Annotated in this window: 111 protein-coding genes and 4 tRNA genes (2 of these 115 running past the window's edge); 36 read left to right on the top strand and 79 right to left on the bottom strand. The window is 71.9% G+C overall.

What is annotated here, in order from left to right:
- From tuf to ASD16_RS01580, 11 genes are all read right to left on the bottom strand, one after another.
- On the bottom strand, positions 1-152 hold the start of the coding sequence (tuf, locus tag ASD16_RS01630) for an elongation factor Tu (RefSeq protein ID WP_055912143.1). Its footprint begins 1,042 nt before the window's first position; 152 of the gene's 1,194 nt are visible here — the first part of the coding sequence; its start codon is at positions 150-152; its stop codon lies beyond the left edge, outside the window.
- A 125-nt stretch (positions 153-277) separates the two neighbouring features.
- Complete coding sequence (fusA, locus tag ASD16_RS01625; protein ID WP_055912141.1) at positions 278-2,380, bottom strand: elongation factor G; 2,103 nt, start codon at positions 2,378-2,380, stop codon at positions 278-280.
- Between the two features lie 89 nt (positions 2,381-2,469).
- On the bottom strand, positions 2,470-2,940 hold the full coding sequence (rpsG, locus tag ASD16_RS01620; protein ID WP_028045072.1) for a 30S ribosomal protein S7: 471 nt from the start codon (positions 2,938-2,940) through the stop codon (positions 2,470-2,472).
- Positions 2,940-3,311 (bottom strand): 30S ribosomal protein S12, encoded by a 372-nt coding sequence (gene rpsL, locus ASD16_RS01615; RefSeq protein WP_013770160.1) that lies wholly within the window; start codon positions 3,309-3,311, stop codon positions 2,940-2,942. The genes rpsG and rpsL overlap by 1 nt, the downstream gene beginning before the upstream one ends.
- 403 nt (positions 3,312-3,714) lie before the next feature.
- Complete coding sequence (locus ASD16_RS01610) at positions 3,715-4,086, bottom strand: hypothetical protein (protein WP_055912140.1); 372 nt, start codon at positions 4,084-4,086, stop codon at positions 3,715-3,717.
- Positions 4,083-5,498, bottom strand: a complete 1,416-nt coding sequence (locus ASD16_RS01605) for a C2 family cysteine protease (protein ID WP_055912138.1) — start codon at positions 5,496-5,498, stop codon at positions 4,083-4,085. Before ASD16_RS01605 ends, ASD16_RS01610 begins: the two co-directional genes overlap by 4 nt.
- A 123-nt stretch (positions 5,499-5,621) precedes the next feature.
- Positions 5,622-9,491, bottom strand: a complete 3,870-nt coding sequence (locus ASD16_RS01600; protein ID WP_055912136.1) for a DNA-directed RNA polymerase subunit beta' — start codon at positions 9,489-9,491, stop codon at positions 5,622-5,624.
- A 106-nt stretch (positions 9,492-9,597) separates the two neighbouring features.
- On the bottom strand, positions 9,598-13,107 hold the full coding sequence (gene rpoB, locus ASD16_RS01595; protein ID WP_055912135.1) for a DNA-directed RNA polymerase subunit beta: 3,510 nt from the start codon (positions 13,105-13,107) through the stop codon (positions 9,598-9,600).
- Between the two features lie 449 nt (positions 13,108-13,556).
- Positions 13,557-13,949 (bottom strand): 50S ribosomal protein L7/L12, encoded by a 393-nt coding sequence (rplL, locus tag ASD16_RS01590; protein WP_055912134.1) that lies wholly within the window; start codon positions 13,947-13,949, stop codon positions 13,557-13,559.
- A gap of 83 nt (positions 13,950-14,032) precedes the next feature.
- Positions 14,033-14,566 carry a 50S ribosomal protein L10 gene (rplJ, locus tag ASD16_RS01585; RefSeq protein ID WP_055912133.1) on the bottom strand — a complete coding sequence of 178 codons (534 nt, stop codon included), beginning with the start codon at positions 14,564-14,566 and terminating at the stop codon, positions 14,033-14,035.
- Positions 14,567-14,820: 254 nt separating this feature from the next.
- Entirely contained in the window at positions 14,821-17,367 is a 2,547-nt protein-coding gene (locus ASD16_RS01580; protein ID WP_235523069.1) for a CHAT domain-containing protein, read from the bottom strand.
- Between the two features lie 167 nt (positions 17,368-17,534).
- Between ASD16_RS01580 and ASD16_RS01575 the strand changes: the two genes are divergently transcribed.
- From ASD16_RS01575 to ASD16_RS01565, 3 genes are all read left to right on the top strand, one after another.
- Positions 17,535-18,944, top strand: coding sequence for a S8/S53 family peptidase (locus ASD16_RS01575; RefSeq protein ID WP_055912129.1), 1,410 nt, complete (start codon positions 17,535-17,537; stop codon positions 18,942-18,944).
- Between the two features lie 68 nt (positions 18,945-19,012).
- Positions 19,013-19,642 carry an RNA polymerase sigma factor gene (locus tag ASD16_RS01570; protein ID WP_055912128.1) on the top strand — a complete coding sequence of 210 codons (630 nt, stop codon included), beginning with the start codon at positions 19,013-19,015 and terminating at the stop codon, positions 19,640-19,642.
- Positions 19,623-20,147, top strand: a complete 525-nt coding sequence (locus tag ASD16_RS01565) for a hypothetical protein (RefSeq protein WP_055912126.1) — start codon at positions 19,623-19,625, stop codon at positions 20,145-20,147. The genes ASD16_RS01570 and ASD16_RS01565 overlap by 20 nt, the downstream gene beginning before the upstream one ends.
- A gap of 73 nt (positions 20,148-20,220) precedes the next feature.
- Here the strand turns inward: ASD16_RS01565 and rplA are convergent, their stop codons facing one another.
- The 5 genes from rplA to ASD16_RS01540 all read right to left on the bottom strand — a co-directional run bounded on the left by rplA (position 20,221) and on the right by ASD16_RS01540 (position 23,019).
- Positions 20,221-20,937 (bottom strand): 50S ribosomal protein L1, encoded by a 717-nt coding sequence (rplA, locus tag ASD16_RS01560; RefSeq protein WP_055912124.1) that lies wholly within the window; start codon positions 20,935-20,937, stop codon positions 20,221-20,223.
- Positions 20,938-21,055: 118 nt separating this feature from the next.
- Positions 21,056-21,487 (bottom strand): 50S ribosomal protein L11, encoded by a 432-nt coding sequence (gene rplK, locus ASD16_RS01555; protein ID WP_055912123.1) that lies wholly within the window; start codon positions 21,485-21,487, stop codon positions 21,056-21,058.
- An 84-nt stretch (positions 21,488-21,571) separates the two neighbouring features.
- Positions 21,572-22,408: a transcription termination/antitermination protein NusG gene (gene nusG, locus ASD16_RS01550; protein ID WP_055912121.1), complete on the bottom strand. Its 837-nt coding sequence runs from the start codon at positions 22,406-22,408 to the stop codon at positions 21,572-21,574.
- Between the two features lie 108 nt (positions 22,409-22,516).
- On the bottom strand, positions 22,517-22,804 hold the full coding sequence (gene secE / locus ASD16_RS01545) for a preprotein translocase subunit SecE (RefSeq protein ID WP_055912119.1): 288 nt from the start codon (positions 22,802-22,804) through the stop codon (positions 22,517-22,519).
- Positions 22,805-22,946: 142 nt separating this feature from the next.
- A tRNA-Trp gene (locus ASD16_RS01540) sits at positions 22,947-23,019 on the bottom strand.
- 257 nt (positions 23,020-23,276) lie between these two features.
- Here ASD16_RS01540 and ASD16_RS01535 point away from each other — a divergent pair.
- From ASD16_RS01535 to ASD16_RS01495, 9 genes are read left to right on the top strand one after another with little or no spacing between them, the layout of a single operon-like run.
- The gene (locus ASD16_RS01535) at positions 23,277-24,506 is read left to right on the top strand and encodes a pyridoxal phosphate-dependent aminotransferase (protein WP_055912116.1); all 1,230 of its coding nucleotides are present in this window, start codon (positions 23,277-23,279) and stop codon (positions 24,504-24,506) included.
- A 5-nt stretch (positions 24,507-24,511) separates the two neighbouring features.
- Positions 24,512-25,357 (top strand): ABC transporter ATP-binding protein, encoded by an 846-nt coding sequence (locus ASD16_RS01530; RefSeq protein WP_055912114.1) that lies wholly within the window; start codon positions 24,512-24,514, stop codon positions 25,355-25,357.
- Positions 25,354-26,190 carry an ABC transporter permease gene (locus ASD16_RS01525; protein ID WP_055912112.1) on the top strand — a complete coding sequence of 279 codons (837 nt, stop codon included), beginning with the start codon at positions 25,354-25,356 and terminating at the stop codon, positions 26,188-26,190. The genes ASD16_RS01530 and ASD16_RS01525 overlap by 4 nt, the downstream gene beginning before the upstream one ends.
- A gap of 47 nt (positions 26,191-26,237) precedes the next feature.
- The gene (locus tag ASD16_RS01520) at positions 26,238-27,002 is read left to right on the top strand and encodes a MerR family transcriptional regulator (protein ID WP_055912110.1); all 765 of its coding nucleotides are present in this window, start codon (positions 26,238-26,240) and stop codon (positions 27,000-27,002) included.
- A gap of 42 nt (positions 27,003-27,044) precedes the next feature.
- Entirely contained in the window at positions 27,045-28,583 is a 1,539-nt protein-coding gene (locus ASD16_RS01515; RefSeq protein WP_082570542.1) for a cell wall metabolism sensor histidine kinase WalK, read from the top strand.
- The gene (locus tag ASD16_RS01510; protein WP_055912109.1) at positions 28,580-29,272 is read left to right on the top strand and encodes a response regulator transcription factor; all 693 of its coding nucleotides are present in this window, start codon (positions 28,580-28,582) and stop codon (positions 29,270-29,272) included. Before ASD16_RS01515 ends, ASD16_RS01510 begins: the two co-directional genes overlap by 4 nt.
- The gene (locus ASD16_RS01505; RefSeq protein ID WP_055912107.1) at positions 29,241-30,299 is read left to right on the top strand and encodes an adenosine deaminase; all 1,059 of its coding nucleotides are present in this window, start codon (positions 29,241-29,243) and stop codon (positions 30,297-30,299) included. Before ASD16_RS01510 ends, ASD16_RS01505 begins: the two co-directional genes overlap by 32 nt.
- A 59-nt stretch (positions 30,300-30,358) precedes the next feature.
- Entirely contained in the window at positions 30,359-31,279 is a 921-nt protein-coding gene (locus ASD16_RS01500) for a hypothetical protein (RefSeq protein WP_157453754.1), read from the top strand.
- Complete coding sequence (locus tag ASD16_RS01495; protein WP_055912103.1) at positions 31,276-31,716, top strand: GntR family transcriptional regulator; 441 nt, start codon at positions 31,276-31,278, stop codon at positions 31,714-31,716. The genes ASD16_RS01500 and ASD16_RS01495 overlap by 4 nt, the downstream gene beginning before the upstream one ends.
- Here ASD16_RS01495 and ASD16_RS01490 read toward each other — a convergent pair.
- Together ASD16_RS01490 and ASD16_RS01485 are read right to left on the bottom strand one after the other, a co-directional pair.
- Positions 31,638-32,738, bottom strand: coding sequence for a UDP-N-acetylmuramate dehydrogenase (locus ASD16_RS01490; protein ID WP_055915551.1), 1,101 nt, complete (start codon positions 32,736-32,738; stop codon positions 31,638-31,640). The two genes, ASD16_RS01495 and ASD16_RS01490, sit on opposite strands and share 79 nt — an antisense overlap.
- Positions 32,739-32,801: 63 nt before the next feature.
- On the bottom strand, positions 32,802-34,052 hold the full coding sequence (locus tag ASD16_RS01485; RefSeq protein ID WP_082570670.1) for an MFS transporter: 1,251 nt from the start codon (positions 34,050-34,052) through the stop codon (positions 32,802-32,804).
- 451 nt (positions 34,053-34,503) lie between these two features.
- On the opposite strand from ASD16_RS01485, the gene ASD16_RS01480 reads away from it, so the two are divergent.
- Complete coding sequence (locus ASD16_RS01480; protein WP_235523185.1) at positions 34,504-35,571, top strand: LacI family DNA-binding transcriptional regulator; 1,068 nt, start codon at positions 34,504-34,506, stop codon at positions 35,569-35,571.
- Here ASD16_RS01480 and ASD16_RS01475 read toward each other — a convergent pair.
- From ASD16_RS01475 to ASD16_RS01455, 5 genes are all read right to left on the bottom strand, one after another.
- The gene (locus ASD16_RS01475) at positions 35,564-35,971 is read right to left on the bottom strand and encodes a MaoC family dehydratase (RefSeq protein WP_055912100.1); all 408 of its coding nucleotides are present in this window, start codon (positions 35,969-35,971) and stop codon (positions 35,564-35,566) included. The genes ASD16_RS01480 and ASD16_RS01475 overlap by 8 nt on opposite strands.
- On the bottom strand, positions 35,968-36,417 hold the full coding sequence (locus tag ASD16_RS01470; RefSeq protein ID WP_055912098.1) for a MaoC family dehydratase N-terminal domain-containing protein: 450 nt from the start codon (positions 36,415-36,417) through the stop codon (positions 35,968-35,970). The genes ASD16_RS01475 and ASD16_RS01470 overlap by 4 nt, the downstream gene beginning before the upstream one ends.
- Positions 36,418-36,427: 10 nt before the next feature.
- Positions 36,428-36,598 (bottom strand): 50S ribosomal protein L33, encoded by a 171-nt coding sequence (rpmG, locus tag ASD16_RS01465; protein ID WP_029290226.1) that lies wholly within the window; start codon positions 36,596-36,598, stop codon positions 36,428-36,430.
- A gap of 85 nt (positions 36,599-36,683) precedes the next feature.
- A tRNA-Met gene (locus ASD16_RS01460) sits at positions 36,684-36,757 on the bottom strand.
- A 61-nt stretch (positions 36,758-36,818) separates the two neighbouring features.
- Positions 36,819-36,891 (bottom strand) — tRNA-Thr (locus ASD16_RS01455).
- 128 nt (positions 36,892-37,019) lie between these two features.
- Between ASD16_RS01455 and ASD16_RS01450 the strand changes: the two genes are divergently transcribed.
- Both ASD16_RS01450 and ASD16_RS01445 read left to right on the top strand, forming a co-directional pair.
- Positions 37,020-37,484, top strand: a complete 465-nt coding sequence (locus ASD16_RS01450; RefSeq protein ID WP_157453753.1) for a hypothetical protein — start codon at positions 37,020-37,022, stop codon at positions 37,482-37,484.
- 21 nt (positions 37,485-37,505) lie between these two features.
- Positions 37,506-38,096, top strand: coding sequence for an isochorismatase family protein (locus ASD16_RS01445; RefSeq protein ID WP_055912095.1), 591 nt, complete (start codon positions 37,506-37,508; stop codon positions 38,094-38,096).
- On the opposite strand, the gene ASD16_RS01440 is transcribed toward ASD16_RS01445, so the two are convergent.
- The 3 genes from ASD16_RS01440 to ASD16_RS01430 are packed head-to-tail and all read right to left on the bottom strand — an operon-like array spanning position 38,097 to position 41,921.
- On the bottom strand, positions 38,097-40,190 hold the full coding sequence (locus tag ASD16_RS01440; RefSeq protein ID WP_055915545.1) for a RecQ family ATP-dependent DNA helicase: 2,094 nt from the start codon (positions 40,188-40,190) through the stop codon (positions 38,097-38,099).
- Between the two features lie 31 nt (positions 40,191-40,221).
- Entirely contained in the window at positions 40,222-41,040 is an 819-nt protein-coding gene (locus ASD16_RS01435) for an ABC transporter permease (protein ID WP_055912094.1), read from the bottom strand.
- Complete coding sequence (locus ASD16_RS01430) at positions 41,037-41,921, bottom strand: ABC transporter ATP-binding protein (protein ID WP_055912092.1); 885 nt, start codon at positions 41,919-41,921, stop codon at positions 41,037-41,039. Before ASD16_RS01430 ends, ASD16_RS01435 begins: the two co-directional genes overlap by 4 nt.
- 79 nt (positions 41,922-42,000) lie before the next feature.
- On the opposite strand from ASD16_RS01430, the gene ASD16_RS01425 reads away from it, so the two are divergent.
- Both ASD16_RS01425 and ASD16_RS01420 read left to right on the top strand, forming a co-directional pair.
- Positions 42,001-42,201: a helix-turn-helix domain-containing protein gene (locus ASD16_RS01425; RefSeq protein ID WP_055912090.1), complete on the top strand. Its 201-nt coding sequence runs from the start codon at positions 42,001-42,003 to the stop codon at positions 42,199-42,201.
- Between the two features lie 9 nt (positions 42,202-42,210).
- Positions 42,211-42,669, top strand: coding sequence for a Clp protease N-terminal domain-containing protein (locus ASD16_RS01420; protein WP_055912088.1), 459 nt, complete (start codon positions 42,211-42,213; stop codon positions 42,667-42,669).
- A gap of 41 nt (positions 42,670-42,710) precedes the next feature.
- Here the strand turns inward: ASD16_RS01420 and ASD16_RS01415 are convergent.
- Positions 42,711-42,792, bottom strand: a tRNA-Tyr gene (locus tag ASD16_RS01415).
- Positions 42,793-42,943: 151 nt separating this feature from the next.
- Here ASD16_RS01415 and ASD16_RS01410 point away from each other — a divergent pair.
- Positions 42,944-43,450, top strand: a complete 507-nt coding sequence (locus ASD16_RS01410) for a YajQ family cyclic di-GMP-binding protein (protein ID WP_055912086.1) — start codon at positions 42,944-42,946, stop codon at positions 43,448-43,450.
- Positions 43,451-43,459: 9 nt separating this feature from the next.
- On the opposite strand, the gene ASD16_RS01405 is transcribed toward ASD16_RS01410, so the two are convergent.
- Together ASD16_RS01405 and htpX are read right to left on the bottom strand one after the other, a co-directional pair.
- Positions 43,460-44,803 carry a low temperature requirement protein A gene (locus tag ASD16_RS01405; RefSeq protein ID WP_055912084.1) on the bottom strand — a complete coding sequence of 448 codons (1,344 nt, stop codon included), beginning with the start codon at positions 44,801-44,803 and terminating at the stop codon, positions 43,460-43,462.
- Between the two features lie 127 nt (positions 44,804-44,930).
- Positions 44,931-45,815: a zinc metalloprotease HtpX gene (htpX, locus tag ASD16_RS01400; protein WP_055912082.1), complete on the bottom strand. Its 885-nt coding sequence runs from the start codon at positions 45,813-45,815 to the stop codon at positions 44,931-44,933.
- 105 nt (positions 45,816-45,920) lie between these two features.
- Here htpX and ASD16_RS01395 point away from each other — a divergent pair, with 105 nt between their 5' ends.
- Genes ASD16_RS01395 through ASD16_RS01385 form a run of 3 tightly spaced genes read left to right on the top strand, consistent with a single transcriptional unit; the run spans position 45,921 to position 48,405 of the window.
- Positions 45,921-46,760, top strand: a complete 840-nt coding sequence (locus tag ASD16_RS01395; RefSeq protein WP_055912080.1) for an ABC transporter substrate-binding protein — start codon at positions 45,921-45,923, stop codon at positions 46,758-46,760.
- Positions 46,757-47,623: an amino acid ABC transporter permease gene (locus ASD16_RS01390; protein ID WP_235523068.1), complete on the top strand. Its 867-nt coding sequence runs from the start codon at positions 46,757-46,759 to the stop codon at positions 47,621-47,623. The genes ASD16_RS01395 and ASD16_RS01390 overlap by 4 nt, the downstream gene beginning before the upstream one ends.
- Positions 47,620-48,405, top strand: coding sequence for an amino acid ABC transporter ATP-binding protein (locus tag ASD16_RS01385; RefSeq protein ID WP_055915543.1), 786 nt, complete (start codon positions 47,620-47,622; stop codon positions 48,403-48,405). Before ASD16_RS01390 ends, ASD16_RS01385 begins: the two co-directional genes overlap by 4 nt.
- A 45-nt stretch (positions 48,406-48,450) precedes the next feature.
- Here the strand turns inward: ASD16_RS01385 and ASD16_RS01380 are convergent, their stop codons facing one another.
- Both ASD16_RS01380 and ASD16_RS01375 read right to left on the bottom strand, forming a co-directional pair.
- Positions 48,451-49,824 carry an FAD-dependent oxidoreductase gene (locus ASD16_RS01380; RefSeq protein WP_055912076.1) on the bottom strand — a complete coding sequence of 458 codons (1,374 nt, stop codon included), beginning with the start codon at positions 49,822-49,824 and terminating at the stop codon, positions 48,451-48,453.
- A 271-nt stretch (positions 49,825-50,095) separates the two neighbouring features.
- Positions 50,096-51,883: a carbohydrate-binding module family 20 domain-containing protein gene (locus tag ASD16_RS01375; RefSeq protein WP_055915541.1), complete on the bottom strand. Its 1,788-nt coding sequence runs from the start codon at positions 51,881-51,883 to the stop codon at positions 50,096-50,098.
- Positions 51,884-52,185: 302 nt separating this feature from the next.
- On the opposite strand from ASD16_RS01375, the gene rarD reads away from it, so the two are divergent.
- Positions 52,186-53,142 carry an EamA family transporter RarD gene (gene rarD, locus ASD16_RS01370; protein ID WP_055912074.1) on the top strand — a complete coding sequence of 319 codons (957 nt, stop codon included), beginning with the start codon at positions 52,186-52,188 and terminating at the stop codon, positions 53,140-53,142.
- On the opposite strand, the gene ASD16_RS01365 is transcribed toward rarD, so the two are convergent.
- The 24 genes from ASD16_RS01365 to ASD16_RS01250 all read right to left on the bottom strand — a co-directional run bounded on the left by ASD16_RS01365 (position 53,129) and on the right by ASD16_RS01250 (position 78,415).
- Complete coding sequence (locus tag ASD16_RS01365; RefSeq protein WP_055912072.1) at positions 53,129-53,863, bottom strand: PP2C family serine/threonine-protein phosphatase; 735 nt, start codon at positions 53,861-53,863, stop codon at positions 53,129-53,131. The two genes, rarD and ASD16_RS01365, sit on opposite strands and share 14 nt — an antisense overlap.
- A 113-nt stretch (positions 53,864-53,976) precedes the next feature.
- Entirely contained in the window at positions 53,977-55,449 is a 1,473-nt protein-coding gene (locus ASD16_RS01360; protein WP_055912070.1) for an RDD family protein, read from the bottom strand.
- Between the two features lie 106 nt (positions 55,450-55,555).
- The gene (locus ASD16_RS01355; RefSeq protein WP_055912068.1) at positions 55,556-56,563 is read right to left on the bottom strand and encodes a polyprenyl synthetase family protein; all 1,008 of its coding nucleotides are present in this window, start codon (positions 56,561-56,563) and stop codon (positions 55,556-55,558) included.
- Between the two features lie 46 nt (positions 56,564-56,609).
- On the bottom strand, positions 56,610-58,295 hold the full coding sequence (nuoN, locus tag ASD16_RS01350) for an NADH-quinone oxidoreductase subunit NuoN (RefSeq protein WP_055912066.1): 1,686 nt from the start codon (positions 58,293-58,295) through the stop codon (positions 56,610-56,612).
- Positions 58,292-59,827 carry an NADH-quinone oxidoreductase subunit M gene (locus ASD16_RS01345; protein ID WP_055912064.1) on the bottom strand — a complete coding sequence of 512 codons (1,536 nt, stop codon included), beginning with the start codon at positions 59,825-59,827 and terminating at the stop codon, positions 58,292-58,294. The genes nuoN and ASD16_RS01345 overlap by 4 nt, the downstream gene beginning before the upstream one ends.
- 14 nt (positions 59,828-59,841) lie before the next feature.
- Positions 59,842-61,827: an NADH-quinone oxidoreductase subunit L gene (gene nuoL / locus ASD16_RS01340; RefSeq protein WP_082570539.1), complete on the bottom strand. Its 1,986-nt coding sequence runs from the start codon at positions 61,825-61,827 to the stop codon at positions 59,842-59,844.
- A gap of 8 nt (positions 61,828-61,835) precedes the next feature.
- Entirely contained in the window at positions 61,836-62,135 is a 300-nt protein-coding gene (gene nuoK / locus ASD16_RS01335) for an NADH-quinone oxidoreductase subunit NuoK (protein ID WP_055912062.1), read from the bottom strand.
- Positions 62,132-63,064: an NADH-quinone oxidoreductase subunit J gene (locus ASD16_RS01330; RefSeq protein ID WP_055912058.1), complete on the bottom strand. Its 933-nt coding sequence runs from the start codon at positions 63,062-63,064 to the stop codon at positions 62,132-62,134. Before ASD16_RS01330 ends, nuoK begins: the two co-directional genes overlap by 4 nt.
- Positions 63,061-63,864 carry an NADH-quinone oxidoreductase subunit NuoI gene (nuoI, locus tag ASD16_RS01325; RefSeq protein ID WP_055912056.1) on the bottom strand — a complete coding sequence of 268 codons (804 nt, stop codon included), beginning with the start codon at positions 63,862-63,864 and terminating at the stop codon, positions 63,061-63,063. The genes ASD16_RS01330 and nuoI overlap by 4 nt, the downstream gene beginning before the upstream one ends.
- Complete coding sequence (nuoH, locus tag ASD16_RS01320) at positions 63,857-65,203, bottom strand: NADH-quinone oxidoreductase subunit NuoH (RefSeq protein WP_055912054.1); 1,347 nt, start codon at positions 65,201-65,203, stop codon at positions 63,857-63,859. Before nuoH ends, nuoI begins: the two co-directional genes overlap by 8 nt.
- Positions 65,200-67,779, bottom strand: a complete 2,580-nt coding sequence (locus ASD16_RS01315; RefSeq protein ID WP_055912052.1) for an NADH-quinone oxidoreductase subunit G — start codon at positions 67,777-67,779, stop codon at positions 65,200-65,202. Before ASD16_RS01315 ends, nuoH begins: the two co-directional genes overlap by 4 nt.
- Positions 67,776-69,107 carry an NADH-quinone oxidoreductase subunit NuoF gene (gene nuoF / locus ASD16_RS01310; RefSeq protein WP_055912050.1) on the bottom strand — a complete coding sequence of 444 codons (1,332 nt, stop codon included), beginning with the start codon at positions 69,105-69,107 and terminating at the stop codon, positions 67,776-67,778. Before nuoF ends, ASD16_RS01315 begins: the two co-directional genes overlap by 4 nt.
- On the bottom strand, positions 69,107-69,943 hold the full coding sequence (gene nuoE / locus ASD16_RS01305) for an NADH-quinone oxidoreductase subunit NuoE (protein ID WP_055912048.1): 837 nt from the start codon (positions 69,941-69,943) through the stop codon (positions 69,107-69,109). Before nuoE ends, nuoF begins: the two co-directional genes overlap by 1 nt.
- Positions 69,943-71,292, bottom strand: coding sequence for an NADH-quinone oxidoreductase subunit D (locus ASD16_RS01300; protein WP_055912046.1), 1,350 nt, complete (start codon positions 71,290-71,292; stop codon positions 69,943-69,945). The genes nuoE and ASD16_RS01300 overlap by 1 nt, the downstream gene beginning before the upstream one ends.
- Positions 71,289-72,077, bottom strand: coding sequence for an NADH-quinone oxidoreductase subunit C (locus ASD16_RS01295; RefSeq protein WP_082570538.1), 789 nt, complete (start codon positions 72,075-72,077; stop codon positions 71,289-71,291). Before ASD16_RS01295 ends, ASD16_RS01300 begins: the two co-directional genes overlap by 4 nt.
- A complete protein-coding gene (locus ASD16_RS01290) occupies positions 72,074-72,625 on the bottom strand; it encodes an NADH-quinone oxidoreductase subunit B family protein (RefSeq protein WP_055912044.1) in 552 nt (183 codons plus the stop codon). Before ASD16_RS01290 ends, ASD16_RS01295 begins: the two co-directional genes overlap by 4 nt.
- Before the next feature lie 27 nt (positions 72,626-72,652).
- On the bottom strand, positions 72,653-73,015 hold the full coding sequence (locus tag ASD16_RS01285; RefSeq protein ID WP_055912042.1) for an NADH-quinone oxidoreductase subunit A: 363 nt from the start codon (positions 73,013-73,015) through the stop codon (positions 72,653-72,655).
- 32 nt (positions 73,016-73,047) lie between these two features.
- Positions 73,048-74,313, bottom strand: coding sequence for a geranylgeranyl reductase family protein (locus ASD16_RS01280; protein ID WP_055915533.1), 1,266 nt, complete (start codon positions 74,311-74,313; stop codon positions 73,048-73,050).
- A gap of 224 nt (positions 74,314-74,537) precedes the next feature.
- Entirely contained in the window at positions 74,538-75,182 is a 645-nt protein-coding gene (locus ASD16_RS01275; RefSeq protein ID WP_055912039.1) for a hypothetical protein, read from the bottom strand.
- The gene (locus ASD16_RS01270; RefSeq protein WP_082570537.1) at positions 75,179-75,889 is read right to left on the bottom strand and encodes a signal peptidase I; all 711 of its coding nucleotides are present in this window, start codon (positions 75,887-75,889) and stop codon (positions 75,179-75,181) included. Before ASD16_RS01270 ends, ASD16_RS01275 begins: the two co-directional genes overlap by 4 nt.
- Positions 75,889-76,398: a hypothetical protein gene (locus ASD16_RS01265; protein ID WP_055912037.1), complete on the bottom strand. Its 510-nt coding sequence runs from the start codon at positions 76,396-76,398 to the stop codon at positions 75,889-75,891. The genes ASD16_RS01270 and ASD16_RS01265 overlap by 1 nt, the downstream gene beginning before the upstream one ends.
- Before the next feature lie 42 nt (positions 76,399-76,440).
- Positions 76,441-76,899, bottom strand: a complete 459-nt coding sequence (locus ASD16_RS01260; protein WP_055912035.1) for a hypothetical protein — start codon at positions 76,897-76,899, stop codon at positions 76,441-76,443.
- Between the two features lie 10 nt (positions 76,900-76,909).
- Positions 76,910-77,512, bottom strand: a complete 603-nt coding sequence (locus tag ASD16_RS01255; protein ID WP_082570536.1) for an alternate-type signal peptide domain-containing protein — start codon at positions 77,510-77,512, stop codon at positions 76,910-76,912.
- Positions 77,513-77,716: 204 nt separating this feature from the next.
- Positions 77,717-78,415: a demethylmenaquinone methyltransferase gene (locus ASD16_RS01250; protein ID WP_055912032.1), complete on the bottom strand. Its 699-nt coding sequence runs from the start codon at positions 78,413-78,415 to the stop codon at positions 77,717-77,719.
- A gap of 72 nt (positions 78,416-78,487) precedes the next feature.
- Here ASD16_RS01250 and ASD16_RS01245 point away from each other — a divergent pair, with 72 nt between their 5' ends.
- Complete coding sequence (locus ASD16_RS01245; RefSeq protein WP_055912030.1) at positions 78,488-79,831, top strand: isochorismate synthase MenF; 1,344 nt, start codon at positions 78,488-78,490, stop codon at positions 79,829-79,831.
- A 154-nt stretch (positions 79,832-79,985) separates the two neighbouring features.
- On the opposite strand, the gene ASD16_RS01240 is transcribed toward ASD16_RS01245, so the two are convergent.
- The 5 genes from ASD16_RS01240 to ASD16_RS01220 all read right to left on the bottom strand — a co-directional run bounded on the left by ASD16_RS01240 (position 79,986) and on the right by ASD16_RS01220 (position 85,484).
- Positions 79,986-81,680: a S1C family serine protease gene (locus ASD16_RS01240; RefSeq protein WP_055912028.1), complete on the bottom strand. Its 1,695-nt coding sequence runs from the start codon at positions 81,678-81,680 to the stop codon at positions 79,986-79,988.
- A gap of 96 nt (positions 81,681-81,776) precedes the next feature.
- Positions 81,777-83,612 (bottom strand): 2-succinyl-5-enolpyruvyl-6-hydroxy-3-cyclohexene-1-carboxylic-acid synthase, encoded by a 1,836-nt coding sequence (gene menD / locus ASD16_RS01235; protein ID WP_055912025.1) that lies wholly within the window; start codon positions 83,610-83,612, stop codon positions 81,777-81,779.
- Positions 83,609-84,568 (bottom strand): o-succinylbenzoate synthase, encoded by a 960-nt coding sequence (locus ASD16_RS01230; RefSeq protein ID WP_055915531.1) that lies wholly within the window; start codon positions 84,566-84,568, stop codon positions 83,609-83,611. Before ASD16_RS01230 ends, menD begins: the two co-directional genes overlap by 4 nt.
- A 20-nt stretch (positions 84,569-84,588) precedes the next feature.
- Entirely contained in the window at positions 84,589-85,146 is a 558-nt protein-coding gene (locus ASD16_RS01225) for a TetR/AcrR family transcriptional regulator (RefSeq protein ID WP_055912023.1), read from the bottom strand.
- A gap of 14 nt (positions 85,147-85,160) precedes the next feature.
- Complete coding sequence (locus ASD16_RS01220; RefSeq protein WP_055912021.1) at positions 85,161-85,484, bottom strand: multidrug efflux SMR transporter; 324 nt, start codon at positions 85,482-85,484, stop codon at positions 85,161-85,163.
- Positions 85,485-85,593: 109 nt separating this feature from the next.
- Between ASD16_RS01220 and ASD16_RS01215 the strand changes: the two genes are divergently transcribed.
- On the top strand, positions 85,594-86,562 hold the full coding sequence (locus ASD16_RS01215; protein WP_055912019.1) for a 1,4-dihydroxy-2-naphthoyl-CoA synthase: 969 nt from the start codon (positions 85,594-85,596) through the stop codon (positions 86,560-86,562).
- On the opposite strand, the gene ASD16_RS21980 is transcribed toward ASD16_RS01215, so the two are convergent.
- The 3 genes from ASD16_RS21980 to ASD16_RS01205 all read right to left on the bottom strand — a co-directional run bounded on the left by ASD16_RS21980 (position 86,559) and on the right by ASD16_RS01205 (position 89,097).
- The gene (locus tag ASD16_RS21980; protein WP_200942798.1) at positions 86,559-86,726 is read right to left on the bottom strand and encodes a hypothetical protein; all 168 of its coding nucleotides are present in this window, start codon (positions 86,724-86,726) and stop codon (positions 86,559-86,561) included. The genes ASD16_RS01215 and ASD16_RS21980 overlap by 4 nt on opposite strands.
- Positions 86,727-86,844: 118 nt before the next feature.
- Positions 86,845-87,927: a DUF3048 domain-containing protein gene (locus tag ASD16_RS01210; RefSeq protein ID WP_055912017.1), complete on the bottom strand. Its 1,083-nt coding sequence runs from the start codon at positions 87,925-87,927 to the stop codon at positions 86,845-86,847.
- Positions 87,928-88,002: 75 nt separating this feature from the next.
- A complete protein-coding gene (locus ASD16_RS01205; protein ID WP_055912015.1) occupies positions 88,003-89,097 on the bottom strand; it encodes a DUF3048 domain-containing protein in 1,095 nt (364 codons plus the stop codon).
- Between the two features lie 93 nt (positions 89,098-89,190).
- Here ASD16_RS01205 and menE point away from each other — a divergent pair, with 93 nt between their 5' ends.
- On the top strand, positions 89,191-90,324 hold the full coding sequence (menE, locus tag ASD16_RS01200) for an o-succinylbenzoate--CoA ligase (protein ID WP_157453751.1): 1,134 nt from the start codon (positions 89,191-89,193) through the stop codon (positions 90,322-90,324).
- The gene (locus ASD16_RS01195) at positions 90,321-91,193 is read left to right on the top strand and encodes a 1,4-dihydroxy-2-naphthoate polyprenyltransferase (RefSeq protein ID WP_055912013.1); all 873 of its coding nucleotides are present in this window, start codon (positions 90,321-90,323) and stop codon (positions 91,191-91,193) included. Before menE ends, ASD16_RS01195 begins: the two co-directional genes overlap by 4 nt.
- Here the strand turns inward: ASD16_RS01195 and ASD16_RS01190 are convergent.
- Positions 91,190-91,477, bottom strand: coding sequence for a DUF4229 domain-containing protein (locus ASD16_RS01190; protein WP_055912010.1), 288 nt, complete (start codon positions 91,475-91,477; stop codon positions 91,190-91,192). The genes ASD16_RS01195 and ASD16_RS01190 overlap by 4 nt on opposite strands.
- 57 nt (positions 91,478-91,534) lie before the next feature.
- Here ASD16_RS01190 and ASD16_RS01185 point away from each other — a divergent pair, with 57 nt between their 5' ends.
- Entirely contained in the window at positions 91,535-91,852 is a 318-nt protein-coding gene (locus ASD16_RS01185; RefSeq protein ID WP_055912008.1) for a PLDc N-terminal domain-containing protein, read from the top strand.
- A 7-nt stretch (positions 91,853-91,859) separates the two neighbouring features.
- On the opposite strand, the gene ccsB is transcribed toward ASD16_RS01185, so the two are convergent.
- From ccsB to ASD16_RS01155, 6 genes are read right to left on the bottom strand one after another with little or no spacing between them, the layout of a single operon-like run.
- Positions 91,860-92,885 (bottom strand): c-type cytochrome biogenesis protein CcsB, encoded by a 1,026-nt coding sequence (gene ccsB / locus ASD16_RS01180; protein ID WP_055912006.1) that lies wholly within the window; start codon positions 92,883-92,885, stop codon positions 91,860-91,862.
- Positions 92,882-94,582 (bottom strand): cytochrome c biogenesis protein ResB, encoded by a 1,701-nt coding sequence (locus tag ASD16_RS01175; RefSeq protein ID WP_082570535.1) that lies wholly within the window; start codon positions 94,580-94,582, stop codon positions 92,882-92,884. The genes ccsB and ASD16_RS01175 overlap by 4 nt, the downstream gene beginning before the upstream one ends.
- On the bottom strand, positions 94,579-95,382 hold the full coding sequence (locus ASD16_RS01170) for a cytochrome c biogenesis CcdA family protein (RefSeq protein ID WP_055912004.1): 804 nt from the start codon (positions 95,380-95,382) through the stop codon (positions 94,579-94,581). Before ASD16_RS01170 ends, ASD16_RS01175 begins: the two co-directional genes overlap by 4 nt.
- Entirely contained in the window at positions 95,379-95,945 is a 567-nt protein-coding gene (locus ASD16_RS01165; RefSeq protein ID WP_235523067.1) for a TlpA disulfide reductase family protein, read from the bottom strand. The genes ASD16_RS01170 and ASD16_RS01165 overlap by 4 nt, the downstream gene beginning before the upstream one ends.
- Positions 95,946-95,961: 16 nt before the next feature.
- On the bottom strand, positions 95,962-96,630 hold the full coding sequence (locus tag ASD16_RS01160) for a histidine phosphatase family protein (protein WP_055912002.1): 669 nt from the start codon (positions 96,628-96,630) through the stop codon (positions 95,962-95,964).
- A 48-nt stretch (positions 96,631-96,678) separates the two neighbouring features.
- Positions 96,679-97,173 carry a MarR family winged helix-turn-helix transcriptional regulator gene (locus ASD16_RS01155; RefSeq protein WP_055912000.1) on the bottom strand — a complete coding sequence of 165 codons (495 nt, stop codon included), beginning with the start codon at positions 97,171-97,173 and terminating at the stop codon, positions 96,679-96,681.
- A gap of 106 nt (positions 97,174-97,279) precedes the next feature.
- Here ASD16_RS01155 and ASD16_RS01150 point away from each other — a divergent pair, with 106 nt between their 5' ends.
- A complete protein-coding gene (locus ASD16_RS01150) occupies positions 97,280-97,837 on the top strand; it encodes a YceI family protein (RefSeq protein ID WP_055911998.1) in 558 nt (185 codons plus the stop codon).
- 56 nt (positions 97,838-97,893) lie between these two features.
- On the opposite strand, the gene ASD16_RS01145 is transcribed toward ASD16_RS01150, so the two are convergent.
- Both ASD16_RS01145 and ASD16_RS01140 read right to left on the bottom strand, forming a co-directional pair.
- Positions 97,894-98,601: a redox-sensing transcriptional repressor Rex gene (locus ASD16_RS01145; RefSeq protein ID WP_055911996.1), complete on the bottom strand. Its 708-nt coding sequence runs from the start codon at positions 98,599-98,601 to the stop codon at positions 97,894-97,896.
- Between the two features lie 50 nt (positions 98,602-98,651).
- The gene (locus ASD16_RS01140; RefSeq protein WP_055911994.1) at positions 98,652-98,921 is read right to left on the bottom strand and encodes a glutaredoxin family protein; all 270 of its coding nucleotides are present in this window, start codon (positions 98,919-98,921) and stop codon (positions 98,652-98,654) included.
- 84 nt (positions 98,922-99,005) lie between these two features.
- On the opposite strand from ASD16_RS01140, the gene ASD16_RS01135 reads away from it, so the two are divergent.
- Together ASD16_RS01135 and ASD16_RS01130 are read left to right on the top strand one after the other, a co-directional pair.
- Positions 99,006-99,830 carry an HAD family hydrolase gene (locus tag ASD16_RS01135; protein WP_369817943.1) on the top strand — a complete coding sequence of 275 codons (825 nt, stop codon included), beginning with the start codon at positions 99,006-99,008 and terminating at the stop codon, positions 99,828-99,830.
- Positions 99,827-100,348, top strand: a complete 522-nt coding sequence (locus ASD16_RS01130) for a GNAT family N-acetyltransferase (RefSeq protein WP_055911993.1) — start codon at positions 99,827-99,829, stop codon at positions 100,346-100,348. The genes ASD16_RS01135 and ASD16_RS01130 overlap by 4 nt, the downstream gene beginning before the upstream one ends.
- On the opposite strand, the gene ASD16_RS01125 is transcribed toward ASD16_RS01130, so the two are convergent.
- Genes ASD16_RS01125 through ASD16_RS01115 form a run of 3 tightly spaced genes read right to left on the bottom strand, consistent with a single transcriptional unit; the run spans position 100,345 to position 104,179 of the window.
- The gene (locus ASD16_RS01125) at positions 100,345-101,370 is read right to left on the bottom strand and encodes an arabinan endo-1,5-alpha-L-arabinosidase (RefSeq protein WP_082570533.1); all 1,026 of its coding nucleotides are present in this window, start codon (positions 101,368-101,370) and stop codon (positions 100,345-100,347) included. The two genes, ASD16_RS01130 and ASD16_RS01125, sit on opposite strands and share 4 nt — an antisense overlap.
- Positions 101,371-101,375: 5 nt before the next feature.
- Positions 101,376-102,884 (bottom strand): alpha-N-arabinofuranosidase, encoded by a 1,509-nt coding sequence (locus tag ASD16_RS01120; RefSeq protein WP_055911989.1) that lies wholly within the window; start codon positions 102,882-102,884, stop codon positions 101,376-101,378.
- Complete coding sequence (locus ASD16_RS01115) at positions 102,881-104,179, bottom strand: glycoside hydrolase family 27 protein (protein WP_082570667.1); 1,299 nt, start codon at positions 104,177-104,179, stop codon at positions 102,881-102,883. Before ASD16_RS01115 ends, ASD16_RS01120 begins: the two co-directional genes overlap by 4 nt.
- A gap of 292 nt (positions 104,180-104,471) precedes the next feature.
- Here ASD16_RS01115 and ASD16_RS01110 point away from each other — a divergent pair, with 292 nt between their 5' ends.
- From ASD16_RS01110 to ASD16_RS01090, 5 genes are all read left to right on the top strand, one after another.
- Complete coding sequence (locus tag ASD16_RS01110; protein ID WP_055911985.1) at positions 104,472-105,827, top strand: sugar ABC transporter substrate-binding protein; 1,356 nt, start codon at positions 104,472-104,474, stop codon at positions 105,825-105,827.
- 71 nt (positions 105,828-105,898) lie between these two features.
- On the top strand, positions 105,899-106,843 hold the full coding sequence (locus ASD16_RS01105) for a carbohydrate ABC transporter permease (RefSeq protein WP_055911983.1): 945 nt from the start codon (positions 105,899-105,901) through the stop codon (positions 106,841-106,843).
- Between the two features lie 24 nt (positions 106,844-106,867).
- The gene (locus tag ASD16_RS01100) at positions 106,868-107,764 is read left to right on the top strand and encodes a carbohydrate ABC transporter permease (RefSeq protein ID WP_200942795.1); all 897 of its coding nucleotides are present in this window, start codon (positions 106,868-106,870) and stop codon (positions 107,762-107,764) included.
- Positions 107,765-107,768: 4 nt separating this feature from the next.
- Complete coding sequence (locus tag ASD16_RS01095; protein WP_055911979.1) at positions 107,769-109,019, top strand: arabinan endo-1,5-alpha-L-arabinosidase; 1,251 nt, start codon at positions 107,769-107,771, stop codon at positions 109,017-109,019.
- The gene (locus ASD16_RS01090) at positions 109,016-109,651 is read left to right on the top strand and encodes a DUF624 domain-containing protein (RefSeq protein ID WP_055911977.1); all 636 of its coding nucleotides are present in this window, start codon (positions 109,016-109,018) and stop codon (positions 109,649-109,651) included. Before ASD16_RS01095 ends, ASD16_RS01090 begins: the two co-directional genes overlap by 4 nt.
- 35 nt (positions 109,652-109,686) lie before the next feature.
- Here ASD16_RS01090 and ASD16_RS01085 read toward each other — a convergent pair whose 3' ends face one another.
- The 4 genes from ASD16_RS01085 to ASD16_RS01075 all read right to left on the bottom strand — a co-directional run bounded on the left by ASD16_RS01085 (position 109,687) and on the right by ASD16_RS01075 (position 112,773).
- Positions 109,687-110,763 carry a LacI family DNA-binding transcriptional regulator gene (locus ASD16_RS01085; protein ID WP_235523066.1) on the bottom strand — a complete coding sequence of 359 codons (1,077 nt, stop codon included), beginning with the start codon at positions 110,761-110,763 and terminating at the stop codon, positions 109,687-109,689.
- Positions 110,764-110,915: 152 nt separating this feature from the next.
- Positions 110,916-111,014 carry a 30S ribosomal protein bS22 gene (locus tag ASD16_RS21300; RefSeq protein WP_003792170.1) on the bottom strand — a complete coding sequence of 33 codons (99 nt, stop codon included), beginning with the start codon at positions 111,012-111,014 and terminating at the stop codon, positions 110,916-110,918.
- Between the two features lie 160 nt (positions 111,015-111,174).
- Positions 111,175-111,402: a helix-turn-helix domain-containing protein gene (locus tag ASD16_RS01080; protein WP_055911975.1), complete on the bottom strand. Its 228-nt coding sequence runs from the start codon at positions 111,400-111,402 to the stop codon at positions 111,175-111,177.
- Between the two features lie 183 nt (positions 111,403-111,585).
- On the bottom strand, positions 111,586-112,773 hold the full coding sequence (locus ASD16_RS01075) for an acetoin utilization protein AcuC (RefSeq protein ID WP_055911973.1): 1,188 nt from the start codon (positions 112,771-112,773) through the stop codon (positions 111,586-111,588).
- A gap of 130 nt (positions 112,774-112,903) precedes the next feature.
- On the opposite strand from ASD16_RS01075, the gene ASD16_RS01070 reads away from it, so the two are divergent.
- Positions 112,904-112,916, top strand: the 5' portion of a protein-coding gene (locus ASD16_RS01070; protein ID WP_055911971.1) for a TrkH family potassium uptake protein. The gene runs 1,364 nt beyond the window's last position; 13 of the gene's 1,377 nt are visible here — the first part of the coding sequence; its start codon is at positions 112,904-112,906; the stop codon falls past the right edge of the window.

Raw genomic sequence — 112,916 nt, 5'->3', positions numbered from 1 at the left:
TCGTCGAAAGGCGTGAAGGGGTTCAGGTCGGGGTACTTGTCGTGCAGCACCTTCGAGATGGCCGCGGTCAGCGTCGTCTTGCCGTGGTCGACGTGGCCGATGGTGCCGATGTTGACGTGCGGCTTCGTCCGCTCGAACTTCGCCTTGCCCACTGGGTGTCCTCCTCAGGACTTGGTAGAGATTGGCCGACGTTCTGCGGCTACCGGACGGTAGCCGTTCGACGCGGCGTCCTACGGGTCGGTTTGTGTGATGGAACTACAGGGTTCGACCTGTGGGACTACTCGCCCCGGGTCTTCTTGATGATTTCCTCGGCAACGTTCCGAGGAACCTCGGCGTAGCTGTCGAACTGCATCGAGTACACCGCGCGACCCTGGGTCTTCGACCGCAGGTCACCGACGTACCCGAACATCTCGGAGAGAGGAACCTGGGCGCGGATGACCTTCACGCCCGTCGCGTCCTCCATGGACTGGATCATGCCGCGGCGCGAGTTGATGTCGCCGATGACGTCACCCATGTACTCCTCAGGAGTACGGACCTCGACGGCCATGACCGGCTCCAGGAGAACCGGGTCGGCCTTGCGGACCGCTTCCTTGAGGATCATCGAGCCCGCGATCTTGAACGCCATCTCCGAGGAGTCGACGTCGTGCGCGGCACCGTCGAGCAGGATCGCCTTGACGCCCACGAGCGGGAAGCCCGCGAGGACGCCGAGCTGCATCGCGCTCTGGATGCCGGCGTCGACCGACGGGATGTACTCGCGCGGGATGCGGCCACCGGTGACCTTGTTCGAGAACTCGTACAGCTCGCCCTCGGCGGGGTCCAGCGGCTCGAAGGTCATCTGGACCTTCGCGTACTGGCCCGAGCCACCGGTCTGCTTCTTGTGCACGTAGTCGATCTTCTCGACCGAGCGACGGATCGTCTCGCGGTACGCGACCTGCGGCTTGCCGACGTTGGCCTCGACCTTGAACTCGCGACGCATGCGGTCCACGAGGATGTCGAGGTGGAGCTCGCCCATACCGCCGATGACGGTCTGGCCGGTCTCCTCGTCGTGCTTGACGCGGAAGGTCGGGTCCTCCTCGGCCAGCTTCTGGATGGCCACGGAGAGCTTCTCCTGGTCACCCTTCGTCTTGGGCTCGATGGCGACGTCGATGACCGGCTCGGGGAACGTCATGGACTCGAGCACGACCGGCGAGGCCGGGTCGCACAGGGTGTCGCCCGTGGTGACGTCCTTGAGACCGATGAACGCGTAGATGTGACCGGCCGTGGCGTCCTCGACCGGGTTCTCCTTGTTGGAGTGCATCTGGAAGAGCTTCCCGATGCGCTCCTTCTTGTTCTTGGTCGAGTTGAGCACCTGGGCGCCCTGCGCCACCTTGCCGGAGTAGACCCGGACGTAGGTGAGCTTGCCGAAGAACGGGTGCGAGGCGACCTTGAACGCGAGGGCCGAGAACGGCTCCGTCGAGTCGGGGTGGCGCTCGACGACGAGCTCGGGGTCCTTCATGTCGTGGCCCTCGACAGCCGGGACGTCCAGAGGCGTCGGCAGGTAGTCGATGACGGCGTCGAGCATGGGCTGGACGCCCTTGTTCTTGAACGCCGAGCCGCACAGGACCGGGTAGGCCTCGGACTTGACGGTGAGCTTGCGGATGCCGCCCTTGATCTCGGCGATCGTCAGCTCCTCGCCACCGAGGAACTTCTCGAGCAGCTCGTCGTCGGTCTCGGCGACGGCCTCGAGGAGCTCGGCGCGGTACTTGTCCGCCTTCTCCACCAGGTCGGCCGGGATGTCCTCGACCTCGTACTTCTCGCCCAGTGCGGTCTCGCCGCGCCAGACGAGGGCACGCATGGTGACCAGGTCCACGACGCCGATGAAGTCGTTCTCGGCACCGATGGGCAGCTGGATGACCAGCGGCTTGGCCTTGAGGCGGTTCACGATCGTGTCGACGGTGAAGTAGAAGTCCGCGCCGAGCTTGTCCATCTTGTTGACGAAGCAGATGCGCGGGACGTCGTACTTGTCGGCCTGACGCCAGACGGTCTCCGACTGGGGCTCGACGCCCTCCTTGCCGTCGAAGACGGCGACGGCACCGTCGAGGACGCGCAGCGAGCGCTCGACCTCGACCGTGAAGTCCACGTGGCCCGGGGTGTCGATGATGTTGATCTGGTTGTCGTGCCAGTAGCAGGTCGTCGCGGCGGACGTGATCGTGATGCCGCGCTCCTGCTCCTGCTCCATCCAGTCCATCGTCGACGCACCGTCGTGCGTCTCACCGATCTTGTAGTTGACCCCGGTGTAGAACAGGATCCGCTCGGTGGTCGTCGTCTTGCCGGCATCGATGTGAGCCATGATGCCGATGTTGCGGACCTTCGTGAGGTCCGTCAGCACATCCAGTGCCACGTGAGTTGCCCCTTGTCGGTTGGCTTGGGTGGCGCCACCGGTCCGGCCCGAGGATCGGACCGGCGGCGCAGCGCCCGTGAGTGCCGGGATTACCAGCGGTAGTGCGCGAAGGCCTTGTTGGACTCGGCCATCTTGTGCATGTCCTCGCGACGCTTCACCGCGGCACCGAGGCCGTTGGACGCGTCGAGGATCTCGTTCATGAGGCGCTCGGTCATCGTCTTCTCGCGACGTGCGCGCGAGTAGTCGGTGAGCCAGCGCAGCGCGAGGGTGGTCTGACGGACCGGGCGCACCTCGACGGGCACCTGGTACGTGGCGCCACCGACGCGGCGCGAACGCACCTCGAGCGACGGGCGGACGTTGTCCAGCGCGCGCTTGAGCACGACGACCGGGTCGCCCTGCGTCTTCTCACGGACACCCTCGAGGGCGCCGTAGACGATGTGCTCCGCGACGGACTTCTTGCCGTCGAGCAGGACCTTGTTGATCAGCTGCGTGACGACCGGGGACCCGTAGACGGGGTCGATGACGAGCGGCCGCTTGGGGGCCGGACCCTTGCGAGGCATCAGCCCACCTTCTTCGCGCCGTAGCGGCTGCGTGCCTGCTTACGGTTCTTGACGCCCTGCGTGTCGAGGGCACCACGGACGATCTTGTACCGGACACCCGGGAGGTCCTTCACTCGGCCACCGCGCACGAGCACGATCGAGTGCTCCTGCAGGTTGTGACCGACACCGGGGATGTACGCGGTGACCTCGACCTGGCTCGAGAGGCGGACGCGCGCGACCTTGCGGAGCGCGGAGTTCGGCTTCTTCGGGGTCGTGGTGTAGACGCGGGTGCACACACCGCGTCGCTGGGGGGAGCCCTTGAGGGCAGGCGTCTTCGACTTGTTCGTCTTCGCCTGCCGGCCCTTGCGGACCAGCTGCTGGATCGTAGGCACTACGTCTCCGTCTGTTGGATGAATCTCTGGTCGACCGGCACCCGTCACCCTGGACGGCCGGCATGGTCGAGGTTCGTCGCCCGTCGCGCGACTACCTCGCAGTTCTTGCGTCCCGAACCGACCCCCGCACCCGGGCGTGTCGCCCCGGTCCTCCGCACCGCTGTCCGCAAGGTTGCCTTGACGGAGAGACGGCGCGGTGGGGGAAACCACCCGATGCATCCGGACCCGCCCACCCCGGACAGAAGTCCGGGACCTAGGCGTCCACCGAGTGCATGCGCGAGAGCCCGACGGCGCGGGCACGGTGTCCTACGTTACCTGGCGCCTGGTGGGGCGTCAAAGCGGCCCGCATCACGCTCTGTGTGGGAGAACGCCGCGACAGACCCTCGTGTTCCCGCGCAGGAGCTCAGTCGGCCGGAAGGATCCAGACGGTCGTCGAGCTGCCGCCCGGCGCCGCGTCCTTGTCGTCGTCCAGCACGATGTCCACCAGGGTGAACGTGAAGCCGCCGATCGTCGCCTCGTCCCCCACCGACACCCGGCCGCCTTCGGCCGGCCCGTCGCCCACGACGTCGATGCCGGCCTCGTCCTGCGTCACGTTCGACGCGACGACCCGGTAGTCACCGATCGCGGTCGGCTGGTTGACCACCAGCGCACGCGACCCCTCGGGGTGCTGCACCTCGTCCCCCTCGTCGTCGGACCCGCCGCAACCGGCCAGGACCAGGGTCGTGGTGACGAGAAGGGCCGCGAGCGCTCGGGCGCCCGTCCTCGAGCCGCTCACCGGCGCACCTCGTTCGTGTAGATCGTGCTGAAGCTGTCCTGGAAGTCAGCGTACGACAGCGTGATCGGGTCGTAGGCCGAGCCCCAGGGGTTGACCACCGTGACCGTACCGGCCTCCGTGTCGACCGACTGGACGTAGTAGGCGTGCCCCGTGACGAGGCCGCCGTCCGACGCGTTGCCGTAGGTGTCGGGCAGGTCGTCGCCGTCACCGAAGGAGGCGAGCGTCACCGCTCCCCCTCCGTCGAGCAGCGAGTCGAGCTCGGAGACGCTGGGGGCGTCGTCGAGGTCGGACGAGTCGCTGGGCTGGCCGGTGACGACCTCCAGACCGAGGCCCGGGGAGTCACCCTCGATCGCGGCGTAGTCGCCCCAGTGCAGCGCGAGCGCCTTCTCCATCACGAGCGGCCAGATCTCGTAGCCCTGCGACCCGTCGGCGAGCTCCTGGGTGTGCTGGTAGGAGAACGCGGGGCTGTCGTCGCGGAGCACCATCTCCGGGGTGACCGTCACGTCGACCAGCCGGCCGTCGTCGTACAGCCGCACGGTGTAGGTGCCGTTGGGGTTCCGGGTGATCGCCTGCCGCAGCAGGCTCGGGTCCGCCTGCGCGACGGCCATGAGCGAGGCCATGTACCAGCAGTCCCCGATCGCGCCCTGGGCGATGTCGGACGGACTGATCCCCCCGACGAACAGCTGGTGGTTCACCTCGTCGTACTCGGCCGTGTTGGCGACGCTCTCCGGGTCGTCGCGGGCCCCGTCGCCGCCGACGTCGTCGAACGACGGCTGGATCTCGTCCGTGAAGCGCGCCAGCCGGTCCAGCGTCGCCTTGCTGGCCTTGCCGACGATGAGCTCCCACAGCTCGCGACGTCGCTCGCGGTCCCAGCCGCCGCCGACCCACCCGTCCTCGAGCTCGTTGATCCAGTGCCGGAGCTCGTCGTCGGACATCGAGGCGATCAGGGCGTCGATCTCGCGCCCGTTCAGCCCTTCCAGGGCATCCTGCGCGTCGTCCAGGTCGCCGCCGCGGACCCCGAAGAACCCGCCGTCGAGCGCGTCCCGGATGTCGTCCAGGGCGTCGTCGACCGCGTCCTGGTCGACGGTGTCGGTGGTCGGGTCGGCATCGTCGTAGGTGGTGTCGGCGTCTCCCGTGTCGGTCGCCGGACCGTCGTCGATCCTCGTCGGCGCGTCGTCCTGCGACCCGACGCCGTCACCGTCGGCGTCGTACGTCGTCGGGACGTCCGCGGTCCCGCAGCTTCCGGCCTGGGTGACGATCGAGCGGAGCTCACAGGCGATCACGGTGCCGATGTCGGCTCGGCTCAGGGCCGCGACCAGCGCGCCGACCAGGAGGACGGCCACGACGACCACGCCGAGGTGCTCCAGCGTGGCTGCGCCCTCGTCGCGCGCGCGGCGCCGGATCGTCGTCATGCAGCGATCCTGTCGGCACGGACGCCCGGCGCGGCGGGCCCACGGGCCCAGCGGGAGGCCCAGAGACGCCCGGAGGGGCCCACCTGTGCGGTGGGCCCCTCCGGGGTCAGGCTGGAGAACCGATCAGCGGTAGTCGCCGAAGTCGATGTCCTCGAGCGGGATCGCCTCGCCGGAGCCGAGGCCCAGGGCGGGGAAGTCGATCTCGTCGTAGCCGAAGGTCGGGTACAGCTCGGCCTTCGCCTCCTCGGTGGGCTCCACCGCGATGTTGCCGTAGCGGGGCAGGCCCGTCCCGGCCGGGATGAGCTTGCCGAGGATGACGTTCTCCTTGAGGCCGAGCAGCGGGTCGGAACGACCCGACATCGCGGCCTCGGTGAGCACCCGGGTGGTCTCCTGGAAGGAGGCCGCCGACAGCCACGAGTCCGTCGCGAGCGACGCCTTCGTGATGCCCATGAGCTCCGGACGACCCGACGCCGGCTGACCGCCCTCGGACACCGCAGCGCGGTTCGCGTCCTCGAAGCGCCCACGCTCGGCGAGCTCGCCGGGCAGCAGGTCGGTGGTGCCCGAGTCGAGGACCGTCACGCGGCGCAGCATCTGCCGCACGATGACCTCGATGTGCTTGTCGTGGATGTCCACACCCTGGGAGGAGTAGACGACCTGCACCTCGTCGACCAGGTGCTTCTGCGTCGCACGCGGGCCGAGGATGCGCAGGACCTTCTTCGGGTCGACCGCACCCTGGACCAGCTGGGTGCCCACGGAGACGTGGTCGCCGTCCGAGATCAGCAGGCGCGAACGCTTGGTGATCGGGTAGGCGATCTCCTCCGAGCCGTCGTCCGGCGTGAGGACGAGGCGACGCGAACGGTCACCCTCCTCGACCGCGATGCGGCCCGAGAACTCCGCGATGGGCGCCTCACCCTTGGGGGTGCGGGCCTCGAAGAGCTCCTGGACACGCGGCAGACCCTGCGTGATGTCGTCGGCCGACGCCACACCACCGGTGTGGAAGGTACGCATCGTCAGCTGCGTGCCGGGCTCACCGATCGACTGGGCCGCGATGATGCCGACGGCCTCGCCGATGTCGACGAGCTTGCCGGTGGCCAGCGAACGGCCGTAGCAGCGCGCGCAGGTGCCGACGCGGGACTCGCAGGTGAGCACCGAGCGGATCTTCATCTCGGTGACACCGGCCTCGAGGAGGCGGTCCAGCAGCACGTCGCCGACGTCGTCACCGGCGTGACCGATGACCTCGCCGTCGATCTCGACGTCCGTCGCCAGCGTGCGCGAGTAGACGCTCGTCTCGACCTTGTCGTGACGACGCAGCGCGCCGTCCGAACCCGGGACGCCGATCGGCATGGTCAGACCACGCTCGGTGCCGCAGTCGTCCTCACGGACGATGACGTCCTGCGAGACGTCCACCAGACGACGGGTCAGGTAGCCCGAGTCGGCGGTCCGCAGAGCGGTGTCCGCCAGACCCTTGCGGGCACCGTGCGTCGCGATGAAGTACTCGAGGACCGACAGCCCCTCGCGGTAGTTCGACTTGATCGGGCGAGGGATGATCTCGCCCTTCGGGTTGGCGACGAGGCCACGCATACCGGCGATCTGGCGGACCTGCATCCAGTTACCGCGAGCACCCGAGCCGACCATCTTGTAGACGGTGTTCTGGCGCGGGAAGTTCTCCTGCATGGCCTTGGCGACCTTGTCGGTGGCCTGCGTCCAGATCTCGATGAGCTCCTGACGACGCTCGTCGTCGGTGATCAGGCCCTTCTCGTATTGGCCCTGCACCTTCGCCGCACGTCCCTCGTGCTCCTCGAGGATGGCTGCCTTGGCCGCCGGGGTCGCGACGTCCGAGATGGAGATCGTGACGCCCGAGCGGGTGGCCCAGCGGAAGCCGGCCTCCTTGAGCGCGTCCAGGGACGCAGCGACCTCGACCTTGGGGTACCGCTCGGCCAGGTCGTTGACGATGACCGAGAGGCGCTTCTTGTCGACGACGCCGTTCTCGTAGGGGTAGTCCACGGGCAGCAGCTCGTTGAACAGCGCACGACCGAGCGTCGTCTCGTGGATGAGGGTGTCGCCCTCGGTCCAGCCCTCGGGTGCGTCCTCCTCGGTCAGCACGAGGTCGTCGAAGCGGATCTTGACCACGGCGTTCAGGTCCAGGGAACCCTGGTCGAACGCCATGACCGCCTCGGAGACGGTGCTGAAGGAGCGGCCGTGACCGAGCGCCTCGTCCTTGTCGTTGGTCAGGTGGTAAAGGCCGATGATCATGTCCTGCGAGGGCATGGTCACCGGACGACCGTCCGACGGCTTGAGGATGTTGTTGCTCGAGAGCATGAGGATGCGGGCCTCGGCCTGCGCCTCGGCGCTCAGGGGCAGGTGGACGGCCATCTGGTCACCGTCGAAGTCCGCGTTGAACGCGGCACAGACGAGCGGGTGCAGGTGGATCGCCTTGCCCTCGACCAGCTGGGGCTCGAACGCCTGGATGCCCAGACGGTGCAGCGTGGGTGCGCGGTTGAGCAGCACCGGGTGCTCCGTGATGACCTCTTCGAGCACGTCCCAGACGACGGGGCGCGCGCGCTCGACCATGCGCTTGGCCGACTTGATGTTCTGCGCGTGGTTGAGGTCCACGAGGCGCTTCATCACGAACGGCTTGAACAGCTCGAGAGCCATCTGCTTGGGCAGACCGCACTGGTGGAGCTTGAGCTGCGGGCCGACGACGATGACCGAACGGCCCGAGTAGTCGACGCGCTTGCCGAGCAGGTTCTGACGGAACCGACCCTGCTTGCCCTTGAGCATGTCCGAGATCGACTTGAGCGGGCGGTTGCCCGGACCCGTCACCGGACGGCCACGGCGGCCGTTGTCGAACAGCGAGTCGACGGCCTCCTGGAGCATCCGCTTCTCGTTGTTGACGATGATCTCGGGCGCGCCCAGGTCGAGCAGCCGCTTGAGGCGGTTGTTCCGGTTGATCACGCGGCGGTACAGGTCGTTCAGGTCCGAGGTGGCGAACCGGCCACCGTCGAGCTGGACCATCGGACGCAGGTCCGGCGGGATGACCGGGACGGCGTCCAGCACCATGCCGGTGGGCGAGTTGGTCGTCGTGAGGAACGCGTTGACCACCTTGAGCCGCTTCAGGGCGCGCGTCTTGCGCTGGCCCTTGCCGGTCTTGATGATCTCGCGCAGCGAGTCGGACTCGGCCTCGAGGTCGAACGCCTCGAGACGCTTCTGGATCGCCGCAGCGCCCATCGAGCCCTCGAAGTAGTTGCCGTACCGGTCCTGGAGCTGGCGGTACAGCATCTCGTCGCCCTCGAGGTCCGCGACCTTGAGGTTCTTGAAGCGGTCCCAGACCGCGTCCAGACGGTCGAGCTCGAGGTCGGCACGCTTGCGCAGCTGAGCCATCTCGCGCTCGGCCGAGTCGCGCACCTTGCGGCGCGCGTCGGCCTTGGCACCCTCGGCCTCCAGCTCGGCCAGGTCGGCCTCGAGCTTGGTGGCGCGGGTGTTGATGTCGTTGTCGCGGCGGTCCGAGATCTCCTTCTTCTCCAGGTCGATCCCGTTCTGGAGGTTGGGGAGGTCCTCGTGGCGACCGTCGACGTCGACCCACGTGATCATGTACGCCGCGAAGTAGATGACCTTCTCGAGGTCCTTCGGGGCAAGGTCGAGCAGGTAGCCGAGGCGCGACGGCACACCCTTGAAGAACCAGATGTGCGTGACGGGCGCGGCCAGCTCGATGTGACCCATGCGCTCGCGACGGACCTTCGAGCGGGTCACCTCGACGCCGCAGCGCTCGCAGATGATGCCCTTGAAGCGCACGCGCTTGTACTTGCCGCAGTAGCACTCCCAGTCCCGGGTGGGACCGAAGATCTTCTCGCAGAACAGGCCATCCTTCTCCGGCTTCAGGGTCCGGTAGTTGATGGTCTCGGGCTTCTTCACCTCACCGTGCGACCAGGCACGGATGTCGTCGGCCGAGGCAAGGCCGATACGCAGCTCGTCGAAGACGTTGACGTCGAGCAAGGGGGGTCCTACTTCCTTCGCTTGCCGGGTGACCCGGCTGAACGGAAATGGTGCTTAAGGTGCGGGCCCGCCGCCCACCCTTCACGGAAGGGCGGCAGGCTCGACGTCAGATCTCTTCGATGCTGCTGGCGTTCGGACGCCGGGACAGGTCGATGCCGAGCTCCTCCGCTGCGCGGTAGACCTCGTCGTCGTTCTCCTTCATGTCGATGGAGACGCCGTCCGAGGAGAGCACCTCCACGTTCAGGCAGAGCGACTGCATCTCCTTGAGGAGGACCTTGAAGGACTCCGGGATGCCCGAGTCGGGGATGTTCTCCCCCTTGACGATCGCCTCGTACACCTTGACGCGTCCGGGGACGTCGTCCGACTTGATGGTGAGGAGCTCCTGCAGCGTGTAGGCAGCGCCGTACGCCTCCAGGGCCCAGACCTCCATCTCGCCGAACCGCTGGCCACCGAACTGCGCCTTACCACCCAGCGGCTGCTGCGTGATCATCGAGTACGGGCCCGTCGAACGAGCGTGGATCTTGTCGTCGACGAGGTGGTGCAGCTTGAGGATGTACATGTAGCCGACCGCGACCGGGTCCGGGAACGGCTCGCCGGAACGCCCGTCGAACAGGCGCGCCTTGCCGTCGCCGCCCACGGTGCGCACACCGTCACGGTTCGGCAGCGTGGCCGAGAGCAGACCGGTGAGGGTCGTCTCCGGGACACCGTCGAACACGGGCGTCGCGACCGGGTTGCCGGCCGGCGACTTCGAGGCGATCGCGGGGACGTCGTCGCGCCAGGACAGGTCGTCGCCCTCGGCGATCTCGATGTCCCAGCCCTGCTTGGCCACCCAGCCGAGGTGCGTCTCGAGGACCTGGCCGACGTTCATGCGGCCGGGGACACCGAGCGGGTTGAGGACGACGTCGACCGCGGTGCCGTCGGCGAGGAACGGCATGTCCTCGACCGGCAGGATCTTGGAGATGACGCCCTTGTTGCCGTGACGGCCGGCGAGCTTGTCGCCGTCCGTGATCTTGCGGCGCTGCGCGATGTACACGCGGACCAGCTCGTTGACGCCGGCGGGCAGCTCGTCGCCGTCCTCACGGCTGAACGTGCGGACCTCGATGACCGTGCCGGACTCGCCGTGCGGGACCTTGAGCGACGTGTCGCGGACCTCGCGCGCCTTCTCACCGAAGATCGCGCGGAGCAGCCGCTCCTCCGGGGTCAGCTCGGTCTCGCCCTTGGGCGTGACCTTGCCGACGAGGATGTCGCCGGCGCCGACCTCGGCACCGATGCGGATGATCCCGCGCTCGTCCAGGTCCGCGAGGACCTCCTCGGAGACGTTCGGGATGTCCCGAGTGATCTCCTCCGGGCCGAGCTTGGTGTCGCGCGCGTCGACCTCGTGCTCCTCGATGTGGATCGAGGAGAGCACGTCGTCCTGCACGAGGCGCTGCGACAGGATGATCGCGTCCTCGTAGTTGTGGCCCTCCCACGACATGAACGCGACCAGCAGGTTCCGGCCGAGCGCGAGCTCGCCCTCGTCCGTGGCCGGGCCGTCGGCGAGCACCGAGTTGACCTCGACGCGCGCGCCGGTGTCGACCAGCACGCGCTGGTTGTACGAGGTGCCCTGGTTGGAGCGACGGAACTTGGCGACGCGGTACGTCGACGTGGTGGCGTCGTCGTTGGCGACGACGATCAGGTCCGCCGACACCTCGGTGACGACACCCGGCTTCGTCGCGACGATGACGTCGCCCGCGTCGATGGCCGCACGACGCTCCATGCCGGTACCCACGAGCGGGGCCTCGGAACGGACCAGCGGGACGGCCTGGCGCTGCATGTTGGCACCCATGAGGGCACGGTTGGCGTCGTCGTGCTCGAGGAACGGGATCAGGGCCGTGGCCACCGACACCATCTGGCGCGGGGAGACGTCCATGTAGTCGACGGCCTCGCCGGCGACGTACTCGATCTCGCCGCCCTTGACGCGGACCAGGACGCGGTCCTCCTCGAAGGCACCGTTCGCCTTGAGCGGGGCGTTGGCCTGCGCGATGACGTGGCGGTCCTCGTCGTCGGCGGTCAGGTAGTGGACCTCGTCCGAGACCTTGCCCTTGATGACCTTGCGGTACGGGGTCTCGACGAAGCCGAACGGGTTGATCCGCCCGTAGGTGGCGAGCGAGCCGATGAGGCCGATGTTCGGGCCTTCCGGGGTCTCGATCGGGCACATGCGGCCGTAGTGCGACGGGTGGACGTCACGGACCTCCATGCCGGCGCGGTCGCGGGACAGACCACCCGGGCCGAGCGCGGACAGGCGACGCTTGTGCGTCAGGCCCGCGAGCGGGTTGTTCTGGTCCATGAACTGCGACAGCTGCGACGTGCCGAAGAACTCCTTGATCGACGCCACCACGGGGCGGATGTTGATCAGGGTCTGCGGCGTGATCGCCTCGACGTCCTGCGTCGTCATGCGCTCGCGCACGACGCGCTCCATCCGCGACAGGCCCGTGCGGACCTGGTTCTGGATGAGCTCGCCGACCGCGCGGATGCGACGGTTGCCGAAGTGGTCGATGTCGTCGGGCTCGACGCGGATCTCGACGGCCTCGCCGGCACGCGTGCCCGGCAGGGACGGCAGGTCGATGTGCAGCGACGCGAGGTACTTGATCGTGGCGACGACGTCGTCACGCGAGAGCACCGAGTCCGCGAGCGGGACGTCCAGGCCGAGCTTCTTGTTCAGCTTGTAGCGGCCGACCTTCGCCAGGTCGTAGCGCTTCGGGTTGAAGTAGAAGTTCTCGATGAGCGCGCGGCCGGCCTCGACCGTGGGCGGCTCGCCCGGGCGGATCTTGCGGTAGAGGTCGAGCAGCGCCTCGTCCTGCGTCTGGACGTGGTCCTTGTCCAGCGTGTCGATGACGGCCGGGTAGTTGGCGAACTCCTCGCGGATCTCCGCGTCCGTCATGCCGAGCGCCTTGAGCAGCACCGTGGCGTTCTGCTTGCGCTTGCGGTCGACGCGGACGCCGACGTTGTCGCGCTTGTCGATCTCGAACTCGAGCCAGGCACCACGGCTCGGGATGACCTTGGCCGTGAGGACGTCCTTGTCGGACGTCTTGTCGGCCGTGCGCTCGAAGTAGACGCCGGGCGAACGGACGAGCTGCGAGACGACGACGCGCTCGGTGCCGTTGATGATGAACGTGCCGCGCTCGGTCATGAGCGGGAAGTCACCCATGAAGACCGTCTGGCTCTTGATCTCACCGGTGGTGTAGTTGACGAACTCCGCCGTCACGAAGAGGGGTGCGGCGAAGGTGAAGTCCTTCTCCTTGCACTCCTCGGCCGTGTACTTCGGCGGCTCGAAGCGGTGCTCGCGGAACGACAGCGACATGGATCCGCCGAAGTCCTCGATGGGCGAGATCTCCTCGAAGATCTCCTCGAGACCAGCGGTCTCGGGAACGTCCTGCCGACCGGCCTCGAGGGCCAGGGCCACGCGGGCCTGCCACTTCTCGTTGCCGAGCAGCCAGTCGAAGCTCTCCGTCTGCAGACCGAGCAGGTCCGGGACCTCGAGGGGCTCGTGGATCTTGGCGAAGGAGATACGGCGAGAGGCGGTGCGGTTCGCGATGGCGTCGGCGGTCGGAGCAGAAGGGGTGCGCGAGGCAGCCAAAAGAGGGGTCCTTCCCAGCGGATCGAGTGCACGCTGCACTGGTCCTGGCTAGGCGCGATCCCCCGGCCGGCGAGCCCCACGACGTCGTGTCTTGACGACGAAGGTGGGCTCGGGTTATACGGGATCGCGGGCACAGGCCAGCGCAAAGCGCTAGCATACTCGGCCGCAGGGTCAAAGTCCACCCGGCATCGACACCTCCTGGCGTCACCCGACAAGTCGGGCGACGGACCCTGAGGCGTCCGGTACGAACGGGCGGCTCCGCCCGCACGGCGACGACGTTGGCGCCGCGCACATGGTGGCACACGTGGCGGTACCGCGAAAGTCCGTCCCCCATCCGGACGGGGGCGCCGACGCGACGAGGCCCGCCTCCCTGTCGGGAAGCGGGCCTCGTGTGCGAGCTGCGTGCTACCTCCGTGCCGCCGGCGGACCGACCGGCACGAAGGCGGCGATCACTTGAGGGTGACGGTGGCGCCGGCGGCCTCGAGCTGCGCCTTGGCCTTCTCGGCGGCCTCCTTGGTGACACCCTCCAGGACGGCCTTGGGGGCGGCGTCGACGACGTCCTTGGCCTCCTTCAGACCGAGGGACGTCAGGACGCGCACCTCCTTGATGACCTGGATCTTCTTGTCACCGGCGGCCTCGAGGACGACGTCGAACGAGTCCTTCTCCTCCTCGGCCTCGACCTCGGCAGCGCCGCCGCCGGCGCCGGGCGCGGCCGCGACGGCGACGGGAGCAGCAGCGGTGACCTCGAAGGTCTCCTCGAACGCCTTCACGAACTCGGAGAGCTCGATGAGGGAGAGCTCCTTGAACGCGTCGATGAGCTCGGTGGTGGTGAGCTTCGCCATGGTGGCGGTTCCTTCCGATCGATGCCCGGGGGCCGGTGCGGCCGTCCCGAGCGGGGGGGTTCAGTACGCCTGTGCCGGATGGCTCAGGCAGCGACCTCGGTCGACTCGTCCAGCTTGAGCCGGAGCGCGTCGACGGTGCGTGCAGCCTGAGCGGCGGGCGCGGTGAACAGGTAGGCCGCCTGGAACAGCGACGCCTTGAACACGTTGGCCGCCTTGGCCAGCAGAACCTCACGGGACTCGAGGTCCGCGAGCTTGGTGACGTCCGCAGCGGTCAGGGCGCGCCCGTCGAGGACACCGCCCTTGATGACCAGTGCGGGGTTCGCCTTGGCGAAGTCACGCAGACCCTTGGCGGCCTCGACCGGGTCACCGGAGACGAAGGCGATCGCCGACGGGCCCGTGAGCGCGTCGTCGAGGCCTTCGAGGCCGGCATCCTTGGCCGCGATCGCGGTCAGCGTGTTCTTCACCACGGCGTAGGTTGCGTTGCCGCTGAGCGCCTTGCGCAGCTTCTTGAGCTGCGCAACGGTGAGCCCGCGGTACTCGGTCAGCACGGCCGCGTTGGAGTCACGGAACAGGTCCGTGAGCTCTGCGACAGCGGCTGCCTTGTCCGGCCTCGCCATGGCAATCCTTCCGATGGTGGTGCCACCGGTCGTCACGCCCCGCAAACGAAAGAGCCCCGCGCAGGCGCGGGGCTCGGCAGGCAGCTCGGCACGAAGCCGAGCCATCCGGGAACTCTCACCTGCGCTGGCCTCCGCTGCTGCGGGACTTCGGGCGATCGGGCCGCGAGCACTGCGTGCGCACGACACGGTCGACGACCGGCGGTCTTTGGGTGGTCCCAGAGTACGGCACGGTCCGAGGCCGACCAAATCCGCGCTCAGGCGGCGCCGTGGGCGCTGAACGTGCACCAGTTGACGAACCCCTCGGGCGTCGACCGGTCGACGCGTCCGCGGGCCGCGTGCAGCGCCCGCGCGAGCGTCAGCCCGTCCCGCAGGCCCCGGTGCAGCTCGAGCATCAGGTCGACCGCGGCCACGTCGGGCACCGCCGCGATGCTGGCGACGACCCCCGCCGTCCCCTGCGCGAGCATGGCGCTGACGAAGCCGAGCACCTCGTCGCCCGCATACGCCACGTCGGCCCCCGAGTGGCACGACGCGAGCACCAGGCGGTGCGGCGCGACGCCGGCACCGTGCAGCTCCTGGACCGTCACCGGACCGTCCGCGAGGAGCAGCGAGGAGAACATCGGGTTGTCGGCACGCGGTGAGCCGTGGCACGCCAGGTGCGCGAGGTCGGCGTCGGCCAGCGCGTCGACGACCTCCCCGGCACCCGCGCCGGCGTCGACGAGCACGTGAGCGCCGGGATGGACGGCACGCAGGGCCTCGACCTCCTCGCTCGCCCCTGTCAGGTCCGGACCCGCCACGAGGACCGTCCGGCCGGCGGCGTCGCGTTCCTGTGCGGCGAGGCGCGTGCGGACCCAGAACGTGGCGGACGGCGCCTGGGCGAGCGGGCCGTCGTGCAGGCAGGACCACGGCACACCGTGCAGCATCCCGACGGGCACGACGACCAGCTCGTCGTGGACGCCCACCCCCAGCGGTGCGATCAGGAGGTCCCGCAGGCGGGCGATGCGCAGGTCGGCGCTCGCGCGCGCGGCGTCCGCCGCGGCACCTCCACGCGGGTTGGCCAGGCGGCGCAGCGCGAACAGCAGCGGCCGGAGCTCCGTGGCGACGTCCTGCTCGGCGCCCAGCTCCACGAGCCGCGCCCGGCGAGGCTCCACGACGACCGCCACCAGCCGGCCCTCGAACTTCCCGAACTCGACGAGCGTGCGGCCGTCGAGCGCTTCCCGGAGCGCCGCCAGGCCACGGAAGCGCGGGACGCTGCTCCCCTCGCTCGCCCGGCCCTTGCGCGCCCAGTCCTCGGCGGACACCCGCGGGGCGCTGTCCGCCACCGCGATGCCCCGGCCCTGGCCGGAGTCCCCGGTCACGACGCTCGTCGCACGACGGTCGGCCATCGGCACGTCCGACGCGGGGAACCTCGTGAGCAGGGCCGCTGCCCGCGTCCGTTCCATCCACGCGAGGGCCTTGGCGGGAGACCCTCCTGCGAGGACGACGCCGAGGCCGATCTCCCCGAGCTCGGCACCGTGCCCCGACGCGAGCGCGCGCAGCTCGATCGTCGGCAGCGCGGACCGGTGGACCGCGAGATCCCGCAGACCGGAACGGCACTCGACGAGGGTCGCGGCAGGACGGCGGGCGGCGCGCGCGGCCAGCGCTCCGGCGAGGCGCCCCCGGAGGCGCACCAGCACCTGCCCGTCGCGGGCGAGGTCTCCGGCCCGGCCGAGCGTGACGATCGCGTCGCGCGGCCGGTCGACGGCGAGGGCCACCCGCCCCGCGACCAAGTACGCCTCGACGGCGCTGTGCAGGTTCCCGGCGCGCTCCAGCCGGCCGGCCGCGCGGCGTGCGGTGCCGGCCTCGGCCACCCCGACGGACCGCGACTCGAGCCGGGCCTCGACCCCGACGAGGACCGCCCGGTCGCGCCAGCCGGCGCGTCGTTGGTGGCGGGCCGCCTCCGCCGCCGCGTCCGCATGGGTCTGTGCCGAGGCGAGGTCACCGGTGAGCAGCGCGATGCGCGCGAGACGCAGCTGCGCCTCGGTCGCCATGAGCGAGACGCCCGACGCCTCGAGCTCGCGGACGGCGTTCGCCGCCGCCGTCGCGGCCTCCGGGAGCAGGCGCAGGTCCATCATCGCGTCCGCGAACTCCGTGTAGTACTCGCCCAACGGGATCCCGGCGTCGGAGTACGCCTGGGCCGCCCGCTCGAAGTCGTGCATGCCCTCGCGCAGCCGCCCGGCCCGGACGGCGATCCACGCCCGCGTCTGGATGGCCGGCGCGAGCAGCCCGGGTGCCTGGTCGCAGAGGTCGACGGAGGCGTCCGCCCGCAGCAGCGCCTCGTCGAACGCACCCCGCTCGGCCAGCAGCATCGCGAGGTTGTTCGTCGCGATGACCGTCCGGCTGACGTCCAGCCCACCCTCCGCCAGCAGCGCCCGGTAGCGCTGCTCCGCCGCCAGCAGACGCCCCGCGTTCTGCTCCAGGACCGCTCGCGAGAGCCGGATCCGCCCGTGCAGCAGCGCCCTCTCGGCCGGGTCCATCTCCGCGCGGTCGACCGCCACGAGCGCGTCGTCGAGATCGCGTGCGGCGGCGGACGTGCGGCCCATCTCCTGGAGCACCGTGGCGCGGCTGACCAGGGCGCTCGCCTCCACGTGGGCGAGGCCGTGCTTGCGGCTCGTGCGCACGGCCTCGTCGAGGAGGCGACGCGCGGACGCTTCGTCCCACAGTGACCGATATGTCCAGGCGAGCACCCGTAGGCTCAGGCCCAACAGCTCGGGGTCGTGCAGCCGCCGGGCACGGGCGACCATGTCGGTCGCCTGGTCGGCCACGGCTCGCGGATGGAGGTCCGCGGACTCCATCAGACGCTGCACATGTATCACGAGCGCGTCTCGGCCCTCTGGAACAGAGAAGGCCTCGCCGGTCGGCGGGGAATGTTCGCTGACGTCGGCGGGCGGCACCATTCTTCGAATTCTAGGCAGACACACAGGGAGCAGATGTGAGCATCTCCTCGGGCCGTGAGCCCGGAGCCGGCGGCGAGCCGTTCGGCGATCAGTACCGTCGCCTGCGCGCAGGTGAGGCGGTCCCGTCGGACGTGCGCCTAGCCGTCCGACGACAGGTCGACGAGCTGTCCCAGCGCAAGACCGACGCAGGTCTGCGCCGTCGCCTGAACACTGCGGTCCAGGACCGCTGGATCCGCAGCCGCGGCACCCAGCTGGCCGTCCGCCGCAAGGAACGCGGCGAAGAGGCGATCGTGATCAGCGGCGAGCTCTTGCTGACCACCCTGACCTGGTCCGACCCGAACGCTCGCGCCTACGTCACCCGGCGTGGCCTCGCACCCGCTCCCCTGGGCTGCGCCGAGCTCGAGAGCCGGCTCGTACGCGTCGTCACCTCGGCTCCGACCACCGCCGAGCACCTCGAGGACACGGTGGCCGAGCTGCGTGCGCGGGGATTCGCAGCCTCGCTGACGCACATCACCCCGCTCGCGCCGGTGATGAAGACGTCGAGCGCCGTCGCCGCGCCGGCCGCGGAGACGTTCCCCGAGTACGTGGAGGTGTCCACCGGGGACGGCAGCGGCGCTCGGGTCGCCGTGGTGGACACCGGTATCGACGCGGTCATCCGTGGCGACGGCTGGCTCACCGAGATCCCCCGCCAGCCGGCCGATGACGCCGCGACCGACGTGAACGACGTCAACATCGACCCCCTCGACAACGACCCGGCCGACGGCCTGCTCGACCTGTCCGCGGGCCACGGCACCTTCGTCAGCGGGATCGTCGCGCAGGTGGCCCCCGGCGTCGACATCTCCGTCTACCGCGCGCTCAGCGCGGGCGGCACCGGCAGCGAGATCGAGGTCGCGTGCAAGCTGATCGCCGCCGTGCGCGACGGGGCCCAGCTGGTCAACCTCTCGCTCGGCACCCAGACCCAGTTCGACCAGCCGTCGCTCGCCATCGCCGCCGCCCTCGAGGTGGTGCGCGAGATCGAGAAGGAGCGCGGGCAGGACGTGCTCATCGTCGCCGCCGCCGGGAACTTCGGGGACACGGTCCCGACGTGGCCCGCCGCGTTCCGTCGGGTCGTCGCCGTGGGTTCCCTGACCGCCGACCTCCGGCCGAGCGTGTTCTCCAGCCGCGGCTGGTGGGTCGACTGCGCGACCGTCGGCGAAGGCATCCTCGCTCCCTACGTCGCCGGTGAGCAGTCGCCCGACTTCACCAACGAGCCCGCGACCTTCGGGCCGGACTCCTTCGCCCGGTGGAGCGGCACGTCCTTCGCGGCCCCGCAGATCGTCGGCGCCGTCGCACGGATCATGAACGAGCGTGGCCTCGAGCCACGCCCCGCCTACATCCAGCTCCTGTCGATGGGGCGCCCGCTGCCCGACTTCGGCCAGGCCTTCTCGATCCTGCCGGGCGTGTAAACGTGCTGGGCACCCTGCTGCGACCAGGCCATGATGGCTTCCAGGCCGCACGACGAAGGGATCCAGACATGGACGACGAGGATCCGTACCGCAGGTGGGACGTCCCCGCCCTGGTGACGGGCGCGCTCGAGGGCGACTCCCGCGCGTGGTCGGAGATCGTGCGCCGGTTCACCCCGGCCGTGGTCGCGCGGGTGCGCCAGTTCCGGCTCACCCCGCACCAGGCGGAGGACGTCGCACAGACGGTATGGCTGAACCTGCTCGAGAACCTCGAGAAGCTCCGCGACCCGCACGCCCTGCCGGGGTGGATCGCCACGACGGCGCGGCACGAGTGCATCCGCGTCACCAACGTGAACCGGCGCACCGTGCCGGTCGACCCGCAGACCGGGCGGCTGGACGGCGTCTCCGACTCCGACCTCGACGAGCGGATGCTGGCGGTCGAGCGCGAGAGGGCGTTGCGCGAGGGGCTCGCGGAGCTGCCGTCGCACCAGCGCGACATCCTCCTCATGCTCGCGGTCGACCCACCGCTCAGCTACGCGGAGATCGCGGACAAGCTCGGCGTTCCCGTCGGCTCGATCGGCCCCACCCGGGGTCGTGGACTCGCCCGCCTGCGACAGACGGCGGCGATCAAGAACTACGTGCGGGCCTGGACGGCCTCCACGGCTGATGAAGGAGGACGCGATGTCCTGGCACTCGGATGACCGCGCCCGCTCCACGGGCCCCAGTGGCTCGCCCTGGGCCGACGACGAAGCGCTCGGTGCGGAGCTGACCACCGCCCTCGCCGAGCGGGAGACCTACGACCGGGTCGTCGCCAGCGCCGACGTGGCGTTCCGCGCCCATCGCGGCATGGTCGAGGCCCGCGCCGGCCTGGAGATGGACCTCCTGCTGCTCGAGCTCGTCTACGACTCCACCGCGCTCGACGCACCGGCCGGCGTCCGGGACCGCTCCGGCGGGACCTCGCGCACGCTCGTGTTCGAGGGCCACGACCTCGGCGTCGAGGTGGAGATCGAGTCGACGTCGATCGAGGGTCAGCTGCTGCCGGCCACGCCGGGCCGGGTGAGCCTGCGGACACCCGACGGTGTCGTCGCGACGATCGAGACCGACGACGTGGGGTACTTCCGGTTCGACGTCCACCCGGACGGGCCGCTGCGGCTGGAGTGCTCCAGCGAGGGCGGTACCTGCCTGACCCAGTGGCTGCCGTACTAGCAGCCGGTCACCCACGAACGACGAAGGCCCGGTCCGCAGGGGGGACCGGGCCTTCGTCGTGCTGGCGCTACCGTCAGGCGGCGTCTTCCTCGAGCAGGTTCCGCGTCTTGTTCTGGTCGACGAGGATGCCGGGGCCGTTCGTCGTCGAGAACGTCGCCTTGGCGATGTAGCGACCCTTCGAGGCGGACGGCTTCAGACGCAGGATCTCGTCGAGAGCGGCGGCGTAGTTCTCCACGAGCGCCGACTCGCTGAACGAGGTCTTGCCGATGATGAAGTGCAGGTTCGCGTGACGGTCCACGCGGAACTCGATCTTCCCGCCCTTGATGTCGGACACGGCCTTGGCCACGTCCATCGTCACGGTGCCGGTCTTCGGGTTCGGCATGAGACCACGCGGGCCCAGGACCTTGCCCAGTCGACCGACCTTGCCCATGAGGTCGGGCGTCGCGACGGCGGAGTCGAAGTCGGTGTACCCGGCCGCGACCTTGTCGATCAGCTCGTCGCCACCGACCTCGTCGGCGCCGGCCGCACGGGCCTGCTCGGCACGCTCGCCCGTCGCGAAGACGATGACGCGCGCGGTCTTGCCGGTGCCGTGAGGCAGGTTGACCGTGCCGCGGACCATCTGGTCCGCCTTGCGCGGGTCGACACCGAGGCGGAACGCCACCTCGACGGTCGAGTCGTACTTGGTGGTCGACGTCGCCTGCGCGAGCCGGACAGCCTCGAGCGGGCTGTAGAGGCGGTCCGCCTCGATCTTCTCGACCGCGGCGCGGTACGCCTTGCTGTGCTTGGCCATGCTGTTCTCCTGTCGTGGTCAGTCGGGCTGTTCAGGCCCTTCCACATGTCTCAGCGAGCCGGGTTCAGCTCGCTGTCGTGCACTGTCGGTCTGAGCAGCGCTCAGTCCACAGCGTCGCTCAGCCCTCGACCTTGATGCCCATCGAGCGGGCCGTGCCCGCGATGATCTTCTCGGCCGCGGCAAGGTCGTTCGCGTTGAGGTCCTCGAGCTTGGTGCTCGCGATCTCGCTGATCTGCGCCTTGGTGAGCGTGGCGACCTTCACGGTGTGCGGCGTCGGGGAGCCCTTGGCGACACCCGCGGCCTTCTTGATCAGCTCAGCGGCCGGCGGCGTCTTCGTGATGAAGGTGAACGAGCGGTCCTCGTACACCGTGATCTCGACGGGGATGACGTTGCCGCGCTGCGCCTCGGTGGCCGCGTTGTACGCCTTGCAGAACTCCATGATGTTGACGCCGTGCTGGCCCAGCGCCGGACCGATGGGCGGCGCAGGAGTGGCCGCGCCGGCCTTGATCTGGAGCTTGATCAGGCCGGTGACCTTCTTCTTCGGGGGCATTGCTACTTCCGTTCGTGTCGTGGGCCGACGCCGTGGGCGATGACCCGGTTGCAGTGCTCACCCGCAGACGCGGGGAAGCGTCAGTCAGATCTTGGCGACCTGGCTGAAGGACAGCTCGACCGGGGTCTCCCGGCCGAAGATGGAGACGAGGACCTTGAGCTTCTGGTTCTCGGCGTTGATCTCGGAGATCGTGGCGGGCAGCGTGTCGAACGGACCGTCCGTGACGGTGACCGACTCGCCGACGGTGAAGTCGACCTTGATCTGCGAGGCGGCCTTGGCGGCACCGGCGGCCGTGGTCGGCTGCTTGGGCTCCAGCGACGGCGCGAGCATCGAGAAGACCTCGTCGAGCGTCAGCGGCACGGGCTGGTGCGTGTGGCCGACGAAGCCCGTGACGCCCGGCGTGTGCCTGACGGCGCCCCACGACTCGTCGGTGAGGTCCATGCGGACCAGGACGTACCCGGGGATCCGGACGCGCTTGACGACCTTGCGCTGCGCGTTCTTGATCTCCACGACCTCTTCCATGGGGACCTCCACCGCGTAGATGAAGTCCTCCATGTTCAGGCTCTGGCGGCGGTTCTCGAGGTTCGCCTTCACGCGGTTCTCGTAGCCCGCGTAGGAGTGGATGACGTACCAGTCACCGAGCTGGCTCCGGAGCTGCGCCTTGAACGCGGCGACCGGGTCCTCCTCGACGTCGGGCTCGTCCTCAGCCTCGGCCTCGTCGGCCGGGACCTCGTCGTCAGCCTCGTCGGCGGCAGGCTCAGCACCCTCGTCGGCCGGCTCGTCGCTCTCGGTGGCGTCGGCGCTGACATCCTCGGTGGAGGCGTCCTCGACAGCCGACGACTCGACGGCCTCGACCGACGCGATGGCGTCCTCGAGCTCCGCCTCGGCGCCCGTGGTGGGCTCCTGCGACTCCTGCGACACGTGCGAACCTGCTTTCTCCTGCGTGTGCGCCCCGGCGTGCCGGTGCGATGTGTGCTCGACCCTGGTGGGGCGACGTCCTCGTTGTCGGGGCCGGAGCCCCGAGCGATGTCAGCCTCCGAAGACCCAGAACGTGAGCTTGCCGATGCCCAGGTCGACCACGGTGACGAAGGCCATGACCACCGCGACGAACACGAGCACGACGCTCGTGTAGGTGATCAGCTCCGACCGCGTGGGCCGGACGACCTTCTTCAGCTCTGCGACGACCTGACGGACGAAGAGCGCGATGCGCGCGAACAGTCCGCCACGCGAGTCGCCCTTGCGGGCGGCCTTGGGCGCGGACGGGCGTGCCGCCGAACCCTCGGCGTCGGACGCCGCAGCCGGTGCTGTTTCGCTCACGTCTGACCCCTACGTCTCGTGGTGGTCAGGCTCCGTGCGGAACCTGACGGACGGACGGGCCGACGCGTCGCGCCGGACCGACCGGCGGTCCTGCTCGCTTCTCCTGGGCCACCGGGCGAACCCGGAGGACCAGACGCGTGCGCAGGGCAGACAGGACTCGAACCTGCAACCTGCGGTTTTGGAGACCGCTGCGCTACCAATTGCGCCACTGCCCTACGGCGGCCTGGCCTCCATGACACAACCCGCGCGACACTCACGGACACCACCCGGAGGGGGTCCGTGCAGCTACCGGAGTTCTCCGGGGCACGGCTCATCATGGCGGACGTCAACCGCCGGGGGTCCACTGTACGCGACGAGCGCCCGTGGGTCGAACCGTCGCCGACGACCTCCGGACGGGGTCCGTGGGCGTCCCCGGACATCCGTGCTCACCCACCGATATCGGCTGGCACGAGCCGACGTGACCTCTGCCACTATGGGCCCCGTGAGCGAGCAGACCTCCCCCCGTCCCCGCGTGTCCGCCCGACTGGCCGCGATCGCCGAGTCCGCGACGCTGGCGGTCGACGCCAAGGCGAAGGCGCTCAAGGCCGCCGGCCGCCCCGTGATCGGCTTCGGCGCCGGGGAGCCCGACTTCCCGACCCCCGGGTACATCGTCGACGCGGCGATCGCGGCGGCGAAGGACCCGGTGAACCACCGCTACACGCCCGCCGCGGGTCTGCCCGCGCTGCGCGAGGCGATCGCCGCGAAGACCCTGCGCGACTCGGGCTACGAGGTGAAGCCGTCGAGCGTCCTGGTCACCAACGGGGGCAAGCAGGCGGTCTACCAGTCGTTCGCGGCGATCGTGGACCCGGGTGACGAGGTGCTGCTGCCCGCCCCGTACTGGACCACGTACCCCGAGGCGATCCGGCTGGCCGGCGGCGTACCGGTCGAGGTGTTCGCCGGTGTCGACCAGGGCTACCTGGTGACCGTCGAGCAGCTCGAGGCCGCGCGCACGCCGCAGACCAAGGTCCTGCTGTTCTGCTCCCCGTCCAACCCGACCGGCGCGGTGTACTCCCCCGAGCAGACCGAGGCGATCGGACGCTGGGCCCTCGAGCACGGCATCTGGGTCATCACCGACGAGATCTACGAGCACCTCACCTACGACGACGCGGTGTTCACCCCCATCGTGCGCGCGGTGCCGGAGCTGGCGGACACGACGATCGTCCTCAACGGCGTCGCCAAGACCTACGCGATGACCGGGTGGCGGGTCGGCTGGATGATCGGCCCCGCCGACGTGATCTCCGCCGCCACGAACCTGCAGTCGCACCTCACGTCGAACGTCGCGAACGTGTCCCAGCGTGCCGCTATCGCTGCGCTCACGGGAGACCTGGCCGCGGTCGAGGAGATGCGGACCGCGTTCGACCGTCGTCGGCGCACCATCGTCGAGATGCTGTCGCAGATCGACGGCGTGCGGATCCCCGCGCCCCAGGGCGCGTTCTACGTCTACCCCTCCGTCGAGGGCGTGCTGGGGCGCACGATCCGGGGGGTCACCCCGCGGACGTCGGCGGAGCTGGCCACGCTGATCCTCGAGCAGGCCGAGGTCGCGGTGGTGCCCGGTGAGGCGTTCGGGCCGAGCGGGTACCTGCGGCTGTCCTACGCGTTGAGCGACGCCGACCTGGTCGAGGGCGTCACGCGGATCCAGGCGCTGCTGGCCGAGGCCGAGTAGCGGTCGTGCCGCACGCCGTCGAGGTCACGGGACTCCGCAAGGTCTACGGCGAGAAGCGGGCGGTCGACGGCCTGGACCTGCACGTGGCGCACGGCGAGGTCGTGGCGATCCTCGGGCCCAACGGCGCCGGGAAGACGACGACCGTGGAGATCCTCGAGGGCTACCGGTCGCGCGACGGCGGCGACGTGCAGGTGCTCGGGCGGGACCCGCAGGACGGCGACCGGGCCTGGCGGTCGCGACTCGGCATCGTGCTGCAGAGCAACAACGACCTCGCCGAGGCGACGGTCGCCGAGCTGGTCCGCCACTTCGCTCGGTTCTTCCCGGACCCGCGCGACCCCGACGAGGTGATCGCGTCGGTCGGGCTGCAGGACAAGGTGCGCACCCGCGCGCGGCAGCTCTCGGGCGGTCAGCGGCGGCGGCTCGACGTGGCCCTCGGCATCGTCGGCCGTCCTGAGCTGCTGTTCCTCGACGAGCCGACGACCGGGTTCGACCCGCAGGCGCGGCGCTCGTTCTGGGACCTGGTCGAGTCGCTCGCGGCCGACGGCACGACGATCCTGCTCACGACCCACTACCTGGAGGAGGCCGAGCGCCTCGCCGACCGGGTGGTGGTCGTGCGGGACGGGCGCGTCGTGGCGGAAGGTCCGCCCGCGGACCTCGGAGGCCGCACCGCGCGGCAGGCGGTGGTGCGCTGGACGCAGGACGGCCAGCCGCGCGAGGTCCGGACCGACACCCCGACGCGCACCGTGGTCGAGCTGACCGACGCGCTCGGCGGAGAGGTCCCCGGGCTGCAGGTGCTGCGCCCCACGCTCGAGGACGTGTACCTGAGCCTGATCGACAGGGCCGACTCATGAGCAGCGTGGACACGCGGACCCGGCTGCCCGGCGTGCTGCGGCTCGGGATGGCCCGGACCGGCTACGAGGTGCGGACGTTCTTCCGCGAGCGCGACGCGGTCGTCTTCATCTTCGCGTACCCGATCATCATGCTGGCCATCTTCGCGACGGTCTTCGGGCAGGACGGCGCGACGGTCGGGCCCGAGCCCGGGATCCCGTTCGCGCAGTACTTCCTGCCCGGGATGCTGGCGACGGGCATCATGCTCTCCAGCTTCCAGCACCTCGCGATCTCCATCGCGGTCGAGCGCGACGACGGCGGGCTCAAGCGCCTGCACGGCACCCCGCTGCCGTCGTCCGCGTTCTTCCTCGGCAAGACCGGCGAGGTGCTGGTGACCTCGCTCGTGCAGACGGCCCTGCTGCTGGCGGCGGCGGCCGTGCTGTTCGGGGTCCCGATGCCCACGACGGCGACCGCCTGGGCCACGTTCGCGTGGGTGTTCGTGCTGGGCACCGCGGCCGGCACGCTCTGCGGGGTGGCGTTCTCGTCGGTCCCCCGCTCGGGGAAGTCCGCGAGCGCGGTCGTCACCCCGATCGTCCTCGTGCTGCAGTTCATCTCCGGCGTGTTCTTCGTGTTCAACGACCTGCCGACCTGGATGCAGCAGGTGGCGTCGGTGTTCCCGCTGAAGTGGATGGCGCAGGGCATGCGCTCGGTCTTCCTGCCGCCGAGTGCCGAGTCGTGGGAGGTCAGCGGCTCCTGGCAGCACCCGGCGACCGCCGCGGTCCTGCTCGTGTGGGCGGTCGCCGCCCTCGTCGTCGGGATCCGCACGTTCCGCTGGCAGCGTCGCGACGACGGCTGAGCACGGCTCTTGCTCCTGACGCGGCGTGAGGTCCTAGCGTCGGTCGCATGACGACGGGACACCGGGTGGGCGAGCTGGCGGAGGCGACCGGGCTGACCGTCCGGACGCTGCACTACTACGAGCAGATCGGGTTGCTGACCCCGTCGGGCCGCAGCCCGGCCGGGCACCGGATCTACGACGCCGCCGACGAGGAGCGGCTCTACCGGGTCGGCCTGCTGCGCCGGCTGGGCATGGACCTCGCCGAGGTCCGGCGTGCGCTCGACGATCCCGCCTGGGACCCGACGACCGCCCTCGAGGCACACCTGGCAGCCCTCGACGCCCGCCTCGACGCGACCGCCCGGCTGCGCTCGAAGGTCGCGGGGGCGCTCGCGGCCGGAGGCACCGACCTCGTTGCCGTCCTCGACGAGCTGACCACCCTCGAACCTCCCGCGCAGCAGCGCATCCTGCTGCTGGTGTACGCGGACGTCGGCGCGGCGCAGGCGTGGCTGGTGAAGAGGTTCGGGCTCCTGCCCGGCGACCTCGTGCGCGACGGCGACGGGCGGGCGGTGCACGGTGAGGTCCATGCCGGCGACGGCGTGATCTGGTTGCACCCGGAGCAGGACGCGTACCGGCTGGCCTCCCCCGGCACGGTCGGCGCGACCACCGCCTCGGTCGCCGTGCTGGTGGACGACGTCGACGCGCACCACCGGCGGTCGGTGGACGCCGGCGTGGACGTCTGCCAGGAGCCGGTCGACCAGGACTACGGGTACCGCGTGTACAGCGCGTACGACCTGGAGGGACACCTCTGGTCCTTCCTGCGGGCGGTGGACTGAGACGCCTGCGCACAACCGGGCGCGACGGACATACTTGCGTCCATGTCCCGCAGCGCCAGCGCCGGTCGCCGCGCCGACCTCACCGGCGCGACGACGGGCGCCATCCCCGCCTACCAGCGCACGCTGGCGCACCTGACCGTCCGCGCCCGGCTGCTGACCGCCGTGGTGGTGCTGTCCGCGCTGACGGTGATGATCGCCGGCGGGACGGCGTTCGCGCTGCAGGCCGCCGAGACCGACGAGCGCATCGACAACTCCCTGTCGCGGGCCGTCGCGGCATTCCGGACCGTCGAGGCGGGTGAGAACCGGGCCGGCCAGCCGTTCTCCAGCGTGGCGGAGGTGCTCGGAGAAGGTATCCGCTCCCGGGTCCCCGGCAAGAACGAGGGCGTGCTCACGCTGCTCGACAGCAAGTCGCATCTGCAGCCCGCACCCGAGACGAGGTCCTTGCGGCTCAAGGACGACCTCGAGCTCGTCGCCGTGCTGGCCGAGATCCCGCCCGACGCCCCGTCGGTGCCGCGGACCGTCAGCACATCCGTCACGCAGTACCGGCTGATCGCCGTCCCGGTGCTGCGCAGCGGCGACCCGGCGTTCGGGTTGCTCGTGGTGGCGTTCGACCGGTCGGCGGAGATGTCCGGGCTCCGCAGCACGTTCCTGACCTACTCCGCGGTCGGGCTCGGCGCCCTCGCCGTCATCGCCGTGGTCGCGTGGTTCGTCGTCGGCCGGCTCCTGCGCCCCATCCGGCTCCTGCGGGACACCACCCGGCGCATCACGGAGTCCGACCTCTCGGAACGCATCACCGTGACCGGCAAGGACGACCTGTCCAACCTGGCCCGCACCGTGAACGCGATGCTCGACCGCCTGCAGCGCGCGTTCGGGTCGCAGCGCGAGCTCCTCGACGACGTCGGCCACGAGCTGCGCACACCGCTGACGATCGTGCGGGGGCACCTCGAGCTGCTGGACCCGGACGACCCGGACGACGTGCGCGCGACGCAGGCGCTCGCCCTGGACGAGCTGGACCGGATGCAGCGACTCGTCGACGACCTCATGACGCTCGCGACCGCGGACCGTCCGGACTTCGTGCAGCTGGCGCCGACGGACGTGGGGCGACTGACGGACGACGTGCACGACAAGGCACGGGGCCTCGGGGACCGGCGCTGGGTGGTGGCCTCGCGCGCTGACGTCGACGTGCTGCTCGACGCCCAGCGGATCACCCAGGCGTGGCTGCAGCTCCTCGCGAACGCGCACCGCTACTCGGCGCCGGGCTCGACGGTGCGGCTCGGCAGCGAGGTCTCGGGTGACCGGCTGCTCCTGTGGGTCCGCGACGAGGGACCCGGCGTACCGCCCGACGAGGCCGACCGCATCTTCGAGCGGTTCCACCGCGGGCAGGCCGACCGCATCTCGCACGGGGCCGGTCTGGGGCTCCCGATCGTCGCCGCCATCGCACACGCCCACCACGGACGCGTGTTCGTGGAGCATCCACCGGCTAACGTCGGCTCCGGCGTGGTCTTCGTCCTGGACCTGCCGGCCGTCGACCTCGTGGACGGCGAACCCCAACCTGTCACCGAGATGGTGGAGTACCTATGACGCACATCCTCATCGCGGAGGACGAGGAACGCATCGCCGCGTTCGTCGCCAAGGGCCTGCGTGCCTCCGGCTTCGAGACGAGCGCGGTGACCTCCGGCGAAGAGGCTCTGTCGCGGGTGCAGTCCGGCGACGTCGACCTGCTCATCCTCGACCTGGGGCTCGTCGACATCGACGGCTTCGAGGTCCTGCGCCGGTTGCGGGCCGCCGGCGAGACCGTCCCGGTGATCGTGCTGACCGCCCGGTCGTCTGTCACGGACACGGTCACCGGCCTGGAGTCCGGCGCCGACGACTACATGGCCAAGCCGTTCCGCTTCGAGGAGCTGCTCGCCCGGGTACGTCTGCGGCTCCGGGCGCAGGGCGCGACGGCCGGCGAGACGTCGGTGCTCAAGCACGGCGCGCTGCAGCTGGACCTGCGCACGCGCAGGATGAAGGTCGGCAACCAGGAGGTCGACCTGTCGGCCCGGGAGTTCGCCCTGGCGGAGACCTTCCTGCGGCACCCCGGCGACGTCCTGACGCGCGAGCGCCTGCTGTCGGAGGTGTGGGGCTTCGACTTCGACCCGGGTTCCAACGTCGTCGACGTCTATGTGCGGTACCTGCGCCGGAAGGTGGGCGCCGAGCACTTCGACACGGTCCGTGGCGTCGGGTACCGGTTGATCGATGCCACGACGACGACCACGGCGGGTGTGTGACCGCGGCGTGAGTCGTGATCTGACCCTGCTCCCCAAGGCCCATCTGCACCTGCACTTCACCGGTTCGATGCGGGTCTCCACGCTGGCGGACCTGGCGGCGACGCACGGCATCCGGCTCCCGTCCGCGCTGCTCGACGCCGACCCGCTGCACGTGCCCGCCGACGAGCGCGGCTGGTTCCGGTTCCAGCGGCTGTACGACGCGGCGCGGGCGTGCGTGCGCAGCGAGGCCGACATGCGACGGATCGTCGCGGAGGCGGCGCAGGACGACGCCGCGGAGGGGTCGGGCCGCCTCGAGATCCAGGTGGACCCGACGTCGTACGCCCCGTTCGTCGGGGGTCTGACCCCGGCGCTGGAGATCGTCCTGGACGCGGCCCGGCTGGCGGCTGCGGACACGGGCGTGGACATCGGCGTGATCGTGGCCGCGTCGCGGATGCGGCACCCGCTGGAGGCGCGCACGCTCGCGCGGCTGGCCGCGCACCACGCCGGCGACGGTCCGGGGCAGGTGGTGGGGTTCGGCCTGTCCAACGACGAGCGGCGCGGCGAGACGTCGGAGTTCGCGCCGGCCTTCGCGATCGCCCGGGCGGCGGGCCTGGCGTCGGTGCCGCACGGCGGCGAGCTGCTGGGACCCGCGCACGTCGAGGACGTGGTCGGTCGTCTGCGCCCCGACCGGCTCGGGCACGGGGTGCGTTCCGTGGAGGATCCCCGGGTGCTCGACCGGGTGGTCGACGAGGGCGTCGCGCTCGAGGTGTGCCCTGCGTCGAACGTGTCGCTCGGGGTGTACGAGTCGGCGGACCGGGTCCCCCTGCGTGCGCTCGTCGAGGCCGGGGCCACCGTCGCGCTGGGCGCCGACGACCCCCTGCTGTTCCACTCCCGGCTGGTGGACCAGTACGCGATCGCGCGCGACGTGCACGGGTTCTCGGACGACGAGCTGGCGGACCTGGCGCGCGCGTCGGTCCGGGCGAGCCGAGCGGCGGACGACGTGCGGGCGCGGCTGCTCGCGGGGATCGACGCCTGGCTGGCTGCTTGACAGGCGGCACCGTTGACGATTGTATCAATGCACTAGTTGATTGATACATGGAGGCTCCCGTGGCCAGCTGGCTCTGGTTCGTGCTCGTCGCTCTCCTCGTCGCGGGCCTCGGCTGGTCGCTGCGGCCCGTGCGCACGGCCGGACCGGCGACACCGTCGCAGGCCTGGATCACCGCCGAGCGGCACGCCCGTCGCGTCACCGTCGGCGCGTGGACTGCACTCGTCCCCCTGCCGGCGCTCCTCACGGCCGGCGTGAGCGGCACCCTGAGCGGACCGTCCCGCGGGATGTTCTTCGCGGCGGTCCCGGCCATCGCGGGGATCGCCTACCTCGCCGTGCACGCCGGCGGCGAGCTGACCTGGCCGCGACCGGCGGGGGCCGTGCGGCGTGCGGCGCTGGTCCGGCGTCGTATCCGTGACGTGGCACCGCCCGCCCTCTCGTGGTGGACGGTCGGCGTGCTCGTCGCGCTCGGCGTGCTGCTGGGCGTGTGCGCGCTGGCGGCGGGCACCGACGGCCGGAGCCTGTCCTACGGCTTCGCCGGCGGGCTGGTCTCGACCTCCAGCCCGTTCCCCGGCCTCTATTACAGCCGGACCATCGTCCCTGCCATGGTCCTGCTCGGCCTCGGGTGCGTCGGCGTCCTGCTCCTCGTCGCCCGCCGAGCGGCCGTGTCCGACACCTCCCCCGCCGACGACGTGAGCCTGCGCCGGACGTCCGCCGGACGGGTCCTGGCGGGGGTCCAGCTGGTCACCGCGTGGACGCTCGCCGGATGCCTCTTCTTCGCCGCCAACGCCGTGGCCACCGTCCAGCCGGTCTGGGCCGACGTCGCGGGGCGGGGCAGCTCCGAGATCGTGGGCACGGTCGGCCGCTTCGTCTCGGTCGCCCTGGTGATCGTCTCGGTCGTGGTCGCCGTCCGGGCGTCTCGCGCCCGTCGGGGAGCCACGGCATCGCAGCCCACCGAGCCGTTCGCCCAGGTCGCGGGATGACCGCGCAGCTCGAGGTCGACCTCACCTCCGGAGTCCCCGCGTTCGAGCAGATCCGCGCGCAGGTGGTCGCCCACGTCGCCGCCGGGAGGCTCGTCGCGGGCGACCGGCTGCCGACCATACGGGCGCTCGCGACCGACCTGGGCCTGGCTGCGGGCACGGTCGCGCGCGCGTTCCGGGAGCTCGAGGCCGAGGGTGTCGTCGAGACGCGTCGCCGCGCGGGCACGGTCATCGCCGAGGGGGCGTCGGTGCCGACGGACCTCGCACGGCGCGCCGCCGAGACGTACGTGTCCGCCGTCCGCGCGGCCGGGCTGACCGACGACGAGGCGCTCGTGCTGGTGCACGGTGCCCTGCTCGGACGTCAGAGCGTGACGCCCACCAGCACGGGCTCGGGCTCCAGCTCCACGCCGAAGGACGACCGGACGCCGTCGCGCACCTGACGGGCGAGGGCCAGCAGGTCCTCGGCCTTGGCCTCCCCCCGGTTGGTCAGGGCGAGCGTGTGCTTGGTCGACAGCGTCGCCGGGCCGGGGGCACCGAAGCCGCGCGAGAACCCGGACCGCTCGATGAGCCAGGCGGCGCTGGTCTTCACGCGGCCGTCGTCCGTCGGGAAGCGGGGAGCGTCGGCGGGCAGGGCCGCGACCTCGTCGGCTGCGAGGATCGGGTTGGTGAAGAACGAGCCCGCGCTCCACGTGTCGTGGTCGGCCGCGTCGAGCACCATGCCCTTGCGCGCGCGCAGGGCCAGCACCGTCTCGCGGACCTCCGCGAGCGGGGCTCGTCCGCCCACCTCGACGCCGAGCGTGCGGGCGAGCTCCGCGTAGGCGATCGGGCGGGACAGCGACCCGGGGCGCAGCTGGAACGTCACGTCGAGCACCACGTAGCGCGGTGTCGGCGACCAGGGGGCACGCGGGTCCGCCGGGTCGGAGTCGCGCATGGACCGCTTCAGCAAGGACGTCCGGTAGCCGAACGCGAGAGTGACCAGCGGGAGCGTGCGGACCTTGCCGCGGCCGCGGTCCCAGACCCGGACGGTCGCGATGCTCTGCGCCACCTCCTGGCCGTACGCACCGACGTTCTGCACCGGCGTCGCACCCGTGGAGCCGGGGATGCCGGAGAGCGCCTCGATCCCGGTCAGCTCCTGCTCCACGGCGTACCGGACCACGTCGTCCCAGGGTGTCCCGGCGGGCACCGTGAGCGTGGCGCCGGCGCACGCGGACGCGTCGGGCACCTCGATGCCGCTGCGGACGTCGCGCACGACGACCCCGTCGAAGCCCGCGTCGGCGACCAGGAGGTTCGAGCCGCCCCCGAGGACCAGCAGCGGCTCGCCGTCGGCGTCGGCCGCGCGGACCGCGTCGAGCAGCTCGGCCTCGGTCGTGGTCTCCACGTACCGCCGCGGCGCACCGCCGACGCGCAGCGTCGTGAGGTCCGCGAGGGTGGCGGAGGGGGTGGTCCGGGCCGGCCAGGTGATCGTCGGGGGGACGGACTCCGGCGAGCAGTCGGCCGTGCTCAGCTCTGTCTGCACGCGCTCAGGCTAACCCTGGGCCGTCTTCTTCAGCGGCGCGGCGGCGTTGACCACGAGCAGCCCGAGCACGATCGGGATGATGATCACGAGCAGGGCGTGCCGGTAGCCGACGTGCTGGGCGAGCAGCCCGAGCAGCGGCGGTCCCGCCAGGAATGCGCTGTAGCCGATGGTCGACACGACGCTCACGCGGGCGGCGGCACGCAGCGGGTCGTCGGCGGCGGCGCTCATGCCGACGGGGAACCCGAGGGCGGCTCCGGCGCCCCACGCCACGATCCCGACGACGGCGAGCCACAGCGGGTCCGCGAGACCGAAGATCAGCAGGCCGACGAGCGACAGCCCGGCGCACAGGCGCAGGACCGCGACCCGGCCGTACCGGTCGAGCAGCGTGGTGCCGAACCAGCGCATCGCGGTCATCGCCGTGACGAAGACGGCGAACGCCACCGCGCCCACGGCGTCCTGCACGTCGAACCCGTCGACGACCGCGAGGCTGACCCAGTCGTTCGCGGACCCCTCGGTCAGGGCCGCGGCGAGGACGACGAGCCCGATGAGCAGCGTGCGTGGCTCCAGCCAGGCGGCGAGCGCCCCTCGGGCGCCCTTCTCGGCGCGCTCGGTCCCGTGGTGCACCTCGGGCTCGTCGACGATCGGCAGGAACGCCCGGACGGCGAACGCGACGCCGATCACGGACAGGACCACGGCGACGGGGACGTGCACGACGACGGGCACGTGCAGACCCGCGGCGACGGCCGCGATCCCGGCGGCGGCGACCGTGCCGAACGAGAACCCGGCGTGGTAGCGCGGCATCACGGTGCGGCCGAGGTGCTGTTCGACGACGGCCCCCTCGACGTTCATCGACGCGTCCCACACCCCGGTGCCGACGCCGAACATCACCAGACCGAGCCCGACGACGAGGACCTGGCCGAGCGCGACCCCGACGGACGCCACGATCAGCCCGGTCGCGTTCAGGCACGCGAACGCGAGCACCGTGCGGCGCGCGCCGAGCCGCTCGACCACCATGCCGGACAGCGGCAGCGCGACGAGCGACCCGACGGAGCCGACCAGCAGGAGCAGGCCCATCTGCGCGGGTGAGAAGTCGAGACCGTCCCGGATGGCCGGCAGGCGGGCCGCCCAGGTGGCGAAGTTGAACCCGTTGAGGAAGAAGACGGCGAACACGGCGATCGACGCTCGCTCCACCGACCGCGAGACGCGTCCGGGCGCGCTCGGGGTGGTCAGCTCGTCGTCGTGTCCCGCTGGCGTCGTCATCGGCCCTCCGGTGCTCATGATGTCGTCCGTCTCGTGGTCAGGGCACGCGCACGGGGTCGGCGGCGCCGGATGGAACGGGTACGAGCGGTCACGTGGTCGGCGTGCCGGGCCACGATCGCGGCGTACGGGTCGGGGTCGGCGTCGGCGACGTGCGCGAGCGGCTCGTCGTCATGACGCCCGGACGGGCCTTCGATCGACGGTCGGTCCGGGGCGACGTTGCAGGCCCGGAGCCAGCGGCTCCGACTCACGGAGGCGGTGGGGTGGCGCACGTGCTGCTCCATGGGTTCTGGCTTCGCATCGAATCGATTCGAATCGTGCGCCGTCGGTCAGGTCGAATCGATTTGAGGGACGCCGCCATTCTGCGGGTACGCTGGCCGCTGCGTCAAACCTGTGCGCGCTGCCCGCGCGTCGCGCTCCCCTGGTCCCGCGACGCCGAACCGGAGGTCCGACCCTGTCTCCGCAACGCCCCACCCTGGCCGACGTCGCCGCCGCCGCGCACGTCTCGGTGTCGACCGCCTCGCTCGCGTTCTCCGGCGCCGGCCCGATCGCCGCGGCGACCCGTCAGCGGGTCCTGGACGCCGCCGCCGCGCTCGACTACTCCGGGCCCAACCCCCTCGGTCGCCAGCTGCGGCGTGGCCGGTCCGGGATCGTCGGCGTCGTCGTCGGCGACTCCCTGCGCCGGGCGTTCCGCGACCCCGTCTCGATCCAGGTGCTCGACGGGCTGGTCAGCACCCTCGGACCGCTCGACCTCGGCGTCCTGCTCATCCCCGGCTCGAGCGACCCGAGCGGCCCCGCGGTGGACCCGCTCCTCGAGACGGCCGCCATGGACGTCGCCGTCATCATGTGGGGCGGCACCACCGACGACCCGATGCTCGGTGCCCTACGTCGGCGAGGGACCCCGACCGTGCTCGTCGAGGGTCAGCCGGCCCCGGACGTGGCCTCCGTCGGCATCGACGACCGCGGCGGGATGCGCCGCGCCACGGAGCACCTCCTGGAGCTCGGCCACACCAGGATCGCAACCGTGACCCTCCCCTTCGACCGCTGCCGGAGCGAGGGCCTGGTCCCGTCCGACCGGCTGGACCACCTCGACTGGGAGATCACCCGACGCCGGCTGTCGGGGGTGACCGACGCGGGAGTGACCCCGACGGCGATCTGGGCGACGCCGGCGTCGCTGGTCGAGCACGGCCGCACCGCCGGGGTCGCCCTGCTGTCCGGCCCGGAGCGGCCCACCGCCATCGCGTGCCAGTCCGACCTGCTCGCCTCCGGCGTGGTGCTCGCGGCACGCGAGCTCGGGCTGCGCGTCCCCGAGGACGTGTCGGTCAGCGGGTTCGACGGCCTGGACCTGCCCTGGCTGGCCCCCGACGTGCTGACGACGGTCGTGCAGCCGCTCGCCGAGAAGGGTGCCGCCGTCGGTCAGGCCGTCGCGGACTTCCTGTCCGGGGCGGGGCCGTCCGTCCGGGAGCTGCCGGTGACCCTGCGGATCGGGACGACGACAGGGCCGGCGCCCGACGTCAGCTGAGGCGGACCAGCGCCTGCGCCTTGCCGAGCACCCGGACACCGTCCACCGCGACCGTGAGGTCGATGCGGGCGGTTCCCGCCTCGGGGTCGAGGGCGCCGACGACCGCGGTCACCTCGATGGTCGCCGCACCCGGGTCCGGCACGGGCACCGGGCGCGTGAAGCGCACCTGGTAGTCGAGCACCGCGCCCGGGTCACCGATCCAGTCGGCGACGACGCTCGAGGCCGCGCCCATGGTCCACATGCCGTGCGCGATGACGCCCGGCAGGCCGACGGCGGTGGCGACACGGTCGTTCCAGTGGATCGGGTTGAAGTCGCCGCTCGCACCCGCGTACCGGACGAGCCGGGCGCGGTCGACGGTGATCTCGCGGCGGGCGACCTCGTCGCCGACGGTCAGGCTCATGAGTCCTCCGGGCGCACGGCCAGCGTGGAGATCACGGTGGTGACCGGCTCGCCGTCCTCGGACGTGATCTCGGCACGCGTGGTGATCATCGCCAGCCCGGCACGCACGGTGATGGAGTCGACGTGCAGCACCGTGACCAGGCGGTCGCCCGCGTGGATGGGACGGTGGTGCGTGAAGCGCTCGTCGGCGTGCACGACACGGCTGAAGTCGATCCCCGCAGCGGGGTCCTCGAACAGCTGGGCCTCGGCCCGCTGGGCCACGACGACGGCGAACGTCGGCGGCGCGATGACGTCGGGATACCCGAGCGTGCGCGCCACCGACGGATCCGTGTGGGCCTGGTGGGAGGCGCCGACCGCGTCGGCGAACTCCTGCAGCTTCTGGCGGCCTACCTCGTAGGCAGCGGTCGGCGGGTACTGACGACCCGCGTAACCGACGTCGACCGGCATCGGTCCGAGGTCAGCGGGTCTCGCGGTGCAGGGTGTGACGGTTGTCGCGGGGGCAGAACTTCTTCATCTCGAGACGGTCGGGGTCGTTCCGACGGTTCTTCTTGGTGATGTAGTTCCGCTCCTTGCACTCCGTGCACGCGAGCGTGATCTTCGGACGGACGTCCGAGCTCTTGCTGGCCATGGTCTTGCCACCTCTCGCACCCGGTACGGGATGCATGCGATCTCGTCATTGCGCGCCGGCCGACGCGCTGTTGTGTCACTGGAAGTAGCGGGAGCGGGACTCGAACCCGCGACACCACGATTATGAGCCGTGTGCTCTAACCACCTGAGCTACCCCGCCATGTCGATGTGCCCAAGGTCCGTGCCGCGCAATCACGGCACTTCCTTCGAACACACCACAGAGCCCCGAAAGGGAATCGAACCCTTGACCTTCTCCTTACCATGGAGACGCTCTGCCGACTGAGCTATCGGGGCAGCGCGAGCAAGGTTACACGGGCTGTGGGGTGCTCGCGAAATCGGCTCCGGGAGGCGGTCGCACCGCCGGTTGCCTAAACCTTTCATCTCATGGTCGTCGCCGGTCTTCGCGTGCCACGATCCCGCCCATGCGCCAGCCCCGACGCAGCATCGTTGCTGCCCTCATGCTCTCCGCCGCCCTGCTCAGCACCGCCGCCTGCACCGGCGGGGGCGGCGACGACGACGACACCGCCGCGGACCCGTCGGTCGCCGCGACCACCCCGGCGTGGCCCACGGCCATCGACCCGGCCACGACGACCGAGCCGCTGTTCGTCGTCTGGACCGACGTCGTGGAGACCGGCGAAGGGGACACCACAGCCCTCCAGCCGTCGATCGACTCGCTGGCCGCGCTGGGCTACCAGACCCTGCCGTGGGACCCCGCCTGCCAGAGCGGGGCCGAGGAGCGCCTGGCGGGCCTCACCGGGTTCGCCGACCCGCTCGGTGTCGGGGTCGTGTTCGCGACGGCGCAGGATGCCGGCACCTTCGACACCCTCTACGACGGCAACACCATCTCCGTGACCGACGGCACCTACACCTGCGGCGCCACCTCCTGACACCGGGCGCATGATGGGGGCGTGGGCACCCGGGCACTGATCGTCGTCGACGTCCAGAACGACTTCTGCGAGGGCGGCGCGCTCGCCGTCAGCGGCGGGAGCGCCGTGGCCCGCGCGGTGACCGACTACGTGGCCCAGCAGGCCGACCGGTACGCGGTGGTCGTGGCGACCCGGGACTGGCACGCGCCGCTGCCGGACACCAACGACGGTCACTTCGCCGTGGGCGCCGAGCCCGACTTCGTGACGACCTGGCCGGTGCACTGCGTCGCCGACACCCCCGGAGCCCGGTACCACCCGGACCTGCAGCTGCCGGCGCACACCCTGCACGTCCGCAAGGGGCAGGGGCGCCAGGACTACTCCGGGTTCGAGGGGGAGGTCGTCGGGGCGGACGGCACCTCGCTCGCGCAGGTCCTGGCCGCGGACGGCGTCACCGACGTCGACATCGTCGGCCTGGCCACGGACCACTGCGTCGCCGCGACCGCGTCGGACGCGCGGGCGGCGGGCTTCACCGCGACCGTCCTGCTCGACCTCACCGCCGCTGTCGCCCTGCCCACCACCTTGCGCGCCGTGGCCCGGCTGGCGGAGCAGGGCGTCACCCTGCGAACCAGCTGATCAGCCGCGCAGCGCGAGCGCGAACGGCAGCACCGCGGACGCCCCGGCCAGCCGCAGCTCGCGGGCGGCGACGGTCATCGTCCAGCGGCTGTCGACGAGGTCGTCGACGAGCAGCACCGGTCCGCCCGGGAGCTCCAGCGCGGACGCGTCGAAGCGACCCCAGACGCCCGCGAGCCGGAACGCGCTGTTGCCGCCCGGTCCCCCGGCCGGACCGCCGTCTCGGGGTGCCAGGGCGCCGACGTAGGGCAGCCGGCCGATCTCCGCGAGCCCCCGTGCGAGGGAGTCGACGAGCAGCGGACGGTGCCGCGACGGCAGCGCGACGACCGCCGTCGGTCGCTCGTCCCAGCCCCACTGGGCCAGCACGCGCACGCAGCCCGCGAGCATCGCGGAGGTGATCGGCGCGTCGGGCGCGCCGGCCGCGAAGACGTCCCGCAGGGCCGTCCCCCAGCCCAGGTCGGTCAGCCGGGCGAGCGCTCGGCCCTCGTCGGCCCGCTCCCCCTCGGCGATCTTGCCGCGCACCGGCAGCCCGAGCCGGTCGGCGCCCACCGGCCACTGCGCTCGCGGCTCGACCGGGACACCGACGCGGTCGAGCGACCGCTCGGCCGACGCCGCCGCGCCCTCGGCGATGCCCTGCGGGTACCAGGCGCCCGCGCAGGAGTCGCAGCGTCCGCACGGGGTCGCCGTCTCGTCGTCGAGGCTGCGCTGCAGGAACTCCATCCTGCAGCCGTCGGTGCGCTCGTACTCGAGCATGTGCTCCTGCTCCGCCTGGCGGGCCGCGGCGATGCGCGCGTACCGCTCGGCGTCATACGTCCACGGCTGCCCGGTGGCCACCCAGCCGCCCTGGACCCGCCGGACGGCACCGTCGACGTCGAGGACCTTGAGCAGCAGCTCCAGGGGCGTGCGGCGGACGTCGACGCGGGCCTCCAGCGCCGGGGTCGACAGGGGCCGCTGCGACAGCTCCGCGATCACGCGCTGCGCCCGGTCCTCGTCGGGCATGGAGGCCGTGGCGAAGTACTGCCAGATGTCGCGGTCCTCCGGGCCAGGAAGCAGCAGCACGTCGGCGCTCGCCGTCGCGCGGCCGGCGCGACCCACCTGCTGGTAGTAGGACACGGGCGACGAGGGCGCCCCGAGGTGCAGCACGAAGCCGAGGTCCGGCTTGTCGAATCCCATGCCGAGGGCGCTCGTCGCGACCAGCGCCTTGACCGTGTTGGCCTTGAGCGCCGCCTCCGCGTCCTCGCGCTCGGCGGGGTCGGTCTGGCCGGTGTAGGCGCGGACGTCGTGCCCCGCCTCGCGCAGCAGGCGCGCGGTGTCCTGGGCCGCGGCCACGGTGAGCGTGTAGATGATGCCGGAGCCGGGCAGGTCGCCCAGGTGGCTGAGCAGCCAGCCGAGCCGGGCACGGGCGGTGGGCAGGCGCAGGACGCCCAGGCGCAAGGAGGCTCGGGCGAGCGGCCCGCGGATGGTCAGGACCCCGTCCGTGCCGCCGGTGCCCAGCTGCTCCGCGACGTCGGCCACCACGCGGCTGTTCGCGGTCGCCGTCGTCGCCAGCACGGGCACGCCCGGGGGCATCTCCGCGATGAGGTCGCGCAGCCGCCGGTAGTCCGGGCGGAAGTCGTGCCCCCAGTCGCTGATGCAGTGCGCCTCGTCGACGACGAGCATGCCGAGGCGCTGCACGAGCGCGGGCAGCTGGTTCTCGCGGAACGCGGGGTTGTTCAGCCGCTCCGGCGAGACGAGCAGCACGTCGACCTCGTCGGCCCCCAGCCGTTGGAGCAGCTCGTCCCACTCGTGGGCGTTGGTCGAGTTGATCGCCACGGCGCGCACCCCGGCACGCTCCGCAGCCGCGACCTGGTCGCGCATGAGGGCCAGCAGCGGCGAGACCAGGACGGTCGGACCGGCGCCGCGCTCGCGCAGCAGCATCGTCGCGACGAAGTAGACCGCGGACTTCCCCCACCCGGTGCGCTGGACGACGAGGGCACGACGGTGGTCGTCGACGAGCGTCTCGATCGCCTCGAACTGACCGTCGTGGAAGTCGGCCTCCGGGTTGCCGACCAGGCGGCGCAGGACGGCGAGGGCTGACTCGCGGGTGGTGTCGGGCACGCGCCCACCCTGCCAGGCCGCGCCCACAGCCCTAGCCGACGCGCTGCAGCGCCCGGTCCCGCCGCGCCGCGACGCTCGACCCCGACTCCTTGCGCGCCATGCGCCGCAGCACGACGGGCGCGAGGACGACGCCGACCAGCGCCCACGCGCCGAGCACCGCAGCGGTCTCCAGCGGGCGCCACGACCCGCCGAGCTCCGCGACGGCTGCCGCGTCCGGGAGGAAGGCGGCGCGCATCCCGAGGCCGAGCCAGTAGACCGGGAACACCTGGGCCACCGCCTGCCACCCGGCCGCGAGCGCGGTGAGCGGGACGAAGATCCCGGAGATCGCGATGAGTCCCACGACGGGCAGCGAGACGTACCCGGCGCTGCGCGGGCTCCGCACGAGCGCACCGAGCACGAGGCCGAGCGACTGGGTCGCGACGAGACCCAGCAGGAGCACCCACGTGAACGTCACCCAGTCGACGCTCCGGAGGTCGACGCCGTCGATCAGCAGCGCTCCCCCGGCCACGACGACGCCGACGTACAGCCCGACCGTCCCGGAGACCGTGACCAGCTTCCCGACGAGGTAGCCGGTGATCCCGCCGGGCACGGCCCGTGCGCGGAGCACGGTCCCGTCCTCCCGGTCGGCGCTGAGGTACTGGACGTCCAGCAGCATGCCGAGGGCGACGAACATCCCCACGACGCCCGGCAGCGCGTACGCACCCAGGCTCTGGCCGGCGCCGAGGTCCCGGTGCTGCAGCAGCGCGAGGGCGACGAGCGTCACGACGGGCCACAGCAGGTGGCCGACGAGGTCCGGGCCGGTGAGCGACTGCCGCAGCTCGATGGCGCCGCGCGCGAGCCCGGGCCTCATGACGCCACCCGCTGTCCCGACTCGGCCTGCCGCACGAGCGCCAGGTACGCGTCCTCGAGCGACGCGCGCCGGATCTCCAGGTCGGCGAGGTCCTCGCCGTGCACGGCGAAGAGGTCACGCGCGAACGCGGTGGAGTGCGGTGTCGACCGCACGAACCGTTCGCCGCCCACCGACCAGCGCACCTCGTCGTCGCGCGCGAGGCGGTGCGCCAGGTCGGCCGCGGTGCCGTCGGCCACGATGCGCCCGCCGTCCAGCACGAGGATGCGGTCCGCGAGGGTCTCGGCCTCCGCGAGGTCGTGGGTGGTGAGCAGGACCGTCGTGCCGTGATCGCGCACGAGCCGTCGCACCAGGTCGTGGAACTCCCGACGAGCCTCCGGGTCGAACCCGGCCGTCGGCTCGTCGAGGAAGAGCACCTCGGGGCGGCCCACCGCGCCGACCGCGACGTCGAGCCGGCGGCGCTGGCCACCGGACAGTCGTCGCACCTCCTGGTCGGCCTGGTCGGTGAGCCCGACGGCGGCCATCAGGTCGTCCACGTCCCAGGGGCGCGCGGTGTCCGGCGTCGAGTACGGCGCGTAGTACGACCCCAGGTGCGCGAGGATCTCGCGCACCCGCCACCGGCCGTGGTCGCGCCACGACTGCAGGACGATGCCGACGCGGGCACGCCACTGCTCCGTCCCGTGCGCGGGGTCGACGCCCAGCACCGCCACGCGGCCTGCCGAACGCCTCCGGAAGCCTTCGAGGATCTCGATCGTCGTCGTCTTGCCGGCGCCGTTCGGTCCGAGCAGCGCCACCACCCGCCCGCGCTCCATACCGAAGGACACGTCGTCCAGCACGTCCCGGGACCCGTACCGCATGCGCAGTCCCTCGACCTCCACCACCATCACCGGCTCCGTCCGTCAGTCTGGCCTGACGTGTCAGTCTGGATTGACACGTCGCCTTCTGTCAATCCAAACTGACACCATGGCCGACGACCTCTCCGCCCAGCTCCGCACGACCGACCCCGCCGTCGGGCTGCGGGCCGTCGGCGCGCTGCGGCGCCTCGCGGAGCAGGTGGAGGCACAGCAGGTCGCCCTCGCCCGGGAGCAGGGCTGGTCCTGGGAGCAGATCGGCGACGCCCTCGGGGTGGCCCGCCAGTCGGTGCACGCCAAGTACGGGAAGTAGGGATCCTCCGTGTTCGATCGACTCACGCCCGCTGCACGGTCGGTGGTCGCCGCCGGCGACGACGAGGCCGCCCTCCGCGGGGACCGGCGCGTCGGCACCGACCACCTGCTCCTCGGCCTGCTGCACGACCCGACGACCGCCGAGCTCGTGGGCGTCGACCTCGACACCGCGAGGTCGCAGCTGCGCACGCTCGACCGGACCGCGCTCGCGGCCATCGGCATCACGAGCCCCGACCTCGACGGGACCGTCGCGATCAGCCGGCGCAGCGCCCGGCAGCCGACGTCAGGGTTCCGCGCGGTCCTGCCGCTCGCCTACACGATGGCGGCCACCGAGAAGTCCCGCCGCGTCACCCCGCGGCACCTGCTCCTCGCGCTGCTGACCCGAGACGAGCCCGACCCGGCGGCGACGCTCCTGCGCGCACTCGGCATCCCGCCCGCGGACGTGCGCGCCCGCACGGCCCGGACATGACACGACCCCGGACCGCGCAGGTCCGGGGTCGTGTCGCAACGTGGCGGGTGAGGGATTCGAACCCCCGTAGGCGTTGCCAGCTGATTTACAGTCAGCCCCCTTTGGCCACTCGGGTAACCCGCCGGGGATGCCTGCCGAACGAGAGGACGCCCCAGGGGCGAACGCGCGTGCAGCGTGCGGGTGGAAGGATAGCAACACCCGGGCGGTGCTAGCGAAACAGGCGCCTGCCCCCGAGCGACCAGCCTGCGGCATCGCGGGCAGCAGGAGGAATGCCATGGCGAGCGAAGCCTCGTTCGACGTCGTCAGCAAGGTCGACCGCCAGGAGGTGGACAACGCCCTCAACCAGGCCAGCAAGGAGATCGCCCAGCGGTACGACTTCAAGGGCGTGGGCGCGTCGATCGCGTGGAGCGGCGAGAAGATCCTCATGATCGCCAACTCCTCGGAGCGGGTGCTCGCCGTCCTCGACGTGTTCCAGACCAAGCTGATCCGGCGGGGCATCTCGCTGAAGTCGCTGGACACCGGGGGCGACGACGGTCCCGAGCCCAAGCCGTCCGGCAAGGAGTACCGCCTCGAGGCCCTCATCAAAGAGGGCCTGAGCAGCGAGACCGCCAAGAAGGTGGCCAAGATCGTGCGCGACGAGGGGCCCAAGGGCATCAAGACGCAGATCCAGGGCGACGAGCTGCGCGTGACCGGCAAGAGCCGCGACGACCTGCAGGCCGTGATCGCACTGCTCAAGGGCGCCGACGTCGACGCCGACCTGCAGTTCACCAACTACCGCTGATCCACTCGGTCAGGCGGCCGTCGGGGCTCCCGCGGCCGCCTGCTCGTGCAGCTGACGTTCCACGACGCGCAGGGTGTGCGGATACCCGACGATCTCGTGCCCGACGACCTCCACGACCACGCTGCAGGCGACGAGCGCGACGATCGCGATCAGTGCGCTCAGTGCCGACGCACTCTCGGAGTCGAACGGCACGTCCTGGCCGACGGCCGCCGCGACGACGACTGCGGCGGCCAGCGGCACGAGGGAGACGAGCAGCAGCGGGACGTGGGTCAGGTCGTAGGACCGCACGAGGACGCTCCACAGGACGAAGATCAGCAGGAGCACGCACGCGACCGGCAGGGCGAGCGCCAGGGTGATCTGCATCAGGGTCAGCTCGCCCCCTTCCAGGCCGTCCGCTGCCACGCGCAGTCCGGAGCCGACCGCGGGGATCGCCGCGAAGAGGAGCAGATGGGTGTACCTCCACGCGAAGACGCGTGCGGGCCAGAGGCGCAGCAGCACCCGGGACGGGACGAGGAAGTATGCCCACCAGAGGCCGGCCGCCAGGACGAGGCCGGACGTGGCGATGACGACCGCGCCGAGCGACCACCCTTGGTCCTGGGTGAGGACGCCGACGGTGCGGGTGGTGGCGAAGACGATCTCGCCGAGGGTGATCAGCGTGAGCAGGCCGAACCTCTCGGCGATGTGGCCGGCATCCCACGGCGTCCAGCCCAGCACGTTCTCGATCACCACGCGGGCGGTCATCTCGGCCGCGACCAGGAGGACGAGCGCGACCACCGCGGCCGTCGTGGGCATCGGGATCACAGCGGTCAGCAGCCACCCGAGCTGCGCCACCGTGATGGTGATCGCGTAGGCGCACGTGGTCCGACGGTGGTCGGGATCGTGCGCCGCCGCCCGCAGCCAGAGGGCGATCAGCGGCACCCGCATGACCAGGTAGCCGACGACCAGCAGCAGGTTGTTCGGGCTGTGCCCCTCGACGGCGTCCTCGAAGCTCTGCGGCAGGCCGAACACCAGGATCAGCGCGCCGACCATCTGCACGAACGTGGCGACGCGGAACAGCGCGTCGTCGTTACCGTACGCGGACGTGTACCAGGTGAAGTTCAGCCAGGCCCACCCGACCGCGAAGATCGCGAAGAGGTAGGCCCCGACGCCGGCCCCGACGTGACCGCCCGCCACCGCGGCGGCGAGCTCCTCCGCCGCCGCTCCGAACGCGATCACGTACGTGAGGTCGTACAGCAGCTCCAACGGCGTGGCCCGCCGCTCCTCCCCCGGGGCGACGATCGCGGTCAGCGGCCGCACCCGGTGCCGCAGCTCGTGCCGCAGCTCTGCTCGCAGCTCCTCGTCGTGCTCGCTCATACCCGCGCACCCCGTCCGCCTCGGTCCCGACCGCCGACGACGACCAGGTCGACCGCGCACGAGTCTGATGCATCACGACGGCGCTGGTCGCCCGGCAGGCCTGGCTCGACGTGGTCGCGCGCTGACCTCAGTAGCGGGAGATGCCGTCCTGCGGGCCGGCCTGGGCCTGCAGGCGGGCGATGCGGTCGGCCATCGGGGGGTGCGTCGAGAACAGCCGGGCCAGGCCCGCGCCGCGGAACGGGTTCGCGATCATCAGGTGGGACACGTCGACCAGCTCGCGGTCCTGCGGCAGCGGTCGCGCCCTGGTGCCCTGCTCGAGCTTGCGCAGCGCGGAGGCCAGCGCGAGCGGGTCGCCGGTGAGGCGGGCACCGTCCTCGTCCGCGTCGAACTCGCGGGTGCGGGTGATGGCGAGCTGGACCATCATCGCGGCGAGCGGCGCGAGGAGCGCGAGGAGCAGGCCGGCCAGCGGGTTGCCCCCGCGGTCGCGGTCGCTGCCGCCGCCGAAGAAGAGCGCGAACTGCGCGAGCGAGGTGATCACCCCGGCGACGGCCGCGGCCACCGAGGACGTGAGGATGTCGCGGTTGTAGACGTGCATGAGCTCGTGACCGAGGACGCCGCGCAGCTCGCGCTCGTCGAGGATCTGCAGGATCCCCTCGGTGCAGCAGACCGCGGCGTTCTTCGGGTTGCGGCCGGTGGCGAAGGCGTTGGGCGCGGCCGTCGGCGAGATGTAGAGACGCGGCATCGGCTGGCGGGCGGCCGTGGAGAGCTCGCGCACGATCCGGTACATGGCCGGCTGCTCGATCTCGCTGACCGGCCGGGCCTTCATCGCGCGGATCGCGATCTTGTCGGAGTTCCAGTAGCTGAAGGCCGTCATCACGAGGCCGAGGACCGTGAACAGGAGCAGGAACTTCGGGGTACCGCGACCGAGCAACCACCCGATGCCGAGGAGGACGGCCCACATCACGCCGAACAACGCGGCGGTCTTCAGACCGTTGTAGTGCCGGTGACCCATGGTTGCTCTCTCTCCTGACTCGGTGCACCCGTGGAACGCTCGCGGTCGTGACGAGGTTCCCTCGTATCCTGTGCCAGACGTTCCCACGACACCCCGGAGCACGCCGTGCGCACAGCCCGCTGGACCACTCTCGCCGCCATCGCCGCCCTGGCGCTCGCCGCCTGCGCACCGACGGAGGACGCGGGCTCGTCCGACGCCGCGACGGACGGCTCGCTGGCCACGATCAAGGACGGCGTCCTGACGATCGCCACGTCCGACCCCGCGTACGAGCCGTGGGTCGTCGACAGCGACCCGACCAACGGCGAGGGCTTCGAGTCCGCCGTGGCGTACGCGGTGGCCGACCAGCTGGGCTTCGACAAGGACCACGTCGAGTGGACCGTCGCCAGCTTCGACCAGATCATCGCGCCGGGCGCGAAGGACTTCGACTTCGCGATCAACCAGGTGTCGATCAGCGACGAGCGCAAGGCCAACCTCGACTTCTCGTCGCCGTACTACACGACCTCGCAGGCCGTCGTGACGCTGGAGGGGTCGGCCGGCGCGGACGCATCGACGCTCGCGGACCTGAAGGGCCTGAAGATCGGCGCGATGGTGGGCACGACGAGCCTGACCGCGGCCCAGGAGACCATCGACCCGACCACCCCGGTGTCGCCGTTCAACGACAACGACCAGGTCAAGCAGGCGCTGACCTCGGGGCTCGTCGACGCGATCGTCGTGGACCTGCCGACCGCGCTCTACATCACCGCGGCGGAGCTCGACGGCGGGGTCCTGCTGGGCCAGCTGCCGGACAGCGCCGGTGGTGACGAGTTCGGGCTCGTGCTGGACAAGGGCAGCGCCCTGACCGGCCCGGTCACCGACGCGGTCGACGCCCTGGACGAGGACGGCACCCTGGGCGACCTCGAGGCGAAGTGGCTCACCGACGCCGCGGGTGCACCGGTCCTCCAGTGAGCTGGGTCCCGTCCGAGCGCCAGCAGGAGCGGGACGCCTACCGCCGCAGCCGTGCCCACAGGTCCACCGCGGTGGCCGTCGTGTCGACGATCGCCCTGGTCGCCGTCGCGGTCCTCGCCCTGACGTCCTCGCCCGGGTGGCCGCGGGTCAAGGCGTCCTTCTTCGACTGGGAGGTCGCGCAGGAGTCGTTCCCCGCGATCCTGCAGGGGCTGTGGCTGAACATCCGGGTCATGGCGGTCAGCGCGGTCCTCATCGTGATCGTCGCGATGGGACTGGCGCTGGCCCGCACCCTGCGCGGTCCGGTGTTCTTCCCCGTCCGGGCGCTGGCCACCGGGTACGTCGACGTGTTCCGTGGGCTGCCCCTGATCCTCGTGCTGCTGCTCGTCGGGTTCGGGCTGCCCGGCCTGCGGCTGCAGGGCATCCCGACGTCGGCTGTGGCGCTGGGCACGCTCGCGCTCGTGCTCACCTACTCGGCGTACGTCGCGGAGGTGTTCCGCGCCGGGATCGAGTCGGTGCACCCCTCCCAGGTCGCCGCCGCGCGCTCGCTCGGGCTGACCCGGGCGCAGGCGATGCAGCACGTGGTGCTCCCCCAGGCGGTCCGCAGAGTCGTCCCGCCGCTCCTGAACGACCTGGTCGCCCTGTCCAAGGACTCCGGCCTCATCTCGATCCTCGGAGCCATCGACGCCGTGCGCGCCGCGCAGATCGAGACCGCGCGCTACGCCAACTTCACGCCGTACGTCGTCGCCGGGGTGCTGTTCGTGGCGCTGACCATCCCCCTGACGCGGTTCACGGACGTGCTGGCGCGACGTTCCGGATGGGTCGGCGCGCAGAGCTCGCTGGCCGGCGGCGGGGCGCTGCGATGAGCCCGGGACCCCTGCGCGACCCGGGTCTGCGGCACCCGCCGACCCTCGAGAGCCCGCTGCTGTCCGTGCGCGGGGTCCGCAAGGCGTTCGGCGACCACGTCGTGCTCGACGACCTCTCCCTCGACGTGTACGCCCACAAGGTCGTCGTCCTCATCGGCGCCTCCGGCTCGGGCAAGTCGACCCTGCTGCGGTGCATCGACCTGCTCGAGGACGTCGACGACGGCGTGATCGAGCTCGAGGGGCAGGACATCACCGACCCGCGGCTCGACGCCAACGCGATCCGGGCCCGGATCGGCATGGTGTTCCAGGCGTACAACCTCTTCCCCCACCTGCGCGTGATCGACAACGTGACCCTGGCCCCGCGGCTGGTGCACAAGACGTCGCCCGCGCAGGCCGAGGAAGAGGCGCTGGCCGTGCTCGACCGGGTCGGGCTCGCCGCCAAGGCGCAGGCCTTCCCCGACGAGCTGTCCGGCGGGCAGCAGCAGCGCGTCGCGATCGCCCGCGCGCTCGTCGCCAAGCCCGCCGTCATGCTGCTCGACGAGGTGACCAGCGCCCTGGACCCGGAGCTCGTCGGCGAGGTCCTCTCCCTGCTGACCGAGCTCAAGGCGACCGGGCTGACGATGGTCGTCGCCACCCACGAGATGGGCTTCGCCCGCGAGGTCGCCGACGAGGTCTGCTTCCTGCACGAGGGCCGGGTGCACGAGCGCGGGACGCCCGCGCAGGTGCTGGAGAACCCGCGCGAGGAGCGCACGCGCGAGTTCCTCCGCCGCATCACGGGCTGAGCCCGCCCGGCTGGTGCCGGACGGGCTCAGAGGTCGTGCGGTCGGTCAGCTGCGGCCCAGCGAGACCGAGACCATCTCGTCGCGCGGGACGAGCTTCACGCGCTCGCGGCCGTGCGGCTCGCCCAGCGAGCGCTCGTAGGCGTCGAGGAGCTCCCAGCCCTGCCACGTGATGACGTCCACGCCGCGGCCGTGCAGGAACTCGGTGACGGCCTCGGGGTCGCGGTCGGTGGCCGTGTAGAACGCCTCGCCGCCCTCGGCCACGTCCTCGCCGAGGTGCCGGATGGTCTCCGACGCGTCCGACTTGGTGTGCCCGATGAGGCCGACCGGGCCGCGCTTGATCCAGCCCGTCGCGTAGACGCCCGGCAGCTGCTCGCCGTCGACGTCGACCACGCGGCCCTCACGGTTGGGGATCACGCCTGCGACGTCGTCGAACGGGATGTCCACCAGCGGCGAGCCGAAGTAGCCGACCGCGCGGTAGACGGCCTGCACGGGCCAGTCGTGCGTCTGACCGGTGCCGGTGACGTTGCCGTCGCCGTTCAGCGCGGTGCGCTCGGTGCGGACGCCGACGACGTGCCCGTCCTCGCCGAGGATCTCGACCGGCTTGTGCAGGAAGTGCAGGTGGATGCGCCGGCTCGCGGTGTTCTCCTCCGGCTCCTTCAGCGTCCAGTCCGTCAGGGTCTTGACGACCTGCTTGGTCTGGTTGGACGAGTGGATGGCTGCCATCGAGCCCTCGTCGAAGTCGAAGTCCTCGGGGTAGACGATGACGTCGACGTCCGGGACGTGCCCCAGCTCGCGCAGCTCGAGCGGCGAGAACTTGACCTGGGCCGGGCCGCGGCGCGCGAACAGGTGCACGTCGGTGACGGGCGAGGCCTTGAGGATCTCGTAGACGTTGGCCGGCACCTCGGTGGGAAGCAGGTCGTCGGCGTGCTTGGCCAGGATGCGGGCCACGTCGAGCGCCACGTTGCCCGCGCCGAGGACGGCGACGTGCTGGGCGTTCAGCGGCCACGTGCGCGGGACGTCCGGGTGCCCGTCGTACCAGGACACGAAGTCGGCGGCGCCGTAGGAGCCCTCGAGGTCGATGCCCGGGACCGGCAGCGCGGCGTCGCGGATGGAGCCCGTGGAGAAGATGACCGCGTCGTAGAACTGGCGCAGGTCGTCCAGCTTGAGGTCGGTGCCGTAGTCGACGTTGGCGAGCAGCCGGATGTCGCCGCGCTCCAGCACCTTCTGCAGGGCGACGATGATCTGCTTGATGCGCGGGTGGTCCGGCGCGACGCCGTAGCGCACGAGGCCGAACGGCGCGGGCAGGCGCTCGAAGAGGTCGATGCTGACGTCGAGGTCGGTCTTCGACAGGATGTCGGCGGCGTAGATGCCGGCCGGGCCTGCGCCGACGACGGCCACTCGCAGAGTCGGGGTGCTCACGGGACGCGGGTGCCTTCCGATCAGGGGAGCCCTGCGGGAGGTGAAACACGCCGGGTGCGGGCACGACCGACGGCACCGTGCAGGACTGTGCTCAGGGCCAGTGTAGGACCGGCGGCGAGGCGCACCTTCGTCGCGCGCCAGCATCTGGACACCCGTGAGACGCGCGGAGGGGTGGCGCCGCACACCTCCACGCGCTCGACGCCACCCCCGTCCGCGGGGTCCATGGCGCCGTCCGCCTGGACGGACGGCGCCACACTCATGCAAGAACCTCCTAGCTGCGCCAGGTGTCGGTCAGGGTGAGGACCCCGCTGGCCGGCACCGTCGCGGTGCGGTTGGACCCGGACTCCCAGGTCACCGCACCGTTCGACTCCTTGCGCACGTACTTGTACTGGACGACCGTGCCGGCCGGCAGGGTCACGTTCGCCCGCCAGACCGGGTAGGTGGCCGACGACAGCGCGATCGCGCCCGCCGGGTTCCAGCTGCCCAGCTCCGCGCGATCTCCGACGACGTAGATGTTCTGACCCCACGAGGTGGTCGCGTTGACCCCGAACGAGATCTGCGAGACCCCTGTCGGACTCGGTGTCGGCGTCGCCGTGCCTCCCGCGAGCTGTCCGACGTGCAGAGCGACCGACCCGTTGGCCGGGACCGTGAACGTCGCCGAGCCACCCGAGGCCACGGTGACCGTGGTGCCCGAGCACCCGCCGCTCGTCGTCGCGCCGCTGATGACGTCGCAGTACCGACCCGCGGGGAGCGACGTCTGGAAGGTGCGCTGGAGTGCCGAGCCGTCGCGGTTGATCGCCACGTACCCGAGCGACCCCCGCCCGTACGCCAGCCGGCCGCCGTCGCTCCAGACGTTCGTCAGGGCCGCGGTGCCGACGGCGTTGCGGAAGCCGACCATGTGCGCGGTCTCGTTCCAGCGGTGCGCGCACGTCCAGGTGCCCTGCCCGCAGACCGCGTCGTTCACCTTGCCGTTGCTCTGCTGCGGCGCCCCGGCGTCGTTGTTGCTGAACGCGTAGCCGGAGTAGACCGTCGGCCAGCCGTACGGGTAGCTCAGCGCGAACACGTTGGCCAGGCGGTAGTCGGAGCCGTTCTTGTAGCTCAGCGTCTCGCCGTTGCGCTCCGTGTCGTGGTTGTCGACGAACACCGCGGCCTTGCCGGTCGGCAGCAGCCAGGACTGGTCCTTCAGGCCGCCGAGCGAGGACAGGTTCCCGCTCTGGAAGACCGACTTGAGGTTCCGGGAGTAGTTGAACTCGTTGGAGTCGCCCGAGCCGAAGTACTCCGCGGGCTGGATCGGCTCACCACCGCCGGCGATCACCTCGTGCTCGATGTAGACGCTCTGGTCGGTCAGCTTGCCCCGGATCGCCTCCAGGTCGCCCGCGGCGATGTGCTTGGACGCGTCGACCCGGAAGCCGCGGACGCCCAGCGAGATGAGGTCGTTGAGGTAGGCCGCGATCTCCGAGCGCACGTAGTCGCTCCCGGTGTCGAGGTCCTGCAGGCTCACCAGCCGGCAGTTCTGCACCTGCCAGCGGTCGTTGTAGCTGCTGATGTTCGTCTTGCAGCTGTGGAAGTCCTGCGGGCCGTAGCCGCCCTCCGGGCCGGGGTAGCGCTCCTCGGAGTACGGCGTGCCCGCCCAGCCGGTGCCCGCGCTGGTCTGGCCCGACATGTGGTTGACGACGACGTCCGTGATGACCGAGACACCGGCGGCGCGGCAGGTGTCGATCATCGCCTTGTACTCGGCGCGGGTGCCCAGCTTGGACGCGACCTTGTAGCTGACCGGCTGGTAGGACGTCCACCACTGGCCGGCGAGCACCACGTGCTCGTTGGGCGGGGACGTCTGCACGTAGCCGTACCCGGCCGGACCGAGCTGGGTGGTGCACTCCTGCGCGATCGAGTTCCAGGTCCACTGGAAGAGGTTCGCGGCGGGTCGCATCGTGGCGGGCGCGGCGGTGGCGCTCTGGGCGGCGGTCAGCCCGGCGGCGGTCAGTCCGGCCAGGGACAGGACCGCGGCGAGCAGGGCGCCGAGCGCGGCTCGGCGTGGGCGGGCGGTTGGGGTCGACACGTGGTGCACTCCTCGCGGTGGGGCCGACGTCGTCGTCGGGCCGCTCGCGGCCGTCGCATCGTCGCGACGACCGGCCTGCATCCGCACGACGCACACCGGGTGGTGGCGGCGCGCGGTCCTGCGGGTGGAACCGGCGGACCGGCCCCGGAGGAGGTGTGCCGACCGTCGGGTTCCCCGGCGGAGGGCGCGCTGCACCGGCGCCACAGGACCTGAAACGGGCCCTGCAACACTGGTGAAAGTTGCTGCAACCGGACACTAGGGGAGGCGCCACCCGTCGTCAACCGGGACCTTAGGCTCGTCGGGTGCCCGACTCCCCCGCCGCCGTCCGCCCGGTCTCCGCACCCCTCGACCCGCTCGGCCTCGCGACGGGCATCGGCGCGTACGTCCTGTGGGGCGTGCTCCCGCTGTACTTCCCGCTGCTGCAGCCGGCCGGTGCGGTCGAGATCATCGCGCACCGCGTCGTCTGGTCCCTGCTGTTCTGCTTCGTCCTGCTCGCCGCCACGCGGACCTGGGGCGCGTTCGTCACCGCGCTGCGCCACCGCCGCACGCTCGGGGCCCTGTCGGTCGCCGCGGTGCTCCTGGCCGTCAACTGGCTGGTCTTCGTGTTCGGCATCCTCACCGACCGCGTCGTCGACGCCGCCCTCGGGTACTACATCAACCCGCTGGTCACCGTCACGCTCGCCGTCGTCGTCCTGCGCGAGCGGCTGCGGCCCGTGCAGTGGGTGGCCCTCGGGTTCGGCGCCGCAGCCGTCGTCGTCATCACCGCCGGCTACGGACAGCTGCCCTGGATCGCCCTGGTGCTCGCGCTGAGCTTCGGGTTCTATGGCCTCATCAAGAACCGGGTCGGCCGCACCGTAGGAGCCGTGCCCGGGCTCGCCGTCGAGACCCTCGTCCTCGCCCCGGTGGCCCTCGCGTACCTGGTCTGGATGAGCGTCATCGGGCAGGGGACGTTCGAGACCGAGGGGGCCGCGCACGCCCTGATCCTCGCGTCGTCCGGCATCGTCACCGCCATCCCGCTGCTGCTCTTCAACTCCGCCGCACGTCGCCTGCCCCTGTCCATGCTCGGGCTGCTCCAGTACATCGCCCCGACGCTCCAGCTCCTCATCGGCGTGCTCGTCCTGCACGAGCAGATGCCCGCCGCCCGCTGGTGGGGGTTCGCCCTGGTGTGGACCGCGCTCGGCATCCTCACCGTCGACGGCGTCCGCACCAGCCGGGCCCAGCGGCTCAGCCGGCGCGCGTCCGCCGTCAGCGCGCGATGAGCGTGGCGTCCAGGACGATCGCCGTCACGTTGTCGTGACCGCCCGCGGCGAGCGCCGCCGCGACCAGGCGGTCCGCCGCGGCCTGCGCCTCGTCCTCGGCCCGCAGCTCGGCCTGGATGCGGGCGTCCGACAGCTCGTCGGTGAGCCCGTCCGAGCACAGCAGCATGCGGTCCCCCGGGCTCACCGGCAGCAGCCAGACGTCCGGCTCCACCTCGGACGCGCCGCCCCCGAGCACCCGCGTCACCACGTTCCGGCGCGGGTGGTGCGGTGCGTCGGCCGCCGCCACGAGGCCCCGCTCGACCAGCTCCGCGACCTCCGAGTGGTCCCGCGTCACCTGCTCGAGCACGCCGCCGGCCATCCGGTAGGTCCGCGAGTCGCCCACGTTCAGCACCAGCCAGCACGGGGTCTCGCCGTGCGACGTGACCACGACCCCCGTCACCGTGGTGCCGGGCCGGCGACCCGTGACCGCCGGCAGGTCCCGCACCGCCGCGTGCGCAGCCCGGACCGACGACCGGACGTCCGCGGGGGTCGGCGTCCCGGCACCCAGCCCGCGCAAGGCGTCGATGGCGGTCCTGCTCGCCACCTCGCCCGCCTCGTGGCCGCCCATGCCGTCCGCGACGAGGTACAGCCCGTCGTCCACGGAGACGCTGTCCTCGTTGCGCTGACGCTGGGCCTTCTCCGTGGCGACGCCGACACGGAGGATCACGCGAGAGTCGGTCATCGCGTGGTGCTCCGGTGCGTCATCGGCGTCCTTCGGGTGCGTCGGCGTGGGGGGCCGCTCGACGTGAGTCGACGGTCAGCATAGCCAGTGCGACCGGGCGCGACGCCACCGGGCTACCGCTGCGTGACCTGCACCGTTCGCCGGCCGAACCGGACAGTCCACCCGGGCGCGACCGTGGCCCGCGAACCCGCCACCAGCGCCGCCGACCGGCCGTCCGGACCGACGACGACCGTGCCGTTGGTCGAGCCGCGGTCCATCACCCAGAGCCGGCCGTCGGGCTCCAGCCCGAACGCCAGGTGCACCTTCGAGATCGACCGCTCCGGGTCGTCGATCGCCACCACGTGGTCCGCGCTCGGCTCCGGGCCGGGGTTGCGCCCGACCAGGCCGTCGCCCGTGACGTCGACCTGCTCGCCGGTGTCGAAGAGGAGGCGCAGACCCGTGGTCCCCGCACGTCCCGGCCCGGGCTCGCGCAGGCGTGTGTGCTCCAGCTCGGGGTCGACGGTCCCGCGCGGGGCCTCGGGCACGTCGGGAAGCAGGTCGTCGAGGCTCGGCGCCCGGCCGCGGCGTGTCCGCGTGGGAGCCGGCGTCGCGCCCACCGGGGTGTCGATCACCGGGGGCTGCGGGCCGGCGGCGTGAGGCTGCTCCACGGCTCCGTGGTCCGGCACGGGCCGGATCATCGGCGGCAGCGGGTCGGCTACCTGCGCGGGCTCGACGGCTCCGCGCTCCGGCAGGGCCCGGATCAGGGGAAGCGGGTCGGCTGCGTGCGCGGCCTCGGCGGCTCCGCCGTCCGGCATGGCCTGGATCATCGGCGCGGGCGGGGCGGCGTCCGTCTGCGGGAGATCGGGGAGGCTCCACGTCGGCACGGCGGCCGGCGCGACGGGTTCCGGCGCGGGTGCGGGTGCGAGGGGTGCGGCAGCGAAGACCGGGACGAGGGGGATCAGGCCGCCGGGGTCGCCGCTCGGCAGTCGGGAAGCGTCGACCGGTGCGGCGGGCGCCTGGACGGGCTCCTCCACGCGCGGGACGGCCGTGCTCCGTGACGCCGGGGCTGCGGTCGCACGCCCGGACGACCGTCGGACCGCGTCCGCGCGCAGGACCACCGTCCCCGCCGCCTTGTCGTGCCAGCCGCGCTGCGCAGGCGTGCGGTCCCACGCGCCCGACCCGACGACCACCCACTGGCCGAGGCCACAGACGAGCGCCCCGAGACCGATCACGACGTTGCGCACCAGCACGGCCAGCAGTCCCGGCGGGCCACCGGTCGACGCCGAGAGGGTGCGGATACCGGTGAGCGCGTTGCCGACCGTCGCACCCGAGCGGGCCTCCGCGATCCACTGACCGACCCCGACGCCGACCGCGAGCAGCAGGGGCAGGGCCCGGAGCGGCGCGGCGGCGGACGAGCCCGCTGCCGCGACCACGCCGTACCCGATGCCGACGGCGACCAGAACGAGGAGGGAGTCGAGCGCGAACGCGGCGACGCGGCGGCCCACCGGGGCGACGGAACCGGCTGCCACGGGGAACGACGAGGACGCCACGGCAGCCCGACGCGCGGTCGGAGCCGGCAGGGGCGACTCGTTCTCGGCTGTGCTCACAGGTTCCTCCGTGTACGGACTCGGGCATGCCCGCGCGTCATGGTGCCAGATGCGGCACCGGCGACGCGCCCGCGTTCACCCGAGGGGAAGCACGCGAGGGCGCGGCTCAGGCCGCCCGGTCCACGAGGGCGTCCGCGAACGAGACCAGCGCGTCCTTCACGGGTCCGGCAGGCAGCGGGTCGAGCTCACGGACGGCCGCCTGGGCGAGCGCGACGGCCCGTGCCCGGGTGTCCGCCACGACGGGGTGCACCCGCAGGGCGGCGACCGCGGCGGCCAGGTCGTCGTCGCTCGACAGGTCCCCGTCGAGCAGCGCGACCAGACGACGGTCCTCGTCGGAGGAGCCCTCCAGCGCGGCACGGGCGCGCAGGAGGAGCGCCGGCATCGTCGGCACACGCTCCCGCAGGTCCGTACCCGGCGTCTTGCCGGTCACGTCGCCGTCCGAGGTGAGGTCGATGACGTCGTCCGCCAGCTGGAACGCGACGCCGATCTTCTCCCCGAAGCCCGTCACGGTGGCGACGACGTCGGGCCGGCAGCCCGCGAACATGGCCCCGAACCGGGCCGACGTGGCGATGAGGGACGCCGTCTTGTCCGCGAGGACCTGCAGGTAGTGGGCCACCCGGTCGTCCTCCGGCCGGGGGCCGACGGTCTCGTGCAGCTGCCCCAGGCACAGTCGCTCGAACGTCGCGGCCTGGATCCGGACCGCGTCCGGCCCGAGGCCCGCGACCGTCGCCGATGCCCGCGCGAAGAGCAGGTCCCCGGTGAGGATGGCGACCGAGTTGCCCCACACCTCATGGGCTGCCGGGGCCCCGCGACGCAGCGGCGCCGAGTCCATGACGTCGTCGTGGTACAGCGTGGCCAGGTGCGTGAGCTCGACGACGACCGCGGCGTCGACGACCTCCCGGCGCGACCCGTCCCCCAGCTCGGCCGCCAGGAGGGTCAGCAGCGGGCGCAGCCGCTTGCCGCCCGCGTTGACCAGGTGCCGCGACGCATCGTCGGCCAGCGGGTCCACGTTGGCCACGGCGTCCCGCAGACGCTCCTCGACCAGCGCGAGCCGCACGGCCAACCGGTCGGCCAGATCAGGATCGGCCAGCGGGAAGGTCGTCGACGAAGTCACGGCTAGAACCTATCCCGGCCAGGCGATCCCGCCCGACAGGAGTGCGTCACGGCAGGAACGTCGCCACGGATGCGATGAGGTCGAGCACGGGCGACGGGAACACGCCGAGCACGACGGTCACCAGCGCACAGGCGGCGATCGCGACCACGGCGAACCCCTCGGTCCCGATGACCGTCGTCGTGACGGTCGAGCGCGCCTGGACGGCCACCGCTGCGTCGCCTGCCAGTGCGAAGCCCTCCGCCGAGGGCGCCAGGGCGGCGGCCGCGGTGGGCTCGCCGTCGGCGCCCGCGGGCTCCGTGAAGAACATCAGCACGATGATCCGCACGTAGAAGAACACCGCGACGGACGACGCCAGCACGCCGATGAGCGCCAGCGGCCAGGCGCCACCCTCGACCGCGGCGGAGAACACGGAGAACTTCCCCGCGAAGCCGGCGGTCAGCGGGATGCCCGCGAACGAGAGCAGGAACAGCCCGAACGTGAGGGCGAGCAGCGGGTGCGTCCTGCCGAGCCCGGCCCACTGGGACAGGTGGGTGGCCTCGCCGAGGATCGAGCTGGTCCCGTCGGCGCCGTCGTGCCCACCGGCGCGCTCCCGCACCAGCCAGACGATCCCGAACGCCCCGACGGTCGCCGCACCGTAGACCAGCAGGTAGAACAGCACCGCGACGATGCCCGCCTCGTTCAGCGCGATGATGCCCGTGAGGATGAACCCGGCGTGCGCGATCGAGGAGTAGCCGAGCACGCGCTTCATGTCCGTCTGGACCAGCGCTGCCACCGTGCCGACGACCATCGTGAGGATCGCCACGGTCCACAGCAGGACGCCGAGGTCCCACGCGAGACCGGGCAGCATCGTGTAGACGATCCGCAGCAGCGCGCCGAACGCCGCCGCCTTGGTGCACGCCGCCATGAACCCGGTGATCGGGGTCGGGGCACCCTGGTAGACGTCGGGCGTCCACGTGTGGAACGGCACCGCGCCGACCTTGAACAGCAGGCCGGACAGGATCAGCACCGAGCCGACGAGCAGCAGGCTGTCCAGACCGCCCGGGATCTGCGTGGCCTCCGAGATCTCCGAGTACCGCAGCGAACCCGAGTAGCCGTAGACCAGCGCGATGCCGAAAAGCAGCAGCGCCGAGGAGAACGCCCCGAGCAGGAAGTACTTCATCGACGCCTCCTGCGAGAGCAGGCGCCGGCGACGGGCCATGCCCGTGAGCAGGTACAGCGGGAGGGAGAGCACCTCGAGCGCGACGAACAGCGTCAGCAGGTCGCCCGTGGCGGGGAAGATCAGCATGCCGCCGGTGGCGAACAGCACCAGGGGGTAGATCTCGGTCTGCTGCACGCCCTTGCGGCGCGCGAGCTCCTCGTAGTCGGAGCCCGGCACGGCGGCGGCGTTGGGCGCGAAGGCGTCCTCCCCGGTCTCCGTCCGGTCCGCGATGATCATCAGCGAGATCAGCGCCAGCAGCGCGATGGTGGCCTGCAGGACGAGGGTGGGCCCGTCGACCAGCAGCGAACCACCGAGCACGACCGTGCCACCGGTCTCCTCCACGCCGCTCCACAGCGCCGCGACCGCGATGATGGCGCCGGCCAGCGCGGCGACCGCGAGGGTCAGCTGCACGGTGCGGCGGGGCCGGGCGGGGACGAACGCCTCGACGAGCACGCCGACCACGGCGGCGAGCAGCACGATGATGACCGGGCTCAGTGCGGCCCAGTCGACCGTCGGCGCGACGAACTCGGTCACTGGTCGCTCCCTTCCTCAGAGCCTGCGTTGGCGGGCACGTCCTGGACCCCCACCTGCTCGAGCGTCACGCTCGCCGGCGGGCGGACCAGGTCCAGAGCCGGACCGGGGACGAACCCGAACACGATCATCAGGGCGAGCAGCGGCGCGACGACCCACCGCTCGCGGGTTCCCGCGTCGACCATGCCGGCCAGCTCGGGCCGCTCCGGGCCGGTGAACATGCGCTGGTAGGTCCACAGCACGTAGATCGCGGCGAGGACCACGCCGAGGGTGGAGACGACCGCGGCGGCCGGGTGCCGCGCGAACGTGCCGACGATCACCAGGAACTCGCTGATGAAGGTGGACAGGCCGGGCAGCGACAGCGCGGACAGGCCCGCGACCAGGAAGGTCCCCGCGAGCACCGGAACGATCTTCTGCAGCCCACCGAAGTCGGCGATCTGCTGCGAGCCGCGCCGCGCGACGAGGAACCCGGCGATCAGGAACAGCGCGGCGGTCGAGAGCCCGTGGTTGACCATGTAGAACGACGAGCCCGCGACCGACGTCGACGTGAACGCGAAGATGCCCAGCACGATGAACCCGAAGTGCGACACCGACGTGTAGGCGATGAGCCGCATGAGGTCCTTCTGCCCGATGGCGAGCAGCGCCCCGTACAGGATCGACACGACGGCGAGCACGATGACGACCGGCGCCGCCCACCGGGACGCGTTCGGGAACAGCGGCAGGCACAGCGTGAGCATCCCGAAGGTGCCCACCTTGTCCAGCACACCGACCAGCAGCGTCGAGGTCCCCGCGGGCGCCTGCTGCGCGGCGTCGGGCAGCCAGGTGTGCACCGGGAACATCGGCGCCTTGATGGCGAACGCCAGGAAGAACGCGCAGAACATGAGCTTCTCGGCCGTCGGGTCCAACGTGAGGCCCGTGAGGTTCTCCGTGAGGAAGCCCTGCGGCCCGCCCGGACCCTGCAGGTACAGGGCGATGACGGCGACCAGCATGATCAGTCCACCGGTCAGCGAGTAGAGCAGGAACTTGACGGCCGCGTAGCGCCGCTGAGCCCCGCCGAACAGGCCGATCATGAAGTAGACCGGGATGAGCATGGCCTCGAACAGGACGTAGAAGAAGAACACGTCCCGGGCCGCGAACACGGCGACGATGAACGCCTCGAGGAGCAGGACGAGCGCGAGGTACCGGCGCAGCTGGTCGGAGGCCACCGTGAGGCTGCCCTGCTCGCGCCAGGCGGCCAGGACCACCACCGGCACGATCAGGACCGACATGAGCACGAGGATCAGGCCCACGCCGTCGACGCCGACCGCGTAGGACACCCCGAACGCCGGGATCCAGCCGTGCACCTCGAGGAGCTGGACCGCTCCGGCGTCGGCGACGTCGAACGCCGTCAGCGCCGCGATGCCGAGCACCAGCTCGAGCAGGGAGACGCCGAGCGCGACGGCTCGGGCGCGTCCGGCAGGGACCACCCACAGCGCCACCGCACCCAGCAGGGGCACGACGATCAGGGCGGTCAGCCAGGGGAAGGAGGACGACATCACTCAGTGCTCCTTCAGCTCTGCACGAGCAGGACGACGACGACGAGGACGACCAGCCCGAGCAGCATCGAGGCGGCGTACGACCGGACGTACCCGGTCTGCAGACGCCGCACCCAGCCACCCAGCAGGACCGTGGACAACCCGACACCGGTGACGGTGCCGTCGATCGCGGTCCGGTCGACGTACACGAGAGAACGCGTGAGGGCCTGACCGGGCTCCACCAGGGCGATGTCGTTGACCGAGTCCTGGTAGAGGTCGACACGTGCCGCGCGGGTGAGCGCGGTGCCCACCGGCGGCACGACGGGGACCTGCGAGACCGCGTACCGCCGCCAGGCGATCACCACGCCGAGGATCACGAGCGCGAGCGTGAGGACCGTGATGACCCGGACAGGCAGCACCGGCTCGTCGTGCTCGGGGTGCCCGAGCACGGGCGCAAGCCAGTCGACGAACCGGTCACCGATCCCGAGGAACGCACCGAGGCCGACCGAGCCGACGGCCAGCACGATCATGGGCCAGGTCATGAGCTTCGGGGACTCGTGCGGGTGCTGTGCCGAGCCGTCCCGCTTGGTGGACCAGCGGCGCTTGCCCTCGAAGGTCATGAAGAACAGCCGTGACATGTAGAACGCCGTGATGCCGGCGGCCAGCATCGTGATAGCGCCGAACACCCATGCCCGCCACGGCGACCCGTCGACCGGGACGAATGCGGCCTCGATGATCTTGTCCTTGCTCCAGAACCCGGAGAACGGCGGGATGCCGATGATGGCCAGCCAGCCGGCCATGAACGTCAGGTACGTGATCGTCATGTACCGCGAGAGCCCGCCGAACCGGCGCATGTTCACCTGGTCGTCCATGCCGTGCATGACCGACCCCGCCCCGAGGAACATCCCGGCCTTGAAGAAGCCGTGCGTGATCAGGTGGAAGATCGCGAACGCGTAGCCGACCGGGCCGAGCCCGGCGGCCAGGATCATGTAGCCGATCTGGGACATCGTCGAGGCGGCCAGCGCCTTCTTGATGTCGTCCTTCGCGCAGCCGACGATCGCCCCGAACAGCAGGGTGATGGCACCGACGATGACGACGACCAGCTGGGCCGTCGGGGCAGCGTCGAACAGCGGCGCGGACCGGACGATCAGGTAGACGCCGGCGGTGACCATGGTCGCGGCGTGGATGAGTGCGGAGACCGGCGTCGGGCCGGCCATCGCGTCGCCGAGCCAGGACTGCAGCGGGAACTGCGCCGACTTGCCGCAGGCGGCCAGCAGGAGCATGAGCCCGATCGCGGTGAGCGTGCCCTCGCTGGCGCCACCGTCCGCACCGCTGAGCACGGTCCCGAAGTCCACCGCCCCGAAGGTCGCGAACATGATCCCGAGCGCGATGATCAGGCCGAGGTCACCGATGCGGTTGGCGACGAACGCCTTCTTGGCGGCGACGGCGTACTCGGTGTTGTAGTTCCAGAACCCGATGAGCAGGTACGACGCCAGACCGACGCCCTCCCAGCCGACGAACAGCAGCAGGTAGCTGTCTGCCAGCACGAGGATCAGCATCGCGGCGACGAACAGGTTGAGGTAGGCGAAGAACCGCCGCCGGTCGACGTCGTGGTCCATGTACGCCACGGCGTAGATGTGGATGAGCGTGCCGACGAACGTCACCAGCAGCACGAACGTCAGCGACAGCGGGTCCAGCCGCATGCCCGCGTCCAGCTGGAAGGCGCCCGCGTCGATCCACGTCCCCAGCGACACGTCGATGACGCGCGAGTCCTCGGAGCGCTGCAGCATCGTGACGAACACGATCGCGGCGACGACGAAGGAGGCGGCCGACGCGAGCACGCCGAGCCAGTGCCCCCAGCGGTCCGAGCGGCGACCCGAGAGCAGCAGCACCGCGGCGCTGAGCAGCGGCAGGCCGACGAGCAGCGGGGCCACGAGCAGGACACCGGCGCGCACGGTCTCGCTGGCAGGCGCGATCGTGTCGGTGGGCAGGCTCGCCACCAGAGTTGTCAGGGTGTGCACGTCGCCCCTCAGCTCTTCAACAGGTTGATGTCGTCGACCGAGGCCGAGCGGCGGGTGCGGAAGATGGCCACGATGATCGCGAGCCCGACGACGACCTCGGCGGCGGCCACGACCATCACGAAGAACGCGAGCACCTGACCCGTGAGGTCGCCGTGGATCCGGGCGAACGTCACGAGCATGAGGTTGGTGGCGTTGAGCATGAGCTCGACGCCCATGAACACGATGATCGCGTTCCTGCGCAGCAGGACAGTCGTCGCGCCGATGGAGAACAGGATGGTCGAGAGGACCAGGTAGTGGGTCAGGCTCACTTGCCGTCCTCCTGTCCGATGACGCCCGCTGGGCCGGTCGACCGGCCGTCCTGGCCGGTGTCGCTCACCGCGGCGCCGAGGTCGGGCGCGTTCACGGCCGCGCTCTCAGGTGCTGCCTGGGGTGGCGGGTTGCCGCGCACCTGGGAGACCCCGGCGAGCACCCGCTGGGTCCGTGCGGCGAACTCCTCGGCGTCGGCCTCCTGCCCACGGACGCGCAGCACGCGCGGGACCGAGCTCTCGAGCGGCTGACCGTCCGGTCCCAGAGCCGGGACGTCCATGGCGTTGTGCCGCGCGTACACGCCCGGCGCCGGCAGCGGCGTCAGCGTCGCGCCGGCTGCGACCCGGGCGTCGGCCCGCTCGCGCTGACCGACGCGCGGGGTGAGCCGCTGCCGGTGCGTCAGGACGAGAGCGCCGAGCGCTGCCGTGACCAGCAGGGCGCCGACGACCTCGAACGCGAAGACGTACTGGCCGAAGATGATGTGCGCGACACCCGTCGGGTTGTTGTCCACCTGCTCCCCGCTCAGCCCGTACGGCTTGCCGTAGGTGGCGCGGCCCACCACGCCGACCAGCACCACCCCGAGGCCGATGCCCGCCAGCAGGCCGATCCAGCGCTGCCCGCGGATGGTCTCCACCAGGGAGTCCGAGCTGTCGACGCCGACGAGCATGAGGACGAACAGGAAGAGCATCATCACGGCGCCGGTGTAGACGACCACCTGGACGACCCCGAGGAACACCGCGTCCTGCGCGACGTAGAGGAACGCCAGCGAGATCATCACGACGATCACGGCGAGCGCGGCGTGCACCGCCTTCTTGGCGAAGAGCAGGCTGAGCGCGGCGAGCACCATGATCGGTCCGAGGACCCAGAACAGCACCGCCTCGGCGGTCGTCGTCTCCCCGCTCTCGAGCAGGGTGGTGGCGAGCCCGCTCATCGGGTGCCCTGCTTCGTCGCGCCTGCCACCGTCGCCGCCATGACGGCCGCCGTCGGACCCGGCACGTTCGCCGCGTCCAGACCGGCACCACCGGGCAGCGTCGGGTCGTCGGGCCGGTGCTCCTTGACCCACGCGACCTGCGCGGGCGTGGAGCTCGTGACCTCACCGCGGTAGTAGTCGGTGTCCGTCGTGCCCTCGACCATCGGGTGCGGCGCCTGGAGCATCCCGCTGCGCAGCGGGGCGAGCAGGTCCTGCTTCTCCCAGATCATCCCGGCACGCGTGGGGCCGGCCAGCTCGAACTCGTTGGTCATCGTCAGCGCACGCGTCGGGCACGCCTCGATGCACAGGCCGCAGAAGATGCAGCGCAGGTAGTTGATCTGGTAGACGCTGCCGTACCGCTCCCCCGGCGAGCGCTGGTTGTCGGGGGTGTTGTCCGCGCCCTCGACGTAGATCGCGTCCGCGGGGCACGCCCACGCGCACAGCTCGCAGCCGATGCACTTCTCCAGGCCGTCCGCGTACCGGTTGAGCTGGTGTCGCCCGTGGTACCGGGGCTTGGCGGGCACCTTCTCCGACGGGTACTGCTCGGTGACCGTCGGCCGGAACATGTTCGACAGCGTGACGCCGAACCCGCCGACGGGGGCGAGGAAGTCGGAGACGGCACCGCGCGGCTCGATGAGCGAGGTGTACCCCTCGGGCTCGGGCGCGGCGACCTCGCCCGAGCGGGGACGCGGGGCGACGGCCTTGCCCTTCGCGGGTGTCTGGGCGGCCTGCTTGCGGGCAGGCTTGCGCTGGTCAGCCACCGTGCACCTCCTGGGTGACCTGGGGGGTCGTCTCGTTGTCAGCTGCCGCTGTGGCTGCGGCTGCGCGCTGCTTGCGCGGGGACGGGGGCAGCACCTGCCCCGGCAGCGGCGGCACGGGGTAGCCACCGGCGTACGGGTCGTACACCTGCGGACCGGGGGGTCGCTCCGGCGCGCCGGGCTGCTTCTTCTCCGGGATCAGGAACGAGATCACGAGGCCCACGAGCACGATGCCGGCGAGCACGAAGAGCACGGAACGCAGCTCCAGGCCGGAGAACTGCCGGACGCCCTGCACCACGCCCACGGCGACCACCCAGACCAGGGCGGCCGGGATGAGCACCTTCCAGCCGATCTTCATGAACTGGTCGTACCGGAACCGCAGGACCGACCCGCGGATCCACACGAACACGAACATGAGCGCCCAGAGCTTGGCCAGGAACCACAGGACCGGCCACCAGCCCTCGTTGAACATGCCGTCGTTGATCGTGGAGATCGGCCACGGCGCACGCCACCCGCCCAGGAACAGCGTGGTGGCGACGGCCGAGACGTTCAGCATGTTGATGTACTCGGCGAGGAAGAACCACGCGAACTTCATCGACGAGTACTCGGTCATGTACCCCGACACCAGCTCGCCCTCGGCCTCCGGGAGGTCGAACGGCAGGCGGTTCGTCTCGCCGACCATCGAGATGATGTAGATGACGAACGCGGGCAGCAGCGGCAGGAACCACCACACCGCGGTCTGCGACGTGACGATCTGCGAGGTCGACATCGAGCCGGCCAGGATGAAGACGCTGACCAGCGACAGGCCCATCGCCAGCTCGTAGGAGATGACCTGCGCGGTGGAGCGCACGGCGCCGAGCAGCGGGTACGTGGACCCGGACGACCAGCCGCCGAGCACGATCCCGTACACGCCCACCGACGCGCACGCGAGGATGTAGAGCACCGCCACCGGGAAGTCGGTGAGCTGCAGCGGCGTGATGATCCCGAACAGGTCCACGGACGGGCCGAACGGGATGACCGCGAACGTCAGCAGCGAGCAGAACACCGCGATCATCGGCGCGACGATGTAGACGAGCTTGTCCGCCGCCTTGACCGTCATGTCCTCCTTGACCAGGAGCTTCATGGCGTCGGCGAGCGACTGGAGCAGGCCGAAGGGTCCGTGCACGTTCGGGCCGGGACGCACCTGCATGCGGGCGACGACCTTGCGCTCGAACCAGATGGCGATCAGGACGCTGGTCAGCAGGAACACGACGATGGCGACGGCCTTGATGAGCCAGATCCACCAGGTGTCGTTGCTGAAGTCGGCCGTCACAGGGGCCACAGCCTCGCCGATGAGGATCATGCGCGGGCCTCCAGGTGTCGCGGACCGGCGGTGAGGCGCACGAGGTCGCCCGCGTCGGCGTGCAGCGCGTCGCGCACTCCCGCGCCGACGGCGTTCGTCGGCAGCCACACCACGTGGTCCGGCATGTCGGTGAGCACCGCGGGGAGCGTGAGCGTGCCCGCGTCGGTGGACACGCTCAGGCTGCCGCCGTCCTGCACCCCGACCGCCGCAGCCGTGCCGGCGGAGATGCGGGCGACGGGCCGCTTGGCGGTGCCGGCGAGGAACTGCTCGCCGGACTGCAGGCGACCCGCGTCGAGCAGCTGGTGCCAGGTGGCCAGCACGGCCGACCCGGCGGGCACGACGGGGGGCTCGGCGGCCGTCACGTCGGGGGCACCGACGCGGGCACCGTCCCAGCCGCCCAGCTGGTCGAGCTCGGCGTGCACGGCGTTCAGCGTCTGCAGCCCCAGCTCGACCCCGAGGGCGTCGGCGAGCCGGTCGAGCACGCGATGGTCGGCCATCGCGTGCGAGGACAGCGCCTGCGGGAACGGGCGCGGGCGCCCCTCCCAGGTGACGAAGGTGCCGGACTTCTCGGTGGGCGGCGCGACGGGCAGGACGACGTCCGCCCGGTCGGTCACCTCCGAGTGCCGGACCTCGAGCGAGACGAGGAACGAGACGCGGTCGAGAGCCTCGCGGGCGATGGCCGGGTCGGGCAGGTCCGCGAGCTCGAGACCGCCGACGACGAGGCCGCCGAGCAGCCCCGCGCGCGCCGCGGCGAGGATCTCCGTCGTGGAGCGCCCCGGCTCGGCCGGCAGGTGCTCCACGCCCCAGGTGACCGCGAGGTCGACGCGTGCCGCGGAGTCCGCCACGGGGCGACCGCCCGGCAGCAGCGAGGGCAGCAGGCCGGCCTCGACGGCGGACCGCTCGCCCACGCGGCGCGGGACCCAGGCGAGCCGGGCGCCGGTGCGCTGCGCGAGCCGCACCGCGGCCGAGAAGCCGCCGGGCACGCCGGCCAGGCGCTCGCCGACGAGCACGAGGGCGCCCGCGGAACCGAGCAGCTCGGCGGCCTCCCGCAGGGAGGGGTCGGTGCCGATGCCGTCGAGGATCTCGGCCTCGGTCCCGGGCGCCGCAGTCAGCAGCGTGCCCGACAACCGCTCGAGACCACGGCTCGCCAGGGCGGCGACCGACAGCACGCGCAGCTTGCGCGACACCACGGCGTCCCGGAGGCGCAGGAACGCGATGCCCGCCTCCTCCTCGGCCTCGAGGCCGACGAGCAGCACGGCGGGGGCGCGGTCGAGGTCGGCGAACGTGACCTCGAGCGTGCGACCGGCGACGTGGTGACCGAGGAAGGTCTCCTCCTCGGCCGAGTGCGGACGGGCGCGGCCGTCGACGTCGTTGGTGCCGAGCGCGACACGCGCGAACTTGCCGTACGCGTACGCGTCCTCGAGCGTCAGGCGACCACCGGGCAGGACGGCGACGCCCACCGCGGTGTCACGGGGGTCGTCGGGCTGCTGCGCGGCCTGCAGGCCGGCCGCGGCGACGTCGAGCGCCTCGACCCAGCTGGCCGGCTCGAGCTCGCCGTCCGCGTTGCGCACGAGCGGGGTCGTGATGCGGTCCGGTGCGGACTGCCACGTGAACGCGAACCGGTCCTTGTCGGTGATCCACTCCTGGTTCACCGTCGGGTCCTCACCCGCCAGCCGGCGCAGCACGACACCGCGGCGGTGGTCGATGCGGATGGCGGACCCCTGCGAGTCGTGCTCGGCGATGCCGGGCGTGGAGACCAGGTCGAACGGCCGCGACCGGAACCGGTACGCCGCGCTCGTCAGGGCGCCGACCGGGCAGATCTGCACGGTGTTGCCGGAGAAGTACGACGCGAACGGACGACCGGAGGTGTCCTCCGCGGCGGCACCCAGCGGAGCCTCACCGGCGAAGCCGAGCACGGACGTGTCGAACGTGCCGATCTGCTGGTTCGCGCCGCGCTTCTGCAGGTCGATGAACACGTCGCCCGCGATCTCCTCGGAGAACCGCGTGCAGCGCTGGCAGAGGATGCAGCGCTCGCGGTCCAGCAGGATCTGCGTCGAGATCGCGATCGGCTTGGGGAACGTGCGCTTGACGTCGACGAACCGGGTGCTCGCGCGGCCGTTGCTCATCGCCTGGTTCTGCAGGGGGCACTCGCCGCCCTTGTCGCAGACCGGGCAGTCCAGCGGGTGGTTGATGAGCAGCAGCTCCATGACGCCGTGCTGGGCCTTGTCGGCCTCGGGCGACGTGTGCTGCGTCTTGACCTGCATGCCCGGCGTGGCCTCGAGCGTGCAGCTGGCCTGGGGCTTGGGCATCTTGGCCAGGTTGCCGTCGCGACCGGGGGCCCAGACCTCGACCAGGCACTGGCGGCAGGCACCGGCCGGCGCGAGCAGGGGGTGGTCGCAGAACCGCGGGATCTGGATGCCCAGCTCCTCGGCGGCGCGGATGACCAGGGTGCCCTTGGGCACGGCGGTCTCGATGCCGTCGACGGTGAAGGTGACCAGCTCACCGGCAGGTTCTTCCGGCGGCACCGGGGCGGCGGGGACCAGCGACGTCGTCGGCCCCGAGGACAGGATCGTCATGCGTGCACCCCAGCGAGCTCGTGCTTCGGCGTGTAGGAGAACAGCGAGCTGTGCTCCGGCGGGAACAGGACGTCCGCCGGGGTGTGCGTCCCGGCCTCGAACTCCGGGCGGAAGTACTGCACGGCCGAGGTGATCGGGCTGGTGGCACCGTCGCCCAGCGCACAGAACGCCTTGCCCAGGATGTTGTCGCACAGGTCCAGCAGCAGGTCGATGTCCGCGAGCGTGCCCTGACCGGCCTCGATCCGCTGCAGCACCTGCGTCAGCCAGTACGTGCCCTCGCGGCACGGGGTGCACTTGCCGCAGGACTCGTGCTTGTAGAACTCGGTCCACCGCGTCACCGCGCGCACCACCGAGGTGGTCTCGTCGAAGATCTGCAGCGCGCGCGTCCCGAGCATCGAGCCTGCCGCGCCGACCGACTCGTAGTCGAGGGGCACGTCGAGGTGCTCGGCCGTGAAGATCGGCGTCGACGAGCCGCCGGGGGTCCAGAACTTCAGCTCGTGGCCCTCGCGGATGCCGCCGGCCATCTCCAGCAGCTCGCGCAGCGTGATGCCCAGGGGCGCCTCGTACTGGCCCGGCCGGGTCACGTGCCCGGACAGCGAGAACAGCCCGTAGCCGGTCGAGCGCTCCGTGCCCATCGACTTGAACCAGTCCGAGCCACCCTGGACGATGCTCGGCACCGACGCGATCGACTCGACGTTGTTCACCACGGTCGGCCGCGCGTACAGCCCGGCGACCGCGGGGAACGGCGGCTTGAGCCGCGGCTGGCCGCGCAGTCCTTCGAGCGAGTCGAGCAGAGCCGTCTCCTCGCCGCAGATGTACGCGCCGGCACCGGAGTGCAGCGTGATCTCGAGGTCGAAGCCCGAGCCGAGGATGTCGGAGCCCAGGTAGCCGGCGGCGCGCGCCTCCTCGATGGCGTGCAGGAGTCGGCGGTACACGTGCAGGATCTCGCCGCGCACATACAGGAACGCGTGGTGGCAGCCGATCGCGTAGCTCGTGATGATCATGCCCTCGATGAGCAGCTGCGGGCTGGCCATCATCAGCGGGGTGTCCTTGCAGGTCCCCGGCTCGGACTCGTCCGCGTTGACCACCAGGTAGCGCGGTCCGCCGTCGGGGGCGGGCAGGAAGCCCCACTTCATGCCCGTCGGGAAGCCCGCTCCCCCGCGTCCGCGCAGGCCCGAGTCCTTGACCATGGTGACGACGTCGGCCGCCTGCATGCCCAACGCACGACGCAGGCCGCGGTAGCCGCCGGCCTGCTCGTACGACGCGAGGGACCACGAGCGGTCGGCGTCCCACGTGTCCGTGAGGACGGGGGTGAGGGTCGTCGCCATCACGACTCCTTCGCGTCGTCGGTGGACTGCTTCTTCTGCTCCGCCGCGGGCGAGACGTCGGCGGGCGTGGTGGCCGGGCGCTCGGCGCTCGACTGCTCGCCCCCGACCACCGGCACCGTGGCACCCGCACCGGCGGAGGCCGTCGCGCCGGGGAACTCCGGCGCGGTCCAGCCCTCGGCCCGGGCCAGCTCCACACCGCGCAGCGTCGGGACGCCGGCGCCGATGCCCTCGTCAGCACGTCCGTCGCCGAAGCCGGCCAGCACGCGGGACATCTCCTTGAACGAGCAGACGCTGTCCGCGCCGCGCGTCGGCACGACAGCCTTGCCCGCAGTCAGGTCGTCGGCGATCTGGCGAGCGCTGTCGGGCGTCTGGTTGTCGAAGAACTCCCAGTTGACCATCACGACCGGCGCGTAGTCGCAGGCCGCGTTGCACTCGACGCGCTCGAGGGTGATGACCCCGTCGTCGGTGGTCTCGTCGTGCCCCACGCCCAGGTGGTCGGAGAGGTCCTCCCAGATGGCGTCGCCGCCCATGATCGCGCAGAGCGTGTTGGTGCAGACGCCGACCGTGTAGGTGCCGTTCGGGTGCCGCTTGTACTGCGTGTAGAACGTCGCGACGGCGGACACCTCGGCGGTGGACAGGCCCAGGTGGGCCGCGCAGAACGCGATCCCGCGCGGGCTGACGTAGCCGTCCTCCGACTGCACGAGGTGCAGCATCGGGAGCAGGGCCGAGCGCGCCCGGGGGTAGCGCGCGACGATCACGTCGGAGTCGGCCGTGAGGCGCGCGTGCGTCTCGGCGTCGTACGAGGTCTTGTGCGTGCGGCTCGTCTCGATGGACATCAGCGGTCCACCCCTCCCAGCACCGGGTCGAGGGACGCGACGGCGACGACGACGTCGGCCACCTGCCCGCCCTCGCACATGATCGACGTGGCCTGCAGGTTGTTGAACGACGGGTCCCGGAAGTGCGCGCGGTACGGCCGCGTCCCCCCGTCGGACACCAGGTGCACGCCGAGCTCGCCACGCGGGTGCTCCACCGTCTGGAACACCTGGCCGGCCGGCACGCGGAAGCCTTCCGTGACCAGCTTGAAGTGGTGGATCAGGGCCTCCATCGAGGTGCCCATGATCTCCCGGATGTGGTCCAGCGAGTTGCCCATGCCGTCGGAGCCGATGGCCATCTGTGCAGGCCAGGCCACCTTCTTGTCCTCGACCATGACCGGCCCGGGGCCCATCTTCTGCAGGCGGTCCAGGGTCTGCTCGACGATCTTCATCGACTGGTAGCACTCCTCGACACGCAGCACGAGGCGCCCCCAGGAGTCCGCCGACTGGGCGACGGGAACGTCGAAGTCGTACGTCTCGTAGCCGCAGTACGGGTTGGCCTTGCGCACGTCGTAGGGCAGGCCCGCCGACCGCAGCACGGGTCCCGTGACGCCCAGCGCCATGCACCCGGACAGGCCCAGGTAGCCGACGTCCTTGAGGCGCAGGTGCAGGATCGGGTTGGCCATCATGAGGTCTTCGAGCTGCTTGAAGTAGTGCCTCACGAGCACCAGCGACTCGCGGATCGTGTCGATGGCGCCCGGCGGGATGTCCTGGGCGACCCCGCCCGGGCGGATGTACGCGTGGTTCATGCGCAGACCGGTGATCAGCTCGAAGATCTTGAGGATCTCCTCGCGGGCCGTGAAGCCCACGGTCATGATCGTCGTCGCGCCCAGCTCGTTGCCGCCCGTGGCCAGGCAGACCAGGTGCGACGTGATGCGGTTGAGCTCCATCATCAGCACCCGGATGACCGTGGCCCGCTCGGGGACGTCGTCCGTGATGCCCAACAGCTTCTCGACCGCCAGGCAGTACGCGGCCTCCTGGAACAGGGGCGCCACGTAGTCCATGCGCGTGCAGAACGTCACGCCCTGGGTCCAGGTGCGGAACTCCATGTTCTTCTCGATGCCGGTGTGCAGGTAGCCGATGCCCGCGCGGGCCTCGGTCACCGTCTCGCCGTCGATCTCGAGCATGAGGCGGAGCACGCCGTGCGTCGACGGGTGCTGGGGGCCCATGTTGACGACGATCCGCTCCTCGCCGAGGCGCGCGGCCTCCTCGGCGATGTCGGACCAGTCGCCGCCGGACGCCTCGAACGAGGGCACGCCCTCGGTGTCGGCGTCGACGACCCGTGGCGTGGCGTGAGGTGTCTGGGTGGTCATCGGTACGACCTCCGCTGGTCCGGGGGCGGGATGGTGGCGCCCTTGTACTCGACCGGGATACCGCCGAGGGGGTAGTCCTTGCGCTGCGGGTGGCCCGGCCAGTCGTCGGGCATCTCGATGCGGGCCAGGGCCGGGTGACCGTCGAAGACCAGCCCGAAGAAGTCGTACGTCTCGCGCTCGTGCCAGTCGTTGGCCGGGTACACCGAGACCGTCGACGGCAGGTGCGGGTCGGCGTCGGGGACCGCGACCTCGAGCCGCAGCCGGCGCGAGTGGGTCACCGAGACCAGGTGGTAGACGGCGTGCAGCTCGCGGTCGGTGTCGTGCGGGTAGTGCACGCCCGAGACTCCGAGGCTGAGCTCGAACCGCAGGTCCTGGTCGTCCCGCAGCGCCCGCGCCACCTCGACGATGTGCTCGCGCGCGACGTGCAGCGTGAGCTCCTCGCGGTCGACGACGACGGACTCGACGGCCGCCGCGTAGGTGGTGCCGGACTCGTCGAGCACCTCGACGAGGATGTCGACGACCTCGTCGAACCAGCCGCCGTACGGCCGCTCGCTGGGACCCGGCAGCGCGATCGCGGTGACCAGCCCGCCGTAGCCGGACGTGTCGCCCGTCCCCTGGGCACCGAACATGCCGCGCCGGACGTCGACGACCTCGATCTGGGTGCGCCCCTCGGCGGGGATGTTCTGCGACCCCGCCTCCAGCGCGGCCTGGCTGGTCGGCAGCGCGCCGGTCGTCGCGTCGCCCGGCTTCGCGGCGTCGGCCGCGTCCACCTTCTCGTCGCTCACTTCAGCAGCCCCGTCATCTGCGACGTCGGCGTCGCGGCCATCGCGGCGGCCTCGGCAGCGGCAGCCGCCGCCTTGCGGTTGGCGCCCAGCGGCTCGTTCTGGATCTGATCGTGCAGCGCGAGGATCGCGTTGATCAGCATCTCGGGGCGCGGCGGACAGCCGGGCAGGTAGATGTCGACCGGGACGATGTGGTCCACGCCCTGCACGATGGCGTAGTTGTTGAACATCCCGCCGGAGCTGGCGCAGACGCCCATCGACAGCACCCACTTGGGCTCGGACATCTGGTCGTAGACCTGCCGCACCACGGGCGCCATCTTCTGGCTCACGCGGCCGGCGACGATCATCAGGTCCGCCTGGCGCGGGGACGCCCGGAAGACCTCCATGCCGAACCTCGAGATGTCGTACCGGGGCGCGCCCGTCGCCATCATCTCGATGGCGCAGCAGGCCAGGCCGAACGTGACAGGCCAGAGCGAGCCCTTGCGGAAGTAGCCGACCAGGTCCTCGACCGTCGTCAGCAGGAACCCGGAGGGTGCCTCTTCGATGCCCATCTCAGATCTCCCAGCCTGCGTCGATGTTCAGTCCCACTCGAACCCGCCGCGCTTCCACTCGTAGACGAACGGGACGGTGATCAGGACCAGGAACGCGATCATCGCGACCAGACCGAAGAGGGCCAGGTCCGCGAAGCTCACCGCCCACGGGTAGAGGAACACCACCTCGATGTCGAAGACGATGAACGTCATCGCGACCAGGTAGTACTTGATCGGGAACCGGCCGCCGCCGATGGCGTGCGGGGTGGGCTCGATGCCGCACTCGTACGCCTCGAGCTTCGCGCGGTTGTACCGCTTGGGTCCCAGGATCACGCTCGAGCCGACGCCGCCGAGGGCGAGGACGGCGGCGATGCCCATGAGGAAGAGCAGCGGGACGTACGGGTTGGACATCGCGCGTCACTCCACTTCGTTGTGGTCGGTGGTCATGCTGCGGGGGCGATCCTGGCCAGGCCGGCGATCACCCGGTCTACCAGGTCACCGCCCTTCGGCTCGTAACAGTCGGACAGGAGCTTGAGCACGAACTTCATGATCAGCGGCCGCGGCAGACCGTAGCGCGTGCACACCCGCATGACCTCCGGGTGCTCGATCAGCCGCACGAAGACCCGACCGAGCGTGTAGTACCCGCCCAGGTCATCCTTCATCCGGCGCTCGTACGTCGCGAACGCCCGCTCACGCCCGGCCGCCGTGCCGCGCGCGAGCCCCTGCGAGATGGCGTCGGCGGCGATGCGTCCCGCCTGGAGGCCGTACGCGATGCCCTCGCCGTTGAACGGGCTGATCATCCCGGCGGAGTCGCCCGCGAGCATCAGCCCGTTGCCGTAGAGCGGCCCGCGGTTGAACCCCATCGGCAGCGCGGCTCCCTTGACGGGTCCCACCTGGTTGTCGGGCGTGAACTCCCACTCGTCCGGCACGTGCCGCATCCAGGTGGCGAACAGCTTCTTGTAGTCGACCTTCGTCGGTGCCGCCGTCGAGGCGACCGAGCCGAGCCCGACGTTCGCGGTCCCGTCCCCGAGGGAGAAGATCCAGCCGTACCCGGGCATCAGGTTGCCGTCGTCGTCGCGGAGCTCGAGGTGGCTCTCCATCCACGGGTCGTCGTGCCGCGGGGTCTGGAAGTAGGTGCGGACCGCGACCCCCATGGGGCGGTCCATCCGCTTCTCCAGACCCATCCCCGTGGCGAGCCGGGCGGAGACCCCGTCGGCCGCGATGACCACGGGTGCGCGGTAGGTGACCGTCTCGCCGTCGACCTTGGCGCGCACGCCCACCACCCGGCCCGACCGCTCGTCGCGCTCCGGTCCCGTGACGGTCGTGCGCTCCTGCAGCTTGGCCCCTGCCGTCCGCGCGTGGTCCGCGAGCGTGTGGTCCAGCGACATCCGCGACTTCGCGAGCCCGTACGACGGGTAGCTCGACAGCTCCGGCCACGGCAGCTCCAGGCGGTGACCGCCCCCGATCACCCGCAGGCCGACGTTACGGATCCAGCCGTCCTGCTCACGGATGGGCAGCCCCATACGCACCAGCTCGGCGACCGCGCGCGGCGTCAGGCCGTCCCCGCAGACCTTGTCCCGAGGGAACTCCGACTTCTCCAGGAGCAGCACGTCCAGGCCCGCGGAGGCGCAGTGGAACGCGGCGGCAGACCCCGCTGGGCCTGCGCCGACGACGATGACGTCCGCGCCATCGTGCGTAGCTCCCACCACCACTGACCCCACTTGTGACGTTGTTCACGTACTGCTCTCGGCGAGTGTAACGAGCGCCACATGGGCTGTCTGCGAAGGCTTTCCTAACCTCGCGGCAGCGGGTCCGGGACGTGGCGTGATCACCCGGACGACCGCAGGACGGATCCGCCGGGCAGGGCGGTCGTCGCCCATTGTTCACCCGTGCGGCGCAGCCGGACAGTCGTCCACGCGGCGGGGGCCGCAGGTCAGCGCTCGGCGCGGCGCGACCGGCGGCGGGCGACCACGAGCAGGAGACCGAGGAGGACCGCGCCGACCGACGCACCCGCGGCCCGCGCGACGTCCGCGCCGGTGTGCGCGAGCCCGCCCCCGGTCGCGTTCGGCGCCGGCGTCGGACGAGCGGTCGGGGCGGCCGCGGGGGCCACGCCCGTCTGCACCAGGGTGACCGCGTCGAGCACGGCAGCGACGCTCGCCTGGGACATCGACTGCGACGACGCGTCGAAGGTCACGACCAGGGTGATCCGCGCCCGACCGCCGGGCGCGAGGTCCGGACCGTGCCAGCTGGTGCCCCCCGGTACGGGGGCCCCGTCGATGGTCAGCGAGAGGTCGCCCGCGAGCGTCCCGGGGCTCACGCCGAGGTCGTCGGCGACCACGAGGTCCACGCGGGCCGGGTCGCCGGAGCTGTTGCGCACCCACAGGTCCGCGCTGACGACGTCGCCGGGGACGATCACGGCGGGCGACGCGAACAGTCGCGAGGGGAGGACGGCCGACCACGCGGTCCCGTCGAGAGACAGCTCGAGCGGGTCGGCGGCGTGCGCGGCACCGGCGGGGACCGCGCTCAGCAGCGCTGCCAGGACGGCCGTGCTCCATGCGGCCGACCGCCGGACGCTCACCGCGACCGCCTGCTCACGAGAGAGAGCGCCAGGACGGTCGCCACCAGGAGCACCACCGCGACGGCCGCCGTGTGCGAGGTGCGGTCGGCAGGGGTTACGCCGGTCGGCGCGACGACCACGTCGTCGGTCGGCTCCGGCTCGGGGTCGACCTCGCCGCCACCGCGGCGGAGCCGGTCGCGCACCCCGCCGGCCACGAGCAGCAGGCCGTACAGGATGAGCGCAGCGGCGACCGCCTTGAGCAGCCAGCCCGGCCGGTTCATGCCGACCCACGTGTTCAGGTGGCCGAGGTACGGCACGGAGTAGGCGACCACGCCGCGCACCTGCACCGCTCGCACCGGCTCGTCGTCGACGTCGTTGGCGTCGCCGCGCGTGACGAACAGCCGCTCGCCCTCGCTCCCGAACCCGACGCCGACGACGCGGTGCGTCACCACCTCGGGCTCGTTGGAGCGCAGCTGGTAGGTCACGACGTCGCCGATGTCGATGGCATCCGGGTCGACGGGCCGCGTGACGACGAGCGAGCCGGGCGGCAGCGACGGCTCCATGCTGCCGGTGAGCACGGTGAACGGCGTCGCTCCGATGGCCAGCGGCACCACGATCATCGCGAGCGCGACGAGCACCAGGGCGACGAGCGCGAACGACGAGAGCGCCGACCAGACGTGGTCGAGCAGTCGCGGCGTGCTCGGCTCCGCCGGCGTGGTGGTGTCCATCAGCAGTTCATGTCGATGAAGCCGAGGAACGTGGTCTGCCCCTGAGCGGTCACCATGTTGGACGGTGCAGCCGTCCAGGTGGTGCCGGGAAAGTCGACCCACGCCTCCAGGGTGATCGACTGCACCTTCGTCCGGTCCGCCGCCGTCGGGATCTGCGTGGCGGCCACCGAGATGGTGGTGGCGGTGGTGGTGCCGGGGGCCGCGGTCGGGAAGGTGACGGACGCGCCCGTGGAGGGCGTGAACTTCACGCGGTACCGCACCTGGGTCGCACCGGGGATCACGATGGGGTCCCACGACAGGACGACGGGGTCGTTCTGCCCGTTGATGCCTGGCGAGCACACCGGTGCTCGCAGGACGGGCACCGGAGCGGCAGCGGCGGCACCGGTGGCAGTGACCGTCCTGGACGCCACCCAGGAGGCCCACGCGGCGCCGGAGCCGACGAGCAGGAGCGAGAGCGCGGTCAGCACGACGACGACCGAACGCGTACGCGTGACGCGGGTCCCCGGCATCCGACCGCTCCCTTCTCCTCGTCCTCGGCCCGAAGGCCTACGTCAGTTGGTCGATCGGTTCTCGGCCGTGACCGGGAGCGTGAGGCTGACCGTCTGGCCGGGCGCGAGCGTGGCGCTGGCCGTGACCTCGACGCAGAGGTCCACCGTCGCCGCACCCGCCTGCACGGTCGTCTGGGAGAACGGCAGCACCAGCGCGGTCCCGGTGCAGCCCGTCCCCAGGAACACCTTCGCCGTACCACCCACGACCGTGGGGGCGCCGACCGTGTACACCCACCGGCCGTTCCCCGTGCGGGAGAGCTGCACGACGCCCGTCCTCTTCTGGGCCGGGTACATCCCGGTGAGGCTCAGGGGCTGTGTCCACGGCGCGCTGAGGTCGAACGAGCCGCTCAGCACGGGGCTCCCCGCGGCGACCACCGCGCCCCGTGACCACGCGCCGTAGGCCGCGGAGCTCCCCACGAAGAGGAGCCCCACGGCCACGACGGCGATCAGACGGGCACGCACGGTGGACGGGTCAGGACTGCGTCAGCACGAGGTTGGCGGCCGCGAGGTTCACGGTCTGGTTCATCGTGTTCGCCGCGTCCGTGCCGACACCGACGGAGACCCAGTTCACGACCGAGGTCACCTTGACGTCGAAGGTGAGGTCGGCGGCGCCGCCGGCGGTCCCGGAGGTCACGGTGATCAGCGTTCCGGCGCCGTTCACCGACACTCCGGTGGGCCAGGTGCCCGACTGGGACAGCGTGGTCGTCGTGCCGCTGGTCAGCTTCGCGACGAGGGTCGGGTCGCCGGTGACGGTCGGCGCGAGGTCGAGCGCGCCGGTGAACGTCAGGTGGTCGCCGCGGGCGGTCACCGTGAACACCTGCGTGCGGGTCACCGAGTCGCCCGGGACGATGCGCGAGTTCACGACGTCGAACGTCGTCGGGGAGGCGTTGGTCCAGGACCAGACCGGGAGACCGGTCGCGCCGGTCTTGGCGACCACGTCGAGCTTGCCGGACGTGACGCTCGTGCCCTGGCCCACGCCGGCGCTGACGCGCCACGCCGCCATCGTGCCCGCGCCGCCCAGCAGCAGCGCCACTCCTGCGCCAACAGCGATGGCGCCCTTCGTCGTCTTGCGCATGTCCGTGCCTCCCGTAGCCGTCACCGGCTACACCACCGGCTAGGGGGTCCCTCGGGAGTTGGTCGGGCGTCCATGAGCCGTCGTGGGACGTCTTCGCCCGCTGTCACCCAGTCACGTGGGCACTACCACCCAGCACAGTTCGGAGTCCGTGAGGCGAACGAGTGCAATTCCGACGCACGAGCTTCCGCGCAGGTCAGGCAGGCCCTAGAGGGACGGGCGCGTCCCCCGGTGCAGGGCGACGATGCCGCCGGACAGGTTGCGGTAGGCCACGTGCTCCCAGCCTGCGTGCTTGATCAGCAGGCCCAGCGCGCGCTGGTCGGGCCACTCGCGGATCGACTCCGCCAGGTACACGTAGGCGTCCGGCTCCTTGGACACCGCACGCGCGACGGGCGGGAGCGCCCGCATGAGGTAGTTCTGGTAGACGGCCCGGAACGGCTTGAACGTGGGCCGCGAGAACTCGCAGACCACCAGCCGCCCGCCGGGCCTGGTGACCCGCAGCAGCTCGTCGAGGGCGGCGTCCACGTCGTTGACGTTGCGCAGCCCGAACGACATCGTGACCGCGTCGAACGACGCGTCGGCGAACGGCAGGTGCAGGGCGTCACCCGCCACGAAGGCGAGGTCCGGGCGGCGGCGCTTGCCGACGTCCAGCATCCCGACGGACAGGTCGCACGCGACCACGCGCACGCCGGCGTCCGCCATGGGCTCGGACGACGTCCCCGTGCCGGCCGCGAGGTCGAGGACCGTCTCGCCGGGCTGGGCGTCGAGCGCCCTGAGCGTCGCCTTGCGCCACGCCCGGTCCTGACCGAGCGAGATGACGTCGTTGGTCCGGTCGTAGCGGTGGGCCACGGCGTCGAACATGGCGGCGACGTCCTGGGGGTCCTTGTCGAGGGAGGCGCGGGACATGTGTCCATCGTCGCAGGTCCACAGCGGCTCTTCGACAGGGCGGACGCCGTGGCGAGGCCTACGCTGGAAGCGATGAGCACGCAGCCCTCCGTCCCCGCGGACGTCGTCCCCCAGCCGCTCCTCGTCCGGACGGTCGCCCTCGACGACCTGGGCGACACCGGAGCGGCGGATCCGCACGACCTCCTCGACCTCCTGCCGTCCGAGCGTCCGCTGGCCTGGGTCCGGCGCGGAGACGGGCTGGTGGCGTGGGGCGAGACGCTCCGCATCGAGGTCGCCGGCGCCGACCGGTTCGTGGACGCCGAGCGGGCCTGGCAGGACGTCCTCGCCCGCGCGATCGTCCGCGACGAGGTCCAGGTGCCCGGCACCGGCCCGGTGGCGTTCGGGTCGTTCGCGTTCGACGACCGGTCCGCCGCGGGCGGCGTGATCGTCGTCCCGAAGGTCGTCGTGGGCCGCCGCGGAGGGCGCACGTGGATGACGACGATCACCGCCGGTGCCCGGCTGCGCGCCGCACCGCAGCTCGCGGACGTCGTCGGACCCCGCGTCCCGCCCGTCGACCCCGGTGCGGTCGTCTACACCGACGGCGCCGTCAGCGCGCAGGGCTGGCAGGACGTCGTCGCGCGCGGCATCGCCGCCATCAAGGCCGGTGACGTGGACAAGGTCGTGCTCGCGCGTGACGTGCACGCCCGCGCCGAGCACCCCGTCGACGTGCGGTGGGCCCTGGAGCGGCTCGCCGTGGAGTACCCGTCGTGCTGGACGTTCAGCGTCGACGGCCTCGTGGGCGCGACGCCCGAGCTGCTGGTCCGGTCCGAGAAGGGCCTGGTCACCTCGCGCGTGCTGGCGGGCACCATCCGACGCACCGGCGACGACGCGGCGGACCTGGCGCGCGCGGCGATCCTCGCGCACTCGTCGAAGGACCTCGAGGAGCACGAGTACGCCGTGACGTCCGTGGCGCACGCGCTGGAGCCGTTCTGCTCCTCGACCAACGTGCCCGACGTGCCGTTCGTGCTGCACCTGCCGAACGTCCTGCACCTCGCCTCGGACGTCACCGGGGTGCTCAGCGCGCCCGGTGGCGACGCGGCGCACCCGTCGTCCCTCGCGCTCGCCGCCGCTCTGCACCCGACGGCCGCCGTCTGCGGCACCCCGACGGTGGCGGCCCGCGAGCTCATCCGACGCATCGAGGGCATGGACCGGGCACGGTACGCGGGTCCGGTCGGCTGGTTCGGGGCCGACGGTGACGGCGAGTGGGGCATCGCCCTGCGGTCCGCGGCGATCGATCCCGACGACCCGCGGCGGGTCCGGCTGTTCGCCGGCTGCGGCGTCGTCGCCGCGTCCGACCCGCCGGCCGAGCTGGCGGAGTCCGAGGCCAAGCTGGTCCCCATGCGGTACGCGCTCGGCCGGGACGTCAGCACCAGCTGACGTCCCGGCCGAGGATATGCCCCGGGCCGCTCGGGGGCGCGGCCGGGGAGGAGTGCGGTCCGGGGTCGGACCGCGGTGGTGCATGCCGACGGCCGGGTCCGTGGAGGGGGGACGACGGCCGCGACCGCCGGCGGTCAGGGGGTGATGACCGGGCTCAGCCCTGGCCACCCTGCTGCTGCTGGAACCACTCCCAGAGCTGCTCGGGGGTCATCCCGTCCGGGATGCCCGAGCCGCCCTGCTCGTCAGGAGCCTGCTGGCCCTGCTCGTCGGGTGCCTGCTGCGGCTGCTCCTGCTGGACGTTCTCCGGCCGGACCGCGAGCGTCACGTCGACGTCGATGGTCTTGCCGTCGCGCACCACGGTGAGGGTGCTGTCCGCGCCGGATGCCAGCGCCCGCACGTACGCGGTGAGGGACTCCGCGCCGCCGACGGCCTTCCCGTCGATCGCCACGATGGCGTCCTTCTCCTGCAGCTCGGCCTTCGCGGCGGGCGAGCCCTCGCTGACCGACTCCACGACCGCGGCGCGACGGGTGACGCCGTCCGCGGTGGCCGTGCCGTCCGACAGGCCGACGCCGAGGAACGCGTGCTCCGCGGTGCCGTCCTCGACCAGCTGCGCGGCGATGTTCTTCACCAGGTCGACCGGGATGGCGAAGCCGAGACCGATCGAGCCGGACTCGCTGGACAGGGTGGCGATCGAGGAGTTGATCCCGATGACCTGGCCCTTGGCGTCGAACAGCGGACCACCGGAGTTGCCGGGGTTGACCGCAGCGTCGATCTGGATCGCGTTCGTGACCGTGCCCTCGCCGCCGTTCTCGCCCACGGTGGACACGGGACGGTCGACGGCGGAGACGATGCCGGTGGTGACCGTGTTGGCCAGGCCCAGCGGGTTGCCGACGGCCATGACCGGCTCACCGACCGTGACCTTCGACGAGTCGCCCAGCGCCGACGCCTTGAGGTCGTCCGGGGCGTCCTTCAGCTTGATGACCGCGAGGTCGGTGGTCGGGTCGGTGCCGACGATCGTCGCGTCGAACAGGCGGCCGTCGGTCAGCGTGACCTGCACGTCACCGTCCGCGCCGGCGACGACGTGGTTGTTGGTGACGATGTGGCCCTCGTCGTCGATGATGACGCCGGAGCCCTGCGCTCCCCCGCCGTTGCCGTCACTGACCTGGATGGCGACGACCGACTGCTGGACCGCCTTCGCGACGACCTCCCAGTCGGGGTCGTCGGACGTGGAGCCCGAGACGGGCACGGTGTCGTTGCTCGTCTGGCCGATCGTGGCGAGCGATGCGGGGCGGTCGATCGAGCCCTCACCGTCGGACAGCGTGTGGGTGAGACCCGCGGTGGCGACGGCCGCGACGATCGCGGCCGCAGCTGCGGCCCCGGTCACGGGGAGCCAGATGCTGCGCTTGCGCTGCGTCGGGACGCTGCCCTGCGGCGCGGGGGCCGGGACGGGCTGGCCCGCGTAGACGGGGGCGGGCTGCTGCACCGTCGCCGGGTCGTGCAGGGCGGCGCGCTGGGCGGCCTCCCACTGGGCGCGGCGGACGGCCTCGAACTGGTCGACGTGCACCGGCTGCGGCTGCGCGGCCTGCTGCTGGGCGGCCTGCTGGGCCGCCTGGTGCGCCGCGGCGCGCTGGGCCGCCTCGTACGCCGCGCGCTGGTCCGCCGGGGCGGCGGGGTGCGGCGGCGTGAACGGGTTGGTCGGGTGCGCCTGCGCCGGACCGGCCGGCAGCGGCTGCGTGTGGTGGACGGGCAGCGGCTGCGTCGCCTGCACGGGCGGAAGCGGCTGCGTGGGGTGGGTCTGGGGGTGCTGGTCGGCAGCGTTGTTCGCGCCGTTCTCCGGGGTGGTCGTCATCGTGGTGCCCTCCTTGGTCGAGGTACATCACACCGAACGGGGCTGGAGGGAGCCTTCGCAGAACCTGGGAATCTCCTGCGAGTTTCGAGTGGACCGTCAGCCGGGCAGCACGGCGTCGACCGCGACCGCGACCTCGGCCGTGAGCCGCTCGCCGAGGGCACGGCGCCCCACGCGGTCGACGCGGACCTCCACCACACTCAGCCCCGGTCCTGGTGCCGCGAGCGCCGGCAGCAGACCGTCGACGTCGCTGACGCGGGTGTGCCGGACGCCGTAGCCCGCGCAGAGGGCCGCGAGGTCCGCGCCGTGCGGCGTGCCGAAGATGCGCTCGAACACGTCCGCCCGCTCGGGCTCCCCCGGTTCGAGGGTCGCGAAGATCGAGCCTCCGTCGTCGTTGGCCACCACCAGCTGGAGATGCACCTGGGCCTCGAGCGGACCGCGCAGCAGGCCGCCGACGTCGTGCAGGAACGTCAGGTCCCCGAGCAGCGCGCGGACGCGGCGCTCCGGCATCCCGAGCGCCACGCCGACGGCCGTGGAGACCGTGCCGTCGATGCCCGCGAGCCCGCGGTTGGCCAGGACCACCGGCGGGGAGTCCCAGCGGGCCACCAGGTCGAGGTCACGGACCGGGTTCGAGGATCCGACCACCAGCGCGTCGCCCTCGCCGGTCACCTGGGCGACCACCCGCGCGAGCGCGGGGCCGGTCACCCGGGTGCCGCTGCGCGACCGTCGGCCGGCATCGAGCCCGTCGAGCACGTCGTCGATCGCGGCGCCCGCAGCCGCGTCGGCGGTCCGCCACGCGTCGATCCACCCGGCCGGTGCGGGCATCCGGCCCTGCCGCATGCGTGCGGGCGGCTCGAGCAGGACGTCGCTCGCGTTGCGTGCGGCATCGGGCCAGTCGCGGCCGCGCGGGGCGATCACGACGACCTCGACGTCCTGCCGGGCGAGCAGCTGCTGGACGGGCCGGGACAGGGTCGGGCGGCCGAGGACGACGACCCGCCGGACCGCTCCCCCGAGGTGCGGGTGCCCGAGCAGGAGGCGGTAGGCCGCGATCGCGTGCGTGCCGCCCCGGGCGCCGGACGAGGGCTCCGCCAGCAGCGGCCACCCGTTGACCTCCGCCAGCCGGCGCGCGGCGGGGCCGGCACCGTCCCCGGCGACCAGCACGGTCGCCACTCCACCACGACGCGCGGGAGCCGCGGCATCGACGGTCGGCAGGGCACCGGTGGTGGCCGCCGGGGCGACGTGCCGCGACTGCACCAGGGTGAGGCCGGCGGTGGACGGCTCCGGCCACGGCGCACCGCTGGGCACGAGCGGATCCCGGAACGCCAGGTCGAGGTGGACCGGGCCGGGGTCGCCGGTGCGGGCACCCGTCGCGGCGGCGACGGCGCGCGAGACGGTCCGGCGCACGCCGCGCGGCTCGTCGGGAAGCCCGACGGGGGCGGGGACGTCGACCGTGAGCCGGACCGCGCCGGCGAAGATCCCGACCTGGTCGGTGGTCTGGTTGGCGCCCGTGCCGCGCAGCTCGTGCGGCCGGTCCGCGGTGAGCAGGAGGAGGGGAAGGCCGCTGTGGTGGGCCTCGAGCACCGCGGGGTGCAGGTTGGCGACGGCCGTCCCCGAGGTGGTGACCACCGCGACCGGTCGCGGGGCGCGCGGCTGGTCGCCGGGTCCGTGCGCGGAGGCGCGCGTGAGGCCGACGGCGAGGAACCCGGCCGACCGCTCGTCCACCCGCACGTGCAGACGCAGGCGCGGGGCACCGGCCGGACGCTGGTCGTCGGGCCGGGCGGCGTCCGCGAGCGCGTACGCGAGCGGTGCGCTGCGGGAACCGGGGGCGAGGACCACGTCCTCGACGCCCAGGGCGGCGAGGGTCTGGACGAGCACCCGGGCTGCGGTCGTCGCCGGGTCGGGATCGAGGGGCGGCGGCGTCACGCCCGCCATCATGCCCGAGCCTCGACGGCGGCGAGCCGCGTGAGCCACCGGGCGGTGAGCTCGTCCGGTGCGGTCGCGGCGGTGAGCAGGTCCGGGTCGGGATCCGGGCGGCGGACGTCGAGCGCGCCGTCGACCGGCCGGAACGGGTCCGTGACCAGGTCGTCGTGGAACAGCTGCGCGGTGGCCAGACCGCACGCGTAGGGCAGCTCCGGGAGCGCGGCCGCGAGCGCGACCCCGGCCGCGAGCCCCACGGACGACTCGAGCGCTGAGGAGACCACGACCGGGAGCCCGATGCGCTCGGCCAGCTCCAGGCACGCCCGCACGCCGCCGAGGGGCTGGACCTTGAGCACGACGACGTCCGCGGCGTGCGCGCGCGCCACCGCGAGGGGGTCGTCGGCCCGGCGGATCGACTCGTCGGCCGCGATCGGCACGTGCGTGCGCCGGCGCAGCGCCGCGAGGTCGGCGACGCCGGGGACCGGCTGCTCCGCGTACTCCAGCCCACCGGCGGCCCGGTCGAGCGCGACCAGCCGGGTGACGGCCACCTCGACGTCCCAGGCGGCGTTCGCGTCGACCCGGATCCTCCCGTCCGGACCGAGCGCGTCACGGACCGCCTCCAGGCGGGCGATCTCGTCGGCGAGGGACTGGCCCGGCTCGGCCACCTTGACCTTGGCCGTCCGGCACCCGCCGGACTCGCGCACGATCCGGTGGGCGGTCTCGGCGTCGACGGCGGGGACGGTGACGTTGACGGGGATCCATGTCCGCACAGGCTCCGGCCAGCCCACGTCGGCGGCCTCCCGCGCGGCGCGCCACCACGCCACGGACTCGGCGGCGTCGTAGTCCCAGAACGGGCTGAACTCTCCCCAGCCGGCCGCGCCGCGCACCAGCAGCCCGTCGCGGACGGTCAGCCCACGGAACCGCGTCCGGAGCGGGAGGGACCAGACGTGCAGGTCAGCGGGGTTGTGCGGCACCTCGTCAGCGTACGGCCGAGTCAGGAGCCCCACGCGTCGACCAGCAGGGAGCACGCGGTCGCGCGCACCGGACGGCCCTCCGTCAGGGCCGTGACGACCGCGCCGTCGACGACCGCCGTGGTGACCGCCGCGGACGTGGGCGCCCCGACCCGCCCCACCAGCTCGTCGAGCACCGCGTCGACCACGCCACGACCCGAGGCGAACGCGGTGGCCAGGGCCGGCTGCCGACCGGCGCCGAGCAGGTGCTCGTAGTGGCTGCGCACGGCGGCGTCGTCCCCGGCGGGCAGGACCGCATCGACCAGCACCCGTGCGGCCGCCGCCGGGTCCTGCCGCACGGTCACGGCCGGCGCCGCCGCGAGGACTGCTTGCGCGTGCGCGGCCCACTCGTCGGCGAGCGCGTGCCCGGCGGCCGCGGCGAGGTCGTCCAGGGACGCGAAGTAGTAGGTGGTCGCGGACAGCGAGGCACCGGCCTCGGCCGCGACCCGGCGGTGCGTGAGGGCGCCGGGTCCGTCCCGCAGCGTGAGTGCCGCCGCGGCGCGGGCGAGCTCGTCGCGACGCTGGGCACCCTTCGCGCGCACCCCCCGTTCGCCCGTCAATGTGCGCTCGACGAGAGGTTCAGGCCCACGACACCGGTGATGATCAGGATGAGCGACACGATCTTCAGCACGGAGATGGCCTCGTCGAAGACGACGATCGCGAGGACGGCCGTGATCGCCGCGCCGATGCCGACCCAGACGCCGTACGCGACGCCCACCGGCAGCGTCTTGAGCGCCCAGGCCAGGCCGCCCATGGAGGCGACGAGCAGGACGACGAACAGCACGCTGGGCCAGAGCCTGGTGAAGCCGTCGGATGCCTTGAGGCTCAGCGCCCAGCCGGCTTCGAGCATGCCGGAGAGGATGAGGACGGTCCAGGCCATGGTGGTGCACCAGCTTTCCCGACGTGCGCGCCGGGTGGCAGACCCCGCCGTCCCGCGCACGTTCTAGTACGAGCGTACCAGAATGCGCCGGCGCGGTTAGGCTGCCGCCGTGACCTCCGAGCTGCCGGCCCCCGTCTCCGACACGTTCGACCCGACGCGCTGGCGCACGGTCGACGGCTTCGAGGACCTCACCGACCTGACCTACCACCGCGGGTTCGCCCGCCCCAGCGCGAACCAGGCGGCCCTCGGCGCGGTCGCGCGGGACCTGCCCGTGGTGCGCGTCGCGTTCGACCGCCCGGAGGTCCGCAACGCGTTCCGCCCGCACACCGTCGACGAGCTCTACCGGGTGCTCGACCACGCGCGGACGACCTCCGACGTCGGCACGGTGCTGCTCACGGGCAACGGCCCGAGCCCGAAGGACGACGTCTGGGCGTTCTGCTCCGGCGGCGACCAGCGCATCCGCGGCCGCTCGGGGTACCAGTACGCGTCGGGCGAGACCGCGGACGACGTCGACCCCGCGCGCGCGGGGCGCCTGCACATCCTCGAGGTCCAGCGCCTGATCCGGACCATGCCGAAGGTCGTCGTCGCGCTGGTGAACGGCTGGGCGGCCGGTGGTGGCCACTCGCTGCACGTCGTCGCCGACCTCAGCATCGCCAGCCGCGAGCACGCGCGCTTCATGCAGACCGATGCCAACGTCGGCTCGTTCGACGGCGGGTACGGCTCCGCGCTGCTGGCGCGGCAGGTGGGGCAGAAGCGGGCCCGCGAGATCTTCTTCCTGGCCCGCGAGTACTCGGCGGAGCAGGCGCTCGCCTGGGGAGCGGTCAACGACGTGGTCGACCACGCGCAGATCGAGGAGGCCGGGCTGGAGTACGCCCGGATCATCGCGACCAAGTCGCCGCAGGCGGTCCGCATGCTCAAGTTCGCGTTCAACCTGGCGGACGACGGCCTGGCCGGGCAGCAGGTGTTCGCCGGGGAGGCCACCCGGCTGGCGTACATGACCGACGAGGCGGTCGAGGGGCGCGACGCGTTCCTGCAGCGCCGCGAGCCCGACTGGTCGGGCTTCCCGTACGCGTACTAGCTGCTGGACATCGCCCAGCCGGCGAGGTCGACGATCGAGCCGAGGACCCCGGCGGCGCCGACCAGCAGAGCGACGAGCACGACGGCGGAGACCACGACGGCGCCGAGCGACCGGACGTCGTGCTCGGCAGGTGCGGGACGGGGGTGGTGCGTGAGGGCTGTCATACGTCCAGCCTCGCGCCCCGACGACGGCGGGACATCGACCCGCGGGCTCGTCGCTGTCCCGACCTGAGGTGGCCAACCGGCCCCCCGGGATCATCCCGTGGGCGGACAACCGATCCGCTCAGCTGAGCGTCAGCGACCCGCTCCCGGCCGGCACCAGCTCGACCCACGTGTTCCCCGGCGCGAGGTCGGCCGGCTTGCCGTCCATGGTGAAGAGCCGCATCGGGGCGTTGTCGGAGTCCTTCTGCCAGCGGACCGGCACCACCTTGCCACCCGTCGCGACGACCCCGTCGCCCGACCCGACCAGCGTGTAGGTGGGCACGGGGGCCCCACCCTGCGCGCCGAAGCCCGTGTTCGGGTGCTCGGCGGTGATCGACACGACGTTGACCGCCGACAGCCGCGCGCCGCTGCGCGCCGTCGCGGGCGTGCCACCCTCCGCCCGGAGCCACACGCCGCTCCCCGCGTCCCACGTCCACGTCGGGCTGGACGCCGGGGAGAGCCGGAACGCGAGCGTGCTCGCGGGCGTCCCGGCGGCGACGGCCGTCGCCCGGTCGGCACTGCGCGCGAACGTGAACTGCTCGCCCGGCGCCGCCTGGTGGTCGGCGTCCGCCAGGCTCCAGAACGTCGCGGGCGTGCCGTAGACGTTGTGCGGCGCGGCACGGTCCTTGGTCCGGTACATGCCCGGAGCGCCCGCGTCGTGGCTGATCATCTGCACACCGCTCGCGGCGACGAGGTCGAGGATGCCCGGCTGACCGCCCGAGAAGGCGAGCAGCCCGTGCATCGGCGCGAGGATCACCGGGTCCATCGGCCGGACGGACCGGATGGGCCCGACCTCCGCCGGGACCTGCGAGTGGAACACGGCGATGAACCGGGACACGTCGAACTCGACGATGGTCTCCCAGACGACGTCCGCCTGGTCCAGTCCCGTCTGCGGGCGGGCCACGGCGGTGTTCTCGATCTTCACGGCGAGCGAGGGCCGCACGACCGGCTCCCCTGCGACACCCGTCAGCGGCCAGGTCGGCGGGACGACGGGCACGGGAGCGGGCGCCTTGTCCGGCGCGATCGTCGGACCCTGCGTCACCGGGGCGGGCGGCTCCTGCGGCTCCTCCGGCGGCGGCGAGCTGCAGCCGGCGACGGCCAGGGCCAGGCCCGCGAGCAAGGCAACGGCCGCGCTGCGCGTCCCTCGTCGTGTCGTCGTCGTCATCGCACTCCCCTGTCGTTCGCCTGCACCGGACCAGGCTGCCACGCCACCGCTCCCGCTCCGGGGAGCCTGGCCGACTCAGCTGATCGTGACCGAGCCCGAGTCGACCGGGACCAGCTCCACCCACGTGATGCCGGGCGCGAGCGTGAGGACCGCGCCGTCGGCCGTCGCCAGGGTGAGGACCGCATCCGTCCCGGCCTTCGTCCACGTCCCCGTGACCGTCTTCCCACCGCTCGACACCGTGGCCTCCCCCGAGCCCTCCAGCACCGTCTCCGGGACCGGGTTGCCCGCCGGATCCGTCGTGCCCGAGTTCACCACCTGGACCTTCAGCGTCACCACGTTCGTCGCGGCGATCCGGGCGCCGGAGCGCAGCATCGCCGGAGCGGAGCCCTCCGCGCGGAGCCAGGTCGCCGACCCGGCGTCCCACGTCCACGTCGGCCGCGCGTAGCCGGACAGGTGCACGGCCACGGTCGACGACGGACCGCCGGCGACAGCCGCGGTGGCCTTCTCGGGCGCCTTCGCCATCACGAACTGCGCGGGCGGCACGGCGGCGTGCTCGCCGTCGGCCTGGTCCCAGAACGTCTGCGGCACGCCGTACACGTTGTGCGGCGCCGGACCGACGCCCTTCTTGCGGTAGAAGCCGTCCGCGCCGGCATCCATGCTGATGATCTGCAGGCCTGCGTTCTTCAGGTCCTGGACGAACTGCGGCTGGCCACCGGAGAAGGCGATCAGACCGTGCAGGGGGGCGGCGATCGCCGGGTCCATCGGGCGGACCGAGCGGATCGGGCCGACCTCGGCCGGCACCTGCGACTGGTACACGGCGACGAACCGGCTGATGCCGCCCTCGACGACCTGCTCCCAGACGAGGTCGGCCTGGTCCAGACCCGTCTGCGGGCGCGCCTCGCCCGAGTTCTCGACCTTGATCGCGAGCGCGGGCCGCACGGCGACCTCCGCGGCGACGACGCCGGTGAGCGGCCAGCGGGGCGGCACCACCGGTGCCGGCGGGGCGACCTTGGCCGCCTCGATGACGGGTGCCTGGGTCACCGGCGGCACCGGCGTCCGGTCGGTCGGGGACCCGCTGCACGCGCCGAGGAGCAGGGCAGCGCCGGTCGCGAGCGCGACGATCGCGGTGGATCGCCGACGGGCGGACGGGACGGTGAGGACGGACGGCACGGTGCTCCTTCGGGTGTGAACCGCGCGACACTCTACGGCGTGACGGTGTGCGTCCCGGCCGGGCACGCGCCGGGACGGACCTACGCTGAGCGGGTGATCCGACCCCTGCGTGACGTACCCGCGCGGCCGGACCTGCTGCTCCCGGCGCTCGCGGCGGCCCTCGCGGGGGCGGGGCCCGCGGTCGCACCCGGGTCGACCGCCGGGACTGTGGGCGACGACGTCGCCGTGGTCGTGCGGACCTCGGGGTCGACGGGCGAGCCGCGCGGCGTGCTGCTGTCGGCCGCAGCCCTGCGCGCGTCGGCGGGGGCGACGCACGACCGGCTCGCCGGACCCGGGCAGTGGCTGCTCGCCCTGCCGACGGACCACGTCGCGGGCCTCCAGGTGCTCGTGCGGTCGGTGCTCGCCGGCACCGTGCCGACGGTGCTCCCGCCCGGTCCGTTCCGGGCGGCGGCCTTCGCTGCGGCGGTCGGCGCGATGCCCGCGGGCGGGCCGCGGTACACCTCGCTCGTGCCCACCCAGCTCGTGCGGCTCCTCGAGGACGACGCCGCGACCGACGCGCTGCGCTCCTTCGACGGCGTGCTGCTGGGTGGGGCCGCGGCGCCACCGGACCTGCTGGCCGGCGCCCGCGCGGCCGGTGCCGCGGTCGTCACGACGTACGGCATGACGGAGACGTGCGGGGGCTGCGTCTACGACGGGCGACCGCTCGACGGGGTGTCCGTCCGGCTCGACGACGACGGTCGTGTCCTGCTCGCCGGCCCGGTGCTCGCCGACGGCTACCTGGACCGTCCCGACCTCGACGCGGAGGCGTTCGTGCAGGTGGACGGGGTCCGGCACCTGCGCACCTCGGACGTCGGGGCGTGGTCGGACGGGTCGCTCGTCGTGCTCGGTCGCGCCGACGACGTCCTGGTCAGCGGAGGCGTCAAGGTGCCGCCCGCGGCGGTCGAGTCGGTCGTCGCGAGCCTGCCGGGGATCGCCGAGGTGTGCGTCGTCGGCGTGCCCGACGCCGAGTGGGGGCAGGCCGTCGTCGCGGTCGTCGTCGCCCGCGCCGGCACCCGGCCGCCGACGCTGGCAGAGGTCCGCACCGCCGTCACCGACCACCTCGATGCCGCGCACGCCCCACGCCACCTCGTGGTCACGGACTCGCTCCCGGTGCGCGGCCCGGGCAAGATCGACCGTCGGGCCGCCACGCAGCTCGCCACCCGCCAGCTCGAGAGGAACGCCACGTGACGACTGCCAGCGACTGGGTGCAGGGTGCACGACCGCGGACGCTGCCGGCTGCCGCCGCTCCCGTGCTCGTCGGCACCGGAGCGGCCGCCCAGCTCGGGGAGGCCCACCTCGGCCGCGCGGCGCTCGCGCTCGGCGTCGCGCTGGCCCTGCAGGTGGGGGTCAACTACGCGAACGACTACTCCGACGGCATCCGCGGCACCGACGTGGACCGGGTCGGTCCGCTGCGGCTGACCGCGTCGGGCACCGCCAGCCCGGGGACCGTGAAGGCTGCGGCGTTCGCCGCCTTCGGCCTGGCCGCGCTGCTCGGGCTCGTCCTGGTCGCCGTGACCGGCCAGTGGTGGCTGCTCGCCGTCGGCGCCGCCGCGATCGTCGCGGCCTGGGGCTACACCGGCGGCAAGCGGCCCTACGGCTACCGCGGGCTCGGTGAGGTCGGCGTGTTCGTGTTCTTCGGCCTCGTCGCCGTGCTCGGCACCACGTACACGCAGGCCGACGAGCTCTCCTGGCCCGCGTGGGTGGGCGCCGTGTGCGTCGGCATGCTCGCGTGCGCGCTGCTCATGGCCAACAACCTGCGCGACGTGCCCACCGACGCCCTCGTCGGCAAGCGGACCCTCGCCGTGCGCATGGGTGAGCGGTGGTCGCGGCGCGCCTACGCCGTGCTCGTCATCGGGCCCGTGCTGCTCGGCGGGATCGGCTGCGCGTTCGCGACGCCGTGGACGCTGATCGTCCTGCTGCTCCTGGCGCCGGCGGTCGTCCTGTCCGTCACGGTGCTGCTCGGTGCGCGCGGCCGGGCCCTGGTCCCGGTCCTGGCAGGGACCGGTCTGCTCGAGCTCGCGTTCGGCGTGCTGCTCGGGCTCGGCCTCGCGCTCTAGCTGTCGCGCGCAGCCTCGTCGGCCGCGTCCTCGAGGTCGGCGTCCTCCTGCGCACGCTTGCCCAGCACCGTCCGGTCCCCCGCCGCACGACGACGCTCGACCCGCTCGGCCACCTGCCGGGCGGCCGCGTCCCGCGGGCCGGCGAGCAGCACGTAGGACAACCCCCAGGCGAGGAACGCCGCGACCACGGCCACGAGCCAGGTCCGCAACCCGGCCCACCAGAGCAGGCCGAGGCAGGCGCCGAAGAGCGCGAGGCGCAGGACCGAGTAGACGACGAAAGGCACGGTCCCAGGGTAGGCGCTGGGACAGCCGTGCCCGTCCCGGGCGTCTAGTCTGACGAGGTGAGGAACCTCGCCGTCCTGCTGATCATCGGACTGATCGTCTACTGCGTGATCGATGTCATCCGCAGCACCGACGACGAGCGCCTCGGGGTGCACCCGATCTTCTGGGTGGCGCTGATCCTCGTCGTGCCGCTCCTCGGTGCGCTCGTCTGGCTCGCCGTGCGCTGGTCCCGTCGGACCGCCGGCGGAGCGGACCCCTCGACGAGGAACCGACGCACCACCGGCCCCGACGACGACCCGGACTTCCTGTCACGGCTGGACGACGACCGGCGGCGAGCCGATCCGGGCACGTCCGACGACGCACCGCCGACGGCCTGAGCCCGCGTCAGATGCCCGAGTAGGAGTGCTTGCCGGTGACGACCAGGTTCACGACGGTGAAGTTCGCGAGCACGACGGCGTAGCCGACGAACACGAAGTACGAGGCCCGCCGGCCGCTCCACCCGCGTGTGGTGCGAGCGTGCAGGTAGGCCGCGTAGACGACCCACGCGACGAACGTGCCGACCTCCTTGGGGTCCCAGCCCCAGTACCGGCCCCACGCGTGCTCGGCCCAGATCGCCCCGCCGATGAGGGTGAGGGTCCACAGGACGAAGGCGATCGCGTTGAGCCGGAACGACATGGCCTCCAGCTCACGGGAGCCGGGCACCTGCTCGAGCCAGCCGAACTTCGGACCGCCGACCCAGCGGCGGAACCGGTCGGACCGGGGCGACGTGGACCCGACGGTGACCGCGGGCCCGTCCACGGCCGTGAGCGCTTCCTCGCGGAAGCTCCGCAGCACCTGGAGCACGGAGGCGGCGAACGCGACCGTGAAGATGCCGGTCGCGGTGATGGCGACGCCGACGTGGATGATCAGCCAGTAGCTCTGCAGGGCGGGCTGGACCTGGTCGGCCTGGATGTAGAACGCGTTGAGCGCGAGCACGAGGGCCAGCACCGCCAGACCCATGACGACCACGCCCACGAACGCGATGACGCGGCGGCGCTGGACGATCGTCAGGACGAGGACGGCGACGAACACGCCGACGATCGTGAACTCGTACATGTTGGCGGTCGGCCACCGACCGGCGGCGATGCCGCGCAGGACGATGCCCCCGAAGAGCAGGACGAGCCCGAGCACCGTGGTCGACCGGGCGATCCCCTCGGCGCGCGGGGACCGGCCGGGTGCGCTCTGCGCCTCGGAACCGGAGATCGCGGTGGCGGGACGCGACGCGGACGCCCCGGCGAGGACGGCCTCGGGCACGCGCTTCTGCGACCGCTCGGCGATGCGCGCGAGGTCCACGCTGTAGGCGATCAGGGCGATCGTGAACGCGGTCGCGGCACCCCAGACGAGCAAGGTGCTCAGGTCACCGGTGGTCATGGTGTGGCGTCTCCTGAGGTCGGGCCGCGGGGAGCGGCCGGGGGTCTGTCAGCCGTGCGGGTGAGCGTGTCCGTGAGCACCCTGTCGAGCTCGGGCTGGAGGCCGACGTCGTCGCCGCGCGCCAGCCCGGCCGCGGTGACCACTGTACGACCGGCGTCCTCGCCGGCGCCCGGGCTGAGACGCAGCCAGAGGCGGCGCCGCGGCGCGAACAGCGAGGTGGCGAGCCCGGCGAACGCGAGCAGCGCGAACACCAGCACGAACGGCAGGGCGGGGTCGTGGCGCAGATCGAGTGCGACGTACCGGGGCAGCCCGTCGAACGTCAGGGTGCCCATCCCGTCGGGCAGGTCGACGGTCTCGCCCGGGCGCACGACGAGGGTGACCGGCTTGTCGTCGTCGTCCATGAGCTGTGTCATGCGGGCCTCGTCGAGCTCGTACACGTTCTGCGGGACGCCGGTGTCGAGGCCGAGGTTGCCCCGCCAGACGGCCAGCACGAGCGCGGGGTCGTCGGGCTGCGGGTTGACCGAGGCGTACGCCGGTCCGAAGGACGTCTCGCGCACGTCGACGGTGGGCAGCAGGTAGCCGACGAGGCCGATCTGCTCCTGGTCGCCGGACACGTCGGGCACCTTGACGACGCCGCGCGACGTGTACACCTCGTCCTGCGGGAGGAACGGCGTCGGACCGGAGAACGCGACCTCCCCGGACGCGTCGCGCACGGTGATGTCGGGGGCGTACCCGTTGCCCTGCAGGTAGACCTTGGCACCGCCCGCGTCGAGCGGGTGGTTGACCTTGATGGTCTCCTCGACGGGCTCCTCGCCGGGGTTCGTCAGCGTGACGTGCGCGGTGAAGTCGCGGGACTGCAGCGTGTCCGGGTCGAACCGGGACTCGAACTCGTCGAGGCGCAGCGTGAACGGCACGAGGCTGGACGGCGTGAACGCGGTGCCCTGCTCGAAGGTGTCGTAGTCGACCTGCGCGTTGGCGAACCCGCGGCCCTGCACGACGATCGCCTGCCCGCGGTAGTGCAGCACCTGCCCGGTGGCCACGGAGATCAGCAGCCCGACGAGGGCGAGGTGGAAGACGAGGTTGCCGGTCTCACGCAGGTAGCCGCGCTCCGCGGACACCGAGACCGTGCCGTCGCCCTCGTCGCGGGTGTCGACGCGGTACGTCGGGACGAACGGGAGCCAGCGCCACCCCCCGCGCAGCACCGCCACGGCGTCGTCGGCGACCTGCGACGGCGCGGCGTCCACGAGGCCGGACCCCTGCGCGGGGAACCGCGTGAACCGGCGGGGTGCGCGCGGCGGCCGGCCGCGGACACCCGCGAGGTGCACCTTGGTGCGGGGCAGGATGCAGCCGACGAGGGAGACGAACAGCAGGAGGTAGATCGCCGAGAACCAGACCGACGAGTACACGTCGAAGAACCCGAGCCGGTCCAGCCAGGGGCCGGTCGTGGGGTGGTCGGAGATGTACGTCGCGACCTTGGCGGTGTCCTGCGCGCGCTGCGGCCACACCGTCCCGGGCACCGCGGCGACGGCCAGCAGCATGAGCAGCAGCAGGGCGACCCGCATGCTGGTGAGCTGTCGCCAGGCCCACCGGCACCAGCCGACGAAGCCGAGCGTCGGCAGGTTCGGGGGCGCTGCCGGCGGGGCCTCGGTCGGCTCCATGAAGACGTCGGAGAGGCCCTCGGGCCGGTGCACGCTCATACGACCGGCACGAACGGGTCGCCGCCGACGAGGACACCCTGCAGCCACGAGGACCAGGTGCCCCACACGCCCGTGACCAGGGCGATCCCGAGGATCACGAGCATCGCGCCACCGAACCGCATGATGGCCAGGCGGTGCCGGCGCAGGAAGCCGAGCGCGCCGGCGCTGCGGTCGACGAACAGTGCGACGAGCAGGAACGGCAGCCCGAGCCCGAGGCAGAACGCGACGGCGAGCAGCGCACCGCGGCCCGCCGACCCGCCGTCGAGCGACAGGGTGAGGATCGCGGCGAGCGTCGGGCCGATGCACGGCACCCAGCCGAGCCCGAAGGTGACGCCGAGCAGCGGCGCCCCCCACAGGCCGGCACGGGGCGCGAGATGGACCCGCTTCTCGTTCTGCAGGAACGGGATCAGCCCGAGGAAGCCGAGGCCGAGCACGATGACGACGACACCGAGCACGCGCGTGATCGGGTCCTGGTACTCCACCAGCAGGCCGCCGAGCGACCCGGCGAGGACGGCCAGCGCGACGAACACCACGGTGAACCCGGCGACGAAGAGTGCGACCCCGAGCAGCACGCGGCTGCGCGCAGGGGCCGTCTTCACGAGCGTGTCACCCTCCGAGAACACGCTCTGGGCCGACCCCGTCATCCCTCCGAGGTACCCGACGTACGCCGGGACCAGCGGCAGCACGCACGGGGACGCGAACGACACGAGCCCGGCGATCAGCGCCACCGGGACCGCCAGCAGCAGCGACCCCGAGATCACGGTCTGGCCGAAGGCGTCGCCCGCGTCGGCAAGCATCATGACGAGGGCGTCTCGGCCAGCAGCTCGTCGACCATCGAGCGCAGCGTCGACGGGTCGGCCAGACCGAGGATGCGTCCGGCGACCAGGCCGTCGCGGTCGAGCACGACGGTCGTCGGCACCGCGTTCACCGGGACCGTGCCCTGCAGGGCGGCGATCGCGGCGCCGTCGGTGTCCGCCAGGCTCGGGTACGGGACCTCGAACTGGCGCTCGAAGGCCTGCGCGGTGCCCGCGTCGTCGGTCCGGTTGATGCCCAGCAGCCGCACGCCGTCGGCGGCGTAGTCGGTGGACAGGGCCGCGAGGTCGGGGGCCTCGGCACGGCACGGCGGGCAGTTGGCGTACCAGGTGTTGAGCACCACGACGTCGCCGCGCCAGTCCGCCACGTCCTGCGCGGTACCCGCGAAGTCGGTGCCGGACAGCTCGAGCGGGCCGGAACGGTCGCCGACGGCCCAGGTCGTCGTGCTGCCGTCGCCGGACTGGTAGCCCTGGCCCGTCACGTCGTCGGGCGTCGTGGACCCGCTGTCGGGCGTGCAGCCCGCGAGCAGCAGGACGGCCAGCGCGGCCACGGCAAGAACCCGCACGTCAGGCCCCCGCGACCGTCGAGGCACCGGGCAGCAGCACCGCGGCGGGCTCGCTGTACCCCACGCCGACCAGGGTGTCGCCCTCGTAGCGCAGGCTGGTCAGCGAGGCGACCGAGCACTGCCGCTTGCGGGGGTCGTGCCACAGGTGCCGGTGCTCGAGCGCGAGCCGGGTGACCCACACGGGCAGCTGGTGGCTGACCAGCACGGCCTCGTGCCCGCGGGCGAGCTCCCGCGCGCTCTCGACGGCCGCGAGCATGCGGTCCACCTGCTCCTTGTACGGCTCGCCCCAGGACGGCCGGAACGGGTTGCGCAGGTACGGCCAGTGCTCGGGGTGACGCAGCGAGCCGTCGCCGACCCCGAAGGTCTTGCCCTCGAAGTGGTTGCCGGCCTCGATGATCCGCTCGTCGGTGCGGATGTCGAGACCGAACGCCGCGGCGATGGGTCCGGCGGTCTCCTGCGCGCGCTGCAGCGGGGAGGCGATGACGGCGACGACGTCGCGGCGCGCGGTAGCCGCCGCCCCGCCTGAGCTTCCTGAGAGATAGTCCGCCACCATGTCCGCCATCGCCCGGCCACGCTCCGAGAGCCGGTATCCGGGCAGCCGTCCGTAGAGCACGCCGTCGGGGTTGTGCACCTCGCCGTGCCGCATCAGGTGGATCGTGGTCGCGACCATGGGCTCAGTCTCGCAAACACTCCTGTGCGCGACGGACACGGGACGGGGTCACTCGACGTGACACGCGCCACCCGTCAGGTGCACGCGGACCGTCTCCATCGCGTCGCCGAGCGCGGCGAACTGCTCCGGCGTCAGCACGTCGACCAGGTGGTCCCGCACGGACTGCACGTGGCTCGGGGCGGCGGCCACGAGGACCTGCCAGCCCTTCTCGGTCATGGTGCAGTTCACGCCGCGGGCGTCCTCCACGCAGGGCAGCCGCGAGACGAGCCCCTGCTCCTCCATGCGCCGGATCGTGTGCGTGAGCCGGCTGCGCGAGTGCGCGAGGTTGTCGGCGAGCTGCGCCATCCGCAGCGTGCGGTCGGGCGTCTCGGAGAGCCGGACGAGCACCTCGTACTCGTGCGTGGACAGCCCCGTCTGCTGCTCCAGCTCGTGCTCGAGCGCGGCGAACAGGCGGGCCGCGCCGCCACGGAAGGAGCGCCACTGGGTCTGCTGCTCGGCGGTCAGCCATTCCACCGTCTGCGCGGTGGGTGTGTCAGTGGTCACAGCGTGGCCTCCGTCCTTCGGTCAGGGCTTGCGGGTCTGGCACGAGTGTAGTACAACTTTGAACTAACAGTTTGGTTGACAGTTCAACAACCACGGAGGACAGACCATGAGCACCGCCACCACCACCCTTCCCGCCGGCCTCACCACGGGTACCTGGGCCGTCGACGCCTCGCACACCGAGGCGGCCTTCACCGTCCGGCACGCCGGCATCTCCAAGGTCCGCGGCACCGTCGCGGTCACCGACGGCACCGTCACGGTCGGTGAGGACCTCGCGAGCACCTCGGTCTCCGTGACGCTGGACCCGTCGACCGTCAGCACCGGCGACGCCAACCGCGACGGCCACCTCAAGAGCGGCGACTTCTTCGACGTGGAGAAGTTCGGCCAGTGGACGTTCGTCTCCACCGAGGTCCGCGAGGCCGGCACGAGCTACGTCATCGCCGGTGACCTCACCATCCACGGCGTCACGCAGCCCGTCGAGCTCGAGACCGAGTTCAACGGCACCGCGGTCGACCCGTTCGGCAACCAGCGTGCGGGCTTCGAGGCCAGCGTGACGATCTCCCGCAAGGACTTCGGCCTCACCTGGAACGCGGCCCTCGAGGCCGGCGGCGTCCTGGTCTCCGACAAGGTCGTCATCGCCCTTGACGTCTCGACCATCAAAGGCTGAGAAGTAGCCACGGCCGGGCCTGTGTCGTCCTGACACAGACCCGGCCGTCGGCATGCTCAGGCTCCCGTGCCCGTACGACGGCGGTCGTGGAACGCGAGGATCTGCAGCTCCGAGGCGACGTCCACCGCCCGCAGGTCCACGTGCTTCGGCACCCGCAGCGCCCGCGGGGCGAACGTGAGGATGCCGACGACACCGGCCGCGACCAGCTCGTCGCAGACGTCCTGCGCGACGGCCGCGGGCGTGGCGATGATGCCGATGGTGGCGTCGGACGCGCTGACCACATCGTGCAACGACGACGGCGGCTGCACCAGGAGGCCGCCCACGGTCGTGCCCACCACCGCGGGGTCGGCGTCGACCAGCCCGACCACCGCGAACCCCCGCTCGGCGAACACCGAGTAGCTGGCCAGCGCGTGGCCGAGGTTGCCGATGCCGACGATGACGACCCGCCGCTGCGTCGTCAGGCCCAGCACCACCGAGATCTGCTCGGAGAGGTGCAGGACGTCGTACCCCACGCCGCGCCGACCGTACGAACCCAGGAACGACAGGTCCTTGCGCAGCTGCGCCGGGGTGACACCCGCGCCGGCGGCCAGCTCCTCCGACGACGTGGTGACCACCCCGTCGGCCGTCAGGCCGTGCAGGACCCGCAGGTAGCCGGGCAGCCGCGCGACGGTGGCCGTCGGCACGTCACGCGCGCCGGACCGCCCGGTCGCACCCGGCTCCGCTCCCCTGGTGTGCGCCCGGGGTCCCCTCCGCTGCGTGTCCACATCGACTCCCGCGAACGCCCCGTGGGACCCGGTCGCCCGAGCCCTGCTGGTCAGGCTAGGGGGCGAGGACCAGCCGCGGTAAGGGTTCGGCGCAGCCGGTTCGCGTCGATCCGCCAGTAACCCTGCTGGACTCCGTCGACCTCGACCACGGGGACCAGCTCGCCCAGCTCGGCGGCGAGGTCCCGGCCGGGCGTCGAGGCGGTGTCGATGTCGACCTCGGTCCAGTCGGTCCCGGTCTCCGCGCACACCGTCCGCACCACCTCCCGCGCCTCGTCGCACAGATGGCAGCCGGCCCGGCCGAAGAGCACCACACGCGTCATGGCCTCACCGTCTCACGACGCTCCCGCCGTCGTTAGAGTGACCGGGTGCGTCAGGCGTCCGGGAACCCCAGCGTCCCTCTTCCCGTGCTGCGGGAGCCGGGGTCCGGTGCGGACGGTCCGGGCGTCGGTGCGTTCTTCGACGTCGACAACACGATCATCCGCGGCGCCAGCGCGTTCCACCTGGGCGTGGGTCTCTACCGGCGCGGCTTCTTCCGACGGCGCGACCTGCTCGAGTTCGGGTTCCACCAGTTCCGGTACCTGACGTTCGGCGAGAACAAGCACCAGATCGACGAGGTCCGCAGCCGGGCCCTGTCGATCATGAAGGGGCACTCGGTGGCCGAGGTCACCGCGATCGCGGAGGACGTCTACGACGAGGTCCTCTGCCTGCGCATCTACCCGGGCACGCAGCGCCTCCTCGACGAGCACATCGCCGCCGGCCACTCCGTGTGGCTCGTCACCGCGACGCCCGTGGAGATCGGCTCGCTGATCGCACGCCGCCTCGGGGTCACCGGGTCGCTGGGCACCATCGCCGAGCACGAGGACGGCTTCTACACCGGCCGGCTGGTGGGCGACATGCTGCACGGTCAGGCCAAGGCCGACGCCGTGCGCGCGATCGCCGAGCAGGAGGGCATCGACCTGGCGGCGTCGTACGCGTACGGGGACTCCACCAACGACGTCGCGATCCTGTCCGAGGTCGGCTTCCCCTGCGCGATCAACCCCGACCGTCGCCTGCGCCGCTACGCCGCCACCGTCGGCTGGCCGGTGCGCGAGTTCCGCAACCGCCGTCGCAACGCCCGCCGTGGCACCACGGTCGCCAGCCTGGCCGGGCTGGCCTGGGCCGGCGGGCTCATCGCCCGTGCCATCGTCCGCTCCTGGCGCGGTCCCGGCGGCCCCGAGGACGTCCTGTGACGGTCCGGCCCGCTGAGCACGGCGAGCTCGACGCGCTCGCTCGCCTCGCTGCCCTGACGTTCCCGCTCGCCTGTCCGCCCGGGTCCACCGAGCAGGACCAGCAGGCGTTCATCGAGGCGGTGCTCTCGCCTGCACGGTTCGCGGAGTACCTCGACGACCCCTCCCGGGACGTGCTCGTGGCCGGGGACGACGAGCTCGTCGGCTACACGATGCTCGTCGCCGGCGAGCCCGCCGACGAGGACGTCCAGGCGGCGCTCCACCTGCGTCCCACCATCGAGCTGTCCAAGTGCTACGTGCACCCCGACCACCACGGCGCCGGGATCGCGAACGCACTCATGGCCGCGTCCCTGGAGGTCGCCCGCGAGCGCGGCGCGCACGGGATGTGGCTGGGCGTGAACCAGCAGAACGCCCGCGCGCAGGCGTTCTACGTGCGCTCCGGGTTCGCGGTCGTCGGAACCAAGCACTTCACCGTCGGCACCCGGGTCGAGGACGACTACGTGCTCGAACGGCCCCTCTAGCCTTCCTGCTCCGCTGCGGTCGTCGCCACCGGCCAGCCCTCGTCGTCCCACGCCAGCTCACGCAGCTCGAGCCGGAAGTCGCCCCCCGCCGCCGCGTCGTAGTAGTGGAACGCGAGGTACCCGTGGGAGAACGACTGGCCGCCCGGTCCGACCATGTCCCCGGTCGTGGTCAGCAGCTGCTCGCCACCGTCGAGGGTCATGTCCTTGCCGGACCGGTCGACGTACGGACCGGTGACGTCGCGCGAGCGTCCGACGGCGATGTTGTACGTCGAGTCGCTGCCCTTGCAGCAGGCGTCGCGGGACACGAACAGGTAGTACCAGTCGTCGTGGAGCACCAGGTAGGGGGCCTCGATCGCGTTCGGGGGCGAGGTGCGGCTGGCGATCGTCACCGGTGACGCACCCTCGACGGGCTTCCCCGACGGCCAGCTCAGCTCCACCAGCTGGATGCCGCCCCAGAACGAGCCGAACGCCATCCACGGCGTGCCGTCCGCGTCCGTGATCACGCCGGGGTCGATCGCGTTGTAGTCGGTCTCCCCCGGCTCCGACCGCAGCACCTCGCCCTGGTCCACCCAGGCGTAGTTGGGGTCGTCGGGGTCGAGGGTGGTGTTCGTCGTCAGGCCGATCGCTGACCGGTTCGAGCCGAAGGTGGACGCCGAGTAGTACAGGTAGAACGTGCCGTCGTGCTCGACCACCTCGGGCGCCCAGAAGTTGGACACCCCGGGGACCGCCTCGTACGCCCACTCCGGGCGGGTCCCGGCGTCCCAGACGGTGCCGACGAGCTCCCACGTCAGGCCGTCGTCGGTGGACCGCCGGATCTGCGGGGAGCCGAGACCCGTGCGGACGTCACCCGTCGAGAAGACGTACCAGGGCTCGCCCTCGTCCCCGACGACGAGAGCCGGGTCGTGGGTGTGGATGTCCCCGCTGAGGGACAGCGCGGTCGCGGCGGGTGGTTCCGGTGCACAGGCGGCGGTACCGGCCACCAGGGCGAGGGCGACGGCACCCGCCGCGACGGCGCGACGCACGGCGGTCAGACCCCCAGCCGGACGACGTTCCAGGACACCGGCGGCACCTGCACCGACACGCGGCCGTCGCGGACGGTCGCGGTCGTGTTGACCCGCGGCGCCACCGAGGTGTCGTCGTCGGCCGTGGCGGACCAGGTGTGGTCCGGGTTGGCCAGCGTGGTCGCCTCGATCACGCGCAGGCCGGGCAGCGAGCGCGTGTCGACCTCGAGCGTCACCGTCTCGGTCAGGGAGCGGTTGACCGCGAACACGGCGACGTCACCCGTCTCGGCGTCGCGCGTGGCCACGGCGTCGACCAGAGCGGCGTCCCCGTACTTCGCCGTCTCGTAGGTCGGTGCCTCGACGGCGACCTGGAGCACGTCGCCCTTCGCGTATCGGGAGGCCTGCGCGAACGGGTGGAAGATCGTCTGCTTCCAGGACCGGCCGCCCGGCTCGGTCATGATCGGCGCGATCACGTTGACCAGCTGCGCGAGCGACGCGGAGTGCACGCGGTCGGTGTGCCGTAGCAGGGAGATCAGCAGGTTGCCGACCACGACGGCGTCCGCGACGTTGTACCTGTCCTCCAGCAGCACGGGTGCGACGGGCCAGTCGTGCCCGGTGGGCGGCTGGGACTCGGCGCGGTGCTGGTACCAGACGTTCCACTCGTCGAACGAGATGTGGATCCGCTTGTCCAGCTTCTTGTGCGCGCGCACGGCGTCGGCGGTCGCGCTCACGGACTCCACGAAGTGGTCCATGTCCACGGCCGACGCGAGGAACGAGCCGAGGTCACCGTCCTCCTCCCAGTAGTACGCGTGGGCGGAGATGAGGTCGACCTGCTCGTAGGCCTCGGTGAGCACGATCCGCTCCCACTCCCCGAACGTCGGGATGGCGACGCCCGACGAGCCGCACGCGACGAGCTCGAGGTCCGGGTCGACCATGCGCATCGCTCGGCCGGTCTCGGCGGCGAGGCGGCCGTACTCGTAGGCGGTCTTGTGGCCGATCTGCCAGGGGCCGTCCATCTCGTTGCCCAGGCACCACATGCGGATGTCGTACGGGTCGTCCGCGCCGTTCGCGCGGCGCTGGTCGGACAGGCGGGTGCCGCCGCGGACGTTGCAGTACTCGAGCAGGTCGACGGCCTCCTGCACGCCGCGCGTGCCCAGGTTGACGGCCATCATCGGCTCGACCTCGGCCAGCTTCGCCCAGCGCATGAACTCCTCGACGCCGACCGTGTTGGGGTCGGTCGAGTGCCACGCGAGGTCCAGGCGGGCCGGGCGCTGGTCGCGCGGGCCGACGCCGTCCTCCCACCGGTAGCCCGAGACGAAGTTGCCACCGGGGTAGCGCACGGTGCTGACGCCCAGCTCCCGGGTCAGCTCGAGCACGTCCTTGCGGAACCCGTCGGCGTCCGCCGTCGGGTGCGCGGGGTCGTGGATGCCGGTGTAGACGCAGCGGCCGAGGTGCTCGACGAACGAGCCGAACGTGCGCCGGCGGACCGGACCGACCCGGAAGGCCGGGTCGAGGGTGAGTCGGACGGGGATCATGAGGTCTCCTGGTTCGGTCGGGTGTCGAGTGCGGTCCAGCGCACCCCGTGGGACGGGATCTCGAGGACGAGTGCTCCCTCGGGTTCCCACGTGGTCGGGTGCAGGTCAGGGGTGGTTCCGGGGTCCCACAGGTCCCGGGTGGTCCAGGTGTCGGCCGCGGCGACGTGCCCGACCAGCGACGCGAGCGGGATCGAGACCGTCCGCGGCGAGGGTCCGGTCCAGAAGGCGGCGACGTACGTCGTGGCCCCCTCGACCGCGGTCCACACGATCAGCTCGCCGTCGTCCAGCGGCTCGCGGACGAGCTCGCGCCCGTCGCTCGCGTGCCGAAGGACGTGGCCGACGGCCGGGGTGGCGAGCAGGTCGAGCGTCGCGGGGTCGCTGGTCGGCAGGTCTCCCCCGACCATCAGCGGCGACCGGGCCATCACCCAGAGCGTGAGGATCGTGCGCTGCTCGTCGGGGGTGAGCCGGCTGTGCCGGTCGTCACCGCGCTCGGCGCGCAGACCGATCCGGCCGAGCGGCAGCATGTCGGCGTCGGCCCAGCCGCCCGGACGCTGGAACGGCGCCCACCGGGCCAGCCGAGCGAACTGCGCGTGCACGTCCTCCCAGCGGTCCCAGAGGTCGTCGGAGATCCGCCACATCTGGGCGTGCTCGCGCAGGTGGTCGACGTGCGCGGTGGACAGGTGGGTGCCCGGCGACAGCGACAGGACGATGTCCCGCCCCGAGCGCTCGATCGCCCGCGCCCACGCCTCGACCGCGTCCGGGTGGTAGGGCGCGAGCATGTCGTCGACCTTGAGGAAGTCGACACCCCAGCCGGCCAGCTGCGCGACCAGACCGTCGAGGTACGCCTGCGCGGCGGGGTGGTCGTGGTCGAGCCCGTAGTTGTCCTCGTTCCAGGGGCAGACCGAGGTGGTGTCGGCGGCGTCGCGCGCGGTCCAGGAGGTGCCCTCGACGGGCAGGTCCTGCTCGACGGCGATCCGCGGGATGCCGCGCATCAGGTGCACACCGAACCGCAGGCCGAGGTCGTGCACCGCGTCGGCGAGCGGTCCGAAGCCGCGACCGCCCGCGGCGGACGGGAACCGGTTCTCGGCGGGCAGCTGGCGCCCGAAGTCGTCGAGGACGAGAGACGACCCGTCGTTGTAGCCGTGCGCGCGGGCCGCGGGGTCGTACCAGTCGATGTCCACGACGACGGTGTCCCACCCGTGCGGCAGCAGCCGCTCGGCCAGCACGGCCGCGTTGGCGAGGACCTCGTCCTGCGTCACCGTCGTCCCGTAGCTGTCCCAGCTGTTCCACCCCATGGGCGGTGTCTGCGCGTGGCGCGACATCTGGAGGCCCCCTTGCACGTCGGTTTCTACATCGTTGTAGACGCATCATGCATGGCCGCTCCGATGTCGTCAACCGACCGTTATGCGTTCGTGGCTTGACCCGGCGGCGGTTCCCGTGTCATGTTCTACATCGTTGTAGATCAACGTTGTAGATGCAGCGTCGATCAAACGAATGAGGTCAACGACGACCCTGACGGACCAGCCCCACATCGGGTCCCGACGCGACCGTGACCTCGCACATCCTTGGGATATGGGAGGCAGGACGATGAAGAGGAACAGGCTCATCGCCGGCGCCGTGTGCGCCGCGGTCGCCGGGACGCTCACGCTCACGGCGTGCAGCGACGGCGGCGACGGCGCAAGCGACGGCGGCGACAAGGAGATCACGTTCATGTTCCGCGGTGGACCGGACGAGAAGGCGGCGTACGAGGCCGCCATCAAGAAGTACACCGCGGACACCGGCGTGAAGGTGAAGGTCATCGTGACCGACGCCGACCAGTACGCCACCAAGCTCCAGGCGGCCGTGGCCGGCAACAACGTGCCCGACGTGTTCTACATCGAGCAGGCCAGCCTGCAGTCGTACGTGAGCTCGGGCGTCCTGATGGACATCACCGAGCAGGTGGACGCCAGCGGCATCGACCTGGACAACATCTGGCCGTACGGCGTCGACTCCTACCGGTTCGACGGCACGCTCCAGGGCACCCCGGACGGCAAGCTCTACGGGCTGCCCAAGGACGTCGGCCCGTTCTCGTTCGGCTACAACAAGACGATGCTCGAGGCCGCGGGCATCCCGCTGCCCGACAAGGACACCCCGCTCACGTGGGACGAGTTCGTCGACATCAGCAAGCAGCTCACCGTGGACACCGACGGAGACGGCGCCATCGACCAGTGGGGCACCGGGCTCAACGTCCAGTGGAACCTGCAGTCGCTGGTCTGGAGCAACGGCGGCGACTGGACCAACGAGGACCGCACCGAGGTCACCGTGGACACCCCTGAGTTCGCCGACGCACTGCAGAAGTTCGCGGACCTCACCAACGTCGACAAGGTCACGCCGTCGGCGTCCGACGCCGCGACGCTCGACACGTACCAGCGCTGGATGGCCGGCGAGATCGGCTTCTTCCCCGTCGGCCCGTGGGACGTCTCGGTCTACAACGACCTCGACTTCGACTACGACCTGATCCCCTGGCCGACCGTCGGTGACGGCGGCACGGCCACGTGGCTCGGCTCGCTCGGCATCGGCGTCTCCGCGACGTCGAAGCACCCGGACGACGCGGTCAAGCTGGTCACGTACCTGAGCACCGACGCCGACGCGCAGCAGACGCTCGTCGACGCCAACATCCAGATCCCGAACCTCATCGACATGGCTGAGGCCTGGGCCGCCGAGGAGGGCGCCGAGCCCGCCAACCGGCAGGAGTTCCTGGACATCGCGCAGGAGTACGGCCGGGCGATGCCGGCGGCGTTCACGTACGGCGCCGAGTGGTACGACGAGCTCTGGACCAACATCCAGCCCGTCCTCGACGGCAAGCAGACCGCGGCCGACTACCTGGCCGAGGAGCAGCCCAAGATGCAGACGCTCCTCGACGAGTCGAACGCCACGGCCGAGCAGGCCGCGGCCGGCAAGTAGCACCACCTCCTCCCTGTCCCCGCCGCCCGAGCACGCCCTCGGGCGGCGGGGACCCCAGGAAAGGCTCCGAGATGACCGCGACCGTCGAGTCGACCACCACCCGGCAGACGTCCGAGCAACGTGCGAAGCATGCGAACCGCAGGCTGCACCGCACGGAGCACCGCTGGGCCCTCGCGTTCGTCGCCGCCCCGATCCTCGGGTTCCTGCTCTTCACGCTGTACCCGATCTGCTTCGCGGTGTACGCGTCGCTGACCAGCTGGAACGGCCTGGGCCCGATGACGTTCGTCGGGTTCGACAACTACGTCACCCTGTTCGGCGACGAGTACTTCCGGCTCTCGCTCTACAACACGTTCTTCTACATGATCGGCATCCCGATCGGCCTGGCGCTCTCGCTCCTGCTGGCCCTGGCGCTGAACCGGAAGATCCCCGGCCGCACGGCGTTCCGCACCATCTACTACGTGCCGGTGATCTCGTCGCTGGCCGCCATCGCGATCGTCTGGCAGTTCGCCTACAACGGTGACTTCGGCCTCATCAACCAGGTGCTCGCCTGGTTCGGGATCGAGGGTCCCGACTGGCTGCAGAACACCGCCACCGTCAAGCCCGCGATCATCATCATGGCCATCTGGAAGGGCCTCGGGTACTCGATGCTCCTGTACCTGGCGGCCATCCAGGGCGTCCCGGCGTCCCTGCACGAGGCCGCCGCGCTCGACGGCGCCAACGCGTTCCAGCGGCTGCGGAACATCACGTTGCCGATGGTCCGCCCGGTGACGTTCTTCCTGGTGGTCACCAACATCATCGCCGGGTCCCAGATCTTCACCGAGATCAACATCATGACGCCCGCCGGCGGACCGGAGTTCAGCTCCGCCTCGATCGTCTGGTACATCGTGCGCAAGGCGTTCAAGTACCAGCAGATGGGCTACGCGACGGCGATGTCGATCGTCCTCGGCGTGCTCGTCTTCGTCATCACCTTCATCCAGTTCCGCCTCAACCGGCGCAACAGCTTCAGCATCGACTGAGGAAGACACGGAGACGGAGCCACCATGGCCACGACCTTGATGAAGCCCCCCACCCCGGCGCTGAAGGACAAGCCCCGCACGGGCGCCCAGCGCGAGAGCCGCCTCGGCAACGTCGCCCTGTTCGTCCTGCTCGCCGTCGGCTCGCTCGCGATGCTCGCGCCGCTGCTCTGGATGTTCACCACCGCGCTGAAGACCAAGGTGCAGGTGTTCGCCCTGCCCCCGGTCTGGATCCCGAACCCGCCGCAGTGGGACACGTTCATCCGCATGTGGACCGAGGCCCCGATCCTGTCGGGCTTCAAGAACAGCCTCATCGTCGCCCTGAGCGTGACGATCATCGGGACGTTCACGTCCGCGCTCGCCGCGTTCGCGCTGGCCAAGCTGCGGCTGCCCTACAAGAACGCGATCTTCCTCGTCCTGCTCTCGGGCCTGATGGTGCCGTACCCGACGATCATGATCCCGCAGTTCGTGATGTTCTCCCGGCTGCACTGGGTGGACACCCTGCTGCCGCTGATCGTCCCCCTGCTGTTCGGGAACATCATCATGATCTTCTTCCTGCGGCAGTACCTCTCGACCGTCCCCGACTCCATGATCGAGGCCGCCAAGATCGACGGGGCGTCCTACCTGCAGATCTTCCGCGTGATGATCCTGCCGATGATCCGGCCGGCGATCGCCGCCCAGTTCATCCTCTGGTTCATGTTCATCTGGAACGACTACCTGGCGCCGATCCTCTACCTGAACACCCCCGAGAAGCAGACGCTCCAGGTGGTCATCGCCAACCTCAACGTCGAGTTCGCGACGCAACGCGACTACCCGCTGATCATGGCTGCGTCGTTCGTGGCGCTGCTGCCGATCCTGGTCGTGTTCCTCATCTTCCAGCGGCAGATCATCGAGTCCGTCGCGCTCACCGGCTCGAAGGGCTGACGGGATGGTCCCCAACACGGCCCTCTGGGGTGGCCGGCACGCGCACGACCCGACGGCGGTCCGCGACGACGACGGCACGTACTGGCTGTTCTCCACCGACGCGTGGTCCGACGGTCCCGTGCGCGCCGGCGTCCAGGTGCGGCGCTCGAAGGACCTGGTCACCTGGGAGTTCCACGGCTGGGCCCTCGACGGGGTGCCGGCGGACGGCGCCGCCTGGTCCGGCGCGGCGGGCCTGTGGGCTCCCGACGTGGTGCGGGTGGGCGACGAGTGGCGCATGTACTGGTCGGCGTCGACGTTCGGCTCCCGCACCTCCGCGATCGGCCTGGCCGTGGCGCCGCACCCGACCGGTCCGTGGGAGGACCGCGGGCTCGTGGTGACCAGCCGGCACGACGTCGACGGCCCGAACGCGATCGACGCGAACGCCGTGGTCGACGCCGACGGGCGGCACTGGATGGTCTACGGCTCCTTCTTCGGCGGCATCCACGCGCTCGAGCTCGACCCCGTCACCGGCCTGGCCGTCGGCGAGGCGCCCGGCATCCTGCTCGCCCGACGGCCCCGCAGCGTCGAGGGGGCGGTCGAGGGCGCGTTCGTGCTGCCCCGCCCGGACGGCGGCTACGCGCTGGTCCTCTCGTACGACTCCCTCTTCTCGACGTACCACGTCCGCGTGGGCGTCTCCGCGCAGCTGACCGGCCCGTACGCCGACCGTGCGGGGCGCGACCTCACCGACCTCGACGGCGACCCCGCGCTCGTCGGCACCCTCATGCTCGCGGGCCACACGCTCGACGGCGGCCGCTCGTGGCTCGCCCCGGGGCACGCCTCGGTGCTCACCGACGGTGACCGCCAGCTGCTGGTCCACCACGTCCGCGACGCCGCCGACCCCACGCAGCACGAGGTCCAGGTGCGCCGGCTCGTCTGGACCGCCGACGGTTGGCCTGCCGTCTCGCCGCAGCCGTGGGCGGGCGACGCGGAACCTGACGACGCGCCGCCCACCGACCCGGCCGACCTGGCCGGGACGTGGGAGCTGGTGACGTTCGACCAGGCCACGGCCGGGTCCGTGACGACCTCCCGGACGCTGACGATCGGCGACGACCTCCTGGCGACCGTGACCTCGCACGGCAGCGGCCAGTTCGCCTGGCCGGGCTTCGAGCTCGTGGTGTTCCCGTCCGTCGACGCCGTGCGCGGCGTCCGCACGCTGTCCTTCGCCGGGCTCGACGCGGAGGGCAACGCGACGCTGGGCACGCGGGTGGGATCGTGAGCGACCTCGTGGTGGACGGCTGGGCCGGGCGCGTGATGGTGTTCCTGCGCGTCGGCACTCAGCTCGTCGCCGTGAACGTGCTCGTGGTGCTGGGCACGCTCCTGGGGGCCGTCGTGCTGGGCGCCTACCCGGCGCTCGCAGCGGGTGGCGGTCTGCTCGCGCGGCTCGTGGGCGGGTCCCCGTCGGAGCACCTCTGGCGCGACTTCTGGTCCGCGTACCGGTCGGGGTTCCGACGGCTCAACCTCCTCGGCGCACCGCTCACGGCCGGGTTCGTGCTCCTGGCCCTCGACGCGTCCGTGCTCGCCGCCGCGTCGCCGGGTCCGACGAAGGCCGTGCTGACCGTCGGTGTCGTGGCCCTGACCACCTACCTGGTCCTCGCGCTCCTCGCGCTGGTGCCCGTGGCCCGGCGGTACGACGACGTCCCCGCGACGCGCACGTGGCGGTTCGTCGCCGTCGCGCCGCTGGTCTCCCCCGTCACCAGCCTGGCGGTCGCGGCGGTGCTCGTGGTCCTGGCGGTGACGTTCACGTACATCACCGTGCTGGTGCCCCTGATCGGCCTCAGTCTTCCGCTGCTGGCGTCGGGGTGGCTGGTCGACCAGCGCCTGAACACGCTCGACGCCCGCACGTCCTGACCGCCCGCCGCCGGACCGCTCGGTCCGTCGAGGTCTCAGGCGCTCTGCGACGCAGGCGGCACGGCCGCCACGGGCGCCCGCTCGCCCAGCGTCGACTCCCGGCCGATGATCTCGAAGTCGGTGATGACCTGCACGAACGGCTTGCCGGGCTCGAGCTCCTCGATGCGCGCGAGCAGCAGGTCGACCGCCGTCGTCGCGATCTGCTCACGCCCGGGGGCGACCGTCGTCAGCGTCGGCGACGAGTAGGCGGTCTCCTCGATGTCGTCGAAGCCGATCACCGCGATCTGCCCCGGCACGTCGATCCGGCGCGCGTGCAGCGCGTGCAGCGCGCCCAGCGCGAGGGCGTCGTTCAGGCCGAACACGGCGTCGATCTCGACGCCCGAGTCCAGCAGCCGCTCCATCGTCTCGGCGCCCGTCGCGCGGTGCCACAGCCCCGCCTCACCGATCAGCGCGGGGTCCACCGGCAGCCCGGCCTCCTCGAGCGCCTGCCGGTAGCCCTGCACGCGCAGCGCGGCGGACCCGACGGTCTCCCCCTCGTGCGCGCCGATCACGGCGATGCGCCGGCGCCCCAGGTCGAGGAGGTGCTGCGTCGCCGCGCGGGCGGCCTCGACGTTGTTCATGGTGACGTGGTCCGCGGGCCCGCCGAAGATGCGCTCACCGAGCAGCACCATCGGGAAGTCGACGTGGAGCGCCTCGGCGTCCTGCGGCCCGAGCTCCAGCGGCGAGAAGATCAGCCCGTCGGTGAGGTGGCGACGCTGCCCGGAGAGCACGTCGAGCTCGCGCTCGCGCACGGACCCGGTCTGCTCGATGAGGACGGTCAGCCCGCGGGCCTCGGCCGCGCGGATGACCGAGTCGGCGAGCTCCGCGAAGTACGGCAGCGACAGCTCCGGCACGGCCAGCCCGATGATCCCGGTCCGGCCGCGGCGCAGGTTCCGCGCCGAGATGTTCACCTGGTACCCGAGGTCGGCGATGGCGGCCTCGACCCGTTCCTTGGTGGCGGGCCGGATGTACTGGTACCCGTTGACCACGTTGGAGACGGTCTTGATGGACACCCCCGCCCGCGCGGCGACCTCGTGCATCGTCACCGCGGAACCCCGCTTGGCCGTGCTCATCGCTGTCTCCCTGGTGCGCGCCCCTGCCGAGGGACAGAGTCCCAGACCAGCGCCACTCTACATCGATGTAGAAGGCGCGCGGCGGAAACACGACGGGCCCGGCAGGTGCCGGGCCCGATCGTCGGAGCTGGCGGCCTGGTGGCCGCCGTGGCTCACTTCTTGTTACGACGCTGGTGACGCGTCTTGCGCAGCAGCTTGCGGTGCTTCTTCTTGGCCATCCGCTTGCGGCGCTTCTTGATGACGGAGCCCATGGGGTCCTCACTTCGCTTCCGATGGAGGCCCGGCGACGGGCCGTTCTGGTGGTCGATCGACGCGTAGAAGAGATCGAGTGCTACCGAGTCGACCACGCACGAACAAAGTCCGAGGCTCTACCTTACGCGATGACGGGAGCGCTGAGCGACGCCCGGGCGATCAGGACGTCCTGCGATCCTGCTCACGCGCCTCGACAGCCGGCGACGTGGCGAGGTAGTGGTCGAGCGCGTCCTGCGGGACGCGGAACGAACGGCCGACGCGGACGCCCGGCAGCTCGCCCGAGTGCAGCAGGCGGTAGACGGTCATCTTCGAGACGCGCATGACGTCGGCAACCTCGAGCACCGTGAGGAATCTCGTGCGGCCCGGCTGGTCGCGCTGGTCGCTCATATCCGCTTCCGTTCCGCCCGGCGCGCGGCGGGCCCGCGCACCCACCCGGCGGGTGCCGGACCAGCGTAGTGGCGCGTGGGACGCGTGGGATAGAGGTGACGCCTGGGACGTCGCTCGTCCGGCCCAACCTGTCCGCCTCGAACCCCGACATCGGCGACGTCCCGGCGGCGGCCGCCCACCCGGTCAGTCGTGGTCCGGGTCCAGGCCCAGGGACGGGAAGACGGCCGTGCGGGTGGCGCGGATGGACCTGTCGACGTCGTCACCCGGGTCGTAGCCGGCCGACCACGGGCTGAACCGCGCGTCGCGACCGTCCGTCATCAGGTCCGGCCCCAGCCGCCCGTACCGCTCTCGCACCAGGGAGCGCCACTCGTCGGGGACCTGCGAACCCGTGTCGACGGGATGGTGCGTCGCGATACCGAGCAGGTGCGTCCACGACCGCGGCACCACGTCGACCACGGCGTAGCCCCCACCGCCGAGCGCCACCCAGCGACCGTCCGCGACCTCGTGCGCCAGGTCGTGCAGCAGGTGCGCGGCGCGCACCTGCCCGTCGATGCTCACCCGCAGGTGCGTCAGGGGGTCCAGCAGGTGGGTGTCGCAGCCGTGCTGCGTCACCAGGACGTCCGGGTCGAACGCGCGCACCACGGGGGGCACGACGGCGTCCAGCGCACGCAGCCAGCCGGCGTCACCGGTGCCGGACGGGAGCGCGACGTTGACTGCCGTGCCCTCGGCGCCGGGGCCGCCCGTCTCCCGGGCGTGGCCGGTCCCCGGGAACAGGGCCTGCCCGGTCTCGTGCACCGAGACCGTGAGCACCCGTGGGTCGTCCCAGAACACGGCCTGGACCCCGTCGCCGTGGTGCGCGTCGATGTCGACGTAGGCCACGCGCTGGGCCCCCGCGTCCAGGAGGGCCCGGATGGCGACGGCCGCGTCGTTGTAGACGCAGAACCCCGACGCCGACGCGGGCATCGCGTGGTGCAGCCCTCCGGTGACATTGACGGCGTGCAGTGCGCGCCCCTCCCACACCGCGAGCGCCGAGTCGACCGACCCCTGCACCACGCGCGCCGACGCCTCGTGCATGTCCGGGAACACCGGGTCGTCGGACGTGCCCAGGCCGAACGCGGGATCGGTGGTGCCGTCCGTGGACGCGGCGTGCACGGCGGCCACGTAGGCGGGCGTGTGGACGGTCTGCAGGAGGGCGTCCGAGGCCATCTCGGCGCCGACCAGCTCGACGTCGTCGCCGACCAGCAGCCCGAGCGCCTCGGCCAGCCGGATGGTCAGGTCCAGCCGCTCGGACGTCATGGGATGCCCGTGGCCGAAGTCGTACGCGAGCATCTCGCGCGACCAGACCACGCGCACGGGTGCCGACGACGTCATGCGCTCACCGTCGCACCCGGGGCCGCTGCTGTCGATCCGACGGGCCCGTGCCTGTCGGGTCGAACCACACGCCCGGGACATGCCAGAGTTGCCCCGACCGGCGAGCGCCGGGCCGGTTGCGGGAGGTGTGATGGCGCGGGGTG

The sequence above is a fragment of the Cellulomonas sp. Root485 genome (assembly GCF_001426705.1).
In the GTDB taxonomy this organism is placed as follows: Bacteria; Actinomycetota; Actinomycetes; order Actinomycetales; family Cellulomonadaceae; genus Cellulomonas.
Note: the sequence above shows the minus strand (reverse complement) of the source record. Positions and strands in the feature narration are given on the sequence as shown.

Bases quoted from the DNA above. Each gene is read 5' to 3' on its own strand.
- htpX (WP_055912082.1), bottom strand. From the start codon at position 45,815: ATGGGTCACCGGCACTACAACGGTCTGAAGACCGCCGCGTTGTTCGGC.
- rpsG (WP_028045072.1), bottom strand. From the start codon at position 2,940: ATGCCTCGCAAGGGTCCGGCCCCCAAGCGGCCGCTCGTCATCGACCCC.
- ASD16_RS01495 (WP_055912103.1), top strand. From the start codon at position 31,276: ATGACCGCGCAGCTCGAGGTCGACCTCACCTCCGGAGTCCCCGCGTTC.
- ASD16_RS01210 (WP_055912017.1), bottom strand. From the start codon at position 87,927: ATGACGACGACGACACGACGAGGGACGCGCAGCGCGGCCGTTGCCTTG.
- ASD16_RS01385 (WP_055915543.1), top strand. From the start codon at position 47,620: ATGAGCCCGGGACCCCTGCGCGACCCGGGTCTGCGGCACCCGCCGACC.
- ASD16_RS01525 (WP_055912112.1), top strand. From the start codon at position 25,354: ATGAGCAGCGTGGACACGCGGACCCGGCTGCCCGGCGTGCTGCGGCTC.
- nuoE (WP_055912048.1), bottom strand. From the start codon at position 69,943: ATGTCCATCGAGACGAGCCGCACGCACAAGACCTCGTACGACGCCGAG.
- ASD16_RS01510 (WP_055912109.1), top strand. From the start codon at position 28,580: ATGACGCACATCCTCATCGCGGAGGACGAGGAACGCATCGCCGCGTTC.
- ASD16_RS01240 (WP_055912028.1), bottom strand. From the start codon at position 81,680: ATGACGACCACCCCGGAGAACGGCGCGAACAACGCTGCCGACCAGCAC.
- ASD16_RS01450 (WP_157453753.1), top strand. From the start codon at position 37,020: ATGCGCCAGCCCCGACGCAGCATCGTTGCTGCCCTCATGCTCTCCGCC.
- ASD16_RS01075 (WP_055911973.1), bottom strand. From the start codon at position 112,773: ATGACGTCGTCGGCACCCGTGCGCGTGGTCTGGTCGCGCGAGATGCTC.
- ASD16_RS01170 (WP_055912004.1), bottom strand. From the start codon at position 95,382: ATGATGCTTGCCGACGCGGGCGACGCCTTCGGCCAGACCGTGATCTCG.
- ASD16_RS01345 (WP_055912064.1), bottom strand. From the start codon at position 59,827: ATGTCGTCCTCCTTCCCCTGGCTGACCGCCCTGATCGTCGTGCCCCTG.
- ASD16_RS01605 (WP_055912138.1), bottom strand. From the start codon at position 5,498: ATGACGACGATCCGGCGCCGCGCGCGCGACGAGGGCGCAGCCACGCTG.
- ASD16_RS01080 (WP_055911975.1), bottom strand. From the start codon at position 111,402: ATGAGCGACCAGCGCGACCAGCCGGGCCGCACGAGATTCCTCACGGTG.
- rplJ (WP_055912133.1), bottom strand. From the start codon at position 14,566: ATGGCGAGGCCGGACAAGGCAGCCGCTGTCGCAGAGCTCACGGACCTG.
- rplL (WP_055912134.1), bottom strand. From the start codon at position 13,949: ATGGCGAAGCTCACCACCACCGAGCTCATCGACGCGTTCAAGGAGCTC.
- rpmG (WP_029290226.1), bottom strand. From the start codon at position 36,598: ATGGCCAGCAAGAGCTCGGACGTCCGTCCGAAGATCACGCTCGCGTGC.
- ASD16_RS01430 (WP_055912092.1), bottom strand. From the start codon at position 41,921: ATGGTGGTGGAGGTCGAGGGACTGCGCATGCGGTACGGGTCCCGGGAC.
- ASD16_RS01095 (WP_055911979.1), top strand. From the start codon at position 107,769: ATGGTCCCCAACACGGCCCTCTGGGGTGGCCGGCACGCGCACGACCCG.
- ASD16_RS01085 (WP_235523066.1), bottom strand. From the start codon at position 110,763: ATGAGCACGGCCAAGCGGGGTTCCGCGGTGACGATGCACGAGGTCGCC.
- ASD16_RS01570 (WP_055912128.1), top strand. From the start codon at position 19,013: ATGGACGACGAGGATCCGTACCGCAGGTGGGACGTCCCCGCCCTGGTG.
- ASD16_RS01405 (WP_055912084.1), bottom strand. From the start codon at position 44,803: ATGAGCGAGCACGACGAGGAGCTGCGAGCAGAGCTGCGGCACGAGCTG.
- ASD16_RS01300 (WP_055912046.1), bottom strand. From the start codon at position 71,292: ATGACCACCCAGACACCTCACGCCACGCCACGGGTCGTCGACGCCGAC.
- ASD16_RS01250 (WP_055912032.1), bottom strand. From the start codon at position 78,415: ATGTCCCGCGCCTCCCTCGACAAGGACCCCCAGGACGTCGCCGCCATG.
- ASD16_RS01330 (WP_055912058.1), bottom strand. From the start codon at position 63,064: ATGAGCGGGCTCGCCACCACCCTGCTCGAGAGCGGGGAGACGACGACC.
- ASD16_RS01150 (WP_055911998.1), top strand. From the start codon at position 97,280: ATGAGCACCGCCACCACCACCCTTCCCGCCGGCCTCACCACGGGTACC.
- ASD16_RS01505 (WP_055912107.1), top strand. From the start codon at position 29,241: ATGCCACGACGACGACCACGGCGGGTGTGTGACCGCGGCGTGAGTCGT.
- ASD16_RS01425 (WP_055912090.1), top strand. From the start codon at position 42,001: ATGGCCGACGACCTCTCCGCCCAGCTCCGCACGACCGACCCCGCCGTC.
- rplK (WP_055912123.1), bottom strand. From the start codon at position 21,487: ATGCCCCCGAAGAAGAAGGTCACCGGCCTGATCAAGCTCCAGATCAAG.
- ASD16_RS01140 (WP_055911994.1), bottom strand. From the start codon at position 98,921: ATGACGCGTGTGGTGCTCTTCGGCCGGGCCGGCTGCCATCTGTGCGAC.
- ASD16_RS01245 (WP_055912030.1), top strand. From the start codon at position 78,488: ATGAGCACGCAGCCCTCCGTCCCCGCGGACGTCGTCCCCCAGCCGCTC.
- ASD16_RS01120 (WP_055911989.1), bottom strand. From the start codon at position 102,884: ATGATCCCCGTCCGACTCACCCTCGACCCGGCCTTCCGGGTCGGTCCG.
- ASD16_RS21980 (WP_200942798.1), bottom strand. From the start codon at position 86,726: ATGACAGCCCTCACGCACCACCCCCGTCCCGCACCTGCCGAGCACGAC.
- ASD16_RS01220 (WP_055912021.1), bottom strand. From the start codon at position 85,484: ATGGCCTGGACCGTCCTCATCCTCTCCGGCATGCTCGAAGCCGGCTGG.
- ASD16_RS01470 (WP_055912098.1), bottom strand. From the start codon at position 36,417: ATGCCGGTCGACGTCGGTTACGCGGGTCGTCAGTACCCGCCGACCGCT.
- ASD16_RS01265 (WP_055912037.1), bottom strand. From the start codon at position 76,398: ATGCCGGGGACCCGCGTCACGCGTACGCGTTCGGTCGTCGTCGTGCTG.
- ASD16_RS01520 (WP_055912110.1), top strand. From the start codon at position 26,238: ATGACGACGGGACACCGGGTGGGCGAGCTGGCGGAGGCGACCGGGCTG.
- rplA (WP_055912124.1), bottom strand. From the start codon at position 20,937: ATGGCCAAGCACAGCAAGGCGTACCGCGCCGCGGTCGAGAAGATCGAG.
- menD (WP_055912025.1), bottom strand. From the start codon at position 83,612: ATGATGGCGGGCGTGACGCCGCCGCCCCTCGATCCCGACCCGGCGACG.
- ASD16_RS01535 (WP_055912116.1), top strand. From the start codon at position 23,277: ATGGGCCCCGTGAGCGAGCAGACCTCCCCCCGTCCCCGCGTGTCCGCC.
- ASD16_RS01290 (WP_055912044.1), bottom strand. From the start codon at position 72,625: ATGGGCATCGAAGAGGCACCCTCCGGGTTCCTGCTGACGACGGTCGAG.
- ASD16_RS01475 (WP_055912100.1), bottom strand. From the start codon at position 35,971: ATGAGCCTGACCGTCGGCGACGAGGTCGCCCGCCGCGAGATCACCGTC.
- ASD16_RS01285 (WP_055912042.1), bottom strand. From the start codon at position 73,015: ATGTCCAACCCGTACGTCCCGCTGCTCTTCCTCATGGGCATCGCCGCC.
- nuoF (WP_055912050.1), bottom strand. From the start codon at position 69,107: ATGGCGACGACCCTCACCCCCGTCCTCACGGACACGTGGGACGCCGAC.
- ASD16_RS01410 (WP_055912086.1), top strand. From the start codon at position 42,944: ATGGCGAGCGAAGCCTCGTTCGACGTCGTCAGCAAGGTCGACCGCCAG.
- ASD16_RS01255 (WP_082570536.1), bottom strand. From the start codon at position 77,512: ATGCGCAAGACGACGAAGGGCGCCATCGCTGTTGGCGCAGGAGTGGCG.
- nuoH (WP_055912054.1), bottom strand. From the start codon at position 65,203: ATGATCCTCATCGGCGAGGCTGTGGCCCCTGTGACGGCCGACTTCAGC.
- ASD16_RS01315 (WP_055912052.1), bottom strand. From the start codon at position 67,779: ATGACGATCCTGTCCTCGGGGCCGACGACGTCGCTGGTCCCCGCCGCC.
- ASD16_RS01110 (WP_055911985.1), top strand. From the start codon at position 104,472: ATGAAGAGGAACAGGCTCATCGCCGGCGCCGTGTGCGCCGCGGTCGCC.
- ASD16_RS01485 (WP_082570670.1), bottom strand. From the start codon at position 34,052: ATGACGACGCCAGCGGGACACGACGACGAGCTGACCACCCCGAGCGCG.
- ASD16_RS01175 (WP_082570535.1), bottom strand. From the start codon at position 94,582: ATGAGCGTGCACCGGCCCGAGGGCCTCTCCGACGTCTTCATGGAGCCG.
- ASD16_RS01365 (WP_055912072.1), bottom strand. From the start codon at position 53,863: ATGACCGACTCTCGCGTGATCCTCCGTGTCGGCGTCGCCACGGAGAAG.
- ASD16_RS01515 (WP_082570542.1), top strand. From the start codon at position 27,045: ATGTCCCGCAGCGCCAGCGCCGGTCGCCGCGCCGACCTCACCGGCGCG.
- ASD16_RS01435 (WP_055912094.1), bottom strand. From the start codon at position 41,040: ATGAGGCCCGGGCTCGCGCGCGGCGCCATCGAGCTGCGGCAGTCGCTC.
- ASD16_RS01270 (WP_082570537.1), bottom strand. From the start codon at position 75,889: ATGGACACCACCACGCCGGCGGAGCCGAGCACGCCGCGACTGCTCGAC.
- ASD16_RS01565 (WP_055912126.1), top strand. From the start codon at position 19,623: ATGTCCTGGCACTCGGATGACCGCGCCCGCTCCACGGGCCCCAGTGGC.
- ASD16_RS01115 (WP_082570667.1), bottom strand. From the start codon at position 104,179: ATGGGGTGGAACAGCTGGGACAGCTACGGGACGACGGTGACGCAGGAC.
- ASD16_RS21300 (WP_003792170.1), bottom strand. From the start codon at position 111,014: ATGGGCTCCGTCATCAAGAAGCGCCGCAAGCGGATGGCCAAGAAGAAG.
- ASD16_RS01160 (WP_055912002.1), bottom strand. From the start codon at position 96,630: ATGGTCGCGACCACGATCCACCTGATGCGGCACGGCGAGGTGCACAAC.
- ASD16_RS01105 (WP_055911983.1), top strand. From the start codon at position 105,899: ATGACCGCGACCGTCGAGTCGACCACCACCCGGCAGACGTCCGAGCAA.
- ccsB (WP_055912006.1), bottom strand. From the start codon at position 92,885: ATGACCACCGGTGACCTGAGCACCTTGCTCGTCTGGGGTGCCGCGACC.
- ASD16_RS01100 (WP_200942795.1), top strand. From the start codon at position 106,868: ATGGCCACGACCTTGATGAAGCCCCCCACCCCGGCGCTGAAGGACAAG.